This is a genomic window from Rhizobium sp. CB2179 (assembly GCF_057653455.1).
This window is the reverse complement of the sequence record NZ_CM172781.1, coordinates 1,120,022-1,232,492: the sequence shown is the minus strand read 5'-3', so window position 1 is coordinate 1,232,492 and position 112,471 is coordinate 1,120,022. Positions and strand designations below refer to the sequence as shown.

Below are 112,471 nucleotides of genomic sequence, written 5' to 3'. Positions count from 1 at the left end.
TGTTCTGGCGCACCTGACCCTCGAGGCCAGCGACACGCACCATGAAGAATTCATCGAGGTTGGCGGCGGAGATCGACAGGAAGCGGACGCGCTCGAGCAGCGGATGCTCGGTATTCAAAGTCTCTTCCAGAACACGGCGGTTGAACTGCAGCCAGGAGAACTCCCGGTTGATGAAGCGTTCGGGGCTCTTGAGCAGCTCTTCCAGCGGCGGGACGTTGTCGTTGATCTCAGGAGTAAGTTCCTGCTGTTCTGCGACTGCACTATCCATGGTCCGCTTACCCCGTTATCAACCGCAAAGGCAATTATATCAGTTTGACGACGGAACTGTGACAGTCAATCGGCCGGTTCCGAATTTCCCAATTCATTCAATACTTCGGCAGCAAGAGACCGGGTGATTTTCGTGCCCCGCGACAGGGCCAGCCGGTCAAGCCTTTCGACGATCGTCTGGGCCGCGTTCAGCGACCGCTCCATCCTGACAACGATATAGAGCACGAGTTTGTCATCTATATAAAGCTGCCGGTCGGCAAAGAGCTTGACGATCACCTGCGACAACAGCGCCTCATCGGGTTCGCCGATCTCGACGACGGTTGCCGCTTTCAGGCGCGAGCGCAGATCGGGCAGCAAAACCGGCCACGACATCGGCCAGAGGCGGCTGGTCATCAACAGGCTGGTGCCGTTTTCGCGGACGCTGTTGATGACGTGGAAGAGCGCGTTGTCGTCGAAGCCGAGGCGGTCGGCATCCTCGAACAGCACCGGGCCGGCGGCGGCAGCAATTGCGGCGTCGGAGCCAAGCTCGGGATGGATGTCGACGGCGCCGCTCAATTCCCGCCAGATGCGGGCGAGATGCGATTTTCCGGAGCCGACGGGGCCGGCGAGCACGACGACCGGCGACGGCCATGCCGGCCAGGCATCGACGATCGAAACGGCGGCGGCAAGACGCTCCGAAATCAGCAGGTCGTCGCGCCCGCTTGCGGCATCGTGCGAAAAGACCAGCGGCAGCTGCTCTCCGGCCTTGCGCTTCGGATCAGCGTTCTTCACGTCATTCATTGGGAACTGATTTCGTCTTCCGGGCGCGGCCACTGGGCGACCCGCCAAAATAAAGATCGCTCTGAAGGTAGCGCGAAAGCGCGAAACGAACAAGGACGCCGACGGCCGCAGCCGCCGGCACCGCAACCAGAAGCCCGACGAAACCGAAGAGCGCGCCGAAGGCAAACAGCGCAAACATCAGCCAGACCGGATGCAGGCCGACGCTGGAGCCGACGAGCTTCGGCTGCAGAATGTTGCCCTCGAGGAACTGACCGCTGAAGAAGACGACGAGCACCAGCCCGATCCACGGATAATCGGGCCAGAACTGCACAAGCGCCACGCCGATGGCGAGCACGAGGCCAACCATCGAGCCGACATAGGGAATGAAACTGATCATGCCGGCGAAGAGGCCGATCAGCAGGCCGAAATTCAGCCCGACGAGAGAAAGGCCGACGGCATAATAGATGCCGAGGATGAGGCAGAGCGAGCCCTGGCCGCGAATGAAACCGGCGATTGCCTGGTCAATCTCCTTGGCGATCTGGCGAACATCGCTGACATAATCGCGCGGGATCCACTGATCGACCTTGGCGACCATACGGTCCCAATCGAGCAGGATGTAGAAGGCGACGACGGGGGTGACCACAAGCAGCGATATGACGTCGACGATCGCCTTGCCGGAATTCCAGATCTGCGCAAAGAGCCCGGTGAGGAAGCCCATGCCCTCCGACAGGATGCCGGAGAGATTGTCCTTGATCGCGCCCATCTGGTTCTCGACCCAGTCCGGCAGCAGCGAATTCTGCGCCTGCGTGATGAACTGCTGCAATTGGCTGATATAACCCGGCAGACGTTGAGCGAAATCGTTGAACTGGCTGATCAGCACCGGAATGAGGATCATCAGCGCCAGCGCGAAGACGATGACGAAGGCAACGAGAATGCCGATGGTCGCCATCATGCGGCTCAGACCCAGCCGCTCCAGCCGGTCGGCCACCGGATCGAGGAAATAGGCGATCGCCATGCCGGCGATGAAGGGCAACAGGATCGAGCTGAAGACATAAAGGAAGGCGATGAAAAAGACGAGCGCCGCCAGCCAGAAGAAGATCTGACGCTTGAGAATGTTCCCACTGACTTGCTGTGGCATTGCCTTCCCCGCTGATCGCTCGCCGCCGCCGAACGCCGCATGCGATCCGAAGCGGCCATTCAGCACATAGGATGCAGGCGCAAAGATGGTCAACCCTGTCGCGCCAAATCCCGGAAAGGCCGGAAGAAGACGCGGGAAATTGGGGGCTTTTGCCATGCAGCGCTTGCATAAAAGCCCCTGTCATGCAATTGCGACCGGCAGATGACGCGGCACGTTTGCCGCCTGAAATAGCCATCGGAGACCAGCATGAGCCAGTCTGGGAAAAACGGCCTGACATATAGCGATGCGGGCGTCGACATCGATGCCGGCAACCTCCTCGTCGAGAAGATCAAGCCGGCGGTGCGCTCGACCCGCCGTCCCGGCGCCGACGGCGAGATCGGCGGCTTCGGCGGGCTTTTCGATCTCAAGGCGGCAGGTTTTACCGATCCGGTTCTCGTCGCCGCCAATGACGGCGTCGGCACCAAGCTGAAGATCGCGATCGATGCCGACTATCACGACACCGTCGGGATCGACCTCGTCGCCATGTGCGTCAACGATCTCGTGGTACAGGGCGCCGAGCCGCTGTTCTTCCTGGATTATTTCGCGACCGGCAAGCTCGACCCCGATCAGGGTGCGGCCATCGTCGGCGGCATTGCCGCCGGCTGCCGCGAGGCCGGCTGCGCGCTGATCGGCGGCGAGACGGCCGAAATGCCCGGCATGTATTCCTCCGGCGACTACGATCTCGCCGGCTTTGCTGTCGGTGCGGCCGAACGCGGCAAGCTCCTGCCATCCGGCGATATTGCCGAGGGTGACGTGATCCTCGGCCTTGCCTCCTCCGGCGTTCATTCCAACGGCTTCTCGCTGCTGCGCAAGATCGTCGAATTGTCCGGCCTCGATTGGGATGCACCGGCGCCGTTCGCCGAGGGCAAGAAGCTCGGCGAAGCCCTGCTCGAGCCGACACGCATCTATGTGAAGCCGCTTCTGAAGGCGATCCGCGAGACCGGCGCCATCAAGGCGCTGGCGCACATCACCGGCGGCGGCTTCCCGGAAAATATTCCGCGCGTGCTGCCGAAGCATCTGACGGCCGAGATCGATCTTGCCGCCGTCAAGGTGCCGCCGGTGTTTTCATGGCTCGCCAAGACGGGCGGCGTCGAATCCAAGGAAATGCTGCGCACCTTCAACTGCGGTGTCGGCATGATCGCCGTTGTTGCCGGCGAGAATGTCGCGACGGTTTCCGCGGCTCTCGAAGCCGAGGGCGAGACAGTTATCACGCTCGGCCGCATGATCGCCCGCGAAGAAGGCGCTGCCGGCACGGTCTACAAGGGCACGCTTGCCATATGAGTTCGCCGCGCAAACGCGCCGTCGTCTTCATATCAGGCAGCGGCTCCAACATGATGGCGCTGGTTGCGGCGGCAAAGGCAGCCGACTATCCGGCCGAGATCGTCGGGGTGATTTCCGACAAGGCGGATGCCGGCGGGCTTGCCAAGGCCGCCGCCGAAGGCATTGCCACATTCGCTTTTCCCCGCAAGGACTACGCCAGCAAGGACGCGCATGAGGCGGCGATCTTTTCGGCGCTCGACGAGCTTAAACCCGATATTCTTTGCCTGGCAGGCTATATGCGGCTGCTGACGGCGACGTTCATCCAGCGTTATGAAGGCCGGATGCTCAACATCCACCCTTCCCTGCTGCCCTTATTTCCGGGCCTGCATACGCATCAGCGGGCGATCGACGCCGGCATGCGGATCGCCGGCTGCACGGTGCATTTCGTCACCGAAGGCATGGATGAGGGGCCGGTGATCGGCCAGGCGGCCGTACCTGTTTTTTCCGGTGACACGGCCGAAAGCCTTGCCGCGCGTGTGCTCACCATCGAACACCAGATTTACCCGCAAGCGCTGCGGCTCTTTGCCGAAGGCCGTGTGACGATGGAAGGCGGCAAGGCCGTCGGCGCGGAGGCTTCGACCGCCGCACCCAAGACCCAGCTTATTTCGCTGATCGGCGACCGCGCTTAAGCCGCCAGCGCCCTTAACGGATGCAGCGTGCCGTCGCTGTAGACGAAGCGGCCGGCGCGGAAGGTGGCGCGGATGCGATTGATATCACCCGGCTCGACCACGACCAGATCGGCGCGCTGGCCGATGGCGATCTCGCCGCGATCCGACAGGCCGGCGGAACGGGCCGCATTGCCGGTCGCCATGGCAACGGCTGCCGGCAGGCCGCCGTCCACCATGTCGGCAAGCTTGAAAATGCCAGGCACGAAGGCAGCTGGATGATAATCGGCGGCGATGACGCTCAGCAGGCCGGCCCTTGCGGCATCGAGCGCGCTGAGATTGCCCGACATCGACTGGCCGCGCAGCGCGTTCGGCGCGCCCATCAGCGTCCAGAGGCCGCGGCGGCGCGCCTCTTCGGCCGCAGGCGCGGTGACCGGAAACTCGCTGATTGTGACGCCAAGATCGTGCATCTCGGCGACTTTTTCGACGCTGTCATCGTCATGCGAGGCAAGCGACAGCTTGTGCTTCAGCGACAGCGCGACGATCTCCTTCAGCTTGGCCTCGATGTCAGCATTGTTGCGCATGGCAATGCGCTTGGCGACGATCTCCGCCGCCATTTCCTCGGAGATGGCGCGGCGCTCGGAGATGCTAAGGATGTAGCTTTGCAGGTTGTTGTACTGGCCCTGACCCGGCGTATGGTCGGTAAGCGAGACCATGTCGATCTGATCGGCATTCAGCAGGCGTTCGAGTGCAGGCGCTGCACCGACATTGGTGATCTCGTAACGGGCGTGGACGCGGTGGTCGATCAGCAGATCATCACGCAGGCGGTTGATGCCTTCGATCACCGCCGATGTCGTCTCCAGCGAGCGGACGTGGCCGTAGACGCTTTCGGTCGCAAAAGAGACGGCGGCAAACGCCGTGGTGACACCGGCGGCGGCAAGCTTCTTGTCGAGTTCGTGGATGCCGAAATCGATCGGCATCGTCGCGTTCGGCCGCGGGGCGATCTCGCGCTCGATCATGTCGCCGTGGAGATCGACGAATCCCGGCATCAGCAGCCGCCTGCCGCCATCGATGGCAGCACCGGCGACCGGCTCCGGCCGGATCTCGGCGATGACGCCACCCTCAACACGCACGGAACCTTCACTCACCACCTCGTTTGGGAGAACGAGGGTGAAATTGCTGAGCCACATGGGCTTTCTCCTGACCGCATCCGATGATTGACAAACCGCAGCGCATAGAACTGCTACGTGACAGTCGTATGAAATTTCGCGCCGTATCATCTTAAAGCGGAAACTTGCGCTTTGGAAATGACCCGATGCGCTCGCTCCGCAGATTCACGCTGTCAGCTTTGCCCTGTTCAACAGGGCCCATTGCAGAAGCACGATCGTCTTGACGTCGAAGATCTCGCCGGTTTCGATCATCGTCGCCGCCTCGTCGAGCGGAATCTCGAGGACTTCGATATCCTCGTGCTCCTCGTCCAGGCCGCCGCCTTCGGCCACGCGGTCGGCGATGTCGACGAGGGCTGCGAAGAAGTGGACCACTTCGGTGACGGCACCCGGTGAGGTGTAGGATTTGAACAGGAAGCGCGCCTCGCGCAGGCGATAGCCGGTCTCCTCCATCGCCTCGCGACGGATCGCCGTTTCGGGATGGTCATCGTCGAGAAGGCCGGCCGGCACCTCGATTATCCAGCTGGGATCGCCGTTGAGATGAACGGCGAGGCGGAATTGGCGGACGAGAACGACGAGGTCGCGCCTGGGATCATAAAGCAGAATGCAGGCGGCGGGCGTGCGGTGGTAGACTTCCCGCTTCAACCGATGGGTTGCGCCCTTGCGGTCGATATAGTCGAGCAGATAGCTGCTCAGCCGCGTCCACCCATTCGACAGGGTTTCCTCGCCGGCGATTTTCACCCGGGATTTCGGCTGCATCATGCTGCGTCCCTGCGAAGCCAGACCTTGTTGTCGTGCACGGCCGCACCGCCATAAGGCGCGACGGGGTCGGCGCCGGTCAAGACGTTGATGCCCTCGCCGTCGACATGCGCCTTGTTCGGCCAAAGGCCCTCGGCAATCAGCACGCCTGATTTCACTTCAGTGGTGATGCGGGCGTGGATGCGCAGATCGCCGCGGCTGTTACCGATGCGGACGAGATCGCCATGGGTGATGCCGTTGGCTTCGGCGTCGGCCGGATTGATCATCACTTCAGGGCGGCCTTCTTTCTGCCGGGAGGTCTTGGTTTCCGAAAAGCTCGAATTCAGGAAGTTGCGCGCCGGCGACGTGGCGAGGCGGAAGGGATGCTCGGGATCGGCGACTTCGATGACATCGACCTGATCGGGGAAGTCTGGAAGCGCTGCGTGCGGACCGAGCGCGCCGATTGCCGCCGGCGGTTTGTTCGGCGCCGGCTGATTGATCCAGTCCGGGCGAAAGTGGAACTTGCCGTCCGGATGGGCAAAGCCGTTCAGATAATGCGCTTCCTCGAAAGCGGGCTGGCGATCGAACCATTTGTGTTCGAGGAAATGATCGTAATCCGGCAGGCCGCTCGATTCGAGGATGCGGTCGACCATCTCGCGGGCGGTAAAGCCGAAGCCTGGGCGATCGGCGACGCCGAGGCGTTTGGCCAGTTCCTCGATGACGAAGAGATTGGTGCGCACGGTGGGCGGTGGCTCGACCAGCTTCGGCCCCAGCAGGATATGGTTCTGGCCGCCGGCCCGGTAGATGTCGTCATGTTCGACGAACATCGTTGCCGGAATGACGATATTGGCGATCTCGGCCGTTTCGGTCAGGAACTGCTCGTGGACGGCAACGAAGAGGTCCTCACGGGCAAAGCCACGTCTGACGAGGCGCTGCTCGGGGGCGATGTTGGCGGGATTGGTGTTCTGGATCAGCATAGCCGTCACCGGGCCGCGATGGCGCAGCGCCACGGCATCGCCGGTCAGCACGCGGCCGATCTGCGACTGGTCGAGCATGCGGATATCGGCATCCTTCATCGACCGGCCGGTCAGTTCGGCGCTGTTCATGCGGAAGATATCGCTGTTCGAATGGAAGGCGCCGCCGCCCTCATATTGCCAGGAGCCGAGAACGGTGGCGACCGAGGCGGCCGCATGCATGGCGACCGCGCCGTTGCGCTGGCGGGTGAAGCCGTAACCCAGGCGGAAGAAGGTCTTCTTCGTCGTGCCGACGAGGCTGGCAAAGGCTTCGATCTCCTCGACCGAAAGGCCGGTGATAGCAGCGGCCCATTGCGGCGTCTTGGTTTTCAGATGCGCTTCGAGACCGGCGGGATCATCGGCGTATCTCGCCATGTAATCGCGGTCGGCGTAACCGTCGCGGAAGGCGATGTGCATGACGGCGCAGGCGAGCGCGGCGTCGGTACCCGGCCTGACGATCAGCGCCATGTCGGCCTGCTTCATCGTCGGATTGTCGTAGATGTCGATGACGACGATCTTCGCGCCGCGCTCCTTGCGCGACTTGATGGCGTGGGTCATCACATTGACCTGCGTCGACACCGCGTTGGTGCCCCAGATGACGACGCAATCGGTGCGGCCCATCTCGCGTGGATCGGGACCGCGCAGCGTGCCGGTCGCCATGGTGAAGCCGGTCCAGGCCGGGTTGGTGCAGATCGAAGAGAAGAAACCGGAGTAACGCTTGGCATGACGGAGGCGATCGATGGAATCGCGCTGCACCCAGCCCATCGTACCGGCGTAGAAATAGGGCCAGACCGCCTCGCTGCCGTCCCTTGCCTCGGCTTTCACAAAGGCTTCGGCGATCTCATCCAGCGCATCGTCCCAAGAAATCTGCTGCCACTGCCCTGCCCCCTTGGCGCCGGCGCGGCGCAACGGATGCATCAGGCGGTCGGGATGGTAGAGCCGCTCGGCATAACGGGCGACCTTGGCGCAGATGACGCCTGACGTGTAGGAATGGTCATTGGCGCCGCGCACGCGGCCGATGCGGCCATCCTCCGATATCTCGACCTCCAGTGCGCAGGTGGAGGGACAGTCATGCGGACAGGCCGTGTGGCCCACCCTGTTGTCCGGCTTTTCTGATTTGGCGTGGATGGGGGTCGCAATGTTCATGGCATTTGTATATTCCAAGGCTTGCACGGCCAAAAGCCACAAAAATTCCCCATGACGCGAATTCATACGGACATCAGCAAAAATGAACTACCGCCACATTTATCACGCGGGCAACTTTGCCGATGTGCTGAAACATGTCGTGCTGACGCGGCTGATCCGCTACATGCAGAAGAAGGATGGCGGGTTCCGCGTGCTCGACACGCATGCCGGCATCGGGCTCTACGACCTCTCCTTGGAAGAAGCGCAGAAAACCGGCGAATGGCTCGATGGCATCGGCAAGCTGATGGAGGCAGACCTCGGCCCTCAGGTTTCCGAACTGCTGGAACCCTACCTCTCCGCAATCCGCGAACTCAATCCGCAGGGCGGCATCCGTTTCTATCCCGGATCGCCGAAACTTGCGCGCATGCTGTTCCGGCCGCAAGATCGGCTGTCGGCGATGGAACTGCACCCCGAGGACTATGTCAGGCTGCACCGGCTGTTCGAGGGCGATCACCATGCCCGCATCACCGAGCTTGACGGCTGGCTGGCGCTCGGCGCGCATCTGCCGCCGAAGGAGAAGCGCGGCATCGTCCTCGTCGATCCGCCCTTCGAGGAAGAGGACGAATATCAGCGGCTGGCCGAGGGACTGGAAAAAGCCTACCGCCGCTTTCCCGGCGGCACCTATTGCCTGTGGTATCCGCTGAAAAAGGGCGCGCCGATCAAGGAATTCCACGAGACGCTGCAGGCGCTCGACATCCCGAAAATGCTCTGCGCCGAACTCGCCGTTCGCAGCGACCGCGGCATTACGGGACTGACGGGCTCAGGCCTCGTCATCGTCAACCCGCCCTTCACGCTGAAGGATGAGTTGCACCAATTGCTGCCCGCATTGAAGGATCATCTGGCGCAAGACCGTTTCGCCTCTCACCGCGCCTTCTGGCTGCGTGGCGAGAACAAGGCGGTCAAGGACGATTGACCGGGCAACTACAGCGCCGCGCGTCTTTTCAGACGCGCAAAGGACGCTGTAGCACTTTGAATTTGCGCATAATCCTTTCCGAAAATCGATTCCGATTTTCGGGGTTATGCGCTAGCTTCGGGAATAGTCCGCGCCGCAGCTCCACAATCTCATCAGGTGTCCCATGAAGCTCCTTTGTTCGCCCGCCTCACCCTATTCCAACAAGGTGCGGATGGCCGCGCATTTTCTAGGCCTGGAGTTGAACGCCATCCGGGTCGACACCAATACCGGACCTGCGATCCTGGTGGACAACAATCCGCTCGGCAAGATCCCGACGCTGCTGACCGATGACGAGGTCTCGATATACGATAGCGTGGCGATCATGCATTATTTCGACCGGCTGACGAAGGGCGGGCTCTACCCTTCCAAGAAGGGCAAGCGCACGGATGTGGAAATCCTCGAGGCGCTCTGCGACGGCATCTGCGATTGCCTGCTGGCGATCGTCTACGAGCGGCGCTTCCGCGACGAGGAAAAGGTCCATCAGCCGTGGATAGACCGGCAGTGGAAGAAGGCGACGAGCGGGCTCGCTCATCTCAGCGCCAATCCGCCGAAAACAGGCAAGAAGCTCCATGGCGGACATTTCGCGCTGGCGGCGACGCTCGATTATCTCGAACTGCGCTTCAAGGACCAGTGGGAAGCCGATCATGCGCCGCTGATCGACTGGCAGCTGCAGTTCGACAAGAAATTCCCGGCCCACAGCGAGCTCAAGTCCGAGGGCTGAGCGGGCTCAGCGTCTGGAGCAACGAGCAGACATCAAAAAGCCGGGCGACGTGCCCGGCTTTTCGATGTTCGGATATTCGACGAGCTTAGAACTTGACGCCGATACCGAGCTTGACGCTGTTCTCGTCGTAACCGCGCGAGAAGCTGCCGGAGTCGAGGTCGTAATCCTTGCTCTGGTAGTCGGTGTAGCGATATTCGAGGCGCGTCGTGATGTTGTTGGTCACGAAGGCTTCGACGCCGGCGCCGACCGTGTAGCCGAAGTTCGTCTTGCTTTCGTCCGAGGTGTCGTCGGAAACCTTGACGTCGCCGATGGCAAGACCGGCCGTGCCGTAGAGCAGGAAGGGGTTCATGTCGTAGCCGACGCGGCCACGGACGGAGCCGTTCCAACCATACTTGTTCTTGACGCCGCCCGAGGAGACGTCGTCGCCGCTGTAGCCGAGATCGGATTCAACACCGTAAACGATCTGGCCCTGCTGCCAGTTGTAACCGGTGAAGACCTGGCCGCCGAAACCGTAGGTGTGGCGGTCGGAACCGAAGTCACCCATGTTGTACGTGCCGGCGCCGCCGAGGTAAAAGCCTTCCCAGTTGCCTGCCGGCTTGACTGGAGCGTCCTGGGCGACCGGTGCTTCCGGAATCTGGTCGACGGCATCGGCCGCCTGAGCTGCCGAGAGGCCGGCAATCGCAAAAACGGAGGCCATGAGGCCAGCAATGAGTACACGCATACTTAGTCTCCTTTCAGTCCCGCGCCGCTTGTCATCTGTCTATCAGTGAAGCATTGGCGGGATATTGCCAGATGTCCCTTCCGGATCGAGGCTGAAATTGGAACTCAAATGCGGATTTGAAAGAGCCAAATTGTGATATCATTGTGGCTTCCGCATGGCTGAAATTCGATGTTGCTTTGGCGCAACATACACTTCATTAACCATACTGAAGTGTTAAACTGAAAATACTTATTTTAAGAAATCGCATTCTTAAATAATACATAGAATATCCCTCTCCCCGAGGCAACCGCAACGGCCTATTTATATAATCACCGTCGGCGCCTATATAGTCTGCAGACAGACTCGCGGGATCAGAAGGCACGATTTTGAACCACAAAAGACTTCGCTCGGCCCTTATAACAGGGGCTGCTAAGAGAATAGGCCGAGCAATCGCCGAAGACCTTGCTGCAAATGGCTTTTCCGTTGCCATCCACGCGAACGGCTCGATCGGTGAGGCCGAAGAGCTGGTGGCGGAATTGCGGCGGAAGGGATATCGAGCGATCGCGCTGCAAGCCGATCTCACCGATATCGGCGAAACGGGCGCGTTGGTCGCGAAGGCGTCGGAAGCGCTCGGGCCGGTCGATCTGCTCATCAATAATGCGTCGGTTTTTCAGCATGATTCCGCGCGTAGTTTCAATGCCGCCACATGGGCATTGCACTTCGACCTGCATGTTCGTGCGCCCTCTATCCTTGCTGCGGCCTTCGCGCAGCAGATGCCGGCTGAGGCAGCGGGGCTGATCGTCAATATCATCGACCAGCGGGTCTGGGCGCTGAGGCCCAGCTTCTATTCCTATACCCTCTCCAAATCCGCGCTGTGGACGGCGACGCAGACACTTGCACAGGCATTGGCGCCACGCATCCGCGTCAATGCCATCGGCCCCGGCCCGTCGATGCCGAGCGAGCGGCAGGCGATGGAGGACTTCCAAGCGCAGGTCTCAGCCCTTATCTTGCAGCGAGGGCCGGCGCTGGAGGAATTCGGACAAACGATTCGCTTCCTTTACGACACGCCCTCGGTCACCGGCCAGATGATTGCCCTAGACGGCGGCCAGCACCTTGCCTGGCAGACGCCCGATGTGGCGGAGATTACGGAATGAACGGACGAAAGCTGCCGGATGGCGGCGTTCTCTACGACGAGACGGATGAGAGCGAAGACGATATCGAAGTGGAAGGCGACGCTTCCGTCGCCGTGCCGCTTGCGGCTGCTGTCGACTGGAATGCGGGCAGCCTCAATGAAACCGGGCTTCTCGGCGCGGAACTGATCGGCGAATTCGTCAAGCGGCTGCCGAACAGCCCCGGCGTCTACCGGATGTTCAATGCCGAGGGCGACGTGCTCTATGTCGGCAAGGCACGCAGCCTGAAGAAGCGCGTCAACAATTACGCCGTCGGCCGCGTGCATTCCAACCGCATCGCCCAGATGGTGCGCCAAACGGCGAACATGGAATTCGTGACGACGCGCACGGAAACCGAAGCGCTGCTCTTGGAAGCGAATCTGATCAAGCGCTTGCGGCCGCGCTTTAATGTGCTTTTGCGCGACGACAAGTCCTTTCCCTATATCCTCATCACCGGCGACCACCGGGCGCCGGCGATCTTCAAGCATCGCGGTGCGAGAGCGCGAAAGGGCGACTATTTCGGGCCCTTCGCTTCGGCCGGCGCGGTCGGGCGGACGATCAACTCGCTGCAGCGCGCCTTTCTGATCCGCACCTGCACCGACAGCGTCTTCGAAACGCGCACACGCCCCTGCCTGCTCTACCAGATCAAGCGCTGTTCCGGGCCGTGTACCCACGAGGTCAGCGATGGGGGGTACGGCGAACTGGTGCAGGAGGCGAAGGACTTCCTGTCCGGCAAGAGCCAGAAGGTGAAGTCGCATATGGCCGAGGCGATGAACCAGGCGGCCGAAGACCTCGACTTCGAGCGGGCGGCGATCTATCGCGATCGCCTCGCCGCACTGTCGCATGTGCAGAGCCATCAGGGCATCAATCCGGCCGGCGTCGAGGAGGCTGACGTTTTCGCCATCCATCATGAGGGCGGCATCTCCTGCATCCAGGTGTTCTTCTTCCGCACCGGCCAGAACTGGGGTAACCGCGCCTATTTCCCGAAGGCCGATCCGCAGCTTTCGAGCGCGGAAGTGCTGAATTCCTTCCTGGCGCAGTTCTACGACGACAAGCCGGTGCCGAAGCAGATCATGCTGTCGCAGACGGTCGAGGAACTGGAGCTGCTCGCCGCAGCACTCAGCGAAAAGGCCGGCCACAAGGTTTCCATCCTGGTGCCGCAGCGCGGCGAGAAGCGGGATCTGGTCGACCATGTCGTCGGCAATGCGCGCGAGGCGCATGGACGAAAGCTCGCCGAGACGGCGTCACAGTCGCGGCTGCTCGAAGGTTTCAAGGAAACGTTCGGGCTTGCCTACGCACCGCAGCGCATCGAGATCTACGACAACTCGCATATCATGGGCACCAATGCCGTCGGCGGCATGGTGGTCGCGGGGCCGGAAGGTTTCGTCAAGAACCAGTACCGCAAGTTCAACATCAAATCGACCGACATCACGCCCGGCGACGACTTCGGCATGATGAAGGAGGTGATGTCGCGGCGTTTCTCGCGGCTGATCAAGGAGGACGGCATTCCTGACCGGACGGCGCGGGTGGCCACACCCGACGCTGCCGACATGCCCTTCCCCACGTGGCCCGATGTGATCCTCATCGACGGCGGCCAGGGGCAGATGACGGCGGTGCGCGCCATCCTTGCCGAACTCGGCATCACCGACAGCGTGACGGCGATCGGCATCGCCAAGGGTGTCGACCGCGACGCCGGGCGTGAACGCTTCTTCCCGCCGGGACGCGAGAGCTTCACGCTGCCGCCGCGCGATCCGGTGCTCTACTTCATCCAGCGCATGCGCGACGAGGCGCACCGTTTCGCGATCGGCTCGCACCGGGCACGGCGCAAGAAGGAAATGATCAAGAACCCGCTCGACGAGATCGGAGGCATCGGCCCGTCGCGCAAACGCGCGCTGCTTCAGCATTTCGGCACGGCAAAGGCGGTTTCGCGCGCCGCCCTGTCCGACCTGATGGCGGTGGAAGGCATATCGGAAGCCGTCGCCAAGCAGGTCTATAACCATTTCCATGACGACGCCGCGAAATAACCGGCGTCCGTCGCAAATTCCACGCAAAGGCGGTGAAAAGACAGAAAGAATGTTGACGGTCCGCGGCCAAAGCCGTCATCTACCGCATCGGCCCGAAAATCGGAATCGACTTTCGGAAAGCTCGATGCGGATATTCTAAAGTGTTACAGCGTCCTTTGCGCGCCTGAAAAGACGCGCGGCGCTGCAGCGGCGCATCAATTCAGAGAAACGATCCCATGGCATCGCGTGCGTATAGCATTCCCAATCTTCTGACCTACGGCCGCATCCTCGCCGTACCGCTGATCGTTCTCTGCTTCTTCATCGAGGGCAGGCTGTCGATCAGCAATACGGCGCGCTGGGTGGCGCTGTGGATCTTCGTCATCGCCTCGCTCACCGATTTCCTCGATGGCTATCTCGCGCGCATCTGGAACCAGACGTCGAATATCGGCCGCATGCTCGACCCGATCGCCGACAAGCTGCTGGTCGCCTCGATCCTTCTCCTGGTCGCGGCCGACCAGACAATCGCCGGCTGGTCGATCTGGGCGGCGATCACCATTCTCTGCCGCGAGATCCTGGTGTCGGGACTGCGCGAATATCTGGCGGCGCTGAAAGTCAGCGTACCGGTGACGCGGATTGCCAAGTGGAAGACGACGCTGCAGCTCGTCGCCATCGCCTTCCTGCTCGCCGGCCCGGCCGGAGACGAGATTTTCCCCTATACGACGCAGACCGGCATCGCGTTGCTGTGGATCGCCGCACTGCTGACCATCTATACCGGTTACGACTATTTCCGCGCCGGGGTGAAACATATCGTGGATGACGAGGAATGACGCGGCTTGTCTATTTCGCCTGGGTGCGCGAGCGCATCGGCAAGGGCGAGGAGGAGATCGACCTCCCCTCCTCCGTCGTCACCGTCGCCGATCTGTTGAATCATTTGAAGACGCTGGGCGAAGAATATGAGACCGCACTTCAATATCCCGACGTGATCCGCGTGGCGCTCGACATGGAGCATGTCGAACATGACGAGCCGATATCAGGGGCGAAAGAGATCGGTATATTTCCGCCGATGACGGGTGGGTGATTACGATCATTCGGTCGGGCTTTGGAAGCTGACAATGGGTAGGACTGAGACTTCCTTTCTCTCCCGCATTCCTGTGCTTGTCACAGGAATCCAGCCATCGCGCGTCCGCGCGATGAATGACTCTTTCTTTTTGGCAATTGCTCCTCCCGCGCCCAAGGACTTGGGCGCACTGGATTCCTGTGACAAGCACAGGAATGAGGGCGGGTTGGGATGTGAATGCGCCTCACAGCAACAGGGGCGTTTGTCGTGATCATCACCCCCACCATCCGCGTCCAGCATGAAGACTTCGACCTGCAGGCCGAGGTCGATCTGCTCTCCAAAGGCAAACCCGGCATCGGCGCCGTCGTTACCTTTTCCGGCCTCTGCCGCGATGAAGGCGGCACGCTTGCTGCCCTCGAGCTCGAGCATTATCCCGGTATGGCCGAAGCGGAGATCCGGCGCATCGGCGATCTCGCCATCCAGCGCTTCGGACTTCTCGGCCTCACCGCTATCCACCGTTACGGAAAGATCGCAACTAGCGAGAATATCGTGCTCGTCGTCGCAGCGGCGCCACACCGGCAGGCGGCGTTCGACGGCGCGAATTTCGTCATGGATTTCCTGAAGACCGCAGCGCCCTTCTGGAAGAAGGAGCATGTGCGGGATGGCGCCACCGGCGACTGGGTCGCGGCGAAAGACGCCGACGATGCGGCGCGCGACAAGTGGAAATAATTAGAGCACTACTCGTTCTCTGCGGCTCATGACCAAGAGCAGGACGAGCAGCGAGAAGACGACCAGATCCCGCCAGACGAAGGGGCCGTAGGCGCCCCACATGGTTTCGACGACGGCAAGCCCGGCAGCGCCGCCTGCCGAGCGCAGCGGATCGGAATAGCCGCCGACGGCTGCGATCAGCAGCACCTTCAGCCCGAACATCAGGCCGGCACCGAAATCCATCGAGCCGTAATAGAAGGTGGCGAGGATGCCGCAGATGGTGGCGACAAGCGCCGCGGCCGTATAGGCGATGAGGAAGACGCGGTCGGCGCTGGTGCCGCAGAGTTCGGCGGCCAGCGGATCATCGGTGACGGCGCGCCAGACGCGGCCCCACGCCGTGCGCCTGAGGATCAGCGTACCCACCGCGACGATGGCGCACATCAGTACCGTGTTGATCAACTGGATATAAGTGAGTGTCACCTTGAACAGGCCATCGCTCCAGAAGACGACCGTGTCGTTCAGGAACGGCGGCAGCCAGATAGAGCGGGTATTGGCCGCAAGCCGGGCGGTCTCCATCAGCACGATCATGATGCCGAGGGCAGCGACGATGACCGTATTCGGCGATTTGTTGACCAGCGGCAGCATGATCGAGCGGCCGATCCATAGCCCCGCCGCCAGCGAATAGACGATGGAAGCGCAGGCGCCGACGGCAAGGGCGGCTGGCAGCACCAGCCAAAACCTGACATAGGCGAGTTCGGTGAAGAGCAGCAGGATCTGGCCCGCGAAGGCAAAGATCGCCCCATAGGTGATGTCGGCCCGCTTCGTCACGCCGAAGGCGACGGCATAACCGAAGGCAAGCGCGGCATAGAGAGCAGCGAGCGGAACCGCATTCGCCAGCTGCTGCAGAAGATAGGCCATTCACAGACACTCCGCGTCACCAAAATTATAACTGGTAAAAGTTATTTCACCAGTTATAATTTCATCATGAGCTTTTCCTGGACCCCTCACCGCTTTGCCGGCGGCGCACTGGCGCTTGATGTCGTCAACAGCGTCGTTTTGCGCCACGATGCAGTGCGGCGGATCGACCGCTTCGCGGTCAGGGAGCAGATGCAGAGCTTTCCAAACGCTGCGGCCGAATTCTGCGCCGAACGCGCCCTTTTCGGCAACATCGCACCGGTGGCGGCGGAAAACGAAGCGGATTTCATCACGCTGCGGGAAACAATCGATCTCTATTTTCGCGAGCGTATACTGAATGGCGACGACGACCAATTGCTCGCCAGCCTGCTGGAAGCGCTGGCGAGGACATTGCGCGACGCGGGCTCCGACAGCCTGGCCGCGGCAACCGCCCATTCGGCACTACGGCTGATCGCTATGCCCGATCCCCAGCGCATGAAGATCTGCGGCAATTGCGGCTGGCTGTTCATCGACCGCAGCAAGAACAGAAGCCGGGCCTGGTGCGACATGGCGGTCTGCGGCAACCGCGCCAAGGCGAACCGTCACTATCGCCGCAAGAAGGAGGAGACGCCATGAGAAAGCATTGGATCGTGATGGCGGCGGTGGCCGGGCTGATGCTGTCAGCCTGCCAGCGCCAGGCTGAAAACCTGGTCGAGGTCACCGGCCATCTCTTTGTCTTCAACTATCGGGTGGCGAGCGCCACCTATCTGCTGACGCTGAAGAAGACAGGGCCCATCCCCGACGGTTCGGTCATCATCGCCGAATTTGAAAATCCTGAAGGAGGCGATCCGCTGGTGCTGAACCAGAAAATCTACCCGATCGACGACAAGATCGCGCTGCAGAGCGAAAAACTGCACTGCGTGCGCAAGGACCGCCCCTATTCCGTGAGTGTCCGGCTGGTCGACAAGGACGGCAAGGTGTTGCAGGAATTGAAGACGCAGTTCCGGTCCGACCTCGACCAGACCGTCCTGCCGAGCAAGCCGCTCGTGCTCGGCGCGCTTTATGACAAGAACCCGGAGGTCTTCAAGCCTGATGGCAGCGTCGATTTCTCGAACACCGACAAATGCCCGGCATAGAAAAATGCATGGAAAAAGCCGGAGCAAGGCCCCGGCTTTCGAGAGTCAATTCAAAGCATTGCCGGCGAATGCCGAAGCGTGGCCTCAGCCGACGATTTCCGTATCGGAGAACCAGTACTTGATTTCCTGGGCAGCCGTCTCCGGAGCATCCGAGCCGTGAACGGAATTTTCGCCGATCGACAGAGCATGAACCTTGCGGATCGTGCCTTCGTCAGCGTTTGCCGGGTTGGTGGCACCCATGATCTCGCGGTTCTTGAGGATCGCGCCTTCGCCTTCCAGCACCTGGACGATGGTCGGGCCGGAGGTCATGCCTTCGACCAGTTCGCCGAAGAAGGGACGGTCCTTGTGAACGGCGTAGAAGCCTTCGGCTTCGCGACGGCTCATCCAGACGCGCTTGGAAGCGACGACACGCAGGCCGGCATCTTCGAGCATCTTGGTGATGGCGCCCGTCAGGTTGCGCTTGGTTGCATCCGGCTTGATCATCGAGAAGGTGCGTTCAATCGCCATAGTCAAATCCTCTGTTTTCTCGGGAAAAGTGGGCGGTCTTTACCCGCCCCAACGCCCGAAAACAAGAGGTAGGCGGCAATTTCACGCCGCTGTCACAGTCCTGCCGCGGCTTTGGTGAAGATCGAGGCAGCGTTCGAACCAGGCCATGACGGGATCGTCGGTGGCTAGCATGGCGAGACCGGCGGAGACACGCAGCCATTGCAGCGCGCCGAAGACGATATAGTCGGCAAAGAGCGGCGTTTGCCCGCCGATGAAGGGCTGGAACTTCAGCATGTGCCGGAGCGGCTCCAGCTTGGCGCCGAAGGCGGCCTTCTCCGCCTCGCTGCCGGCGGCAACCACTTCCAGCGGCTTGCCGAGCCGAGCCTCCCGGCTTTGACGGAAATAGGCCTTGTCTTCCTCGTCGAGGTTCGCATGGATATCGAGAAGGGCGATGCGCATGATCGCCGGATGGATGATCATTTGCGAATAGCCTTCCACCATCCTCGACAGAGACTTGCCGCCTTCGCCGTTGAACAGTGACGGCCGCTCGGGATAGGCCTCCTCCAGATAAAGGGCGATGTCGAAACTGTCGGGGATCAGCCGGCCATTGTCGTCGAGAACGGGCACGATCGACGAGACGCCGCCGCCGATCGCGCGGATGCGGGCGTAGGTCGTCGGAATCTCCTCGAAATCGAGCCCCTTATGCGCAAGCGCCATCACCGCCTTCCAGCAATGGGGCGAAAAGAAGCGCTGCTCGTCAGCGCCGCAGAGGAATAGAGGGCTCTGGTCATGACAGTCCTTTCGAGATCGTAGCTCCATCCATTCCACGACAGAAAGCGGCTGCGATCAAATCAGGAAATTTCATGGGCGCATCACTGCGATTTCCGGGAAAAGTGGCTAGACTGCCGCGACCAATCCGGGAGGGACTGAATGCTAAGACATTACAGGATGTTCGCCGCCTATAATCGTTGGGCCAACACGCAAGTTTATGCGGCTGCGGCCGAACTCAGCGACGCGGAATTCCGCAGCGACCACGGCGCTTTTTTCGGCTCGCTGCATCGCACGCTCAATCATCTGATCGTCGCCGACCGGATATGGATGAAGCGCTTCAGCGGTGCCGGCGAGGCACCGACGACACTCGATGCCCTGCTCTTCGAAGAACTGGATGCGCTTGCTGCCGCGCGCAAAGCCGAGGACGAGCGTATCATTGCCTGGATGGACACGCTGGACGAGGCAGCCCTTGCCGCCGACTTCACCTATGTGCCGGTGACGCAACCGGGCGAATTCACCCAGCCGCTGGCGCCAGCGCTCGCGCATCTCTTCAACCACCAGACCCATCATCGCGGCCAGTGCCACATGACGCTGACGGCGCTGGGCAAGCCGAGCCTCACGTTGGATCTCATCTACTTCCTCCGTAGCGAGGGCCGCGAGTGGATGTAAGACCTTCACCATCAAGACTGAATTAACCGCCTTCGCCGGTTCCACCCGTGAATCCCAGGCTTCCCGTCGAAAATTCAGCCTCTCTTAAACGCTTGCGGGCATAGCCTGATCTGAGAAATGAGGCCGGGTCGCGAGGGATCGTCATGCAGAATGGAAGCGCAAACGCACTGGTGCCGCGCGAGGCTGCGCGCCCGGCGCCGATGGCGGATATTCAGAAGATCGCCCAGCACATGGCGCGCCTGAACGTTGCGGCGCTCCCGCGCAATTACGAACTCTTTCATGAGGCGATCATCGGGCTCAATGCAGGCCTTGCGCAGGATATTGCAGCACTCGGCCCTCAGCCGCAGCAGCCGATGCTCGACGAACTCGGCCTGAAATACCGGCTCGTCGGCCATTGCGGGCTGGCGGGCGAGACGTCGCGGAACGAGGCGAGCCGGATGCTGCGCGACGTGGCGGATCGGCTTGCCGAAGGGCTGAAGCACAAGAACGCCTTTGCGCGCGCCTGCGGCGCCATCCTGAAATCCGTCTCCGGCCAAGACGACCAGAGCCTTGCCGCCTTCCTCAGCGAGGTCGATTATCTCACTGCCTCGCTTTCGACAGTTCTTGCAGCCGAGATGGAAATCGGCGCGAAGCTGCAGGACGATATCAAGACGCTGGAAACGCTGGAGCGCGGCATTTCGGCGATGCAATCGGCCGCGATCGCCGACAGGATCACCGGGCTTCCAAACCGCATCGCGCTGAACCGGACGATCGCCGATCTCTACAAGCGTGAAGAAGGTGCCGCCGGCAGCGCACTGATCATGGTCGATATCGACAATTTCACCGATCTCAACGACAAATACGGCACCCAGGCAGGCAACAAGCTCCTGAAGAAGCTTGCCGGCCTTTTCAGCAAGTCGGTCAAGAAAAACGATTTCGTCGCCCGCACCGAGGCCGACGAATTCGCCCTGTTGTTTTCCAATGTCGGCATGCAGGATGCGATTGCTATTGCCGAACGGCTGCGCGCCTCCGTCGAGGACAATCTGGTCTTCGCGACATCCGACAAGGCCGATCCCGGCAGGCTCACCATCTCGATCGGCGTGGCGCTCAGCACCGACGCGGCAACACCGGGACAATTGCAGGCCAATGCCCGCGTGGCGCTTCTCGCCGCGCAGTCGAACCCCCGACTGCCGGTGCAGGCTTTCGGCCGCTAGATCCGGCCGGAGGTCCGAAAACCACTCCCGCTTTTGGGCATCATGCTCCAGGACTGACAAGCGCTCTTGCCTTGGCGGGCGCTTTCGGCCAAAACGCCGGCCATGATCACGCTCACCGATATTTCCGCCCGCATCGCCGGGCGCCTGCTCCTCGACAATGCCAGCGTTTCGCTGCCTTCAGGCACGAAGGCGGGACTCGTCGGGCGCAACGGCGCCGGCAAGTCCACGCTTTTTCGCGTCATCACCGGCGATCTCGGTTCGGAGAGCGGAACGGTGTCGATCCCGAAGGCTGCACGCATCGGCCAGGTGGCGCAGGAAGCGCCGGCGACCGAAGACGCGCTGATCGAGATCGTGCTTGCCGCGGACAAGGAACGCACGGCCCTCGTTGCCGAGGCGGAAACGGCAACCGATCCGCACCGCATCGCAGAAATCCAGATGCGCCTTGTCGATATCGACGCGCATTCGGCCGAAGCGCGCGCGGCGAGCATTCTTGCCGGCCTCGGCTTCGACAAGGACGCGCAGGCCCGCCCCGCCTCCTCCTTCTCCGGCGGTTGGCGCATGCGCGTCGCACTTGCCGCCGTGCTGTTTTCCGAGCCGGATCTGCTTCTGCTCGACGAGCCGACCAACTATCTCGACCTCGAAGGCACGCTGTGGCTGGAAGATTATGTCAGGCGCTATCCGCACACTGTCATCATCATCAGCCACGATCGCGACCTGTTGAACAATGCCGTCAATGCGATCGTCCATCTCGACCAGAAGAAGCTCACCTTCTATCGCGGCGGTTACGACCAGTTCGAGCGACAGAAGGCGGAAGCCGACGAGCTGCAGACCAAGGCCAAGGCCAAGAACGACGCGGCGCGCAAACATCTGCAGGGCTTCATCGACCGGTTCAAGGCCAAGGCTTCCAAGGCCCGGCAGGCACAATCGCGCGTCAAGGCGCTGGAACGCATGGGAACGGTTGCCGCGGTGATCGAGGCCCACGTACAGCCGATCACTTTTCCCGAGCCGGAAAAGCAGCCGGCTTCGCCGATCGTCGCGATCCAGAGCGGCGCCGTTGGCTACGAGCCCGGCAATCCGATCCTGAAGAACCTCAATCTGCGCATCGACAATGACGACCGCATCGCCCTGCTCGGCTCGAACGGCAACGGCAAATCGACCTTCGCCAAATTGATCTCCGGCCGGCTGGCGCCGGAAAGCGGTGAAGTGAAGATCGCGCCGAGCCTGAAGATCGGCTTCTTCGCGCAGCACCAGCTCGACGACCTCATTCCCGAGCAATCGCCGGTGGAGCATGTGCGCCGCCTGATGCCCGGTGCGCCGGAAGCCAAGGTGCGCGCCCGCGTCGCCCAGATGGGGCTTGCGACCGAGAAGATGGCGACGGCCGCCAAGGATCTTTCCGGCGGCGAAAAAGCTCGCTTGCTAATGGGGCTTGCCGCCTTCAATGCGCCCAATCTGCTGATCCTCGACGAGCCGACTAACCACCTCGACATCGACAGCCGCCGCGCGCTGATCGAGGCGCTGAACGACTACGAAGGCGCCGTCATCCTGATCTCGCACGATCGCCATCTGATCGAAGCGACCGTCGATCGGCTGTGGCTGGTCAACGGCGGTACGGTGACGACCTTCGAAGGCGATATGGACGAGTATCGCGACCTCATCGTCAGTTCCGGTAAAAAAAAAGAAGAAAAGCCGCAGCTGACTGAAGATGCGACGTCGAAGGCCGACCAGCGCAAGCTCAATGCCGAACGCCGCGCCTCGCTGACGCCGCTCAGGAAAAAGATCAACGAAATCGAATCCTTGACGGCGAAGCTGGAGAAACAGATTCAGGCGCTTGATGCGGAACTTGCGGATCCGGCCCTTTACGAAAAGACGCCTGCCAAGGCCGCTGAGAAGGCAAAACAGCGTGGCGAAGCTGCGGCAAGACTCGCTGCCGCCGAGGAAGACTGGCTGATGCTGTCGGCCGAATACGAAGAAGCGATGGCGGGATAGCCACAGGCCTTAGAACAGGATGTCGCCCGAAAATCGCTCACACTTTTCGGCATCATGCTCTATCGAAAGCGTGGCGAAGTGCCGCGCATCAACACAATTCCGGCCATTATCAACCGATCGTTAACCATAATCCGAAAGGTTGTCTCAACATTCGTTACCGATTTGTTGAGCCCTTTCCATGTATCGTTTTTTCGTTCTGTCCTGCGTGGCCCTCACGGCCGCCCTCTCCGCCTGCAGCACCACCAGACAAGCCGCTCCCGATACTTCGATCAAGACCTCCTCGGTGATCGCGCCCGAAGGACGGGCGCTTGCCTATACCGGCGACGATGCGGCGCCGCGCCTTGCCGGCCCGCATCATCTCGCCGGGCGGACGCTGGAGGTCTCCTCGCTCGCCGAGCTCAAGCTGCAGGACAAGGAAGTGATCCTGAGCTTCGATGACGGCCCGATCCCCGGGCGGACCGACAAGGTGTTGGCAATCCTCGACCAGTTCGGCGTCAGGGGCGCCTTCATGATGGTCGGCGAAATGGCCGAGATGCATCCGGCGCTCGCCCGCAAGGTCGCCCAGGACGGCAACACGATCGGCAGTCACACCTATGACCACGCCAATTTGAGTTCGCTGAGTTTCGACGCGGCGATGGCCGAGGTGGTCAAGGGCGAATTGGCGGTGACCAAGGCGACCGGAACCGATGTCTCCTTCTTCCGCTTCCCCTATCTTGCCGAGAGCCACAGGCTGCGCGCTGCGATCGCCAAACGAGACATGGTGGTCATGGATGTCGACATCGACAGCAAGGACTATTTCACCACGACGCGGGTCTCCGCGACGCAGCGGACGATGAACCTCTTACACAAGCGCGGCCGCGGCATCATCCTGATGCACGACATCCACAAACGCACGGTGGCGATGCTGCCGAGCCTGCTCTCGCGGCTCGAAGCCGAAGGCTACAAGGTGGTGACGCTGAAATTCAAGAAGACTGAGGTGCCGAACACCGTCGTCGCCTCGGCCGATTTCGTGACGATCCGCTGAAGCGGGTTGCCAAGCCCGGGCTGGCTGCCTAGATCAGTGCGACGTCAACGGAAGCCGGTAGGTCAGCTATGAACCTTCATCTCGAAACGGACGACGATCCGCGCACCCGCCAGTTCATCGACGAGCACAACCGGGTTTCCGACGCGGCACTGAGGACACCTGAATTCGAGAGGGATCGCGACGCGATCAGGGCGCTGATCGAGCGGCAGGACAGGCTGATCGTTCCGATGCGCCGAGGCGAGTGGCTGTTCGATTTCCGCCAGAGCAAGGACAATCCTCTCGGCATCTGGCTCCGCCTGCCGGAAAATCAGGAGCCGCTGCCGGACGCCGCCTGGGAGCCGGTCTTCGATCTCGACGCCTTCTGCGTTGGGGAAGGCAAGCGCTGGAACTGGCGCGGCGCCGTCACCTGCCCATGGGAGCCGACGCGGGTGCTGCTCACGCTTTCGGACGGCGGCTCCGACCTTCTCCGACTGCTCGAGTTCGACGCCGAACGGAAACAGGTCGTCGAGGGCGGCTTCGATACCCCGGCCGCACGATCGCATGCCACCTGGTTGAGCCGCGACGAAATTTGCTATTTCGGTTCCATCGACCGATTTTCGGCGACCCGCTCGGGATGGCCGCGCGTCGGACGGCGATTGAAGCGCGGACAGCGACCGGAAGATGCCGCCGTCATGTTCGAAGCAGCAGACGAGGACGTCTATGGCTTCAATCTCGTCATCGACCCTGCCCCATCAGGCGCTTCAGCGGATCGCGGATTGATCGATATTTTCGTCGCCGCCCACGAGATCGGCGTCGCGAGCGCTTTCCTGATCGCCGATAACGGCACACAGCGGCGCATCGATCTGCCCAAGGAAGCCGATTTCCAGTTCAATCATGATTATTGCCTATGGCGGGCAAAGACCGATGAGCGCGTTGCGACCGGCAGCCTCGTGCTGCAACACTTCGATCCCGCCTCGGAGACGGCCCTGCTCGGGCCGGAGCGGATCCTGTTTCAGCCTGGCGAGGGCCAGTCCATCGCGCAGATGATGCTGATGCAGGAGTGGTGCGTCTTCATCATCTCCGATCGGCTGCGTCCGCGTCTCATGGTGCTAGACCTGACAAGGCCCGATGCCAAACAGCGCGAGATCGCGCTGCCGGCGGACATGCAGACGGCTCATTTCAGGCCGCTTCATGCGGATCTGCATCTTGGCGACGATACGCTCTACATCGTCGGCCAGGGCTTCCTGCAGCCTCCCGTCTGTTACCGCCTCGAGCTGTCGGATCGCAGCAAGCAAGCCGAGCCGATTTTCGTCGCCACGGCGCCGAGCTATTTCGATGCGACCGATATGTCATCCGAACTGCTGGAGGCTGTTTCCGAGGATGGAACGAAGGTTGCTTACCGGCTGGTCCTGCCGAAGCAGTGGACCAAGGGCGCGCTGCCGGTGCTGCTTTACGGCTATGGCGGCTTCGATGTTTCGCTATCGCCGAACTATTCCGGCGTGACGGGACGCTGGCTGGAACAAGGCGGCGCCTATGTGCAGGCCTATATCCGCGGCGGTGGCGAATTCGGGCCCGACTGGTATCGCAGCGCCAAGCGGCAGGGGCGAGACCGGGCGTTTGCCGACTTCGTCGCCATCGCCCGCGATCTCGTCGCCCACGGCTATACAGTGCCGTCGCGGATCGCCTGCCAGGGCGGCAGCAATGGCGGACTGCTGACCGGCGTGATGCTGACGCGCTATCCCGACGATTTCGGCGCCGTCTGGTGCCAGGTGCCGGTCCTCGACATGACACGTTTCCACCTGTTCAGCGCAGGGCAAGCCTGGATGGACGAATATGGCGACCCGGAGACGCCGGCGGACCGGGACTTCATGCTCGGCTATTCGCCGCTTCACAATGTCGGGCCGGCGACCAAGGTCAGCTATCCGCCGATCTACATCGAAAGCTCCGCCAATGACGACCGCGTGCACCCCTCGCATGCGCGCCGCTTTGCCGCACGGCTGGAGGAAGACGGACACCGGCCGCTCTTCCATGAATTCGGCTCCGGCGGGCATGGCGGCGACGGCAATTCCGAAGAGCGCGCCGCCCGCGCGGCGATGGGTTACAGCTTCCTTCGCCAAACTATCATGCGGTAGAATGGAGGAGGAGAGCTTGTCGGCGCGCCTCTTTCTGATACAAACAGGTCAATAAATCATACTTTTATACAGGCTCGGAAAACACAATGTCTCCTATCAATCTCGCCATCGTCGGCGTCGGCAAGATCGTCCGCGACCAGCACCTTCCCTCCATCGCCAAGAACCCGGATTTCCAGCTCGTCGCCACGGCAAGCCGGCACGGCACGGTCGAAGGCGTCAAGAGTTATACGACGATCGAAGCGATGCTCGACGCCGAGCCGTCGATCGATGCCGTTTCGCTCTGCATGCCGCCGCAATATCGCTACGAGGCAGCCTATAAGGCGCTTGTCGCCGGCAAGCATGTCTTCCTGGAAAAGCCGCCCGGCGCGACGCTGAGCGAAGTGGCCGATCTCGAAGCGCTGGCAAACAAGCAGGGCGCGTCGCTCTTTGCCAGCTGGCATTCGCGCTATGCGCCGGGCGTCGAAGCTGCCAAGGCGTTTCTTGCCGCGACGACGATCAAAAGCGTGCATGTGATCTGGAAGGAGGATGTCCGCCATTGGCATCCGAACCAGGAATGGATCTGGCAGGCCGGCGGCCTCGGCGTTTTCGATCCCGGCATCAACGCGCTATCGATCGTCACCCATATCCTGCCGCGGCCGATCTTCATCACCGAGGCCGTGCTCGAATTTCCCGAGAATCGCGATGCGCCGATCGCTGCCGACATTCACTTCCGCAATGCTGACGGCCTGCCGGTTCACGCCGAATTCGACTGGCGCCAGACCGGCAAGCAGAGCTGGGACATCGTCGCGGAGACGGCAGCCGGCCAGATGGTGCTCGCCGAGGGCGGCGCCAAGCTTTTGATCGACGGCGCGCTGAGGTTCGCCGAGCCGGAGCAGGAATATCCCTCGCTCTACCGTCGCTTCGCCGAAATCATCAAGGCCGGCAAATCGGATGTCGATCTCGCGCCGCTGCGCCACGTCGCCGATGCCTTCATGCTCGGCAAGCGGAAATTCGTCGACGCATTCCACGACTGAGCGTCGCAATAACGTCATAGAAACCGGCAAGATTTGCCGGCCTATGGCAATCGTGTTCGGGGGCAGCCGCTCATGAGCAATAAAATTGGCCGCAAGGGCCGATTTTCCCGCGTGTTGAAAATTGGCATCCTCGTGGTGCCGCTTCTCGGCCTTGCGGCATGTTCGGGCGAAGAGGCCGTCATGCCGCCTGATGCACCGGGCGTTTCCCGATCCGAGGAATATTCCTTCGGATCGGCGACCCAGACCCAGGATTGGCAGGCCACCCGCAAGGTGCTGGGCCAACTGGAAGGGCGGTTCGGAGAGAAGTCCATGCGTATCCTGGCGCGCAATCTCGCCAGCACCACCGACCCGCAGACCATCAAGGTCTATTATGCCGAACGCCTTGTCCATCAAGCCGGCTGGGCGGAAATGCCGGTCAGCACCTTTGCCGACAAGGCGTGGACATTCGCTTTGGTCAGTCCGAATGGAAAGCATGTTTTGGCAGTCGAGGCGCTCGACGCGTCGGAAAGTGCTGGCGGGATCGTACCCCTCAATATCCTGACGAACCTCGACGAGGATAAAGGTTCGAAACGGTAGCGGCGCTCGCCGGCCGGGAGAGCGAAGCTGGACGGCTTCATGCCGCAATTCAAAGTGTTACAGCGTCCTTTGCGGCTCTCGAAAAGACGCGCGGCGCAGCAGCGTCGTGGCGAAACGCTCAGGCCTTCTTCTCCCACCGCCCTTCCGGAGTCTGCTGCCAATAGGTGAGGTTATGCCCCTCGCCTTTCAGCTTCTTCCACTGCGCACGGGCGGTGTCCAGTTGCTCCTGGTCGTGACCGTCGAACATGAAGACGATGCGCTCATAGGCATCGGCCGGCGGCGGCTCGGCGCCGTCGACGATGAAACGCACGGTCGCCGCATTGGCATTGTCCGGCGTCACGGTCAAAAGCACCGGCTGGCTTTCGGCGAAATCCGCCTCGTCGGTGCCGTGCGGCAGGAAGCTCTCCTCGCGGAAAGTCCAAAGATGCTGATCGAGAGCATCACGCCGCGCCGGCTCGCGCGTCTGGACGGCAACGCGCCAGCCGCGCTCGACGCTTTTGTCGATGAGCGGCGGAAGCGCGTCCTCCAGCCTGGATTCGGTCAGATGATAGAAGAGAACGTCCGTCATCAGGATTCATAATGGGCGCGAACGAGCTCATCGAGCAGGCGCACGCCGAAGCCGGAACCCCAGGATTGATTGATCTCGTCCTGCGGCGAGCCCATCGCCGTGCCGGCAATATCGAGATGCGCCCAGGGCGTGTCCTGCACGAAGCGCTTGAGGAAATGCGCGGCCGTGATCGAGCCGGCCTGTCGGCCGCCAGTGTTCTTCATATCGGCGAACTTGCTGTCGATCAGCTTGTCGTAATCCCTGCCGAGCGGCATGCGCCAGAGTTTTTCGTTGCTCGAAAGACCGGCTGCCGTCAGTTGGGCGGAAAGCTGGTCGTCATTGGAGAACAGGCCGGCATGCACATTGCCGAGCGCCACGATGATCGCCCCGGTCAGCGTGGCGAGATTGATCATGAACTGCGGCTTGAAGCGGTCGTTGCAGTACCAGAGCGCATCGCAGAGCACGAGGCGGCCCTCGGCATCGGTGTTGATCACCTCGATCGTCTGGCCGGACATCGACGTGACGATATCACCAGGACGCTGGGCGTTACCGTCAGGCATGTTCTCCACCAGGCCGATGATGCCGACAGCATTGACGGCGGCCTTGCGGGAGGCGAGCACATGCATGAGGCCGGTGACGGCGGCCGCACCGCCCATATCGCCCTTCATGTCTTCCATGCCGGCGGCCGGCTTGATCGAAATGCCGCCGGTATCGAAGACGACGCCCTTGCCGATGAAGGCGACGGGACGATCCTTGCCCTTGCCGCCCTTCCACTGCATGACCGCCAGGCGCGGCGGACGTACGGAGCCCTGGGCGACGCCGAGAAGGGCGCCCATGCCGAGGCGGCGCATTTCGCGCTCCGTCAGGATTTCCACTTCGACGCCGAGCTTTTCCAGTTCCTTGGCCTTAGCGGCGAACTCGACGGGGCCGAGCACGTTCGGCGGTTCGTTGACGAGGTCACGGGCAAGATTGACGCCGCCGGCGATCGCTTCGGAATCGGAAAACGCCTTCTTGGCACCACCCGGATCGGCGGTGACGATCGTCACCTTGACGGATTTCGCCGGCTTCTCCTCCTCGTCGCCCTTCTTCGTCTTATACGTATCGAAGCTATAGGCGCGCAGCAGCATGCCGAGCGCGAAATCGGCAGTTGCCCGCGTGCTGGTCTCGAGCCCGGGCACGTCGATGAAGACGGCGGCCTTGTCGGTGTTCTTGATTCTCGAGGCCACAGCACCGCCGGCCTTCAGCCAGTCATGGGCGGTGATTTCGGCGGCCTTGCCGAGCCCGATGACGACGATGCGGTCGACGGGCGCGCCTTCGGGGGCGACAATATCGAGCGCACCCATGGATTTCGCGGAGAATCGGGCAATCCTCGCAGCCTTGGCGATCACACCTGCCGGGTCGACTGTTTCAGCGCCGGCAGCGCTGTCGGCCTCCGCAGTCTTCAACAGGATCGCCAGGCCGCCACTGAGCTTTGCCGACTTCGAGAATGAAATTTCCAACTTTACTGACATGTCTTCTCCGCTGGGATTCTTTGAAATCCGTCCCTCGCGGATAATTTCGCGTTTGGCGGGTCTGTCAATGGCTTGCGACAATTGTTATGATCGCCCGCGGCCATCACGGCCCTCATGTTTTCGTCAGTTTCGTAGATATTCGCGTTGACAGTTTTTTCGAAAAATCGATGGCGGGACCTGGCAATCCGCCTGCCGAAAACGACTTTCGGTGCATTCATGCTGCTGTTTTGGATGTGGTGGGCGCTGCTTGCCGTCTTCCGCGCCTTTCCCGGAATAGACATCTATTTTTCCCAGCTTTTTTTCGTGGGCGCAGATTGCGACGCGACTGCTGCTGCCGGGAGCATCTGCGGCGGCTTTCCCTATCGCGACGTCGCGGCCTTCGACCTGCTGCGCACCGTCTTCTTCCGCCTGCCCTATGTGGTGGCGATCGTGATGGTGTGGAAACTCGTCGAGTGCTACCGGCAGCATGGCGCGACCTTCAACGCTGCGCGGGCGCAAAAGCTCAAAGTCGCGCTCGGAACGCTGCTGATCGGGCCGGTGCTGCTCGTCAATGTCGTCCTGAAGGAACATTGGGGCCGGCCGCGGCCGATACAGACGGATATTTTCGGCGGTGCGCTGCATTTCGCCGAGGCAGGTTCGCTTGCCGGTAAATGCGTTTCGAACTGCTCATTCATCTCAGGCGAGGCTGCAAGCGCCGGCTGGCTCTTCTGCCTTCTGCTCTTCGTTCCGAAATCCCTGCGTTATGCGCTGGCGCCGCCCGTGGCGGCGATCTCGATCCTCACCCCGGCGATGCGGCTATCCTTCGGCGCGCACTACCTTTCCGACGTCGTTCTCGGATGGCTTTCCTCGCTTGTCGTCTTCGCCGCATTGCTGGCGTTAACTGAGTCGCAACAGCATCAAAAAAATTCTGAAATTTGAATGAATTTTTGACACCAGCTTGTCGCAAAAGCGCGACAAAGAGCGTAGAGGGATTCTCCTGCAAAGCCGTTTGGGCGTGCAGGTGCTTTCAAGGGCAGGCATGAAACTACTCGAGACATACATATTGCGGCGCGTCGGCCAGATGTTTCTCGTGGCGCTCCTGCCCGTTCTGGCGATCATTTGGACGACTCAGGTTCTGCAGCGCATCAATCTGGTTACCGACAGCGGCCAGTCGATCGGCTCGTTCGCCAAGCTGGCGACGATGATCCTGCCGTCGATCATTCCCGTCGTGCTGCCCTTCGCTCTCGTTATCGCGATCACCCAGACGCTGACGACGATGAACAATGATTCCGAGCTGACCGTCATCGATGCGGCCGGGGCACGGCGCAGCGTGCTGATCCGTCCGATCCTGCTGCTTGCCGCCGCCATCAGCGTCTTTTCATTCTTCGTCGACAACGTCGTCGAGCCGCGCGCAAAGACCGTCGTGCGCCAGATGATCGCCGAGACCTATGCTGACCTCCTCTCTTCGGTGATTGAGGAAAAGACCTTCCGCAAGCTCGATGAAGGCCTGTATGTGCAGATCTCGAAGCGGATGGCCGGCCGCATGCTGAAGGGCCTTTTCGTCGCCGACGAGCGCGACCCGGCCTACGAACTGATCTATTATGCGAAGGAAGGCGCCGTCGACGATACGGGCACGACGCTGATCATGCATGAGGGCGAAGTGCACCGCAAAACGCCCGATGGCAACGTCTCAGTCATCAATTTCGATTCCTATTCCTTCGACCTCTCGGACATGACGGAGAATCGCGGTCAGGCGACGCTGCGCGCCAGCGACCGTGACCTGTGGTTCCTGATCAATCCGGATCCGGCCGACAAGGACTATACGATCCGGCCGCAGAGCTACCGCGCCGAACTGCATCGGCGGCTGACCGACTGGATCCTGCCCGTCGTCTTTGCGCTGTTTTCGCTGGCGATCGCCGGCGATGCGCGCTCGCACCGCGAAGCGCGGCTGCATCCGATGGTGAGCGCTCTCGCCTATGCCTTCGCGATGCGATGGGCGGCCTTCTACGCGGCCAATCAGATCGATACCGACCCTGAATATATCGCCGTCCTCTACGCCATCCCGATCGTCAGCAGCATCGTCTCGATCGTCTTCCTCGGCCTGCACAAACGACTGGTCATGCCGTCGTTCATCCGGGACCGGATTTCGTCCTTCTGGAGAGGGATGCAGGAAAGGCTGCTTGCCGTGACCGGCAGGACCGGCGGGGGCGCTGCCCAATGATGTTCGGGACATTGTCGCGTTATTTCTTTCGCCGCTATCTGGTGACGACGGGCTGGTTCCTGATCGGCGTCTCGGCGATCTCCTTCCTCCTCGATTTCAGCGAGACGGCGGGCCGCATGTCCGGCCTCCCCGGCTACACGATCGGCGGCGGCGTCCTGATGACCGCCGTGCGCCTGCCGCTCATCCTGCAGCAGACGGTGCCGTTCATAGCTCTCTTCGTCGGCATGACGGTGCTGATCGGCCTCAACCGCAAATATGAACTCGTCGTCACGCGCGCAGCCGGCATTTCGGTCTGGCAGTTCATGTTCCCCTTCATCGCCGGCTCGCTGGTGCTCGGCCTGTTGACGATGGCGGCGCTGAACCCACTTGCCGCCTGGGGACAGCGCCAGGCGCTGCTGGTCGAATCCGACTGGCGCGGCGAGAACGCGGTTCTGCGCAAGGCACCGCAGATTCCGTGGCTGCGCCAGATCAGCGGCCGGGACGATGTCATCATCGGCGCCCAAACGGTCCAAGAGAGCGGAACCAAGCTGATCGACGCGGTGCTGATCCATTTCGATTCAAGCGGTCAGGTCATTCTGAGACAGGACGCCGCCACGGCAAAGTTGGAAGATGGTTACTGGCAACTTAACAACGTTGTCGAGCGCAAGCCTGGCGAAATCCCCGTGCGTAAAGCTTCGGTTCAACTTCGCACCAATCTGAAACAGGACTTTGTCCAGGAGCGGCTGACAGCGCCGGAAACAATTGGTTTCTTTGACCTTTCCAACCGGATTGCGGCGGCCAAATCCTTCGGCATCTCGACCAAGGCGCTGGAGACGCAATTCAACTCCCTGTTGTCCCAGCCATTGCTGCTGGTGGCGATGACTTTCATAGCCGCAACAGTGTCCCTAAAATTTAGCCGGTTCAACCAATCCCGCTCCGTGATTCTGGGTGGCATCCTTTCGGGCTTCATGCTTTATGTCATCACCGTGCTTGTAAAGGCATTCGGAAGCAGTGGAGTTGTGCCCCCCTTCGTGGCGACGTGGATACCGGTGGTCGTCGCGCTGGCCTTGGGTGCGACTATTCTGCTTCATCAGGAGGACGGCTAGTGGCGGCAGGCGACCGCAAGTATTTTATTAGTAAACAGCTGGTTGCCCTGCTTGTCGGCGCGACTCTATGTTCCTATTTCGGCAGCGTCCCGGCCTCTTACGGCCAGGCCAGCGCGCCTGAACAAAATATCGAGACGAAGATCCCCGAAGGGGCCAAGCTTCTGCTTTCGGCCAATGAACTGGTCTATAACCGTGACGCCGATCTGGTGTCGGCGGTCGGCGGCGTGCAGATCAACTATGGCGGCTATAAAATGGTCGCGCAGAAGGTCGAGTACAATCAGAAGACCGGCCGGATGATGGCGCTTGGCAATGTCGAGCTGGTCAGCCCGGACGGCAACCGTATCTATGCCGACAACCTTGATGTGACCGACAATTTTGCCGACGGGTTCCTGAACTCGTTGCGCATCGAGACCGCCGACAATACCCGCATCGTCGCCGAAAGCGGCGAGCGCGTCGGCGGCACGAAGATGATTCTCAACAAGGGTGTCTACACGGCCTGCCTTCCCTGCGCCGAAGATCCGAAGCGCGCGCCCTTCTGGCAGGTCAAGGCCCAGCGGGTGATCCAGAACGGCGAGACGCATACGATCCGTCTGGAGAGAGCGCGCTTCGAGTTGCTCGGCCATCCGATCGCCTTCCTGCCGTTCATCGAAGTTCCCGACAATACGGTGAAGCGCAAGTCGGGCTTTCTCTTCCCGACGATGAGCCTGTCGCAAAATCTCGGCTTCGGTCTTTCCGTTCCTTATTATTATGTGATCTCGCCGAGCATGGACGCGACGGTCACCGCGACGGGCTACACGGCCCAGGGCTTCCTCATCGAAGGCGAATTCCGCCAGCGCTTCGAAAATGGCACACATATCCTGCGCGTTGCCGGCATCGACCAGGCAAAGCCGGGCAATTTCAGCTCCGGCACCACCGATGCCGAAGCTGAGCAGCGTGGCATGGTGGCATCGAAGGCCGAATTCCGCATCAATCCGCGCTGGACGTTCGGCTGGGACGTCATGATGCAGAGCGACAACAATTTCTCGAAAACGTACAAGCTGCGCGGCCTGACCGGTACCGATCGTACCAACCAGATCTACCTGACAGGGCTCGGGAAACGCAATTATTTCGACATGCGGGCGTTCTATTTCGACGTCCAGGATGCCGACCGGACGAATACCGCCGAAAAGCAGCAGGCGATCGTCTATCCGTCGCTCGACTATCACTATGTGGCGCCGCAGCCGCTTGCCGGCGGCGAGCTTTCGGCGGATGTCAACCTGACGAATATTTCGCGCACCCATGACGACTTCTATACCGTCGACGGCTTCGACCGCTTCCGCGGCCTGAAGGGCCAGACCTCGCGGCTGACTGCCGAGCTGCAATGGAAGCGCACCTATGTCACGCCGACCGGCCTAGTGATCACGCCGCTGCTGGCTGCGCGCGGCGATGCCTTCGCGCTGAATATGGATGATCCCACCGGCTACACCGGCAACTATGTCGACGGCAATTCCGCCACCCGCTCGATGTTCACGGCCGGACTGGAGATGCGTTATCCGATACTGATGACGACCGACAATAGCACCCATATCCTCGAGCCGATCGCACAGATCTATGCCCGCCCCGACGAGCAGCTCGCAGGGCGCCTGCCGAACGAGGATGCGCAGAGCTTCGTCTTCGACGCCACCTCGCTGTTCGACCGTGACAAGTTCTCGGGCTACGACCGGATCGAAGGCGGTACCCGCGCCAATGTCGGTATCCAGTACACCGGTACATTCGACAGCGGCTACAAGCTGCACGGCATCTTCGGCCAATCCTATCAGATCGCCGGCCAGAATTCGTTTGCGACCGATGACCTCGTCAATGTCGGTGCGGATTCGGGCCTTGAAACCGACCGCTCCGATTATGTCGGCCTTGGCGGCGTCGAAACACCGTACGGCGTTTCCGTCGCAGCCTCCTACCGCCTCGACGAGAAGGACTTCGAATTCCGCCGCGGCGACCTGACGACGGCCTACCAGAACGACACCTTCTCGACGCAGCTGACCTACACCCATCTCAGCGCTCAGCCGGCATATGGCTTCGCCGAGGACAATGACGAGATCCAGACCAACAGCAGGGTCAAGTTCAAGGATTACTGGTCGATCTTTGGCGGCATTGCCTGGGATCTGAACAATGATGTGATCAGCCGCCGGACGCTCGGCCTCTCTTATGAAGACGAATGCACGATCTTCACGATCGCCTATACGGACAGCAGGGATTCCGACGACGAGACGGCAAGCGACTGGACGATCGGCGCTCGGCTGACCTTCCGCACGCTCGGCGACATCAAGATCGGCTCCGACACCCTGGAATGACGGGCGGACGGCGCAAAGATGGGCTGAAGCCATTCTTTCGCCGTAAGCCTGTGCAGGACATTGCCGCCAGTCGATATCTGAGGCATAGGGGTTTCGCGCCGTGACGGAAGCGATTTCCGCGTGTCTCGCACTGTGGTAAGAACGCCGCGAACAACGTCTCGCGACGCTATCGGGAGGTCAACAGATGATTGACGCGAAAAAAGCCATAACCAAGTTCCTCGCCGGGGCAGCGCTTGCATTGCTGACAGGCTTTGCCGGTTCAGCGCTTGCGGCCAGTGAAGTCAAGGCCGTGGTGAACGGCACGGCCATCACCAGCGGCGATGTCGCCAAGCGTCAGGCCTTCCTGCGCCTGCAGCATACGAAGGCCGATGCCAAGGCCGCCGAGGAGCAATTGATCGACGAGGCGCTCAAGCGGCAGGAAGTCACCCGCGTCCATATGTCGGTTTCGCAGCAGGACGTCGATGCGTCTTTCGCGCGTTTTTCGAGCGGCAACAAGCTGTCCCCTGAGCAGATGTCGCAGATCCTTGATCGCGCCGGCGTCGGCGTCGATCATTTCAAGGGTTTCATCGCCGTGCAGATGAGCTGGCCGCGTGTCGTCAACGCCCGCTACGGCTCGACCTCACGGCTGTCGAACTATGATCTCGTCTCGCGCATGATGCAGAACAACAAGCAGAAGCCGGTGACGACGGAATATATGCTGCAGCAGGTCATCTTCGTCATTCCGCAAGCCAAGCGCGGCGCCATCACCGGCAAGCGCAAGGGCGAGGCCGAGGCGTCGCGCTCCAAATTTCCGGGCTGCGATCAGGCAAAGGTGTTTGCTGCGACGATGCGCGACGTTTCCGTGCGCGATCTCGGCCGCATGCTCGCCCCCGAGATCCCGCCGGATTGGAAGCCGCTGGTCGAGCAGGCCAAGGGCAACACGACAGGGACCCGCGTCACCGACAAGGGCGTCGAATATCTGGCAATCTGCAGCCAGCGGCAGGTCTCCGACGACCAGGCCGCCGAGATGGTTTTCCGCCAGGAAGATCTCGACAAGTCCAAGGGTGGCAAGGACGCCAGCCCGGAAAACGAAAACAGCAAGAAATACCTGGATGAACTGCGCAAAAAGGCGCAGATCGCCTATCGCTGACCGACAATGGCGATACCGTTTTCGCAACCGCTTGCGCTGAGCCAGGGCGACCCCGCCGGCATCGGGCCGGATATTACTTTGACGGCCTGGCTGAGGCGGCGTGAACTCGGGCTGCCACCTTTCTTCCTGATCGGCGACCCCGATGTTCTGGCGCTGAGAGCCCGCCAGCTCAATCTGGCGGTTTCGATTCGCGAGACCGATAAAGCCAGCGAAGCCGCTGGGATATTTGCCGACGCGCTGCCCGTCATGACCATACCTGCTGGTATCGAGGTCGTGGCCGGCGAACCGCATGAGGCGACCGCGAAAGGCACGATCGCGTCGATCGAGAAAGCCGTGTCGCTTGTCATCAGCGGCGAAGCGCTCGCGGTCGTCACCAATCCGATCGCCAAGGCCGTGCTTTACGAGGCAGGTTTCCGGTTTCCCGGCCATACCGAATTTCTCGCCGATCTCGCCGCCAGGGCGACCGGCCGGCCGGTGACACCTGTCATGATGCTGTCCGGACCGAAGCTCCGGGCCATTCCCGTCACCATCCACATTCCGATCCGGGACGTGCCGGCGGCGCTGACGGGCGAACTGATCATGGAAACCTGCCGGATCGCCCATGAAGACCTGAAGCAGCGCTTCGGCATCGAGGCACCGCGGCTCGCCGTTGCCGGCCTCAACCCGCATGCGGGCGAAGGCGGAGCGATCGGCACGGAGGACGAAGACGTCATCCGCCCGGCGATCGAGCGCCTGCGCGACGAGGGCATCGATGCGATCGGCCCCCTGCCCGCCGATACGATGTTTCATGACGAGGCGCGGTCGCGATACGACGTCGCCATCTGCATGTATCACGATCAGGCGTTGATCCCGGCCAAGGCACTTGGTTTCGACGACAGCGTCAACGTGACGCTCGGGCTTCCCTTCGTGCGCACCTCGCCGGATCACGGCACCGCTTTCGGCATTGCCGGCAAGGGACTGGCGCGCGAGCACAGCCTCGTCGCAGCGCTGAAGCTCGCCGCGCAACTCGGCCGCAGTGTGGAAAGCCGTCGCTGATGGCACCACTCGATGGCCTGCCGCCGCTTCGCGACGTCATCCAGCGTCACGGCCTCGATGCGCGCAAGGCGCTCGGGCAGAATTTCCTGCTCGACCTCAACCTGACGCAGAAGATCGCCCGCACGGCGGGCACACTCGATGAGGCGACCATCGTTGAGGTCGGCCCCGGCCCTGGCGGATTGACGCGGGCGATCCTGGCGCTCGGCGCCAGAAAGGTCATCGCCATCGAGCGGGATCCCCGCTGCCTGCCGGCACTCGCCGAGATCGCCGATCATTATCCCGGCCGGCTGGAGGTGATCGAAGGCGATGCGCTGAAGATTGATTTCGAGACCTTGGTCCCGGAAGGCCCGGTCAAGATCATCGCCAACCTGCCCTACAATGTCGGCACGCAGTTGCTGGTCAATTGGCTGCTGCCGAAAGCCTGGCCGCCGTTCTGGCAGTCGCTGACGCTGATGTTTCAGAAGGAAGTCGGCGAGCGTATCGTCGCCAACGAAGACGATGACCATTACGGCCGCCTGGGCGTGCTCTGCGGCTGGCGGACGGAGGCACGCATGGCCTTCGACGTGCCGCCGCAAGCCTTCACGCCGCCGCCGAAAGTGACGTCGACGGTCGTGCATCTCATACCCCGCGACACCCCCATCCCCTGCGCCGTCGCCAACCTGGAAAAGGTGACGCAGGCCGCCTTCGGCCAGCGCCGCAAGATGCTCCGTCAAAGCCTGAAACCGCTCGGCGGCGAGAGCCTGCTCGTCAAGGCCGGGATCGATCCGGCGCGGCGGGCTGAAACCTTGTCCGTCGAGGAATTCTGCCTTCTCGCGAACAGCCTGTAGGGCAACTCCAGCGAGGTGCGAAGCGGTTTTCCCAGGAGTTTACTCTAAAGCGACGGCGTCTCTTCCAGCAACTCGCGGACGAAGTCGAACATGCCGTGGCGGCGGTCGCGACGCAGGCGTTCGGCCTTGACGATCGACTGGACGGCGTCGAGGGCGGCGTTGAGATCGTCATTGACGATGACATAGTCGTATTCGCGCCAGTGGGCGATCTCGGCGCGGCTGTTGGCGAGGCGCGTCTGGATGACCTCCTCGGAATCCTCGGCACGGCGATGCAGCCGCGACTGAAGCTCGGTCATGGTCGGCGGCAGCACGAAGATCGAGACGACGTCGGCCGACATCTTCTCCTGCAATTGCTGGGCGCCCTGCCAATCGATGTCGAAGAGCATGTCGCGGCCTTCGCCCATGGCCTGCTCGACCGGCTCGCGCGGCGTGCCGTAGAAATTGCCATGCACCTCGGCCCATTCGAGCAGCGCGTCGCTATCGCGCAGCCGCTCGAACTCGCGCACACTCTTGAAGTGGTAGTGCACATCCTCGACTTCGCTCGGGCGGCGCTGGCGCGTGGTGACGCTGACGGAAAGGCCGATTTGCCTGTCGGTCTCCAGCAGCGTGCGCGCGATGGTGGACTTGCCGGCGCCTGACGGCGACGAGATGACAAGCATCAAACCGCGGCGGGCGATCTGCACGGGCGAGGATTTCGCCGGTTTCATGTCTTACTCCAAATTCTGGACCTGCTCGCGGAACTGGTCGATCACGACTTTCAGCTCGATGCCGGCAGCGGTGACCGCCGAGGCATTCGACTTCGAGCAGATGGTATTCGATTCGCGGTTAAATTCCTGTGCAAGGAAGTCCAGCCGGCGCCCGGCGGGGCCACCTTTCACCAGGAGATCGCGCGCTGCGGCGACATGAGCCTTCAGACGATCGATTTCCTCGCGCAGATCTGCCTTGGTCGCCAGCAGCGCGGCTTCGGCAAGCAGCCTGTCGCGGTCGAGCGCGGCCATGCCGTCCATCAACAAGGCGACCTGCGCGGCAAGCCGCGCTGCGATCTCCTGCGCCGAGCGCGAGGGGTCGGCCTCGATCGTCCGTGTCAGGCCTTCGATCGTCGTGACGTGGTCGTGAAGAATGCGGGCCAGCGCCGACCCTTCCTGTTCGCGCATTGCTCTCAGATCGGCAAGCGCGGCCAGCAGGCCGGCAGCGATATCGGCGTCACGGGCGGCAAGCGCCTCCTCGCCATCCTCGCTTTCGCGGAATTCGACGATGCCGCGCACCAGAAGCAGCGTATCGAGCTTCAGCGGCGCCGGATCGATGACACCGTCCAACTGCTCGCGCATGGCCAGCACGGCGGCGAGCGCTTGTCTGTTCAGCACCGCCTCGAAACGGTTCTCGTCGGCGCTGACGGATAGCGATGCCTGCAGGTTGCCACGGCTGAAGCTTTCGCCGGCGAGGCGGCGGACGTCTGCCTCCATGCGTTCGAGGCCGGGCGGCAGGCGCAAGCGCAGGTCGAGGCCCTTGCCGTTGACCGAGCGCAATTCCCATGCCCAGCGCCAGCGGCCGCTCGTTCCCTCGCGCCGCGCAAAACCGGTCATGGACTGCAAAGCCATGCGTGCCTCCCGAAAGTCTCAGTTGATCTTCTTTTTCTTCGGCGGCGCGACGGTCGTGCCACTATCCGCCGGCTGCTCTTCCGGCTGGCCGTCGACTGCGATGTTCGGGTCCGACCCCTTGTCGGCTTCGAGCTTGCGCCAGCGCTTGACGTTGGCATTGTGCTCCTCGAGCGTCGCAGCGAAAACATGGCCACCGGAGCCGTCGGCGACGAAATAGAGGTCCTGCGTCTTCCAGGGATTGGCGACGGCCTCCAGCGCATCCTTGCCGGGATTGGCGATCGGCGTCGGCGGCAGACCCTTGATGACATAGGTGTTGTAAGGTGTATCCCGCTTCAGGTCCGACTGGTAGATCGGCCGGTCGGCCGGTTTGCCCTCGCCGCCGAAGAGGCCGTAGATGATCGTCGGGTCGGACTGCAGGCGCATGCCCTTGCCGAGCCGGTTCAGGAAAACGGAGGCGACGTGGGCTCGCTCGTCGGGAACGCCGGTTTCCTTTTCGACGATCGAGGCGAGTGTCACGAATTCTTCCTTGGACCGCAGCGGCAGCGACGAGTCGCGCTTGTCCCAGATCTGATCGACGAGCTTCTGCTGCGCAGCCGCCATCTGTTCGATGATTTCCGAGCGCTTGGTGCCGCGCGAGAATTTGTAGGTATCCGGACGCAGGCTACCCTCGGTCGGCAATGCCGCCGGCAAGTCGCCTTCCAGCACGGTATCCTGCAGCATGCGGTCGAACATCTGTCGGACCGTCAGTCCCTCAGGGAAGGAAACGGAATAGAGAATGGACTTGCCCGATTTCAGCAGCTCCATGATATCTCTCATGGATGCCCTCGCCTTGATCTCGTATTCACCCGCCTTGAGGCTCTCACCGGCAGAAAGATGCGTTGCCGTGAGATAGCGGAAGATGCGGGCATCGCTGATGATCGCGTTGCGCTCGAGGTTCGAGGCGATTTCGGTCAGACCAGCGCCGTTGCGGACGATAAAATTGGTGTTGGTCTGCAGCGGACCGGGATTCCGATAGGTCGATGTGGCGTAGTAGAAGCCGATGATGGCGACGACACAGACCAGAACCGCCAACGTCATGATGAAGTTCAGGAAAAGAACGACCTGGCCGCGGGCTTTCTTGGACCGCTTCGGCGGCTCCGGAACGCGTTCCGGACGCAGGGCTTCGCTCGGCGACTTCGGGATGATCGGTCCCTTCTGCGCCTGGGTATCGTTGCTCTGGTTCGTCGTATCGCTCACCGGCAATCCTCTAAAACTTGACCCTCACTTCGCTATTTCGCGAAGCAATGCGGCAAAAGCAGGTTCTGCCGCCGTTCAACGACGCCGCTCCCGGTCGTTATGCTTTCGCACGCCCTGCCACGCAACGTAGAGGACGGCCGGCCTGCGGTGCAAGGAAGACCCATTACACCGCTTGCAGGACTCTTATTGCGCGTAACGGCGCAGTACGAGCGACGCGTTCGTGCCGCCGAATCCGAACGAGTTGGACAGCGCCACATTGATTTCCCGCTCACGCGCCTTGTGCGGGACAAGGTCGATCGCCGTCTCACGTTCGGGATTGTCGAGATTGAGCGTCGGCGGCGCGATATTGTCGCGAATGGCGAGCGTGGTGAAGATCGCCTCGATGGCGCCTGCAGCACCGAGAAGGTGTCCTGTCGCCGACTTAGTCGAGGACATGGAGATCTTCGACGCCGCATTGCCGACCAGCCGCTCGACGGCGCCGAGTTCGATCGTGTCGGCCATGGTCGAGGTACCGTGGGCATTGATGTAGTCGATATCGGCCGGCGTCAGCCCGGCGCGCTTCAGCGCCATCGCCATGCAGCGACCGGCGCCCTCGCCGTCTTCGGACGGCGCGGTGATGTGATAGGCATCGCCCGACAGGCCGTAGCCGACGATTTCGGCGTAGATCCTGGCGCCGCGCGCCTTGGCATGTTCCAGTTCCTCAAGCACGACAATGCCGGCACCCTCGCCCATGACGAAGCCGTCGCGGTCGCGATCATAGGGGCGCGACGCTTTCTTCGGGTCGTCATTGTGTTGGGTCGACAGCGCCTTGCAGGCGGCAAAACCTGCAAGCGAAATGCGGCTGACAGGGGATTCCGTGCCGCCGGCGACCATGACGTCGGCATCACCCAGCGCAATCAGCCGCGCTGCATCGCCGATCGCATGCGCACCCGTCGAGCAGGCGGTGACGACCGAATGATTGGGTCCGCGCAGCTTGTGGCGGATCGAGACCTGGCCGGAGACGAGGTTGATCAGGCGGCCGGGAATGAAGAAAGGGGAGATACGGCGCGGGCCCTTGTCGCGCAGGGTGTAACCCGCCTCGACGATGCCTTCGATGCCGCCGATGCCGGAGCCGATCAGCACGCCGGTGGCGATCTGGTCCTCATCGGTTTCAGGATGCCAGCCGGCATCGGCAAGCGCCATGTCGGCGGCGGCCATGCCGTAGATGATGAAGGGATCGACCTTGCGCTGCTCCTTCGGCTCCATCCACTGATCGACATTGAAGGTGCCGTCGGTGCCGTCACCGATAGGAATACGGCAGGCGATCTTGGCGGGAAGGTCATCGACCTCGAATTCGGTGACGAGGCGGGCGCCGTTCTGACCGGCAAGCAGCCGGGACCACGTCACCTCGGTTCCGCATCCCAAGGGTGATACCATGCCGGTACCGGTGATGACGACACGTCTCATCGCGTGCTTTCCCCCGTCTCTTATGTTCTATGGAGAAATATGCCGAAAAGAAAAGGGCGGACTCCAGGCCCGCCCTTTCTCAAATTCACAGGATCAGGCCTGGGCCTTCTCAATGAACTTCACTGCATCGCCGACCGTCAGGATCGAGTCGGCAGCGTCGTCAGGAATTTCAACGCCGAATTCTTCTTCGAAAGCCATGACAAGTTCGACCGTGTCGAGCGAGTCAGCGCCCAGATCGTCGATAAAGCTGGCGCTCTCGACGACCTTGTCGGCATCAACGCCAAGATGATCAATAACAATTTTCTTTACGCGTTCTGCGATATCGCTCATGTCGGTTTCCTCGACCTTATGTCCTGATCGGAATGCCATCGCGGCACCCCTACCCTGTTTCAGCCTGCGATGTTTTCAGACATCCTCGGCAAACTCGTTTACCCGGCTTCAGAGATGTCCCAGGCTTGCAAAAAGCCCGCCGGTCCGTCTGCTTTCTCGGGACGACTGTTCACAGTCATGGCCCGCTTAACATGCTTTATGTCTGCCGCAAAGCCAGAAAATCAACGGTTCGTGATTGCTCAACATGCTATTGGCGGAAATATTCCCATGCCAGCGGTTTGTCGTTTCAGATCATCGCCATGCCGCCGTTTACGTGCAGCGTCTGGCCCGTCATATAGGCAGCCTCGGAGGACGCAAGGTAAGCAACCGCCGAAGCGACTTCGCCACCCGTGCCCATGCGCTTCATCGGGATCGCCCCCATGATCGCTTCCTTCTGCTTATCGTTCAGCTTGCCGGTCATGGCGCTCTCGATGAAACCGGGTGCCACGCAGTTGACCGTCACGTTGCGGGTGGCAATTTCCTGCGCCAAAGACTTGGTGAAGCCGATCATGCCGGCCTTGGAGGCGCAGTAATTGGCCTGGCCCGGATTGCCGGTGACGCCGACGACGGAAGTGATGTTGATGATGCGGCCATAGCGGCGGCGCATCATCGGATGCGTCAATTCGCGCGTCAGGCGGAAGGTCGCTGTCAGGTTCACTTCGATGACGCTGTCCCAGTCCTCGTCGCTCATGCGCACGAACAGGCCGTCGCGGGTGATGCCGGCGTTGTTGACGAGGATGTCGACGCCTTCGAGATCGGCCTCGGCTTTCTGGCCGAGCGCCTTGACCTCATCGCGGTCGGACAGGTTCGCCGGGAAGATCTTGACGCGCTCGCCGAGATCGGCGGCCAGCGCTTCCAGCTTCTCGACGCGGGTGCCATGCAGGCCGACGACGGCGCCCTGCTTATGAAGAAGGCGGGCGATTTCCTCGCCGATACCGCCCGATGCGCCGGTGACGAGAGCCTTGCGGCCGGAAAGATCGAGCATGGAAACGTTCCTTATATAAGGGACACCAAATCCGGTGTCCGGAGATACCAATCAGGCCATGAGGGCGGCGACGGCCGCGTCGATATCCGCCGGACCGTTGACGGAGATGCCGTTGATCGTCTTGTCGATGCGGCGGGCAAGGCCGGTCAGCACCTTGCCGGAGCCGAGTTCGTAAAGCGTCGTGATGCCATTTCCAGCGAACCATTCCACCGTCTCGCGCCAGCGGACCTGGCCGGTCACCTGCTCGACGAGGAGGTTCGCGATTTCGTCGGCGCTCGTCACCGGGGCGGCACGGACATTGGCGATGACAGGCACGACGGGATCGGACTTGGCGACTTTTGCCAGCGCCTCGCGCATGGCGTCGGCGGCAGGCGCCATCAGCGCCGAATGGAAGGGAGCGGAGACTGGCAGCAGAATGGCACGCTTGGCGCCCTTGTCGGTCGCAAGGCCGGCCGCTTTTTCGACGGCTGCCTTCTCGCCCGAGATGACGATCTGGCCGCCGCCATTGTCGTTGGCGATCTGGCAGGCGCCGACAGCGGTGGCTGCCTCGCAGACGGCAACGACGTCGACATGTTCGAGGCCGATGATTGCAGCCATGGCGCCGACGCCGACGGGGACGGCTGCCTGCATGGCATTGCCGCGGATACGCAACAGCCGCGCGGTGTCGGCGAGCGAAAAGGTGCCGGCGGCACACAGTGCCGAATATTCGCCGAGCGAGTGGCCGGCGACGTAGGCGACCTTGGACTTCAGATCCAGCCCTTTGGCTTCGAGAACGCGGACGACGGCGATCGAGACGGCCATCAGCGCCGGCTGGGCGTTCGCCGTCAAGGTCAACGTATCCTCGGGACCGTTGAACATGACGTCCGAAAGCTTTTCACCGAGCGCCTCATCGACCTCATCGAAGACGGCGCGGGCTTCGGCGAAATTCTCGGCGAGATCCTTGCCCATGCCGACGGCCTGACTGCCCTGACCGGGAAAAGTGAAAGCAATGGTCATTCTCATATTCCCTGGCTCATGCCCCTGAATACGCCCCTTGAGGCTGTTTTGCCTCCAATTGACATTCTTTCCGGCAGAGTCAAGTGGCGGCTCATTCTGCGCAAAGCCTTTCGCACTGGCGCAAATGCCCGGTTTTTGCTCTTGCGCTCCGCCAAATCCAGCCTAGATTTGCGCGAACCCTCCCAAGGCTGTCACCTCTCTCCCAAGGTTTTTCCATGAAGTACAATTCGCTAGGCCGCACCGAGATTTCCGTTTCAGAGATTTGCCTTGGCACCATGACCTGGGGTTCGCAGAACAGCGAAGCCGATGCTCATGCGCAGATGGACTACGCCGTCGAAAAGGGCGTCAATTTCTTCGATACGGCCGAACTTTATCCGACCACCCCGATTTCGGCCGCTACGCAGGGCTGGACGGAAGACTATATCGGCAGCTGGTTCAAGAAGACCGGCAAGCGCGGCGATATCGTGCTCGCCACCAAGGTCGCCGGCCGCGGCCGCGACTATATACGTGGTGGCGAAGGTGCCGATGCAAAGAATATCCGCCTGGCGCTCGAAGCCAGCCTGGCGCGGCTGAAGACGGATTACGTCGACCTCTACCAGATCCACTGGCCGAACCGCGGCCATTTCCATTTCCGTCAGAACTGGAGCTACAATCCCTTCAACCAGAACCGCGACGAGGCCGTCGCCAATATGCTCGACATCCTGGAAACGCTTGGCGTGCTGGTGAAGGAAGGCAAGATCCGCGCGATCGGCCTTTCCAACGAAACCACCTGGGGCATACAGAAATATCTGACGCTCGCCGAACAGAAGAGCCTGCCGCGGGTCGCCTGCGTCCAGAACGAATACAACTTGCTCTACCGCCATTTCGACCTCGATCTCGCCGAACTCTCGCATCATGAGGATGTCGGGCTGCTCGCCTATTCTCCGCTCGCCGGCGGCATCCTCTCCGGAAAATATGTCGATGGCGGCAGGCCGAAGGGTTCGCGCGGCTCGATCAACCACGATATCGGCGGTCGCCTGCAGCCGCTACAGGAGCCGGCGACCAAAGCCTATCTGGAGATCGCTGCAACATACCGCCTCGACCCGGCAGCAATGGCGCTCGCCTTCTGCCTTTCCAGGCCCTTCATGGCCTCGGCCATCATCGGCGCGACCTCGATGGAGCAGTTGAAAATCGATATCGGCGCGGCCGACATTACGCTTTCGAACGAGATCCTGGCGGAAATCGCCAAGGTGCACCGGCAGTATCCGCTGACGCTTTGATCCTATTTGTTTGGCGCCTGCCCGATGCCGACCATTGGCCGGCATCGGGTTCGGGTGTCCGATTGCGCTTGCCTTTGCCCAAAAAATCCGTATAAGCCGCCCTGTTCGTTAACCCGGTCTTCTGGCTGGTGGCTGAACGGAGGGCCGGTTTCTTCACGGAAATCGTTCGGAACGGAAGCGTTCCAGCCTCCCGTGTCTCCGCTCTCGACCGTCTCGGAAACGCTTTCTTGCCTGGGTCCGCCCAATCAGGAGCAGTCGTTGAGGCTTAGCCGCCGAATATCGGGTTGAACCAAACGCAAGAAAGGCAAAGCTGTCATGGCTCTTTATGAACATGTATTCCTTGCCCGGCAGGATATTTCCGCTCAGCAGGTCGATGCCCTCGTAGAACAGTACAAGGGTGTGATCGAAGCGAATGGCGGTAAGGTCGGGCGTATCGAGAACTGGGGCCTCAAGTCCCTCACCTACCGCATCAAGAAGAACCGCAAGGCGCACTACGCCCTGATGGACATCGATGCACCGGCTGCTGCCGTCCAGGAAATGGAACGTCAGATGCGCATCAGCGAAGACGTTCTTCGCTACATGACGATCGCCGTCGAGAAGCATGAAGAAGGTCCGTCTGCCATGATGCAGAAGCGCGACCGTGACGACCGTCCGCGCGAAGGCGGCCGTGGCCCGCGTGAAGGCGGCTTCGGTGATCGTGACCGCGGCCCGCGTCCGCCGCGTGAAGGTGGCTTCGGCGACCGTGACGACCGTCCGCGCCGTCCGCGCGAAGACCGTGTATAAGGGAGATCTGAGATATGTCTGAAACTTCCTCCGCTCCGGTCCGCCGCCCGTTCCATCGCCGCCGCAAGACCTGCCCGTTCTCCGGCGCCAACGCACCGCGGATCGACTACAAGGACGTACGCCTGCTGCAGCGCTACATTTCTGAGCGCGGCAAGATCGTTCCGTCCCGCATCACGGCCGTTTCCCAGAAGAAGCAGCGCGAACTCGCTCAGGCGATCAAGCGCGCCCGTTTCCTCGGCCTGCTGCCCTACGTCGTCGCCTAATCGGTCGACGCCGACACCTTTGAGGGAAGGCATTCGTGCCTTCCCTTTCCCTTCCGCGATGGGCGCGGATCGGAACTCTTAAAACCCATGTTGAGACGTTTCTGAATTTGATTCAGCAACATCCTCTAACTGCTTGATGAAGCAGGACAGCGACCTTGAAACGACCGAACAATAAAACGCTGCTGATCGGCGCACTCGCCGGATTGACCGCCGCCCTGCTGGTGCTGGGCGCGAGCATGCAGCCGTCGTTTTTCAGCGCGCTTCTCTATACGGCCTCGGCGCTGCCGATCCTGATCGTCGGGCTCGGCTGGGGCAATGCCGCCGCGGTCTCGGCCGTCGTCACCGCCGCGGCGCTGGGCGCGATCTTGATCTCGCCTTCCTTCGCGCTGATCATGACGATGGTGACGCTGCTGCCGGCCGGTTGGCTCAGCCATCTCGCCAATCTCGCGCGTCCGGCCTCAGAACTCGGCGGCCCCGACCATCTGCTTGCCTGGTACCCGCTCTCCGATATCCTGCTGCATCTCTGCGGTCTGGTGACGCTCGCCGTCATCGTCATCGGTGTGATCATCGGCTACGGGCCTGAGATCACCGATCCGATCGTCGATCTGCTGATCACCTCGCTCAAGCAGCAGCAGCCGGAATTCATGCCCGATCCGGCAGCGACCGCGCAGACCAAGTCGCTGATCCTGCTGATGCTGCCGGCTTTGCAGGGCGGCATGTGGGTCAGCATGCTGTTTGCCGCCTATTATTTCGCCGTGCGCATCGTTGCAGCGTCCGGCGGTGGCCTTCGTCCGCGCGAGGATATTCCCTCGTCGCTGCGGATGAACCGCAACTCGATCTTCATCTTCCTGGCCGGGCTTGCCGCCTGCTTTTTCGGCGGCGTTCCGGCGCTGGTCGGTGCGACCGTGATCGGCGCCTTCGGCGCCGGCTTCATGCTTTCCGGTTTCGCCTCGCTGCATTTCCGCACGCGCGGCAAGGACTGGCGCATACCGGCCCTCATCCTCTGCTATCTGGCCTCGATGCTCATGCTGCTGCCAGCTCTCCTCATCCTCGTCCTCGGTCTCAGCGATACGCGCAAGGCGATCGCACTGACCCCGACGAAAGATGCTGATGCCCCCAAACAATCCGATACGAAAATCTGAGACACAAGAAAGGAAAAAGAAAATGCAAGTCATCCTTCTCGAACGCATTTCCAAGCTCGGCCAGATGGGCGAAACCGTAAAGGTTCGCGACGGCTTTGCCCGCAACTACCTGCTGCCGCTCGGCAAGGCGCTGCGCGCCAACGCCGCCAACAAGACCCGCTTCGAAGCCGAGCGCGCGACGCTCGAAGCCCGCAACCTCGAGCGCAAGTCGGAAGCCCAGACGGTCGCCGACGTTCTCGACGGCAAGTCCTTCATCGTCGTGCGCTCCGCCGGCGAAACCGGCCAGCTCTACGGTTCGGTTGCTGCCCGTGACGTCGTCGATATTCTCGGCGCCGAAGGCTTCAACATCGGCCGCAACCAGGTTCACCTCAACACGCCGATCAAGTCGATCGGCCTGCACAAGGTCGAGCTGCAGCTGCATGCCGAAGTCGAAATCCACGTCGAGCTGAACGTTGCCCGTTCTGCCGACGAGGCAGAGCGCCAGTCCAAGGGCGAAGAACTCACCTCGGTCGACGCGATCTACGGCGTCGACGAAGACGCGCTGCGTCCGGAAGACTTCTTCGATCCGGAAGCTGACGGCGTCGACGAAGACGAAGCATAATTTCGTCGGAGCGATCCGCGAGAGAGAAGCCCGGCCACCGCGCCGGGCTTTTTCGTTTCCACCCCTTCGATGTGAGCTGCCGAGCGGTTCGCTTTTTTAAGGGGATCTTCCGGATGTTTTTGCTGCGTGCCTTATCGCATCGCGCTAAAATAACATTCTCCGAAGCGGATGGGCTGAGTCGGCGCCATACCGTGTCGTGCGGGTGACACTGCCAGTATTTCTCCTTTGTGTCGCCCAAGACTGTGGAGAAGTCGAACAACGTGCACAGCGTTCAGGATTTAGGCGAAGCGAGCCCCCGCTCCTTTCGTAGCCTCTTGATTTTCGCGTCCGGAATTGCAAATCCGGAGCTGGAAAAAGACAGAACGGATGATGATGAACGACGCCGCTCGAAAGATTGCAGCTGTTGCCCCGTCGGAGCAGCATTATCGCGAAGCACCCAACAATATCGAAGCCGAGCAAGCGCTTCTGGGTGCGATCCTGATGAACAACGACGCCTATTACCGGGTGTCGGACTTCCTGAAGCCGATCCATCTCTATGAACCGCTGCATCGGAAGATCTTCGAGGTTGCCGGCGATATCATCCGCATGGGCAAGATCGCCAATCCGGTGACGATCAAGACCTTCCTGAAAGCCGACGAGAAGGTCGGCGACATGACGGTTTCGCAATACCTGGCGAGCCTGGTCAGCAATGCCGTCACCGTCATCAATGCCGAGGATTACGGCCGGGCGATCTACGACCTGGCGCTGCGCCGGGCGCTGATTACCATCGGCGAGGACGTCGTCAACATCGCCTATGACGCGCCGCTCGACATGCCGCCGCAGTCGCAGATCGAGGATACCGAACGCCGCCTCTTCGAACTGGCGGAAAACGGCCGCTACGACGGCGGCTTCCAGGCCTTCAACGATGCGGTCGCGCTGGCGATCGACATGGCGGCCGTCGCCAAGGAACGTGACGGCGGGCTTTCCGGCATTTCCACCGGCATCCATTCGCTGGATTCCAAGATGGGCGGTTTGCAGCGGTCGGACTTGATCGTGCTTGCCGGACGCCCCGGCATGGGCAAGACCTCACTTGCTACAAACATCGCCTACAATATCGCCGCCGCCTACGAAGGCGAAGTCCAGTCGGACGGCAGCATGAAGGCAAAGAACGGCGGCGTCGTCGGTTTCTACTCGCTCGAAATGTCGTCGGAACAGCTCGCCACCCGTATCATCTCCGAGCAGACGGAAGTCTCCTCCTCGAAGATCCGCCGCGGCGACATCAACGATGCCGATTTCGAAAAGCTCGTCGCCTGCTCGATGATGATGCAGAAGGTGCCGCTCTTTATCGACCAGACCGGCGGCATCTCGATCGCCCAGCTTTCGGCCCGCGCGCGCCGTCTGAAGCGCCAGCGCGGCCTCGATGTGCTTGTGGTCGACTACATTCAGCTGATGACCGGCTCGGGCAAATCCAGCGACAACCGCGTGCAGGAAATCACCCAAATCACCACCGGCCTCAAGGCGCTCGGCAAGGAGCTCAACGTTCCGATCATCGCACTGTCGCAGCTCTCGCGTCAGGTCGAAAGCCGCGACGACAAGCGGCCGCAGCTGTCCGACCTTCGCGAATCCGGCTCGATCGAGCAGGACGCCGACGTCGTGCTCTTCGTGTTCCGCGAGGAATATTACGTCAAGAATTCGGAGCCGCGCGACATCCACGATCCGAAATATCCGGAATGGGAGGCGCTGTTCGACAAGGTCAAGGGCACGGCCGACGTGATCATCGCCAAGCAGCGCCACGGGCCGACAGGCACGGTGAAGCTCGCCTTCCAGGCGGAATTCACGCGTTTTGCCGATCTCGCCGATCCCTCCTTCACCCAATATGAAGAGCACTGATCGCGCGGATGCTGGGTGCAACGCCGGGCTTTCCCTTGACATAGTTGACCTTTAAACTGGCCGGAGAATCCTTCTCCGGCCTCTTTTCGATGCGGATCATGAGCGAATTTTTCGACGCCCCCGAAGATGACAATTTTGCCTCGGCAGGCCTGCGGCTGACCGTCGACCTGACCGCCCTGACGGAGAACTGGCGCGACATGGCGCGCCGCTCCGGTGCGGCGCGCGCCTCGGCGGTCGTCAAGGCGGATGCCTATGGCATGGGCATCGAGGATACCGGCGAAGCGCTCTATATGGCAGGCGCGCGCGACTTCTTCGTCGCGACCGTCGACGAGGGCGTGACGCTTCGCCTCTATGCGCCCGAGGCGCGCATCTTCGTGCTCTCAGGCATATGGCCGGGCACCGAGCGGCGCTTCTTCGACAATGATCTGGTGCCGGTGATTTCCTCCGACGAGCAGCTCGCCTTCTGGATGGCGGTGCTTGCCGATTACGGCGACTATCCCTGCGCGCTGCATGTCGATACCGGCTTCAATCGGCTCGGACTGCATATCGACGATGCGATCGCACTCGCCGACGACGTCTCACGGCCTGCGAGCTTCGCGCCCGTGCTTGTCATGAGCCACCTCGCCTGCGCCGATGATCCCAGCCATGCGATGAACCGGCAGCAGCTCGAATCATTCCACAGGGTTAGCGCCGCTTATGAAGGTATCGATTCAAGCCTTGCCGCCTCGGCCGGCATCTTTCTCGGTGAGGATTATCACTTCGACCTGACCCGCCCCGGCATTGCGCTCTATGGCGGTGAGGCCGTCAGCGGCATGGCGAACCCGATGCGGCCCGTCGCAACGGCGGAAGCGCGCATCATCCAGGTGCGCAGCGTCGAAGCCGGCGAGACCGTCAGCTATGGGCGGGCGCTGCAGCTTCGCCGTGAAAGCCGGCTGGCGATCGCCTCGGCCGGTTATGCCGACGGCTACATGCGCAGCCAGTCGAGCGGCGGCGTGCCGTTGAGGCAGGTGGTGCCGCAAGGCGGGCAAGGTTTCATCGCCGGACACAAGGTCCCGGTTGCCGGCCGGATCACCATGGACCTGACGATCTTCGATATCACCGACCTGCCTGACAACGCCGTGCGCGCCGGGGATTATGTCGAACTGTTCGGGAAGAACATGCCGGTGGACGATGTGGCGCGGGCATCCGGCACGATCGGATACGAGATCCTGACCAGCATGGGGCTCCGCCACGAGCGGCGCTACGTGGCCGAAGAATAGCCTTCCTACTCAGCGGCTGCTGAGGGCGAGACGGACACCGAGCGCCACGAAAAGCGCACCGAGGCCGCGGTCGAGCCAGAGTCCGACTTTTTGATTATGCCTGATTGCATCCGCAAGGCGCCCGCCGAGAAGGACGAGCGGCGGTTCGATGAAGGCAGCGACGACGATGATGAGCGCGCCATGCAGCATGAGTTGCGCCCATGCCGGCCCTGCCCCTTCGACGACGAACTGCGGCAGGAAGGCCAGGAAGAATATCGCCACTTTGGGATTGAGCAGCGACACCAGAATTCCCTGCCGGTAGATCCTTGCCACCGGCAAACTTTCACCAGCAGCCTTTATCAGGCCATCGCCGCCACCGGAGCGCAAAGCCTGAATCCCGAGCCAGACGAGATAGGCGGCGCCGATCCATTTGACTGTCGAGAAGGCGACGGCGGAAGCGGCAAGTATGGCCGAGAGGCCGAGTGCGGCCATCAGCACATGCAGGCAGGCGCCGGACCAGACGCCGAACAGCGCGGAAAAACCTGCACGTTTTCCGCTTTTCATCGTGTGACCGAGGATGAAAGCGATGTCGGGACCGGGCGAGAGATTGAGCAGAACCGCCGCCGAAAGAAATGCAAGCCAGTGCGCAAACGAATAATCGAACATTTTCCACCGTTCCGAATGAGGAGCAAAGGATAGGCATGGGTGCGCTGATGGGGAAATCATTAGTTTTGATCCGTTGCGATAGCCATTATCTCAAGCACGACAATGATTCGATGAAGCGGCGCGTCGCGTCGCTCGCGAACCCGGACTGAAAGAGTAATTGATGGCGAAGGCCAGGACACAATTCATCTGCCAGAGTTGCGGCACGGTTCATAACCGCTGGGCCGGCAAATGCGAGAACTGCGGCGAGTGGAACACCATCGTCGAGGAAGACCCGATGGGCGGGATCGGCTCCGGTCCTGGTAAGACGCCGAAGAAGGGCCGACCAGTGGCGCTGACGGCACTCTCCGGCGAGATCGAAGAGGCACCGCGTATCCATACCGCCATGTCGGAGCTCGACCGGGCGCTCGGCGGCGGTTTCGTGCGCGGTTCGGCGGTGCTGATCGGCGGCGATCCCGGCATCGGCAAATCGACGCTGCTGATGCAGGCCGCCGCCGCCCTTGCGCGGCGCGGCCACAAGATCATCTACGTCTCCGGCGAAGAAGCCGTGGCGCAGGTGCGGCTGCGGGCACAACGCCTTGCGGCGGCCGATACCGACGTGATGCTGGCGGCCGAAACCAATGTCGAGGATATTCTGGCGACGCTCGCCGAGGGCAAGCGGCCGGACCTCGTCATCATCGATTCCATCCAGACGCTGTGGAGCGAGCTTGCCGAATCGGCGCCGGGAACGGTGACGCAGGTGCGCACCGGCGTCCAAGCAATGATCCGTTTCGCCAAGCAGACGGGGGCCGCCATGGTGCTCGTCGGCCACGTAACCAAGGACGGGCAGATTGCCGGGCCGCGCGTCGTCGAGCACATGGTCGACGCCGTGCTCTATTTCGAAGGCGATCGCGGCCATCACTACCGCATCCTGCGCACAGTCAAGAACCGCTTCGGCCCGACCGACGAGATCGGCGTCTTCGAAATGTCCGACAAAGGCTTGCGCGAAGTCGCCAATCCTTCCGAGCTCTTCCTTGGTGAGCGCAACGAAAAATCGCCGGGTGCTGCCGTCTTTGCCGGCATGGAAGGCACCCGCCCCATTCTCGTCGAGGTGCAGGCGCTGGTGGCGCCGACCTCGCTCGGCACGCCGCGGCGCGCCGTGGTCGGCTGGGATTCGGCCCGGCTGTCGATGATCCTTGCGGTGCTGGAAGCCCATTGCGGCGTCAGGCTCGGCCAGCACGACGTCTACCTTAACGTCGCCGGCGGTTACCGCATCTCCGAACCGGCGGCCGATCTTGCCGTCGCCTCGGCGCTCGTTTCCTCGCTTGCCGGTATTGCCCTTCCCGCCGATTGCGTCTATTTCGGCGAAGTCAGCCTGTCGGGCGCCATCCGGCCGGTTGCGCACACCGCCCAGCGTCTCAAGGAAGCCGAGAAGCTGGGATTTTCCGCAGCGCTGCTTCCGTCCGCCTCCGCCGAATTGCCGAAGGGCCCCGGCGGGCGCTGGAGCGAAGTTGGAAGCCTGCCGGATCTGGTCGCGCGCATCGCCGGATCGAAGGGAGCGCTGCGTGTGGAAGACGACGTTTGATCCTTTCATTGCCAAGAGTGGTGATGATATAGGAGCACACGATAAGGCACGACACGGCCGCCAAGCGGCAGTCCTGGAGTTGAATTTACATGCCCATTACGATTTTCGACGGTATTGTCATCGGCGTCGTGCTCTTCTCCGCCGTGCTGGCGATGGTCCGCGGCTTTTCGCGCGAGATCCTCTCGATCGCGAGCTGGGGCGGTTCGGCCGCCGCTGCCTATTATCTCTATCCGTACCTGCTGCCCTATGCGAAGAAATATACCGATGACGACCGTATCGCGATCGTCGGTTCGGCAGCGGTCGTCTTCCTGATCGCGCTCATCGTCATCTCCTTCATCACGATGAAGATCGCCGATTTCATCATCGACAGCCGTGTCGGCGCGCTCGACCGCACGCTCGGCTTCCTGTTCGGGGCAGCGCGCGGCGTGCTGCTCCTGGTCGTCGCCGTCGCCTTCTGGAACTGGCTCGTCGATGCCGACCACCGTCCGGCTTGGGTCAACGAAGCGAAGTCGAAGCCCTTCCTGGATTCGATGGTCGTGAAGCTGAAATCGATTCTGCCGGAGCAATTTGCCCAGATGATACCGGAAAGCATCCGTGATAAGCTGCAGCCGCCGGCACAGGGCGCCGAAGGTACCACTCCGCCGACGGGCGACCAGGCTCCGGCGGAAGACGCACCGACCGCGCCTGCAGGCGGCGCGCAGCAGCCGGCGAATTGACACAGTGTTCAAGAGCTTGACCCGCCTTCCGGCAATTGCCATTTGAGCGGGACATGAAATGAGGGTCCGGCCGAGCATTCCAGCTCCGCCGGGCTCAGCTATTTCTGGAAATGCCGATCCATTCTTGTGAGAGCAGAGGCCCGCAGAAATGAACCAGTCCCATTCCTTCCCGACCGACGATCCGCTCGACGGAGATACGCTGCATGAAGAATGCGGGGTTTTCGGAATTCTGGGACATCCCGATGCCGCCGCGCTCACGGCGCTCGGCCTGCATGCCTTGCAGCACCGCGGACAGGAAGCGGCCGGCATCGTCTCCTTCGACGGCAAGCGCTTTTATCAAGAGCGCCACATGGGCCTCGTCGGCGACCACTATACCAATCCGATGACGCTCGCCCGCCTGCCCGGCAGCATTACGATCGGTCATACCCGCTACTCGACAACCGGCGAAGTGGCCATGCGCAACGTGCAGCCGCTCTTTGCCGAACTGGAAGAAGGCGGCATCGCCATTGCCCATAACGGCAATTTCACCAACGGCCTGACGCTGCGCCGCCAAATCATCGCGACCGGCGCCATCTGTCAGTCGACCTCCGATACCGAGGTCGTCCTCCACCTCATCGCCCGCTCCCGCCACGCTTCCACATCCGACCGCTTCATCGATGCCATTCGCCAGATGGAAGGCGGCTATTCGATGCTCGCCATGACGCGCACCAAGCTGATTGCCGCGCGCGACCCGACCGGCATCCGCCCACTGGTCATGGGAGAATTCGACGGCAAGCCGATCTTCTGCTCGGAGACCTGCGCGCTCGACATTATCGGCGCCAAGTTCATCCGCGACGTTGAGAACGGCGAGGTCATCATCTGTGAAATCCAGCCCGACGGCTCGATCAGCATCGATGCACGCAAGCCTAGCAAGCCACAGCCGGAGCGCCTCTGCCTGTTCGAATATGTCTATTTCGCCCGCCCGGACTCGGTCGTCGGCGGCCGCAACGTCTATACGACGCGCAAGAGCATGGGCATGAACCTCGCCAAGGAATCGCCCGTCGATGGCGACGTGATCGTGCCGGTGCCGGATGGCGGCACGCCGGCAGCACTCGGCTATGCACAGCAGAGCGGGATTCCCTTCGAATACGGCATTATCCGCAATCATTATGTCGGGCGCACCTTCATCGAGCCAACGCAGCAGATCCGCGCCTTCGGCGTAAAGCTGAAGCATTCGGCCAACCGGGCGATGATCGAAGGCAAGCGCGTGGTGCTGGTTGATGATTCCATCGTGCGTGGTACGACGTCTCTCAAGATCGTGCAGATGATCCGCGAAGCCGGCGCGCGCGAAGTCCATGTCCGCGTCGCAAGCCCGATGATCTTCTTCCCGGATTTCTACGGCATCGACACGCCCGATGCCGAAAAGCTGCTGGCAAACCAGTATGCCGACGTCGAAGCCATGGCCAAATACATCGGCGCCGATTCGCTCGCCTTCCTGTCGATCAACGGCCTCTATCGCGCTGTCGGCGGTGAAGATCGCAACCCGGCTCGGCCGCAGTTCACCGACCACTATTTTACCGGCGACTATCCGACCCGCCTGCTCGACAAGAACGGCGAGTCCATGGGCAACAAGATTTCGATGCTTGCCAGCAACGGCTGACACGGCGCGCCGGCTTTTCCATTGTCCCATCCCGAGGGGTTCAATCGAACCTCTCTCCCTTCGTGAGGGAACACGACATCATGAATATCAATCTTGAGGGCAAGATCGCACTCGTTACCGGTGCGTCGCGTGGCATAGGCTATTTCACAGCGCTGGAACTTGCCAAAGCCGGCGCTCATGTGATTGCCTGCGCACGCACGGTTGGCGGGCTCGAGGACCTCGACGATGCGATCAAGGCTGTCGGCGGCACGGCGACGCTCGTGCCTTTCGACCTTGCCGACATGAATGCGATCGATGCGCTCGGCGGCTCGATCTTCGAGCGCTGGGGCAAACTCGACATCCTCGTCGCCAATGCCGGCGTGCTTGGGGTCATTTCGCCGATCGGCCATATCGAAGCGAAAGTGTTCGAGAAGGTGATGACCATCAACGTCACCGCGACATGGCGGCTGATCCGCTCGGTCGACCCGCTGCTGGCCCGCTCGGATGCCGGCCGCGCGGTGATCCTGTCATCGGGTGCTGCCCACAAGTGCCGCCCCTTCTGGGGCGCCTACTCCGCTTCCAAGGCCGCCGTCGAAGCGCTGGCACGCACATGGGCCGGAGAGAGCCAAAGCACACCGCTACGGGTCACCAGCGTCGATCCGGGAGCGACACGCACGGCGATGCGGGCGCAGGCGGTGCCGGGCGAAGATCCGCAGACGCTGCCGCATCCGTCCGACGTCGCAAAGGCGATCCTGCCGTTGCTGGGGCCCGGGGTGACCGAGACGGGCAAGCTGTTCATCGTCCGGGAGAACAAGCTCGTCGATTACCGGCTGCCTGAATAAGCTTGAGTCTTACTTCGCTGCAGCTGCTGGGAACAGATGCGCCAGGCCCGCTTCCGACGGGCATAGCGCATTGAGGTCGACCGGTCCCTGGATGCCGTCCAAGGTGCCGTTGTCGGCAAATTGCCAGATCGACCAACGGCTGCATTCTGCCTGCCTCGGCTCCCTGAACACGCTGCGCAGCCACAGATAGTGGTCGGGGAAGCGTGATTCATTGCCTTTCAGATATTGATCGAAGAACTCCTGGGTGACGTAGAAAATAGGCTTTTCCGGAAAAGTGCCCTTCAACTCGGTGAAAAAGGCGTTCACCTCGGCAACCATTTCCTCGAGCGTCGGGATTTTGTTGCAATTGCCGACAAACTCCAGATCGACGGCGATCGGCAGAGTTCCCTGCTCCTTCGGGACGGTCGCGAGGACATTCTGCGCCTGATCCTTGCCCGGGCGGCAGAAGCTGAAGAAATGATAAGCGCCCCTGACCACTCCAGCATCGCCGGCGCGCTGCCAGTTGTCGGCGAACTTGGAATCCCGATGGTCTCCGCCTTCGGTCGCCTTCATGAAGGCGAAGCGGACGTTCGGCTGCGTGGCAACAACCTTCCAATCGATATCGCCCTGGTGATGGCTGACATCGATGCCCTGGATTGGATAGTTGCTGAGAGAGGGATTGTTGAAGCGAAGCATCCCGAAATCGTATGCGAAATATGCAGCGAATGCGACCGCCAGAACTGCAGTCGCTCCGATCATCGATCGGGCAAGTCTCCGCATCCCTTCCTCCCTATTTTCAACAGCTTCTCAATCGGCTATGCGAGATTTGTGCCGCGAAAATGGCGGACGAATTTAACGGGCGCGCCAACTGGTTTCAAAGACGTTGGTTGCTGCAATCGATTCATCGGATGGATGGATCCTGTTGCCGCTGGATCGCTCTTCGCCCCCTTGACCGGAAGCGCGAACCGGGCCATAAAACCCGCCATGAAAACGGTTATCTGCATTATCTGCCGGAAGATTATTCGCTAGCGCGAGCGCTGGCCCGGCCGTTTTCGTCTCCCAAATAGTCAAGATGCGAAACGCCCCGGTCCGCCGGTCGCGATATTTTTCTGATCGTGCATTTGGGAGAGTGAAATGGACGCGACGCCGGAACTGAAGCTGTACAACACGCTGACACGGGAAAAATCGGTCTTTTCGCCGATCGATCCAAACAATGTCCGCATGTATGTCTGCGGCCCGACCGTCTATGACTTCGCTCATATCGGCAATGCCCGGCCGGTCATCGTCTTCGACGTGCTGTTCCGGCTGCTGCGCCATGTCTATGGCGAAGACCACGTCACTTATGCCCGCAACATCACCGACGTCGACGACAAGATCAATGCGCGGGCGCTTCGGGACCATCCGGGCCTGCCGCTCAACGACGCGATCCGCGCGGTCACGGAAAAGACTGAGACGCAATTTCACACCGATGTCGCCGAACTCGGCTGCCTGGAGCCAAGCTTCGAGCCGCGCGCCACCGACAATATCGTCGAAATGACCGAGATCATCGAGAAGCTGATCGGCAACGGCCATGCCTATGTTGCATCGGGCGAAGTGCTGTTCGACACCAAATCCATGGCGGATTACGGTCAGCTTTCGAAGCGTCCGCTCGACGAGCAGCAGGCGGGTGCCCGCATCGCTGTCGACGCACACAAAAAGCATCCTGGCGATTTCGTGCTCTGGAAATTGTCGAGCCACAACGAGCCCGGCTGGGAGAGCCCATGGGGCCGTGGCCGGCCCGGATGGCACATCGAATGCTCCGCGATGAGCAAGCGCTATCTCGGCAATGTCTTCGACATTCACGGCGGCGGGCTGGATTTGATCTTCCCGCATCATGAAAACGAAATCGCCCAGTCGCGCTGCGCCCACGGTACCGAGGTGATGGCGAATGTCTGGATGCATAACGGCTTCCTGCAGGTCGAAGGCCGCAAGATGTCGAAATCCGAAGGCAATTTCGTCACCATCCACGAGTTGCTGCACACGGAAACCTTCGGCGGCCGCAAATGGCCGGGCCAGGTGCTGCGCCTTGCCATGCTGATGACGCATTACCGCGAGCCGATCGATTTCTCGATCAAGCGATTGGAAGAAGCCGAACGTCTGCTCGCCAAATGGCCGGCGGCAGAAGTCGGCGATGCGGCGCCCGATGAATCCGTGCTGAACGCGCTTTCCGACGACCTCAATACGGTGGCCGCGGTGCAGGCATTGCATGCGTTGGCGCAAGCTGCGCATACGGATCCCACAGCCAGTGCCGTCTTTGCCGCAACGGCCGACCTGCTGGGCTTGCTGCCGAAAAAGATGGAAATCGACGAAGCCGTCGCATCGGCGGTCGATGCGCTGGTCGCAATGCGTCTCGAAATGCTGAAAGCGAAGAACTTCACCGAGGCCGACAAGATCCGCGACGAACTGACGGCGAAGGGCATCCAGTTGAAGGACGGCAAGGATGCGGTAACGGGCGAGCGCGTGACGACGTGGGAGGTCAAGAGATGACCACCTATACCGGCGGCTGCCAATGCGGAGCGATCCGTTTCCGCGTCAGCGGTGACACCAAGGATTCGTCGATCTGTCATTGCCGCATGTGCCAGAAGGCGTTCGGTGCCTATTATGCGCCGCTGGTCTCGGTGCGCGGCGCCGATTTCGAATGGACGCGCGGAGAGCGGAAGACGTTCCACTCTTCCAATTTCGTCGAGCGCGGCTTCTGCGGCGATTGCGGCACGCCGCTAACCTACGAGGCGCCGGATGGAATGGCGATTGCCGCCGGCGCCTTTGACGACCCTTCGGCGTTTCCGCCGGTGATCCAATTCGGCATCGAGGGCAAGATCGGTTTCGTCGATCATCTGCACGAATTGCCGGGCCACCGGACGGAAGAGGATGCGCAAGCCGCCCCCTTCCTGCTTGAGCTTGTCTCCTGCCAGCATCCTGATCATGAGACGCAGGCATGGCCACCCAAGGAGATCGGATGACGACGGAATCAGACAAAAGCGGCGGGTGCCAGTGCGGGGCGGTGCGTTACCGCGCCAAAGGCGAACTCGGCTATCCCCATCTTTGCCATTGCCGCATGTGCCAGAAGGCGGCGGGCAATTATTTCATGCCGCTTGCCGGCGTGATGCGCAGCGATTTTACCTTCACGCGCGGCGCGCCGAAATGGTTTCAGTCCTCGGATCTGGTGCGGCGCGGCTTCTGCGGCGATTGCGGCACGCCGCTGTTCTATGACATTCCGGACGCGGAATTCATCAACATCACTCTCGGCTCACTTGATGATCCCGATGCGGTCAAGCCGGTGATGCAATCGAACACCGGCCGCAAGATGTCCTGGTTTCACGCGCTGGACGGCCTGCCGCTGGAACCACAGCCTGAAACGCCCGACCGCGAGAATGCGATCGCGGCAAGCAACCATCAACACCCCGACCACGACACGCAAAATTGGCCCCTCGGAGAAACCTCATGACGGACACAATCAAGACAGGCGGATGCCAGTGCGGTGCCGTGCGCTTCCGCATCTCAGGAAGGCTGGGGCGACCCTCGATCTGCCATTGCCGCATGTGCCAGAAGCAGTTCGGCGGCTTCTTCTCGGCGCTCGTCACCGCGCCTGAGGAAGGGATGGAGTGGACACGCGGCGAGCCGAGCTACTTCCAGTCCTCGGTCAATATCGAACGCGGCTTCTGCAACAATTGCGGCACGCCGATGACCTATCGTCATCCGGGCGGGCTGGAGCTTGCGATCGGCACTTTCGACGACCGCAGCGACCTCGCTCCGCTGATCCAGGTCAACTACGAGGCCCGCCTGCCCTGGGTCGAGGAGATCTTCGAGGCTCCGGTGCTGAAGGATCAGGATTTCTACTCCCGGCAGGAGGCGATTATCTCCTTCCAGCATCCCGATCACGACACCGAAGTCTGGCCCGCGAAAGGCGTGAAGATATGACCGAGATACTGCGCACGCTCTATCCCGAAATCGAGCCCTATGCTTCCGGCCATCTCGATGTCGGCGATGGCCATGTGATCTATTGGGAGCGCTCGGGAACACCTGGCGCCAAGCCCGCCGTCTTCCTGCATGGCGGCCCGGGCGGCGGCATCTCGCCCGCCCATCGCCGGCTCTTCGATCCCGCCCTCTACGACGTCATGCTGTTCGACCAGCGCGGTTGCGGCAGGTCGACGCCGCATGCGGAACTGCATGCCAACACGACCTGGCACCTCGTCGCCGATATCGAGCGGCTGCGCGAGATGGCCGGCGTCGACAGCTGGCAGGTGTTCGGCGGCTCCTGGGGCTCGACGCTGGCGCTCGCCTATGCCGAGACGCATCCGCAGCACGTCTCCGAGCTCATCCTGCGCGGCATCTATACGCTGACCAAGGCCGAGCTCGACTGGTATTATCAATTCGGCGTCTCGGAGATGTTCCCTGACAAGTGGGAGCGGTTCATCGCGCCGATTCCGCCGGAAGAGCGGCATGAGATGATGCATGCCTATCATCGCCGCCTGACGCATGAGGACAGGAATGTGCGCCTCGCGGCGGCGCAGGCCTGGAGCATCTGGGAAGGCGAAACGATCACGCTGCTGCCGGAACCTTCGACGAGCTTCAAGTTCGAGGAGCCGGAATTCGCCTATGCATTTGCGCGCATCGAGAACCATTTCTTCGTCCATGCCGGCTGGATGGACGAGGGACAGCTGATCCGCGATGCCGGCAGGCTCAAGAATATTCCCGGCGTCATCGTGCATGGCCGCTACGACATGCCCTGCCCGGCCAAATATGCCTGGCTGCTGCACAAGGCCTGGCCGAAGGCGGAGTTCCACCTGATCGAGGGCGCGGGCCATGCCTATTCGGAGCCCGGGATTCTCGACCAACTGATCCGGGCGACGGATAAGTTTGCCGGGAAGCAAGACTGATCGTTAGCATTGGGGGCAGCCCCTCACCCTAACCCTCACCCCGCCCGCGGGGAGAGGGGACGTGCCCCGCGATACGGCATATCCCTTCTCCCGTCATAACGGGGAGAGGTGGCTGCAGCCGGATGAGGGGCAGCATCCGCACTCCATAACAACCCGCCTGGCGGGAGGAAACGACATGAAAGAACGCATCTACCTCTTCGACACGACGCTCCGAGACGGGCAGCAGACGCCCGGCGTCGATTTCTCCGTCGAGGACAAGATTGCGATCGCCGCCATGCTGGACGAGTTCGGCCTCGATTACGTCGAGGGCGGATTTCCCGGCGCCAATCCGACGGATACCGCCTTCTTCAGCGAGAAGCGCACCAGCCAGTCCAGCTTCGTCGCCTTCGGCATGACGAAGCGGGCCGGCGTTTCGGTCTCCAACGATCCCGGCATTGCCGGGCTGCTGCAGGCCAAAAGCGACGCCATCTGTTTCGTCGCCAAGAGCTGGGATTATCATGTCGCGGTGGCGCTCGGCTGCACCAACGAGGAAAACCTCGAATGCATTGCCGAAAGCGTCAAAGCGGCGGTTGGCGCAGGCAAGGAGGCGATCGTCGATTGCGAGCATTTCTTCGACGGCTTCAAGGCCAATCCGGCCTATGCGCTCGCCTGCGCCAAGACGGCCTATGAGAGTGGCGCCCGCTGGGTTGTACTCTGCGACACCAATGGCGGCACGCAGCCGCCGGAGGTGCGCGCCATCGTCGAGGCGGTGATCGCCTCAGGCGTTCCCGGCCACTGTCTTGGCATCCATGCGCATAACGATACCGGTCAGGCGGTTGCCAATTCGCTTGCCGCCGTCGACGCCGGCGTCCGGCAGATCCAGGGTACGCTGAACGGCATCGGCGAGCGCTGCGGCAATGCCAATCTGGTGACGCTGATCCCGACGCTGGCGCTGAAGAGCGCCTACAACAGCCGTTTCGAAACGGCGATCGACGAGGAGCGGCTGCTCAACCTCACCCGGCTCTCGCATGCTTTCGACGAGTTGCTCAATCGCTCGCCGGATCACCAGATGCCCTATGTCGGCGCCTCAGCCTTCGCCACCAAGGCCGGCATCCACGCATCGGCGCTGCTCAAGGATCCGCGGACCTATGAACACGTGCCGCCTGAAACCGTCGGTAACTTCCGCAAGGTCATGGTCTCCGACCAGGGCGGCAAGGCGAACTTCATCAATGCGCTGAAGCGGCGCGGCATCGAGGTCGCCAAGGACGATCCGAAGCTCGACCTGCTGATCTCGATCGTCAAGGAACGTGAATCGATCGGCTATGCATATGAGGGCGCGGATGCGAGCTTCGAGCTGCTGGCCCGCCGCACGCTCGGCACGATCCCAGAATTCTTCACCATCGAAGGCTTCCGCGTGATGATCGAGCGCCGCTTCGACAGTCTCGGCCGTGTGAAGATCGTCTCGGAGGCGGTGGTCAAGATCACCATCGACGGCCAGACGCTGATGTCAGTTGCCGATGCCGAAGGCCCGGTCAACGCGCTCGACCTCGCGCTGCGCAAGGATTTCGGCAAGTACCAGCACGAGATCGACGATCTGGTGCTCGCCGATTTCAAGGTGCGTATCCTCAATGGCGGCACGGAGGCGATCACCCGCGTGCTGATCGAATCCACCGACAGCGACGGGGTGCGCTGGTGGACGGTCGGCGTCTCGGAGAACATCATCGACGCTTCGTTCCAGGCGCTGATGGATTCGGTCATCTACAAGCTGATGAAGAACCGGCAGCTGGCGGGCAAGATCGCGGCGGAATAAACCTTTTCCGCGGCTCGGCGGAGGGGTCCCAGCCCTCGCCCGAATACCATTCGCATCCTTCGGACTTCGTCTTCCAGCCAAGGGCGTCGGATATCTTCTCGTCCATCGCTTCGTCTCCGGGTTCAAATCCTCTACCCTTCATTCAACGAAATGAATTGGCCTATTCACGGCGCTTAAGCTAGGCCGGATCAGAAGAAGAACAAAGATGGAAACACCGATGTCGACCGATGCATCCGTTCCGTTGGCCAAGAACGAAGACAGTCCGCGCGGGTTCGCCTTCGCGCTGACGGCCTATCTGCTCTGGGGCTTTCTGCCGATTTACATGAAGGCGGTGGCGCATATCTCGCCGGCCGAGGTGATCGCCCATCGTATCATCTGGTCGCTGCCGTTGGCGGGCATCGTGCTGATCGTGCTCGGGCGCACGCAGGATATCCGCGCAGCACTCAGTTCGCCGCGCATGCTGGCGATGGCGGCGCTGACGGCGTCGCTGATCACCGTCAACTGGGGCACCTATGTCTGGGCGATCGGCGCCGGCCATTCCCTCGACGCAGCACTTGGCTATTTCATCAATCCGCTGTTCAGCATCTTCCTCGGCGCGGTGTTCCTCAAGGAAAAGCTGCAACCGCTGCAGATCGCGGCGATCGCGCTTGCGGCGCTTGCCGTCGCCATTCTCGCGCTGGACAGCGGCGGCATCCCGTGGGTGGCGCTGACACTGGCGATCAGCTGGGGGTTCTACGCCCTGTTGCGCAAGACGCTGCCGCTCGGGCCGAACCAGGGCTTCTTCCTGGAAGTGCTGATCCTCAGCGGGCCGGCCCTCCTCTACATTCTCTATCTGGAATTCGGCAGCGGCCAGGGCCATTTGTACCGCACCGGTCTTGCCGACACGACCCTGCTGCTCGGCTGCGGCGTCATCACCGCCGTGCCGCTGATGATCTATGCAAACGGCGCCAAGCTGCTGAAACTCTCAACGATCGGCATCATGCAGTATATCGCGCCGACGATGATCTTCCTGATCGCCGTCTTCGTCTTCCACGAGCCATTCGGCACGGCGCGCATGATCGCCTTCCCGCTGATCTGGGCGGGGCTGTTCCTCTATAGCTGGTCGATGCTGAAGGGAAGCCGCGGGCGCTGAGGCGCTAAAGCGCGTCACGTCGAATCGGATTCATGCGACGCGCTTCAGGTCTTTGTTTTATGCATGTCTTTGTCCCAAAACCGCTGGACACTTTTGGGCGACATGCATTGAATCCCTACATCTTCGAAATCACCTCGTCCTCGCCGTCACGATCGGCGGCGAGCTGGGCTGCCTGGGCCATGATCGCCGGAATGATGCCGGGGATCTCGTCGACGACGAGTGGCTGCACCCGGTGGGCGGTGTGCAGGAAGCCTTCTTCGGTCATATGGCGCATCAGTTCCATCATCGGATCCCAAAAACCGTTGACGTTGGCGAAGACCATCGGCTTCTCGTGGCGGCCGAGCTGCGCCCAGGTCATGATCTCGACGATCTCCTCCAGCGTGCCGATGCCGCCGGGCAGCGCGACGAAGGCATCGGAGCGCTCGAACATGGTGTGTTTGCGCGCATGCATGTCAGGGGTTACAATGAGTTCGTTCAGCTGACTCAGCGAGTGGCGAGTCGCTTCCATATCGATCAGGAATTCGGGAATGATGCCCGTGACCTGACCGCCGCCTGAAAGCACGCCGCTGGCAACCGCGCCCATGATGCCTTTGGTACCCCCGCCATAGACGAGGCGCAGGCCGTATTCGGCGATCTCTCTTCCGAGAGCACGCCCGGCCGCCATGTGGGAAGGATCGCGTCCCGGCCTGGAGCCGCAGTAAACGCAGATGGATCGAATCGATACAGATTGTTCGGTCATGAGGGCAAAACAACTATTCCATTTCAATGCAGTCAAGAAAATTGACTGAAAAGCAGCGTGCCTAGCTTGCCTAATTGCTTTGAATGCTTGTGGAAAGCAACGGGAATCGCTAGCAATTTTGGGTATTACGGCAAATTGCCGCTCTGGGAGACATAATGATGAAGAACCGTGCCGGCTTGCTGGCTCTTGCAGTCCTCGCAATCGCAATCCTACTGATGGTGTTTGTCGTCATGCCGCGTATCGGCGGCGATGCAACCAAGGTCGGCGACGCCATCAACCAGGCGAGCACGGAGCTCAAGAACACGGTTAACGAGGCGTCAAAGACATCGCGCTCCGCTGTGGGCGATGCGGCTGCGGTCGCCGATCAGGTCGGCCGCCTTTCGGCCGATGCCGGCGTGTCGCTCAGCGAGCTCAAGGCGCTGTTTGCCGACGGCAAAGGCCCTGCCATCGATGTCTTCACTGCCGCCAAGACCAAGGCCGTCAACGCGCTGACCGCACTTGCCGGCTTCACTATTCCCGAGGGCCTCGATCCCGCGACCCAGACCCTTGCCGCCAAGGCCAAGGACGGTGGCGCGAAGGCGCTCGCCATCGTCCGGTCGCTGCCCGAGAACATCGCCGATGCGCTTGCCGCGATCGCCAAGGCCGAGGTTGCGCTGACCGGTGCGCCGGAGACCGCCCCTGGGGCGAATACGGCAGCGGAAAATACCGGCCCGAAACTTCCCGCCTTCGACGTATTGCGCGTCGAGCCCGACGGATCGACGGTGATTGCCGGTTCCGCCGAACCGAACGGCAAGCTCGAGGTGCTCGACGGCGAGAAGGTGGTGACGACGGCCAATGTCGATGCGAGTGGCGATTTTGCTGCCGTTCTCGACGATCCGCTTCCAGCCGGCGACCACCAGCTGGTGCTCAAGTTCACGGGCAAGGACGGCAAGAGCACGCTTTCCGAAGAAGTCGCGACCATTTCCGTGCCGAAGGATGGCAATGGCGCCAATCTGCTCGCCATGGTTTCCAAACCCGGCGCGGCGAGCCGCATCATCACCGCGCCGAAGGCCGGAACCGAAGTTGCCGATGCCTCCAATCCGATGGCGCCGCCTGCGGACAAGCCGGCAACCGGTGAAAGCTCGGCTGCACCAACCGGCGAGCTGGCGCTGCAGACGCCGAACCTCACCGACACACCCTCCGGCGGCGCTGATACGGCACCGGCCATTCCCGGCACTGCCGCACCGGATAAGACGAATGCACCCGACGTGATGGTCAATGCCGTCGAGATCGAAGGCAACAAGATCTTCATTGCCGGCACGACGCGCTCCAATGCCAAGGTCATCGGTTATGCCGACGACAGCCTCGTCGGCCAGGATACCGCCGGCTCCGACGGCCATTTCGTCATCGACGGTGTGGTGGCGCTTTCGGTCGGCGACCACAAGATCCGCGTCGATGTCGTCGATCCCACTGGCAAGGTGATCGTGCGTGCGTCGGTGAATTTCAATCGCCCCGCCGGCGATCAGGTGAGGGTCGCCGCGCAATCGGCACCCGCCGACGCCAACGGCGCTTCCTCGATGGTGCCGCTCGACGAAGGCGAGCTCCGCAAACTCAAAGTCGAAGTCGGCAAGGCCTTCGGCCTGCTGAAGGGACTGTTTGCCGATGGCAAGCTGCCAGGCGCCGAGCAGCTTGCGGCGGCGCGCTCGGCAACGGAATTCGCGCTGCGCTCCGTCGCCGATTTCCGCCCGGCCGCTGATGCGCCAGATGTCTTCAAGCAATCGTCCGGTTCCTCCTCGCAGGTCGCCGGCAATGCGCTGAAGCTGCTGCAGGGCCTGCCTGGGGATGCGAAGTCGGTCGGCGCCGCACTCGTCAAGCTGGGCGGGATGATTGCCGAGCTCACCGCCGCACCCGCGCCGGCAACGCCGTCTGCAAACGAGGTCGGAAGCAACCAGCCGAAGACGATCGAACAGGCGCCGCTGACGGCGAACAACGCGGCGGTCATCATTCGCCGCGGCGACACGCTTTGGCAGATCTCGCGCCGTACCTATGGTCTCGGCGTTCGCTACACGACGATCTACATCGCCAACGAGGACAAGATCATCAATCCCGATCGCATCCGCCCTGGCCAGATTTTCGGCCTGCCGAAGGATGTACTGCCGAATGCCGAAGAGCTGCACCGCAAGCGCATGTCCGGCCAGCATCTCTAAGCTGCAAAACAACACGACGAGGCCGGGCGGGATGAGCGCCCGGCCTCGTCGTTTCCTTACCCCAGCAATTGTTGTATTCGTCCGCCCGGCACCCTATCTGGCGGTGGCGGCTGCGGGTTGTGGGAAGCGCTTTCAGGCACGTCCCGGTTCCGCGCTCTTGCCGGCATCGAATCGCCGCAATCGCGGCAAGCCCTTCCGGGCTGGAGACAATCATGGCAAACGGCAAGACAGTCTCGGAATCCAACCTGCCGCAGACGCTTCTCAACCTCTGGCCCTATATGTGGCCGGCCGGCCGGCCCGACCTCAAGATGCGCGTCGTCTGGGCTTCGGTCTTTCTGCTGATCTCCAAGTTCGTACTGTTGCTCGTTCCCTATTTCTTCAAATGGTCGACCGATGCGCTGAACGGCAGGATGGATCTTGCCGGCTCGGTGCCGCCGCTGCTGGCCGGCGCCATCGCGCTTGTCATCGCCTATAACATCACCCGGCTGATCCAGCTCGGCCTCAATCAGCTGCGCGACGCGCTCTTTGCCAGCGTCGGACAACATGCGGTGCGCCAGCTCGCCTACAGGACCTTCGTGCACATGCACGAGCTGTCGCTGCGCTTCCATCTGGAGCGCAAGACCGGCGGGCTGTCGCGCATCATCGAGCGCGGCACCAAGGGCATCGAGACGATCGTGCGCTTCACGATCCTCAATTCGGTCCCGACCGTCATCGAATTCCTGCTGACGGCAGTGATCTTCTGGTGGGGCTACGGCTTCTCCTATCTCGCCGTTACCGCCTTTACCGTCTGGGCCTATATCTGGTTCACGATCCGTGCATCCGACTGGCGCATCGCCATCCGCCGGTCGATGAACGATAGCGATACCGACGCCAATACCAAGGCGATCGACTCCCTCCTCAATTTCGAGACCGTCAAATATTTCGGCAATGAAGAGATGGAGGCCAAGCGCTTCGACAAATCGATGGAACGCTACGAGAAGGCGGCAACCGATGTCTGGACCTCGCTCGGCTGGCTGAACTTCGGCCAGGGCGTCATCTTCGGCATCGGCACGACCATCATGCTGGTGCTGTCGGCGCTGGCCGTGCAGCGCGGCGAGCAGACGGTCGGCGATTTCGTTTTCGTCAATTCGATGCTGCTGCAGCTTTCCGTACCGCTCAACTTCATCGGCTTCGTCTACCGGGAAATTCGCCAGGGGCTGACCGATATCGAGCAGATGTTCGATTTGCTTGAGGTGCAGACCGAAGTCAAAGACGCGCCCGATGCGACCGAACTTCGGATCGGCCAGGGCGCGATCTCCTTCAAGGACGTGCATTTCGCCTACGACGCGGCCCGTCCGATCCTGAAGGGCATTTCCTTCGAGGTGCCGGCCGGCAAGACGGTCGCCGTCGTCGGTCCGTCGGGTGCGGGCAAATCGACGCTGTCGCGCCTGCTCTATCGTTTCTACGATATCCAGAGCGGCGCGATCACCGTCGACGGCCAGGATATCCGCAAGGTGACGCAGAAGAGCCTGCGTACGGCGATCGGCATGGTGCCGCAGGATACAGTGCTCTTCAACGACACGGTCGCCTACAACATCCGCTACGGCCGCACATCGGCCAGCGACGGCGAGGTCTTTGCAGCGGCCGAGGTGGCGCAGATCGCACATTTCATCGAAACGCTGCCCGAGGGTTTCGAAACCAAGGTTGGCGAGCGCGGGCTGAAGCTTTCGGGCGGCGAGAAGCAGCGGGTGGCGATCGCCCGCACCATCCTCAAGGCGCCGCCGATCCTGATCCTCGACGAGGCGACGTCGGCGCTCGACACGACGACGGAACGAGAAATCCAGGAAGCACTCGACCTGGTTTCGAAGAACCGCACGACGCTTGTTATCGCCCACCGGCTTTCGACTGTCATCAGCGCCGATGAAATCATCGTGCTCAAAAGCGGCGAGATCGCCGAGCGCGGAACACATGCAGCCCTCCTCGAAAGGAACGGCCTTTATGCCTCGATGTGGAACCGCCAGCGCGAGGCGACACAGGCGGAGGAACATCTGAAGCAGGTGCGCGAAAGCGACGACCTCGGCGTGATAACACGACTTGCTCCGGCAAGCTGAGGGGGAAACCGACGCCGGCCGGCTTTTGTTGTTCAGAAACCCGGCGTGGGAACCAGGGCCGATGCCGCAGCATTGCCCCGGAGACGGTTTTTCGCTAACCAGCAAAAATGAAAACGCAAGGAGACCGGCAGCCATGAGCCTGTTCAACACGGTTCGCAACACGATCGTCCCCGTGCACAAGGAGGGTTATCCCTTCGTTGCCGCCTTCTTCGTCGCATCGCTGGTCTTGGGATGGATCTTCAAGCCGCTCTTCTGGATCGGCATGATCTTCACGCTCTGGTGCGCCTATTTCTTCCGCGATCCGGAGCGCGTGACCCCGCAGGACGACGACCTGGTGATCTCTCCCGCCGACGGCAAGGTCTCGGCGATCCAGATGGTGACCCCGCCGGCCGAGCTCAACCTCGGCTCCGAGCCGATGCTGCGCATCTCGGTCTTCATGAACGTCTTCAATTGCCATGTGAACCGGGCGCCGATGCGCGGGCGCATCATCAGCATCAACTACCGCTCCGGCAGCTTCGTCAACGCCGAGCTCGACAAGGCGAGCGAGGACAATGAGCGCAACGGGCTGGTGATCGAAACCCGCCACGGCCAGATCGGCGTCGTGCAGATCGCCGGCCTCGTGGCGCGGCGCATCCTCTGCTGGGCAAACCCCAACGAGCCGGTGGATGCCGGCGAGCGCTTCGGGCTGATCCGTTTCGGCTCGCGGCTCGACGTATTCCTGCCCGCCGGTGCTGCGCCGCGCGTCTCGCTCGGCCAGACGGCGGTTGCGGGAGAAACCGTCATCGCCGAATTCGCCTCCGCCAAGGGTCCCGTCATCAGCCGCCGCAGTTAGAGCGGGTGAGCTTTTCACGGAAGTGCAGAAGCGCTACGCACTGTTGCTGGAATTGCCTTAGGAACGATTGGAACGCGATATGGAAACGCCTTTTCCGCCTTTCGAGCCCAATGGGCCGGATGATTCCGCCCGCGGCCCGCGTCTGCGCGAAATCCCGCTCCGGCTCGTCTTTCCGAACCTTATCACCATTCTGGCGATCTGCGCCGGGTTGACCGGCATCCGGCTGGCTTTCGAGAATCGTTACGAGCTCGCCGTCTCCATGGTGCTGCTCGCCGCCTTCCTCGACGGTATCGACGGGCGCGTAGCGCGGCTGATGAAGGCGACTTCTAAGTTCGGCGCGCAGATGGATTCGCTTGCCGACATCGTCAATTTCGGCGTCGCACCCGCCCTCGTCGTCTATGTCTTCGCGCTCGACCAGGCGCGCTCGCTCGGCTGGATCGCCGCGCTGATCTATGCCATCGCCGCCGGACTTCGCCTTGCCCGCTTCAATGTCATGGCCGAACGCGAGAACAAGGCGAGCTGGCAATCGGAATATTTCGTCGGCGTGCCGGCGCCGGCCGGCGCCATGCTTGTGCTGCTGCCGGTCTATCTCGGCTTCCTCGGGCTGGCGACGGATCGCACCTTCGCCTATATCTCGTCGATTTACACCGTGCTCATCGCCTTCCTGCTGATCAGCCGGCTGCCGGTCTGGTCGGGCAAATCGGAAGGCAACCGCTTGCGGCGCGACCTCGTGTTGCCGATGATGCTCGGCGTCGTGCTCTATGTGGCTCTGCTGATGAGCTACACCTGGGAGGTGATGGTCTTCACCGTGGCCGCCTACCTCGTATCGCTTCCCTTCGGCGCCCGTAAATGGCGGCGGAAATACGGGACGCTGACGATCGAGGAGCCGGGCATCGGCGACGACGATATCGGCCGGCACATCTGATCTCCTAGCATTTCCGGATTTCTTGGAATGACGGAAATGCTTCTCTCCCTTCGTTCTGACGTATCCCCGGGAAAAGCATGCGTTTTATCCGGATGAAGCTGTTCTGCGCTTTTCCCCAGAAAACCGCTTTCAGACTTTTATTGGAACTGCTCTCTTCAGTAAGTATTAACCAACGTAGGCTTCAGTTAAGCCTCGCGAATTATGGTGCGCGTTTACAAATCCTGATAAGCGACGCCCCCGTTTTGTCGCTATTCGTGATGAAACATCAAACTATAAAATACCCAGGGAAGAATCACGCAAGGAGAGTATCGTGACTTCGAAGAAGAGCAGTACCGGCGAACAGCAGGCGGCCAAGCCAGACCTCGCCGCCAATTATCGCCCCGTCGGCCTGAAGGCTGTTGCCGCAGCATCGCTGATGGCGAAGCATAAGCCGACCAGCGTCAAAAAATCCGCTTGAAGCGGAAGGCTTCAAATTGGAATCACGCGTGCTTTCGGGTTACATGCGTTAGGCACCGCTGACGAAGCGAATGACGAGGCGATCGTCGGAAATCTCCCGACAACGCTCTGGCGACCAAGCACAACGCGAAAAACCTGATGGAGGAAGCGATGTATCGCCGTCGCTTATGTGAGACGTCGGCGCCGATAGGTCGCCGACGGCCTGCAGGGATGGCGGATAGTGTTCAGAAGAAGCTGAGTTGGCCGCCGTCAGGCTTTTGCTTGTCGGGCGCCTTCAGCGGCTTTTCGACGACGACCGGCGCCTGCAGGTCGGGGCCCATGTTGGCAACCTTGTTGACTCTGTCGGAGACCGGTACGGCCTCGAAGAAATCATCCTGAACCGGCTGCATCAAGTCGACCACTTCGCGCGGCTCCTGAGTCTTGCAATCCAGCCAGCGCGTGAAATCCTCAGGTCTGATGACGACGGGCATGCGATCGTGGATCGCTGATATGGCTGAATTGGCTGATGTCGTCAGGATCGCGCCGGTATCGACCTCGGACCCGTCGGCCGAGGACCATGTCTCCATCAGCCCGGCAAAGGCGATGACCCCACCCCGGCGCGGCCTGATCCAGTAGGCCTGCGGCTTCTCGCCGCTTTCCTTCGACGGACGATGCCATTCATAGAAACCGGAGGCCGGGATGAGCACGCGGCGATGACGCATGGCGGCGCGGAAGGAGGCCTTGCCGATCGCGGTTTCGGAGCGCGCGTTGATCAGCAGCGGGAAATCCTTCGGATCCTTGACCCAACCCGGCGTCAGGCCCCAGCGCACGAGCACGGCGCGCCGGTCGGCCAAGTTGCTGCCCTGCTCCCTGCCCTCGCCTGATATGACAACGAGGATCGGTTGCGTCGGCGCGATGTTGTAGCGCGCCGGAAAATCTTCGAAATCGAGACCGGAGAAGACGTCGCGCAGGTCGACGCTGGAGATTGTCAGGGCGAAACGTCCACACATCGGCTTGTCTTTGCACCCGGCCGGTGCTCCGTCAAGACGCCTCAGCCTCTCGGCGCGAAGAGGATGAGGCTGGCGCCGGCAAGGCAGATCAGCGCACCGCCGATATCGTAACGATCAGGCACGCGGGCTTCGACCAGCCACAGCCAGTGCAGCGAAGCGAGGATGTAGATGTCGCCATAGGCTGCGAAGGTGCGGCCGGCGGCCTCGCTCGGCACCAACGTCAGAAGCCAGGCGAAAAGCGCCAGGGAGACCATGCCCGGCGCCAGCCACCAGACGGGTTTTTCGAGTTTCAGCCATGCCCAGAAGGCAAAGCAGCCGGCGATCTCGAAGAGGGCAGCAAACGCAAAAATGATGTAGGTCACGGAAGCACCTTTCGAATCCTCGTGGCACTATTCATTCGATAAGATGAGCCATCACAGCAAGAGCAGTCCCGATGACCTCCACCGCTAAACCCGGCTCAGCCGCCATTCTCGAACGTGATGGACGATTCCTTCTGGTGTTGCGACGCAATCCGCCTTCCGCCGACATGTATGCCTTTCCCGGCGGGCGGGCCGAGCCTGGCGAAACGCCGGAGCAAACGGCATTGCGCGAACTCCATGAAGAGACCGGCATTTCGGCACGGAATCCGCGGCTGTTTTCGACCTACGACCTGAAGACGCATGCGGCCGACGGCAGTGTCAGCAGCCACTTTTTCCTGTCGGTCTTTCGCGTCGATGCCGATCGGGATGCGGTGGCGGAAGCCGCCGACGATGCGGTTGCCCTCGGCTGGTACACGGTAGAGGAAATCCGGCGATTGCCCGTGCCGCAGAGCGTGCTCGAATGCGCGGAGCGGCTGGCGGGCGGCGAATAGACGTGGAAACTTTGAAGCACGCCTTGTTGCCGTCATGCTCAACGTATCAACTGGGTGCATGATTCCCGTTCGACGCGTTTTCCTGTCCCTGCTCGTGCTCGCCGGCCCCACGATGGCGCAGGGCAAGAATACGCCGCCTCCACAGCAGGAGGAAATTGCGCCCCCACCTGCTGTGATCGTGCCCTATGACGACAAGCTGGCGCGGTTCGCCGAGGTGCTGGGTTCGGTGCATTATCTGAGAACGCTCTGCAAGGCGCCTGGCGGCGACGAGTGGCGAAACGGCATGCAGCAGTTGCTCGATTCGGAGACCGGCAACGAGCCGCAGCGCAAAGAAAAGCTGACAGCAGCCTTCAATCGCGGCTATCGCGCCTTCGCCTCGGTCTATACGGATTGCACCCCGGCGGCCATCGTGGCAGAAGAGCGCTACCGTAACGAAGGTGCAACACTTGCCACAGAAATTACCTCGCGCTTTGGAAATTGACGTTTAATTAACCTGTTTTCGCAAGCGGACGTGTCGTTTTGGGAAAAGGCTGTTAGTGTTGTTAACGGTGCAGTAAGACATGAGAAGTTCTGAGGAAAAAACAATGGAAGCAAGCCTCAACGACATCGACGACATGATCGTCCACGAAAAGATGCAGGCAGCTCTGGAGTACCAGAACGAAGCTTGGGCCGACGGCATGGCCGACGGAATCGAGCCTGAAATCATCGCTGATGCCGCCATTGCACATGCGCTGCGCGAGACGATCAGATTGCATGGGGAAAAGAGCGCCGAAGCCCTGTTGGATTCGCTGCGTGAGCGCATGCTTGCCGGCGAATTCTCCGCGAACCGCACCCTGCAATAATTGTTATCAGAGAGTTTGATGCACACCGGTAAAGAGAAAGTTTCGCGAATTTCGCTCGCGCCGGTGCTGCTTGCGTTCAGCCTCGCCGCCGGCAATGTTTTCCTTGCGCCGGCAGCCTACGCGCTTTCCGAACTGCACAAGATCCCCGGCCAGGCGGCCAACGAGACGCCCGCACAGGGAAGCGCCCAGGGACAGAGCCAGCCGCAGGGCGGGTCCACTCCCGGTGTTCCCATGGCCGATCCACTGGTCAACAGCCAGAACAATCAGGGTGTCGACAAGACGCCGGGCGCTCAGGACAATTCCAAGCCCACCGAGGTAATCTACGATATCAGCAAGGTGCCAGAGCCGGTTCGCAAGATGCGCGAGCAAATCGTCGAGGCGGCCGCCTCCGGCGATCTCGAGCGGCTGCGGCCGCTGATGGGCACTGGTGCCGACCAGACGCAGGTGACTGTGGGCGAACCGACCGACGATCCGATCGGCACGCTGAAGGATCTGTCGGGCGATCCTGACGGCGACGAGATCCTTGCCATCATGCTCGACATCATCTCGACCGGCTTCGTGCATGTCGGCCAGGGCACAGCAGACGACATGTATGTCTGGCCCTATTTTGCCGAGAAGGACCTGAAGTCGCTGACACCGCCGGAACGCGTCGAGCTGCTGCGCATCGTCACGGCCGGCGATCTCTCCGACATGCAGGAATTCGGCGGATATAATTTCTACCGCCTCGGCATTACGCCTGAGGGTAAATGGAAATTCTTCACAGCGGGCGATTGATGCCCGTCTCGCCTGCGCTTTTCACGTTTCGCATGGCGCTTGCGATCCACCTCATGAAGACATACCTCTGAGCGATAACCAACGCGACAGGTTCCGCCATGCCAGCCGTATTCCTGAAAGACCGCTCCTTGCTCTTCGTCAGCGGCGCGGAAGCCCAATCCTTCCTGCAGAACCTGATCACCACCGACATCACTGCGCTTGAGGCCGACGAGGCGCGGCCCGGGGCATTGCTGACGCCGCAGGGCAAGATCCTGTTCGACTTCATGATCTGGCGGGACGGCGAAGGTTACACGATCGAGACCGATGCCGGCCAGCGCGACAGCCTGCTGAAGCGGCTGACAATGTACAAGCTGCGGGCCGCCGTCACACTTGCGCCAAGCACCGAAGAGGGCGTTACCGTTTCCTGGGACGAGGGTGCCGAGGGCGTCCGGGAGAGCCAAGGCGTCCGGGTCAGCCAAGGCGCCCGGGGCAGCCAGGGCGCCCGAGACAGTCGCTTCGCCAAGGCGGGCGTCACGCTCACCCGTCGGGCACGAAGACACGGCGATGGCAGCGAAGCGCTCTACGACGCGCTGCGCATCAGCCACGGCATCGTCACATCAGGATCGGACTTCGCCCTGCAGGACGCCTTCCCGCATGACGTGCTGATGGATTTCAACGGCGGCCTCTCCTTCAGGAAAGGCTGCTATGTCGGCCAGGAGGTCGTCTCGCGCATGCAGCATCGCGGCACAGCGCGCCGGCGCGTCGTGACGGTGTCCGCCGCAACGGCCCTGCCAGGGACCGGGACGGAGATTACCGCCGCCGGCAAGCCTGTGGGAACACTCGGTTCGGTCGACGGCGGCAATGGACTTGCGATCGTGCGCATCGACCGTGCCGGCGCTGCAATGGCGGCAGGCACGCCACTGCTCGCCGGCGACACGCCTGTTTCCCTCGTCCTGCCGGCATGGTCCGGCCTTGTCTTTCCTACAAGCGGCGACGAGGCCAGCGCGTGACAACGACGAAAGCTCCGCGTGCCTGGCAGCGCATGCTGTCCGGGCGCAGGCTCGACCTGCTCGACCCCTCGCCGCTCGACGTCGAACTCATCGACATCGCGCACGGGCTTGCGCGTGTGGCCCGCTGGAACGGCCAGACCTCCGGAGATCATGCTTTCTCGGTGGCCCAGCACAGTCTCGTCGTCGAGGATATCTTCCGTCGCTTCAACGACGCGCGGCCGCAGGAGTGCCTGATGGCGCTGCTGCACGATGCGCCCGAATATGTGATCGGCGACATGATCTCGCCGTTCAAATCGGTGGTCGGCGGCGGCTACAAGACGGTGGAAAAGCGGCTGGAGGCCGCCGTGCACCTGCGCTTCGGCCTGCCGCCGCATCCCTCGCGCGACCTCAAGGACCGAATCAAAAAGGCCGATACGATCGCCGCCTATTTCGAAGCGACCGTGCTTGCAGGTTTCACACCTGCCGAGGCACAGAAATTCTTCGGCCAGCCGCGCGGCATCAGCAAGGACATGCTGATGATCGAGCCCTTGCCGGCCATCGAAGCACAGCGGTTGTTCTGCGAGCGCTTCGCCGCGATCGAGGTCGAGCGGGAGATGGTATCGTGACCTTCATCGTCGTCTCGCCGCTGTCGCGCATCGCGGAGATGGCGGTGCGCCACAAGGCGCGCGACATGATCAGCCTGATCGCCAAGGAGCAGGCCTTTCACCGGCCGGGCGTGATCGCGGCCGAACGTCATCTGACGCTTGCTATGAACGACATCGTCTTCAAGGGCACCGGCAATCTCGTAGCGCCTGATGAGACGCATGTGCGCGGGATTATCGACTTTGCCGCCTCGTGGCGGCAGGAGACGCCGCTGCTCATCCATTGCTGGATGGGTGTGTCGCGATCGCCGGCCGCAGCCCTCATCGCCGCGCTGTCGCTGGCACCCGATCAAAGCGACGAAACGCTTGCCCGCCGGCTGCGGGCCGCCTCGCCTTTCGCGACACCGAATGCCCGGCTGATCCAAATCGGTGACGCGCTGCTCGGCCGCAGCGGCCGGCTGGTTGCGGCGGTGCGGGCAATCGGACGTGGCGCCGATGCCGACGGCAACGCGCCCTTCGTCCTTGCTATCCGGGACGCCGCTTGCGGTTGACGCTGCCGCCAGCCGCTCCATCTAGGCCCCGATCACGCACAATCGACAGGGCCAGATCATGGAACAACAGGCAGCCGATGTCCTCCTCGCCACGCAAACGGCGCTCAGCCAGGCAAGCGCGCTTGCCGTGCAATATTCCTTCTCTGTCCTCGGGGCGGTGATCCTTCTCGTTCTTGGCTGGGCGCTGGCCGGTTTTACCAGTCGTTGGGCCTATGAAGGCCTGTCGCGCGTTCATGGCATCGACGAGACGCTAGCGCGTTTCTTCACCAATGTGCTGCGCTATGCCCTGCTCATTCTGGTGTTCATCACCGTGCTCGGTCAATTCGGCGTCCAGACCGCCTCGATCATCGCAACCCTCGGCGCGGCAGGCCTGGCGATCGGACTGGCGCTGCAAGGCACGCTGCAGAATATCGCCGCCGGCATCATGCTGCTGATCCTCAGGCCGTTCCGCGTCGGCGAATATATAGAGACCAGCAGCGTGGCCGGCACGGTACGCGAAATCGGATTGTTTGCAACCGAGCTCAAAACCGGCGACGGGCTTTACCGGCTGGCGCCGAATTCGACGCTCTGGAACACGCCGATTACCAATTTTAGCCGCGAACCCACCCGGCGGAACGAGCTGAAAATCAGCGTCGCCTATGAGGATGACATCGATCTGGCGATGGAGAGGCTGATGAACCTTGCCAAAGCCGATTCCAGGGTGCTGACGTCACCGGCACCCAGCGTCTTCATCGACAGCCTTGGTGACGGCACGATCTCCGTAGCGCTGCGCTACTGGGCAAAGACCGGTGACTGGTGGCTGGTCAGCCGTGACATGGTGAAGCGCGTGAAACTCGCCTTCGACGACAATCCTGACGCTGCGCCGGATGCTTCAGATGCCGCGCCGGCAAAAACGTCCAACGGCAAGGCGACGGCCGAAAAACCGACGCCGACGCGGCAGTAAGACATTGCAGCGCCGCGGGTGTTTTTAAGACCCGCGGCGCTGTGCACTTCGAATTCCCAATTTTGTTGTTAATCGATGCCGATCTGAGAATTGCGCCATAGCCTATTGAATGACGCCGCAGGAAAGTCTTTCCCCGGCATCACCCGAAGGCTGGCTTCGATAATCATCCGAATTGGCGTGCACCATCAATGCACGGCCGCGAATGCCGTCGGTCTTGCCGTCGAGCGTGACCATGCTGTCGAAGACCTGCGCCCGCAGCACGCCGTCCTGCCCGACATATTGATTGGGCATATCGCCGGCGTGCGGACCCTTGGCGGCAAGAATGCCGTGCTCGGCCTTCTCAGGATTGAAGTGGCCGCCCGCCGATTCGTGATGGGTCGCGGCGTCGCAGCGGCCGGTCTCATGAACATGGAAGGCCACCCATTTATTCACCGGCAGTCCCGATATCTCGACTTCGATCAGGACGCCGCCAGTGGCGGCAGCCGTCAGTTGCGCGCGACCGTCCTCCTTGCCGTCCTTGCCGACGAAATTGGCAACCGCCGTCTGCTTGTCCTGAGCGCCCGCCGGCAATGCAACCGCAAGCAGGCTCAGGGCGGCGATAATGCGCATGGCTTTCATGGAGATCTCCTTCCGTCCGGTTGTCCTTCTGAACGTGTCAAACCGGAAGGTGTTCCTGACCGAGGAAGATCGCACGAAGAAGACGTAACGAGAAAAGCCTACCAACGGCCGGCTTGATCATCCGGATCGGCACGCCGTTCAGGCGACCGCGTCGAAATCGAACTGGCCGTAGGTCTTGCGGTAGAGATCCTCGGGCTGATCGCCTGTCGCCGGCGCGGTCTGCTGCAATGGATAGGAAACGGCAATGCTGCTTGCCGTGGCACTGTCACGCGTGTCCATCATCAGCGCAATCAGGCTGCCGGAAAACTTCGGCTGCGTCTCGCTGGTTTTGTCCTCTTCGAGGAGTTCTTTGATGATGCCGGGCTTCTCATCGGCCGCACGTTCGCCGCGGCTGAGGACGCCATCGCCATTGGCATCGAGGCGCGAAAGAGTCGCCAGATATGCATATGACGTGTCTGAAACGGATGTAGTGCTGGTCATACAAACCTCCATTCACCGCCTTTTGCCGGTGGTGTTTGCACGCAATACGAACTGGGAAAATCACTGTTGACTCGGTGGTTAAACTGATTTGCGCAGTGCGTCAATAAGTTGTTAACTTCTCATTAACGATGATTGACAAAAGTTAACGGAATGCGCGAGCGCAGGCCTCTGCCAGCATCAGGGGGCCGCTTTTCTCCGTATTTCAGGTATTTTTCACATATAAAACAAACGTCTAACGCCGCGAGGTCTCTGCTGCACTGCAACCGAATATTAATCCGGGCCATACAAAATGGGCATCCACGCATCACCAGCAGGCGTCCAGCTTATCAAAATCAATCTCTGTATTCATTTTAGAAAGGTCTTCTATGTCCGGCGAAATGAGGCACGTTCATCAAACGCGGATGCTTCCCTCCGCTGTCGTCCCGCGAGACGCATTCACATGAAAGCTGAAGCGCTCTTCTGGCGGCAATGTACCGAGGCCGTCACCGCCGATGGATCGATCGATGCGCAGCGCCTGATGGATCTTGTGATCGCGACCTATCGCGTCCATGAAAGCGACTATGACGAAATCGAGAGAAGCGCGGAAACGCTGCTAAGGGAAAACCATGCGCTGAGAGGCAATATTTCCGCCCTCAGCAAAGCGTTCGACGGACAGAAAAAGCTCTTCGAAATCATCCTCAACAACCTGCCGCTCGGTCTCAGCGTCTTCGACTCCGACCAGCGGCTGACGCTTTCCAACACCCGCTTCCGCCAGCTCTTCGACCTGACGGACGAAGATGTCATTGCCGGCGCGACAATCGCCGATCTCACGGCCAAAATGCGCGGCACGGAGAGCGCCAGCGCCAAGCCCGGCCGGCGGACCGGGCGACATTCCTCCGCAACCGCAAGGAGCAGTAGTCTCCGTCGGCGCGAATGGTTGATGGACGATGGCCGCATCATCCAGAGCATGGTGACTATCCTTTCCGACGGCAGCAACATTTCCATTCATGCCGATATTACCGAGGATCGAAGGGCGGCCGAGCGCATCACCTATCTCGCCCACCACGACCCGCTGACCGGCCTTCCGAATCGCATCCATTTCCGCGAGCAGGTGGATGCGACGCTCACAGAGCGCAGGCCAGATCAGCAGATTGCCCTCGTTCACCTCAATCTCGACCGGTTCAAATCGATCAACAACACGATGGGCGTTTCGGCCGGCGACAAGATCCTGCTGCAGGTCGCCGAGCGCATCCGAGCCTCGGCCGGTTCGGAAAACACCCTGGCGCGCCTCGGCTCGGACGAATTCGCCATCCTGCAGACGGGCAGGCAGCAGCCCCGGAACGTGACGGCGCTTGCCGAGCGGATCCGCCGGGAGCTTTCCAAACCATTCCTCCACGGCGAAAAACAGGTGGAGCTCAGCGTCTCCATGGGCATCGCAATCGCCCCTGAGGATGGCGAGGAAACCGATATCCTGTTGAAAAATGCCGGCGTGGCGCTGTCACATGCCAAGGCGGACGGCCGCAAACGCGAACGTTTCTTCGCCAGCGAGATGGAAGCGCAGATCCAGCTGCGCCACGCGCTGGAGGCGGACCTCAGAGCAGCCGTTGAGAATGAAGAATTCGAGCTGCACTACCAGCCGCTTTATGACCTCGTGCAGCGGCGCATCTGTGGCTTCGAAGCGTTGATCCGTTGGAACCACCCGGCTCGAGGCCGCGTTCCGCCGATGGATTTTATTCCGCTTGCCGAAGAGGTGGGCCTTGTCGTTGATATCGGCCGTTGGGTTTTGCACCGGGCCTGCAACGATGCAGCGCAATGGCCGGAGGGCATCAAGATCGCCGTCAACGTTTCGGCAATCCAATTCAGCAGCAGCGACCTGACGCGAGATGTCAGCGAGGCGCTTGCCGCCGCGGCGCTGTTGCCGTCGCGGCTTGAACTCGAAATCACCGAGAGCGTGCTGATGGAAAATCTAAGCGACGTGCTGCCGATCCTGCATGCGCTGAAGGAGCGCGGCATCCGCATCTCGATGGACGATTTCGGAACCGGCTATTCCTCACTGAGCTATCTCTCGAGCTTCCCCTTCGACAAGATCAAGATCGACAAGTCCTTCGTCAACGACATCGTCGACAACAAGGAAGCGCATGCGATCATGCACGCGATCATCCTGCTCGGCGATGCGCTCGGCATGCGCGTCACCGTCGAGGGCGTCGAAACGGCCGCGCAGCTGGCGCTGCTCGAATGCGAGGAGTGCGACGAGATCCAAGGCTATCACATCAGTCCGCCGCGACCGGCGCGTGACGTGCCCCATCTTCTCTCCCTGCCGCCGAACGGCGGCGTGACGCATCTTCCTGAAGCCAAGCACTGAGATCCCTCTCGATTGCGACTCGCACGGCAAGCCGCTACAAAATCGGCTGCGATTCCTGAGATCTTCGTTGTCGCATCCTTTTACCGCCCGCATTCCATTCCGCGCCGATGCCTATCGGCGGAAAACGATCTTCCTCATGACAGGTGGCGCTATGTTCGCGGCTGAAGCCTTCTCCCCACACGAAACGCTTGCCGCGGCGCTGATTGCGCATGCGGCCGACGGCGACGACGGCTCGCACGATCTTGCCCATATTCTGCGCGTCTTCAGGAATGCCATGCGCATCCATGCGGAAGAAGGCGGCGACGGGCGAGTTCTTGCCGCTTCCGTGCTGCTGCACGACTGCGTCGCCGTCGAGAAGAATTCGCCGCTGCGGGCAAAAGCATCGGCTTTGGCGGCGGAGAAGGCATCGGCGATCCTGGCGGAACTCGGCTGGAGCGAGGCCGATATCGAAGACGCAGCCCACGCAATCACCGCGCACAGTTTCTCGGCCGGGGTGACGCCGCAGACGCTGGAGGCGAAGATCCTGCAGGATGCCGACCGGCTGGACGCGATCGGCATGGTCGGCGTCGCACGCTGCTTCTATATCGCCGGGCGACTGGGATCCAGGCTCTACGATCCGTTCGACCCGGCGGCAGCGGACCGCCCGTTCGATGACAAGCGTTATGCCATTGACCATTTCCAGACGAAGCTGTTCAAACTGGCGGAAGGATTCCAGACCGAGACCGGCCGCAGGCTGGCGGCCGCGCGCGATAAAAGCCTGCGCGAATTCCTCTCGGCCTTCATGGATGAAATCTAGGAGCACAACATGCGTGTCAGCGACCTCTTCATCTACCCGCTCAAGAGCGCCCGCGGCATTGCGCTGCCGGCCGCCGACATCGACGCCTATGGGCTTCCCGGCGACCGGCGGGCGATGATCACCGATGCGCAAGGGCACTTCATCACCCAGCGCGAGCTGCCCGACCTCGCGCGCATCGAAGTGCGACCGGAAGCGAGCGCCTTTCGGCTGCTGATGCAGGGGAAAACGGACATATCGGTAGCGCCGCCTCGGCCTGAAACCCGCATGGATGTGACTGTATGGAAATCTGTCGTCAGCGCCGCCGTCGCCGATCCGGAGAGCAACCGGCAGCTTTCCGAATGGCTTGGCCGCGAGGTGCGCCTCGTCTTCTTCGACGGGCAGGCACGGCGGACGGCGAATGCCGAATGGGCCGGTGAAGCCACGCCCGTCACCTTTACCGACGGCTATCAGATCCTGGTAACGACGACCGGCTCGCTGAAAGCGTTAAATGCCGATCTCGCCGCCCATGGCGAAGGCAGTGTCGGCATGGAACGCTTTCGTCCGAACATCGTCGTCGATACCGACGAGGCCTGGCCGGAGGACCGCTGGGCGGCGATCGAGATCGCCGGCATCCGCTTCGATCTCGTCAAGCCCTGCTCCCGCTGCATCATGACGACTCAGGACCAGTTGACCGGGTCCCGCGAGGGACCAAACCCGATGCCGGCCATGGGCCGCATCCGCATGTCGGCCGACCGGCGCGTGCCGGGCCCGCTCTTCGGCTGGAACGTCACGCCGCGCGGCAGCGGCAGGATCACAATCGGTGACACCGTCCGCATCGTTGAAGAGAGGCCGGAAGGCTGGGCGCTTAAGCGCCGCGCCGCAGCATAGAGCAATTCCGGGAAGAGTGCGAAGCGGTTTTCCGTCCGGAATTGCGTGAAAACAAAGAGTTAGAGCATCACACGCGATCGAGCGCGGCATCGATGCCCGCCATGATATCGGCCGGCAACGGTCCTTTTTCCAACGCGCCGGCATTTTCCTCCACCTGGGCAACAGTGCGGAAGCCCGGAATGGGAAGGGTGCGCGGCGAGCGTGCCCAGAGCCAGGCAAGCGCGCCCTGCGTCAGCGTGCGGCCGCCTGATGTCAGGAGATCGCGGACGGCATCGAGCCGTGCGGCGAATTCCGGGGCAATACGCCCGTCCTTGAAATAGACCATCCAGTCGAGGGCCGCCCCACGGACATCCTTGGCGCCCACTGCCTTGTCGGCGGTGAACTTGCCGGTCAGCAGCCCCATCGCCAGCGGACCGCGATTGATTGACATCAGGCCTTTCCCCTCGATCACCGAGATCATCTCCGGCACCGGTTCGAAAACATTCATCGTATGCTGGATCGAGACGTACCCCTGGCGGCTGGTATGACGGGCGGCACGATCGGGAAAATCGGTGCTCCAGCCGAACGCATCGATCTTGCCTTCGGCGCGCAGCGCCTCCAGCGTATCGAAGACGGCATCCGACTGTTCCAGCGGAAAATCATTGAGGTGGAACTGCAGGAGATCGAGACGATCGCGCTCGAGGCGGCGCAGCGAGGTCTCGACCGAACGGCGGATGAAGGCCTCATCGGCGAAGGCGCCGGTTGCCTGCTTGGTTTCCGGATCGGTGGCGAAGCCGAACTTGGTGGCGATGACGATATCGTCGCGATTGCCGATCGCCCGACCGAGCACTTCCTCCGAGTGGCCAGCGCCGTAGTTCGAGGCCGTGTCGAAGAAGCGGATGCCGAGTTCGATGGCGCGGTGGATCGCTTCCACGGATTCATCGTCGTCGACATCACCCCAGCCTAGCGGCGTGTCGCCGGCGAAGAAGGGACCGCCGATCGCCCAGCATCCCATGCCGAGACGCGGTATTTCGCGGCCATTCCAGAGCGTGATCGTTGTCGATGATGCGGGCTTGGTCAGCATGAGATCCTCCTTGATTGGCAGTCCTGTGAAGACATAGGAGGCGCTCATGAGCGGGTAAACCGCCAAATCCGGAGGATGTTTTGCACCGGTAAAAAACGGAGGTCAGGCGGAAACACCGTTCGGACCAGAAAGCGTCCGTGGGGTTGGATTAAGCGCCTTGAGTGCCGCCTGAACGAAGCCGTCGCGGGCTGCTACGGCTTCGATCCCGCGCGGCTCGTAGACATGGCGATGCAGAAAGAACCCTGTCAGACGGAATGCGGCTGAGAGACTTTCGAAGTCGGCCGCATGATTGCCTTCGATGCGGAGGAACGGCGGCAGGAGCAGCATCTTGTCCGCCCAGGGCGCACCAGCAGCGCGGCTGACGGCGCGGCCGGATTTCGGCGAGACATAGACGAGATCGGAACGGGCGCCCGTCGCGGCGCATTCGGCAAGATCGAGGCCGAAGCCGAGATCATTCAGCACCGCAAGCTCGAAACGCACGAAGAGTTCGCCAGCATCGGCCGGGTTATGCAGGTGATCGAGGATGACCTCAAGCGCATCGAAGAGGTGCGGATGCGGATCACGCTCCGGCAGCAGCCGCAGCAGCGCACCCATCGCCTGGACACCGTAGACGGCGGTCGCCGTTTCCATCAGCCGGGCAGCGCGCAGCGTCACCGGCTCAACGCGAAATTCGCCCAGATGCTCGTCAAGCCGGGCACGCCAGATGACTTCCACGGCATTGCCCGCCTGCAGCACCGGCTGCATGGCGCGCGAGCGTCCGGAGCGCACCAGGCCGAGATGGCGGCCACGATCACGCGTCATCACCTCGACGATGACGCTCGTCTCCCCGTGGCGTTTGACGCCCAGAATGATCGCATGGTCCTGCCACTGCATCGAAAGAAGTCCTTACGGCTGACGAATCCATCCTACTGCATAATTCAACGCGTTACAGCGTCCTTTGCGCGTCTGAAAAGACGCGCTGCAATGCAAGGCCTGGCTTCCGTCATGGACCGCTTCAGGCGACAGCCGGGAAAAGCCTCTGCAGGAATTCCCGCATCGCCGTTTCGTCGAACGGCTTCACCAGAAGCGGTATGTGCTGCAGGTCAGGCGGGAAATCGCCGGTATCGGAATAGCCGCTGACGAAGCCGAAAGGGATGCCGATATCGAGAAGATGGCGGGCAAATCCGAAACTCATGCCCTCGCCGAGATTGACGTCAAGAAGGGCGAAATCATATTTCTCCGCAGCGATGGCAGCCCTCGCCTGTTCCAAACTGCCGACGATATCGATGCTCTCGACGCCGGCCAGGCGCAGAATATCCTCCGCCTCCATCGCGATGATCAAACTGTCTTCAAGAACCAGAACACGGATTGCGCTCATGATTCGATGCCCCTCGTCGGGCGCCTGTCGCAGCGCCCCGGCCGTTTCGCCAACATCATTGCCCTCCGGTGCCCCGCATGGCACGCTATCGGTGAATTCCGCCACCTTTTCTGAATAAACCATTTTTCTGCCCGGTCGATAAGAATCAAAATCGGAGGAAAGACGACGGCCGAGCTTATTTTGCCTGCTGCTAATCTGCATTTAAAAAAGACATAACCAAGCTGCTTGGCCAGGCATGTCGCGCAAAAGTGTGCAGCGGTTTTGCGACAGCGGCATGCGCAAAACAAAGACCTAAAGCGCGAGGCGCGAATCTGAAAGATCGCAACGCGCTTTAGATGAAGGGGCGTTTGCCCTCTCCGAGCCCTTCCCAGCCGGCGATCGCCATCAACTCCTCGCCGTTCAGCACCTCGCAGCCGCGCTCCTGCCAGCGGATCAACCCACGTTCGCTGAGCTTTTTCAAGGTCTTGTTGGTATGAACGATGGAAAGGCCGAGCGTGTCGGCAATGTGCTGCTGGGTGATGGGGATGAATTTGCGGCCGTTGAAGATATTGAGCTTCCGGCCGCGCTCGAACAGGAAAGCGATCAGGTAGGCTGCTCTTTCCAGCGCCGTGCGGCGGCCGATGCTCAGGAGATGCTCATCCAGGATGCGCTCCTCGCGCGCGGCGATCCAGGTGATGTCGAAGGCGAGCGAGGCGTGCTTGTTGTAGAGCGTCATCAGCCTGTCACGCTCGAAGACACAAAGGGACACGGGCGAAAGCGCTTCGACGGAATGCTGCATTTCACCGGCAATCGTTCCCTGCAGACCGACCAGGTCGCCCGGCATGATATAGTTCAGAATTTGGCGGCGCCCGTCCTCCAGCATCTTGTAGCGGAAGCCCCAGCCGGCAAGCACCGTGAAGAGGTGAGCGCTATGTGCGCCCTCGACGAGGATGGTGGAGCCGGCATCGACGGCAAGCTCACCCCTCTTGAAGCTCGAAACGAATTCCAGCTCGTCACGGCTGAATTCCCTGAAATGCGGCAGGGGCCGCAAAGGACATTGCTCGCAAGGGGTCTTGAAAGAATTGATGGGTCTCGACGTCGCCATACTTGCCCCCGCCGTCGCAAAATCGGCGCGCCAACATTAGCGCGCCGTTCATCAAGGAATGCGCAAAGCATGGATTTGTTCCATGAGCGAGGCGGATTTTTTATGCGGAAACAAAGGGCTGGCGCCAACCCGGCGAAATCCTTGCCATGCTTATTTCGGGAAATCGAGACCCATTTCGCGGAACCGCTCGGGATCATCACCCCAATTTTCGCGAACCTTGACGAACAGGAAGAGATGGACCGGCTGTTCGAGGATCTGCGACAATTCCTTGCGCGATGCAGTCGAGATCGCCTTGATGGTTTCACCACCCTTGCCGAGCGCGATCTTCTTCTGGCTGTCACGCTCGAGATAGATCACCTGCTCGATCCGCACCGAGCCGTCCTTGCGCTCTTCCCACGTCTCCGTTTCGACATGCGAGGCATAGGGAAGCTCCTGGTGCAGGCGCAGAAACAGCTTCTCGCGGGTAATCTCGGCGGCGAGCTGGCGCATCGGCAGATCGGAGATCTGGTCTTCCGGATAGTACCACGGCCCCTCCGGCAGCGTTTTCGCCAGATAGTCCATGAGGTCGTCGCAGCCGGAGCCGTTTTCGGCGGAGATCATGAAGGTGCGCTCGAAAGCGATCTTCTCGTTGGCGGCAGCGGCCAGTGCCAGCAGATCCTCGCGGTTGACGCGGTCGATCTTGTTGAGCAGCAGGATCTTCGGCTGCCGGACTTCCTTGAGGCCTTCGAGGATGGCTTCCGCATCGCCGCGCAGGCCGCGCTCGCTGTCGATCAGCAGCACGATCAGATCGGCATCCCTCGCACCGCCCCAGGCCGAGGTCACCATCGCGCGGTCAAGCCGGCGGCGCGGCTTGAAGATACCAGGCGTATCCATGAAGACGATCTGGGCATTGTCATGGATCGCGATGCCGCGGACGATGGCCCGCGTCGTCTGCACCTTATGGCTGACGATCGAGACCTTGGCGCCGACGAGGCGGTTCACCAGCGTCGACTTGCCGGCATTGGTCGGCCCGATAAGCGCGACAAAGCCCGAATGCGTCGGACCATTGGTTTCTGCGGCAGCTTCGGCCGCGATCTCTTCTTCTTGTGTCATTGTCCCGTCAGTTTCCGGCAGGCGATTGCTGCCAAATGCCTTCGCGCTCAAGCATCTTCGTTGCCGCGACCTGTTCAGCGGCACGCTTCGACCGCTCTACGCCGGTTTCGGGCTTAATGCCAGCAACTTCCACCGTCACCTTGAAGCGTGGATCATGATCCGGTCCGCTGCGTTCATCAACCCGGTAGATCGGCGTGACGCCGAATTTCGCATGCGACCACTCCTGCAGCTCGGTCTTGGCGTCGCGCTTGGCGCCATCGGCCCGCACCGCCCTGCCCTGCCAGTAACGCAGAATGAACCGGCGGGCAACTTCGAGGCCGCCGTCGAGATAGATCGCGGCGATCAGGCTTTCGACGACGTCGGCGCGCACGTTCATCATCCGCTTGCCGGTCAGTTTCTTCACATCGGCGCCGGTGCGGATATAGAGATGAAGATTGAGTTCATCGGCGACCGCGGCACAGGTTTCGGCGCTGACGAGCTGGTTGAGGCGAACCGAGAGCTCGCCTTCTCCTGCTGTGCCGAAGGTGCGGAACAGAAGCTCGGCGATGCAGAGCCCAAGGACCCTGTCGCCGAGGAATTCCAGCCGTTCGTAATTGCCGCCCTTTTCGGTGCGGGCGCTGGCATGGGTCAGCGCGCGATCCAGGCGTTCCTTTTCAGCGAAGTCATGACCGATCAGGGCTTCAAGCTTTGCGCGGTCCGCCGCAGAAAGCGTCTGCGCCTTACTCATTCAACAACCTTGAAGAGGCGGTCCCAACGCATGTTCGTCGGCCACTTCCAGATTTCGCGGAAGGAGGTGTCGTTGCCGAGCGAGAAGAAGATGACGCTGGCACGGCCGACAAGATTTTCGGCAGGCACGAAGCCGACGTCGAAGCGGCTGTCGAGCGAGTTGTCGCGGTTGTCGCCCATCATGAAATAATGGCCTTCCGGCACGATGAATTCGCGGGTGTTATCGCCACGCGACACCGGCGACTGATCGAGCGTGTCGTAGGACTTGCCGTCGTCGAGCGTTTCGCGGAACACCGGCACGTCCTCGCCCGGGTCGAGCTTGTAATCCGAAGTGAACGCACCGTCCGCCACCTTCGGAACCGGCTTGCCGTTGACGTAGAGCACGCCGTCGGTAACCTGGATACGGTCGCCGGGCAGGCCGATGCAGCGCTTGATATAGTCGATTTCGGGGTTCGGCGGGAAACGGAAGACGACGATGTCGCCACGCTTCGGATCGGCGCCGAACAGGCGGCCGCTGAAAACATCTGGCGAGAAGGGCAGCGAATATTTCGAATAGCCGTAAGCGAACTTGTTGACGAAGATGTAGTCGCCGACCAGCAGCGTCGGCATCATCGAACCGGACGGAATGGTAAAGGGCTGGAACAGCACCGTTCGGATCACCATCGCCAGAATCAGCGCCTGGATGATGACTTTGATATTTTCCCAGAGGGCGTTCGGCTTGGCTTCGACTTTTTCGGACACGCAGTCTTATTCCTTCAAGACGCCGCGGCGGCGCAATTCTTTCTGTCGTTCTCTCTAGCGGCTTCGACCGGTTGCGGCAATGGCGACAACATCAAAAGCGACGAGAGGTCGCGATCAACAGCGCCCGAGGTCGCGATCAACGCTCCCGAGGTCACGATCAGAGGCTCTCGGGCAACGCCTCGATAATGACGAAGGCCTGCGCCAAGGGATAATCATCCGTTATTGTCAAATGAATGGCGGGCCTGTGGCCCACGGGCAGCAGTGATTCGAGGATCAGCGCGGCGCCGCCCGATAAAAGCATGGTCGGCTTGCCGCTCGGCAGGTTGACGACGCCCATGTCCTTCCAGAAGACGCCCTGCGCTATGCCGGTGCCGAGCGCCTTGGAACAGGCCTCCTTGGCGGCAAAACGCTTGGCATAGGATGCGGCACGGTTTGCCCGCTTGTCGGAACGGGCGCGCTCGATCTCGGTGAAGCAACGATGGGTGAAACGCTCACCGAAGCGCTCGATGGATTTCTCGACACGGCGAATGTCGATCAGATCGCTGCCAATGCCGATGATCATGCCGGAGCCTTCCGTCGCTTAAGAATTCTTGATCGGGTTCATACGCTCGGCATGTTGCCGGCTGGAACGGCAAGGCGCAGGCGCGCCCGCTCCATCAACCGTATATGCCGGCGCGTCTGAAAACCCCTGGCGGTGTAGAACGTCAGCGCATAGAGCGCAACGGAAGTGACGATCGCCGGCGGGATGGCGCCGACCAGCATCGGCTCCAGCACCGGCCTCCATAGCTCAGTGAAGTTCAGCTTGTGGAAAAGGGCGGCGAGATCCAGCGTCTGACCGGCCAGTTGATCCTTACGGCTCAACAGCAAATGTCCGATCTCCCAGGTGATCCCCCAGATAAAGGGATAGGTCAGCGGATTGCCGAAGGCGGCGCAGCCGAGGGCGGCGGCCACCATGCTACCGGAGAGGAAATAGGTGATGACGAAAGCCATGACGAAATGCACGCCGATGAAAGGCGTCCACGAGACGAAGACACCCGCAGCGACGCCGGCGGCAACCGCATGCGGCGAAGCGCTCAGGCGCAGGACGCGCATTGTCAGGTAACGGATCGGGCGAAGGAAACCCTTGCGGGGCCACAAAAGCTCCCGCATCTTTTCCTTGAATCCCGCAGGTTTGCGACGGCGAAACAACATGGCCGGTATTTAGTGCAGTGCACACCACCATGACAAGAGCGGCAAATGATACCGCTCGAAAATCCGCCCCTCATTTCTCTCTGTGAAGAGGAGCTTCTTCATGCCGAGGGGCGTCCGTTATGCATAACGTCCCTCACTCGTCTCAAGTATAAGTTTGGTATCAGCGATTACGGAACAGACCGCGATCGACCTGGCGCTGACGAAACTCGAGGTCGATACGGTCGAACGAGCCATCCAAATATGCCATTTCACGTTCCTGCGTGGTCGGAGCGCGAAAGGCACGAGCGAATTTCTTAATAGGGTCAAACATTACGTTGTCTCATCTTCTGTTTACGTTTCGATGACCAGAAGATAGGCCCAGCAGAGGTTAATTACCACCACCGCAACATGGAGACAGCCATGCACTCACTGCATTACTCGCCTTTTTGATGCGCCATTCCGATCCTAAAACGACCATAAAATGTGCAATTTTTCGCTCAAATCCCTGAGGGCTTAATAAAAACTTACTCGTAGAGCCGCCGGACCGTGGCGATGCAATCCAGTTCCTTCATCTGGGCGAGCAGCTGGTTGAGCTGACGCAGGTCCCAGACCTCGACCTCGAGCATCATTTCGGTGAAATCGGCCGCCACCCGCACCGTGTTCAGCAAGCGGATATTGACGTCGATGCCTGCCACCGTCTGGGCGACCTTGGCAAGCGTGCCGGGTTCATTCAGCCCATTCACCATGATGCGCGCCATGAAACGCGACTTATTGGCTTCGTCGAGATCCCAGCGGACGTCGATCCAGCGGTCGGGCTGATCGTCGAAGCGCTGCAGGCTCGGCGACTGGATCGGATAGATGGTGATGCCCTTGCCCTGGTCCATGATGCCGACGATGCGATCGCCGGGCACGGCACCGGTCGGCGCGAACTTGACGTCGACATTGCCGGACAGGCCGCGGATCGGCCCGATATCGGCATCGGCGTCGATTTCCGAATGGCCGCCGTCGTGCCCTGCCTTGGTCTTGCCGGGGATCTTGAAGATCATGCCGGCGGCGCTGCGGACGTTGAACCAGCCGTCATCGCCGGAGGGCTTCACGGTGACGCGCTCGTCCTGATGATCAGGATAGACGGCGCGCAGCACGTCGAGCGAAGACATTTCGCCGCGGCCGACAGCGGCGATCGCATCCTCGACATCCTTCTGGCCGAGACGGTGCAGCGCCGGCTTCATCGCCTCGCGCGAGAAAATCTTGCCGGCCCTGTTGAAGGTGCGCTCGAGAATGCGGTGGCCGAGGCCGGCATATTGCTTGCGGATCGCCATGCGGGTGGCGCGACGGATGGCGGCGCGCGCCTTGCCGGTCACGACGATCTCCTCCCAGGCGGCCGGCGGAACCTGCACGCCGGAGCGGATGATCTCGACCTCGTCGCCATTCGCAAGCCGCGTCACCAGCGGCATGATGCGGCCGTTGATCTTGGCGCCCACCGTGGTATCGCCGATATTGGTGTGCACCGCATAGGCGAAATCGATCGGGGTGGCGCCACGCGGCAAGGCAATCAGCTTGCCCTTCGGCGTGAAGCAGAAGACCTGGTCCTGGAACAGCTCGAGCTTGGTGTGCTCGAGGAATTCTTCCGGGCTGTCGCCCTCGGCCAGCGCCTCGATCGTATGGCGCAGCCAGGAATAGGCATTGGATTCGCGAGAAAGGATGTCGCCATCGGCATTGGTGGCGCCGTCCTTATAGAGCGTGTGGGCGGCGATGCCGAATTCGGCGATTTCGTGCATGCGCTTGGTGCGGATCTGCAGTTCGATGCGCTGGCTGGAAGGACCGACGATGGTGGTGTGCAGCGAACGGTAGTCGTTCTGCTTCGGCGTCGAGATATAGTCCTTGAAGCGGCCGGGCACGACGCGCCAGCGCGTGTGGACGATGCCGAGCGCCCGGTAACAGGAGGGTATGTCCTCGACGATCAGGCGGAAGCCGTAGACATCGGAAAGCTGCTCGAAGGAAAGCGACTTCGACTGCATCTTGCGGAAGACCGAATAGGGCTTCTTCTGCCGGCCCTTGACGTAGGCGCTCGTCAGGCCGCTTGCGACCAAAAGGTCGCGCAGCTCGGCCTCGATCTTCTTGACGATGCCCTCGTTGCGCTTCGAAAGCTCTTCCAGCCTTTTGGTGACGGTCTCGTAGGCTTCCGGGTTCATATGCCGGAAGGAGAGCTCTTCGAGTTCCTCGCGCATGTCCTGCATGCCCATGCGGCCGGCGAGCGGCGCATAGATTTCCATCGTCTCCTCGGAGATGCGGGCACGCTTGTCGGCCGACATGTGATCGAGGGTGCGCATATTGTGCAGGCGGTCGGCAAGCTTGACGAGCAGCACGCGCACATCGTCGGAAATGGCGAGCAGCAGCTTGCGCAGGTTTTCCGCCTGCTTGGCCTTTTTGGTGACGAGATCGAGCTTCTTGATCTTCGTCAGACCCTCGACCAAGCGGCCGATATCCTCGCCGAACAGTTCATCGATTTCGGCGCGCGTCGCCGTCGTATCCTCGATGGTATCGTGCAGCAGAGCGACCGCGATCGTCGATTCATCGAGGTGCATGTCGGTGAGGATGGCGGCGACCTCGAGCGGATGGGAAATATAGGGATCGCCGCTCGCGCGCTTTTGCTGGCCATGTTTCTGCATGGCATAAACATAGGCCTTGTTCAGCAGTGCTTCATTGGCATCGGGCTTGTATTGCTGAACCCGCTCCACGAGCTCGTACTGCCGCATCATTCCAAAGCCACTCCGATAAAAATAAAAGCGCGCCAATCAACGATTGGCGCACACATGGGCAATAATATGCCTAACCAATAAAGGTGCAAGATTGACGATTGGTAATCGTCGCTCTTTTGCATCGCATGCCGCTTTTTCCGGATCGCATCAGTGCGACCGGGGGATCGCATTCAACCGATGCGACAGGGATCCGGCAGACGCGCTTAGTAGTCGTCGCTCTTTTCCGGCGGCACCAGGCCTTCGATGCCGGCGAGCAGCTCTTCTTCCGACATCTGGTCGAAAGTGATCGTCTCGGGCACGTCGTCCTGCTCTTCGCTGTCGGCTGCGGCGACACCGCCGGCAGCGATCATGCTTGCCGGATCGGGTTCGGGCTCGTCGACTTCGACATGCTTCTGCAGCGAATGGATCAGATCTTCCTTGAGGTCATCCGGCGAAAGCGTCTCATCGGCAATTTCGCGCAGGGCCACCACAGGGTTCTTGTCGTTGTCGCGATCGATGGTGATCGAGGCACCCTGGGAAATCAGCCGGGCGCGGTGGCTGGCGAGCAGAACCAGCTCGAAGCGGTTCTCCACCTTGTCGATGCAATCTTCAACTGTGACACGGGCCATTGCCTGTCCTTTACGGTCGTCATTTCGGGATTAACACGCCCGATACAATTAAAACCGGGCAAATACAAGTTTTTCATTCCGGCTCCCCTCGTCTTTATCCGCGGCTGAGCTAGATTCCCATGGAGAATGTCATAATTCCACCGACGGTTGCTTGGAATATGTCGAATCGTGCCCTAAATCTTTCATATATGAATAATTCATAAAGTAAGGGCCGGATCGAAATCGAAACACAAGCTATTGTTTTTATTTAAGTTTGGCCCATGCGGATTTCGATTGCTCTCATTGGATTGGTAAGCGATGTTTGACCCACGCGAAAAAATTGCACTCTTCATTGACGGCGCCAATCTCTACGCTGCATCCAAGAGCCTCGGCTTTGACATCGATTACCGCAAGCTCTTGAAAGCGTTCCAGAAACGCGGATATCTGCTGCGCGCGTATTATTATACCGCTCTGATCGAAGATCAGGAATATTCATCGATCCGGCCGCTGATCGACTGGCTCGACTACAACGGCTACAAAGTCGTCACCAAGCCCGCCAAGGAATTCACGGATTCCATGGGCCGCCGAAAGATCAAGGGCAACATGGACATCGAGCTTGCGATAGACGCCATGGAACAGTCCGAAACGGTCGATCATCTCGTCATCTTCTCGGGCGACGGTGATTTCACGAACCTGGTCGAGGCGTTGCAGCGCAGAGGCCGCAAGGTCTCGGTGATCTCGACCATGGCGACCCAGCCGCCGATGATTGCCGACGACCTGCGCCGTCAGGCCGATCATTTCATCGATCTCTTATCTCTGAAGGCTGAAATCGGTCGCGACCCCTCCGAGCGGGCGCCACGCCCGGTCGAAGTCGCCCCGGTCAGCGATCTCGAGGATTGACCTCTCCATCATCCCGAACCGAAGTGGCCGCGACGATCAGGACGTGATCATAAACCACGGCAACGCGGTCAGCCATAAGCTTTCAGCAGGCGGCTCTTCTGCCGGTTCCAATCGCGCTCCTTCTCGGATTCGCGCTTGTCGTGCAATTTCTTACCCTTGGCGAGCGCCAGTTCCATCTTCGCCCGACCGCGATCGTTGAAATAGATCTTCAGCGGGATCAGCGTCATGCCTTCGCGGTTGATCGCAGAGCGCAGGCGATGGATTTCACGGCCCGACAGCAGCAGCTTGCGGCGCCGGCGCGGCTCGTGATTGAAGCGGTTGGCCTGCAGATATTCCGGCAGATAGGAATTGATCAGCCAGATCTCGCCGCCCTCATCCGAGGCGTAGGATTCGGCGATATTGGCCTTGCCTTCGCGCAGCGACTTGACCTCCGTGCCCATCAGCACGATGCCCGCCTCGTAAGTATCGATGATCTCGTAGTTGAAGCGGGCCTTGCGGTTTTCGGCCACGATCTTGTTCACCACGCGCTGGCTGCCTTTGGGGGCCATGACGATATTCCAATTGCTTTTTTAGAGCGCGAAAAGCCGCGCCCTCATTCCTTGCCCTCTATGTAAGGGAGAGACCCCGTCTTGTGAAGACGGCCAGTCTCGTCAGTTCAACAGGCCTGCATGGCGCATCGCGGCGTCAATCGCCGATTCCGTTGCCGGCTCCAGCGTCGAAAGCAGGGGCGAACGAACGTTGCGGCTCATCCGGCCAAGTTTGGAGAGCCCGTATTTGGCGCCGCAAAGACCCGGCTCAAGGAAGATCGCCTTGTGCAGCGGCATCAGCCGATCCTGATATTCCAGGGCGCGGGCATAGTCGCCTGCCAGCGTTGCCGCCTGGAAGTCGGCGCAAAGGCGCGGGGCGACATTGGCCGTTACCGAAATACAGCCGACACCGCCATGGGCGTTGAAGCCGAGCGCCGTCGCATCCTCGCCGGATAATTGTCTGAAATCCGCGCCGCAGGTGATGCGCTGTTCGGAGACGCGCTCGATCTTGCCCGTCGCATCCTTGACGCCGACGATATTTTTGTGCGCCTTGGCGAGCGCACCCATCGTTTCCGGCGTCATGTCGACCACCGAGCGGCCGGGGATATTGTAGATATAGATCGGCAGATCGACGGCCTCGGCGATCGCCGAAAAATGGGCGATCAAACCCTTCTGCGTCGGCTTGTTGTAATAGGGCGTGACGACCAGAACGGCGTTCGCACCGACCTTTTCGGCATGCTGGGCAAGCTCGATCGCCTCACGTGTATTGTTCGAGCCGGCGCCGGCCATGACGGGAACGCGTTTTGCGGCAACTTCGATGCACAGTTCGACCACCCGTTTGTGCTCGGCATGCGACAGCGTCGGGGATTCGCCTGTCGTGCCGACCGGAACGAGACCGCCGCTGCCTTCCTTGATCTGCCAGTCGACATGAGCGGCGAAGCTGTCTTCGTCGATCAGTCCGGCATCCGTGAAGGGGGTGACGAGGGCGGGAATGGACCCATTGAACATGCAAAGCTCCTCACGACCAAATCCTTGCTTCGGCCGCATTCCATGAATAAGAGTTGCGCACCATAGAGCGCCGAAATCATCGCGACAAGCGCGCAGAGTTCGGTTTAGGGCAAATTCCGATAGCAGATGTGAATGAATTTTACCTGGTACGGTAAGGTTTCGTTAAGATGCCTCTAGCCAAATGGCAGGGCGTGTTTTCGTTGCGAGATCCCGGATGAAGAAAGCTGTCCTGATTCTGTCCGCCTTCGGCTTCATTGCCGCCGCGTGGAGCAGTGTTGCGTCGCCGCTTCCCGGCGAGAGCGCTTCCATGCCTGCCGTCAAGCCGCTTGGCTTCATTCCCGAGACAGCCATACCGGAATCGATTACAACGGGCGCCATTCTGCGGAATCCGGCCATCGCGCCTGTCAATGGCGACCTGAAAGCCGGCCTCGATGCGCTTTCCGACAAAGACCCGCAGCTGGCGCTTTCGATCCGCGACCGCATGCGCGACGAGACGCTCGACCGCCATATCCTCACCTGGGCGATCGCCGTTTCCGGATTGAAGGGCGTTCCCTCCTATGAAATCGCCAGCGCCGCACAGGAACTCAAGGGCTGGCCGGGTCTTTCGCGGCTGCGTTCCTATTCCGAACGCGCGATCTATGACGAAAATCCCGCCCCTCCCGCCGTGCTCGCCGCCTTCGGCGATACCGCGCCTGAGACGATGCAGGGCGCCGTCATTCTCGGCCGGGCGCTGGTTGCGTCAGGCAAGCAGGCGCAGGCGGCAAAATATATCCGCAAGGTCTGGCGCGAGGAGGCTCTCGACAAGGCGACCGAGGACAAGATCCTCATCGAGTTTTCCGCGCTGTTGACGCCTGCCGACCACAAGGCGCGGATGGACTATCTGATGTATCGCGGCCGGGTGGCGCAGGCCAAGCGCTTCGGCGACATGGGCCAGGCCCAGTCGCTCTATACGGCCTGGGCTGCCGTTGACGCCAAAGCCGGCAATGCCGGCGCGCTGCTCAACGCCGTCGATGCAAAATGGCGGGGCGATGCCGGCCTGCTGTTTGCGCGGATCGAGTATCTGCGCAGGCAGGACAAATATGCCGAGGCGGCAGCGCTTCTGGAGCAGATGCCGCCCGAGCGCAGCGAACTCGTCAATTCCGGCGAATGGTGGAACGAGCAGCGCATCGTCAGCCGTGGCCTCGTCGACCAGGGACAATTCAAGCCTGCCTATCGCATCGTCGCAAACTACGCGGCAACGAGCCCGACGGATATCGTCGAGGCTGAATTCCATGCCGGATGGTACGCACTTCGCGGCCTGCAGGACCCGGAAACGGCGGAAAGACACTTCCGCAAGATCCTCCAGACATCAAACGGGCCGATCTCGGTTTCACGCGCCTGGTATTGGCTGGGACGAGCAGCGGAGGCCGGAGGCCCCGGCAAATCCAGCGAATTCTATGCGAAGGCGGCGAATTTTCCCGGCACCTTCTATGGCCAGCTCGCGGCCGAAAGGCTGGGGCGAAAGACGCTTGATGTCACCTATCCCGCACCGAGCACGGCCGACCGGCAGCGCTTCCAGGCACGCGAAGCCGTGCAGGCGATCGCCCGACTGGAGGCCGCCGGCCATGGATGGCGAGCCGCCATTCTCTATCTCGCGCTCGCCGACCAACTGCAAAGCCCCGGCGAATTGGCCGTCCTTGCAGCACGGGCCGAGCAATCCGGCGATCATCATCTCTCGCTGCAGATCGGCAAGATCGCCTATGGGCGCGGCATCGATGTCGCAGCGCTTGCCTTTCCGGTCGGCGTGATCCCGGCGAACGCCAATATAACAGGTTCCGGCAAGGCACTCGCCTATGCCATCGCCCGGCAGGAAAGCGCCTTCAACCCGGCCGCCGTTTCGGCGGCGAACGCGCGCGGCCTGCTGCAGCTTCTGCCGGGGACAGCCCAGGCGGTGGCCAAGCGCCACAACATCGCCTTTTCCAAGGACAAGCTGACGGCCGATGCCGGCTATAACGCGACACTCGGCGCGCATTATCTCGGTGAGCAGATCGATGCCTTCGGCGGCTCCTATATCCTCACCTTCATCGCCTATAATGCCGGGCCGAAGCGGGTGCCGGAGTGGATCGGCCGTTACGGCGATCCGCGCGGCAGGCCGATCGACGAGATCGTCGACTGGATCGAACGCATCCCCTTCCCCGAAACGCGCAACTACGTGCAGCGGGTGATGGAGAATTACGAAGTTTATAAAGCCCGTCTCGGCCAGTCCACCGATATCGAGCGCGACCTGATCGGCGGACGCAGCGCCTCCTGAAGCCGTTTGGCGCGGCTCGAAAAGCAAGCTACATCTTCGGGATCAAACAGGTCTCGAGGGATGCGATGCCGGATACGGATGAAGGCGGTTTTCAGGAACGATTTTTCACTTCTTCTGATGGGTTGAGGCTTCATGCCCGCGATTACCTGTCCGACCGGGCGGCGACCGCTGGACGGATGCCGGTGATCTGTCTGCCCGGCCTGACCCGCAATACGCGGGATTTTCATCCGCTTGCACTGCTTCTTTCCCGAGACACAAAAGTGCCGCGCAGGGTGGTTGCACTCGATTCGCGCGGGCGGGGAAACTCGGCATGGGATGAGAACAAGGCGAACTACAATCTCGCCATCGAAGCCGGCGACGTCATTGCCGCCTGCGCAGCACTCGGCATCGAGCGGGCGATCTTCATCGGCACGTCGCGGGGCGGGCTGATCCTGCATCTGATCGCGGCGACACGGCCGGATCTTCTCGAGGCTGTCATCCTCAACGACATCGGGCCTGTGCTTGAGGCTGTGGGGCTGGCGCGGATCCGCGATTACCTCAACAGCGGTCGAAAGCCGGCGGATTGGAACGAGGCGGCCGTTATATTGAAGGAAAATCATGGCGCGTCGTTTACCGCGCTTACAGAGCAAGACTGGGGCGAGATGGCGCTTGCCCTTTATCGCGATATCGATGGAAGGCCTGTCGCCGATTTCGACCCGGCGATCGCGGAGGCGCTCAAATCGATCGATTTCAGCCAGCCGCTGCCTGATCTCTGGGAGCAATTCGAAAGCCTGAGCCGGTTGCCGCTGATGCTGATCCGCGGTGACAATACGTCGCTGCTTTCACAGGAAACCGCCGGTGAAATGGCACGGCGGCATCCGGGCTTGATCCGACATGCTGCCGAAGGGCAAGGACATGCCCCGCTCCCGCATCTCGGCAATATCCCGACAGCACTTCGAGCTTTTCTCGCCACCTGCCGATAAACCTGATCGACACTGGTCAACTGGCACAATGGGCCATTCGTCCAAATACAAAAAGCCCGGCTCGAGAGCCGGGCTTTCCTGATTGACCGAAGTCAGATCAGATTAGAACGAACGCTGCAGGCGGAAGTAGCCCGTCGTGGAGTCGTCAGCATCTTCCGGATCGAGGTACTGAACCGAAGCCTTGGCGTAGAAGTTGTCGACGATCTGGTAATCAACCGTCAGACCGACCTTCCAAGCTTCGTTGTCGCTGAAGTCGTCGCCAGCAACGTAGTAGTTGCTGTAGTACTGGACACCAGGGGTGATCTTAAGCTTGTCGGTTGCCTTGATAGCGTATTCGGCAGCGATAGCCCATTCAGCCTTGGTGTAGTAGGAGCTCGGGCCGGTAGCGTATACGGCAGCGAGGCCGAGCGTACCAGGACCGATGTCAACCGTACCCATTGCACGGACAGCACCGTCTTCATTGTCGACGTCGTAGCCTGCAGTGATCTGGTAGCTGAATGCACCAGCCTTGCCGCCGAGACCGACTGCAACACCAACGTTGTTGGCTTCTTCGTCCGTCTTGTAGAAGCCGTCTTCGAGTTCGTCGACGCTGATGCCAGCGTAGAAGGAGTCGGTTTCGTACTGATAACGGATGGAGTTGTGCAGCGTGACCGGCGAGCCGATGTCGTCGGTTTCGCCGGAGAGGCCATCGTCCCACCAGCTGTAGAAGAGACCAGCGCGGAAGCCCGCGATGTCGAGGTAAGCGGAGTCGAGCTTGGCAGCCTGATCGGTGGCGTTGTCAGCATTGAACTGCATGACGATGACGCCGGTCAGCGGACCATACTCGGTGTCGCTCTTGGCCGTGAACTGAACCTGGCCGCGGGTCGTTGCATCCCAGTCAGAATCGCCGCCGATGTCTTCGCCAACGTTGACCTGGAAACGGATGTAGCCGTTGATCTTGAGGCAGGTTTCGGTGCCCGGGATGTAGAAGTAGCCGGTGCCGTAAGCGTCGCAGACGCGAACATATTCAACCGGTTCCGGCTCGGCAGCAACGATAGCGTCAGCAGCCTGAGCACCGGAAACTACTGCGAGAGCAGCAGCGGAGCCGAGAAGAAGGCTCTTGATGTTCATAAATGACCTCCAATTCAAAGTTTCGATCGGGTTTGGGATCTTTCGCTGAGCAGCGTTCCCTGCCCCATCCCCGTGTTTCAAGAAGTGGACGATCAGTCGCCCTTGCTTCCGAGGTTGAAAATACAAGACGGAAGCCGTCACGCAATCACCAACTTGTGTAGATAGGGCATTTGAGGAAGCCTTCCCGACATTCTGTTGCTGAAAGGACACAAGTCGGGCAGCCGGCCCCGGTTTCCTTTATGCTTTGTTAAGAAAACCCTGATTTTGCGGAGGCTTAGGTCGGCCCAACAAAGAATTGGACATGCGCCTAACGACACTTTCGAGACACTTTTTTGACAAAATGCGGCACTTGCGGGGGATTCATGATTGCCGGAAGCGTAACCGGACATGCACCGATCCGCTTTCGCCCCTGCCGGTGGCTTGAGCGCGGGAGGTGATTCCCGCAGGCGATTCTCTCGCTCGAGGCAGAGAGATTTTTTTGTCGCCCGGCCTAGCCGACTAAGCGAAAATGATTCCCTGCCAGAAAAACGATCGACGCGTGCTCAGGAAATCGGAATGGCGGAGAAGATGGGATTCGAACCCACGATACGCTTTTGACGTATACTCCCTTAGCAGGGGAGCGCCTTCGACCACTCGGCCACCTCTCCGGTGCGGCCTAACTATGGCGACCGGTCTGTGAATGCAAGGGTTTTTTGAGTTTTCACCAGAAGAAATGCAGCGAGCTGCAATTCGGCTGGTTACGCAAACCGACAGCGTTTCCTGCCGCAATCCGCGGAATTTGATCGCGCTTCGTTCTCGTCGATGAACAAGCCGAGCTCAGCCGAGCAGGCTCTTGAGGTCCGCAGAAGGGTCGGCGAGAATCGATTTATCGGGGTTGGTCCCGGATTCCAGCAGTTTTTTGCCGGTCACATAGGCTTTCGCGTCGTTGATCGCATCGACGGCGATCAGTTGGCCTTCCCTGAAGTACCAGACTGAATGGGCGCCTTCGCGGGTGCCGGGGCGCAGCAGCGTCTCGTCATAACCGAGATTGAAGCCGGCGATCTGCAGCTTGACGTCATACTGGTCGGACCAGAACCACGGCTTTGGCGCATAAGGGTCGCTGCCGCCGGCGATGACTGCTGCGGCTGCTTCGGCCTGGTCGACGGCGTTCTGCACCGATTCGAGCCTGATGCGACCACCCTGCCAGGGAAGAGCGGCGCAATCGCCGGCGGCAAAGATCGCCGGATCGGAGGTGCGGGCGAATTCGTCGACGACAATGCCGTTGGCGACTTCGAGGCCGGCTTCCTTGGCAAGCTGATCGTTCGGCGCGACGCCGATGCCGACGACGGCGAAATCGATGTCGATGACTGATCCGTCGGAAAGTGCGGCGCCGGTGACGCGGCCATCCTTGCCGATCAGATGCTTGAGCCCTGTCTTTTCGCGGATCACCACGTCATGGGCCTCATGGATCGCGCGCATGATGTCGGCGGTCTCCTTCGCCGCGACGCGCTGCAGGATGCGGTCGGCCATCTCGATGACAGTGACTTCCAGACCGCGATGGCGGGCAACGGCTGCCGCCTCGAGGCCGATATAACCGCCACCGATGATCAGAACACGGCGGCCGGGGCGCATCTCCTCGGCCAGCAGATCGGCATCGCGCTTGTCGCGGGCGACATAGACGCCTTCGAGATCGCCGCCGATCGCGGCCGGCAGCCGGCGCGGCGTCGAGCCGGTGGCGAGCGCCAGCGTGCCGTAATCGAGAACGGAGCTGTCCTGCAGCAGGACCTGCTTGCTGTCCGGCTTGATCTGCTCGGCCCAAGTCGAAAGGCGAAGGTCGACGTCATTGTCGGCATACCAGTGCTCGGCGCGAAACAGCAGGCGGTCGAAGGCCATTTCGCCAAGCAGGTATTTCTTCGACAACGGCGGGCGCTGATAAGGGGCGACGTCCTCTGCTCCGATGAGGGTGATCGGGCGCGTATCCTTCAACGCACGCAGCTTGGCTGCCAATGCGAAACCGGCCTGTCCCGCGCCGATGATCACCAGTCTATCCGTCACGATCTCGCTCCTGAAGCTGCGCCCGACAACCACGCCAAGGCCTATTCCCGACAGCGCCGCGTGTCTTTCAGACGCGCAAAGGACGCAGTCGCATTTTTGAGTTTCTGCATAATCCCTGAAATCGATCCCGATTTCAGGGATTATGCAGTAGCCCACGCCCCGTCAACGGAAAGCGGCCTCTTACATTCAGCCGATCTCGATCCAGCGACGCTCGTGGAAGGACTGTGCCATGGCATGCACCGACTTTTCTATCCTGAGACCGTCTTCGAATGTCACAATCGACGACGGTTCGCCTGATATTGCCCGGATCAACTCGCGGCATTCGATGATCTTCAGATCGTTGAAGCCGAGGCCGTGGCCTGGCGCCGGGATGAAGCGATCATAAGGCTGATGGGCGGGTGCCGCCAGTATCTTGCGGAAACCCTGTTCGGAGCCGCGGCCGTCGGCCTGATAGAGTTCGAATTCGTTCATCCGCTCCTGATCATAGACGATCGAGCCTTTCGAGCCGTAAATCTGCAGGGCGATCCGGCCCTTGCGACCCCAGGCGGCGCGATTCGCCATCAACACGGCGGAGATGCCACCGCCAAGCCGCATCAGCACGTTGGCGCCATCGTGGTTTTCGACGGCACGGCGGCCACCCTCGCTCAACGGGCGATCGGCATAGGGCCTCACCATATCCGTTATAACGGCCTCGACATGGCCGAAGAGATACCAGAGCAGGGACAGCGGGTGCACGGCGAAATCGTCGAGCGCGCCGTAGCCGGCGGAAAGCTCGCTCTTCCAATAAAAGAAGACATCGGGATCGGCCATGAAATCCTCGTCCATCTCGACGCGGATATGATTGACTGTGCCAATGGCGCCTTCGCCAATCAGCGTTTTGATGTGCCGCATGACGGGATTCTGGATGTAATTATAGCCAAGGGCGGCAACCCTGCTGGATTTTTTCGCCGTTTCCAGCATGCGCTCGGCATCGGCATAGGCCGGCGCCATCGGCTTTTCGCACCAGACATGTTTGCCGGCCTCAAGGGCAGCAATCGCCATCTCGGCGTGGAACTGATTGGGCGTGGTGACGGAGACGACGTCGACCTCGGGATCGGCGATCAACGCCCGCCAGTCGGCCGTTGCCTTCTCGAAGCCGAATTCACCGGCCCGAGTCTCAGCAAGCCCAGCATTGGCTTCGGCCAGATGCACGAGACGCGGACGCTCGACATCGCCGAACACCGTCTTTACTGCATTCCACGCCAATGCATGGCACTTGCCCATATAACCAGTGCCGATCAAACCGATGCCGAGTGGCTTCATTTCCGTCTCCTCGAGAGCTGCGCGCGGATTTTTGGAATATTTGGATCATTTTGACAAGGGACCTACTCACAGGCATTTCTGCGTTCTTCGCGAAGAGATTGTCCAAAAGCCTTCAATTACAGGGGATTAAAAACAATTAGCCGTGTCGTTTGAAATCGTTTATGTTCGATAATATGGAATATTTGTTTCATCTCATGAGCCGCAAGCATGGATAACGATCCCCAGAGGCACGCGCGTGTACCGCGCGATTTCGAAAGCCTGCGCAGCACCATCATCGAGCGCAAGGCAAGCATGCCGAAGCGGCTGGCACAGGTCGCCGCCTTCGCGCTCGGCAATCCCGATGAGATCGCCTTCGGCACGACGGCGAGCATCGCGGCGGCCTCCGACGTCCAACCCTCGACGCTGGTGCGCTTGGCGCATCATCTGGGCTATGGAGGCTTTTCCGACCTGCAGAGCATCTTTCGCGAAAGATTGCGGGACCGGACGCTGAGCTACGAAGAGCGCCTCGTCACGCTGGAGCAATCGAGCGGCGACGATGAGGACGCCAATCTGCTCTCTGGCTTCATTGCCGCGGCAAATCAGTCGGTCAACCGGCTGGCCGCAACGGTGCAGAGCGATACTTTCACCAAAGCGGTGAATATCCTTGCCAACGCCGAGACGATCTACCTGATCGCCAAACGGCGCTCCTACCCGCTGACGGCGCACATGACCTACGCTTTTTCTAAGCTCAACATCCGCCACCAGATCGTCGCCTCGCCGAACGGCGTCGACCCTGAAATGGTGCAGTTCGCAACACCGAAGGATGCAGCGATCGCGGCGAGCTTCTCGCCCTATGCGGCCGACAGCCTCAGCCAGAGCCAGGAGCTTGCCGATCGCGGCGTCCCCGTCATTGCGATCACCGATTCGGCCTTCTCGCCGCTTGCCGCCTGCGCCACGCACTGGTTCGAGGTGGCGGAGGCCGATTTCGCCGGCTTCCGCTCGCTTTCGGCCTCGATGGCGCTCACCATGGCATTACCGGTTGCAATCGCTGAACGGCGGCGCAAGGGTCAGCCGTCAAAACCTGTAAAAGGCAAAATGGAATAAACATTCCGAATTGACAAAATATCGGAACCGATGTTTCATTATTGAAAATTCGCAGGCACTGGAAGCCGCGCAAAATCTAGCGGGAGGACATCATGGTACAATCGAATCCGGATTCACAGCCGGAGCCGGCGCTTGATGTGATCACCATCGGCCGCTCTTCGGTCGATCTTTACGGCCAGCAGATCGGTTCGCGGCTGGAGGATATCGGCTCCTTCGCCAAGTCCGTCGGCGGCTGCCCCGCCAATATCGCCATCGGCACGGCGCGGCTCGGCCTCAAATCCGGCCTCATCACCCGCGTCGGCGACGAGCAGATGGGACGCTTCATCCGCGAGCAGTCGGCGCGCGAAGGTGTGGCCACAGACGGCATCATCACCGACAAGGAGCGGCTGACGGCGCTGGTGCTGCTTGCGGTCGAGGCCGAGGGCGTGTCGCCAATGATCTTCTATCGCTCGGACTGCGCCGACATGGCGCTCGATGAAGGCGATATCGACGAAAATTTCATCAGATCGTCGCGCGCCGTTCTCGTTTCCGGCACACATTTCTCACGGCCGAATACCGAAGCCGCGCAACGCAAGGCTATCCGCATCGCCAAGGCGAACGGCCGCAAGGTGATCTTCGACATCGATTACCGACCGAACCTCTGGGGCCTTGCCGGGCATGCGGAAGGCTTCGAGCGCTATGTGAAATCCGACCGAGTCTCCTCGAAGATGAAGGAGACGCTGCCCGACTGCGATCTCATCGTCGGCACCGAAGAAGAAGTCCTGATCGCGTCCGGCGCCGACGACGTGCTTGGCGCGCTGAAGGAGATTCGCCGCCTGTCGCCGGCGACGATCGTGCTCAAGCGCGGCGCCATGGGCTGCATCGTCTATGACGGGCCGATTGCCGACGATCTGGAAGCCGGCATCATCGGCCAGGGCTTCCCGATCGAAGTCTTCAACGTGCTCGGCGCCGGCGATGCCTTCATGTCGGGCTTCCTGCGCGGCTTCCTGCGCGACGAGCCGCTGAAGACCTGTGCGACCTGGGCCAATGCCTGCGGCGCCTTCGCTGTCTCCCGCCTGCTCTGCTCGCCGGAATATCCGACCTGGGCCGAACTCGACTTCTTCCTGACGACCGGAAGCAAACACCGGGCGCTGCGCAAGGACGAGGCGATCAACCATATCCACTGGGCATCGACCCGGCGCGGCGAAATCCCGCTTTTGATGGCGCTGGCGATCGACCACCGCTCGCAGCTCGTCAGCGTCGCCGATGAACTCGGCGTCGGCCACGAGAAGATCGTCGCCTTCAAGCGGCTGGCGGTCGCGGCGGCGGCGCGGGTTTCGAATGGCCGCGACGGCTACGGCATGCTGATCGACGAACGCTTCGGCCGCGACGCTTTCTTCGATGCGGCGACGAAGAATTTCTCCTGGATCGGCCGGCCGGTGGAATTGCCGGGCTCGAAGCCGCTGCGCTTCGAATTCAGCCAGGATATCGGCTCGCAGCTCGTCGAATGGCCGCTCAATCATTGCATCAAGTGCCTGTGTTTCTATCATCCTGATGATCCGGCTGAATTGAAGACGGAGCAGCAGGAGAAGCTGCGCACTCTGTTCGAGGCCTCCCGCAAGGTTGGCCGCGAGCTGCTGGTGGAGATCATCGCCGGCAAGAACGGCCCGCTGACCGACGATACCATCGCGACCGCGCTGGAGGAGCTCTATGCGCTCGGCATCAAGCCGGACTGGTGGAAGCTGGAGCCGCAAGCATCCCGTGAGGCCTGGAAAAAGATCGATGCGGTGATAGCCAAAAATGATCCATGGTGCCGCGGTATCGTGCTGCTGGGGCTCGAGGCGCCCGCCGACGAGCTGATCTCCTGCTTCGAGGCGACGCTGGCTGCCCCCTCCGTGAAGGGCTTCGCCGTCGGCCGGACGATCTTTGCCGATCCGGCGCGCGCCTGGCTTTCGGGCGAAATGAACGACGAGGAAGCGATCGCCGATATGGCCGGCCGCTTCCGGCAACTGACAGAGGCGTGGCTGAAGACCCGCGGACATCAGTAGACTTAGAATTAAGACCCCTCCCCACCCCTCCCCACAAGGGGAGGGACTTAACCCGGGCACCGCCTCACGCCATCAGCAAGCTTCCCATTGGAGGAGACGTTGCGGCGAGAATGAAGGGAGCCCGGCAAGTTAACCCCTCCGCTTGAGGGGAGGGTTGGGGAGGGAAAAGCGCGAAAAGAAAGATTGCGGGAGGACCCGATGGGCAAGACGATACGGTTGACGATGGCGCAAGCCGTCACGCATTTCCTCAAGGTACAGATGACGATCGTCGACGGCAAGAAAGTGCCGATCTTCGGCGGCGTCTGGGCGATCTTCGGTCACGGCAACGTCGCCGGCATCGGCGAGGCGCTCTATCAGGTGCGCGATGAATTGACGACCTATCGCGCTCACAACGAACAGGGCATGGCGCATGCCGCGATCGCCTATGCCAAGGCGAATTTCCGCACGCGCTTCATGGCCTGCACGAGTTCGATCGGCCCCGGCGCGCTGAACATGGTGACGGCCGCCGGCGTGGCGCATGTCAATCGTATTCCCGTTCTCTTCCTGCCGGGCGACGTCTTCGCCAACCGCGCGCCGGATCCGGTGCTGCAGCAGATCGAGGATTTCGGCGACGGCACGGTTTCAGCCAATGATGCCTTCCGTTCGGTTTCGCGCTATTTCGACCGCATCACCCGGCCCGAGCAGATCATCGCGGCGCTGAAGCGCGCCATGCAGGTCCTGACCGACCCCTTGGATTGCGGCCCGGTGACATTGTCGCTCTGCCAGGACGTTCAGGCAGAAGCCTTCGATTATCCGGAAAGCCTGTTCGATGAAAAAGTCTGGACGGCCCGCCGGCCGCAGCCGGATGCAGACGAGCTGGCGAATGCCATCGCGCTGATCAAGGCGTCGCAGAAGCCGGTGATCGTTGCCGGCGGCGGCGTGCTTTATTCGCAGGCGACGAAGGAGCTTACCGCCTTTGCCGAGGCCCACGGCCTTCCCGTCGTCGTCAGCCAGGCCGGCAAGTCGGCGATCAACGAGACCCACCCGCTGGCACTCGGCTCGGTCGGCGTCACCGGCACGTCGGCGGCGAATGCGATCGCCGAAGAGACGGATCTCGTTATCGCCGTCGGCACGCGCTGCCAGGATTTCACTACCGGCTCCTGGGCGCTGTTCAAGAATGACAGCCTGAAGATGATCGGCCTCAATATCGCCGCCTATGACGCGGTGAAGCACGACAGCTATCCGCTGGTGACAGACGCCCGCGAAGGGCTGAAGGCGCTTTCGGCCGGACTTTCGGGCTGGAAGGCGCCGGCCGCCCTCACCGAGAAGGCGGCTGCGGAAAAGAAGGTCTGGATGGAGGCTGCGGCCAGGGCAATGGCCACGACCAATGCCGCCCTGCCCTCCGATGCGCAGGTGATCGGCGCGGTGGCGCGCACGATCGGCGGTGAGAATACGACGGTGCTTTGCGCTGCCGGCGGCCTTCCCGGTGAATTGCACAAGCTCTGGCCGGCGACGGCGCCGGGCAGCTATCACATGGAATACGGCTTTTCCTGCATGGGCTACGAGATCGCCGGCGGGCTTGGCGCCAAGATGGCGCGTCCCGAACGGGATGTGGTCGTCATGGTCGGCGACGGTTCCTACATGATGATGAATTCCGAGATCGCCACCTCGGTCATGCTCGGCCTCAAGCTCAACATCGTCTTGCTCGACAATCGCGGCTATGGCTGCATCAATCGGCTGCAGATGGGAACCGGCGGCGCCAACTTCAACAATCTGCTGAAGGACTCCTACCACGAGGTGATGCCGGAGATCGATTTCCGCGCGCATGCCGAAAGCATGGGCGCCATCGCCGTCAAGGTCGCCTCGATCGCCGAGCTGGAGCAGGCGATCGCCGACTCGAGGAAGAACGATCGCACCTCGGTCTTCGTTATCGACACCGATCCGCTTATTACCACGGAGGCCGGCGGCCACTGGTGGGATGTCGCGGTGCCGGAGGTCAGCCCGCGCGAAGAGGTCAACGAAGCGCGCAAGGGCTATGTCGAAGCACGCGCCGCCCAGCGTATCGGCTGATCTATCGCTATCATTTTTTCGGAAGAGCAGAGCTCTTCCGCAATGCTTTTAAGGAGAATGTTGATGAAGGCCAAACTCGGCATGTCGCCCATCGCCTGGTGGAACGACGATCTTCCTGAGCTCAGCGACGATGTGTCCCTGGAGGAATGCCTGCGGCAATCGCGCGGTGCCGGCTTTACCGGCATGGAAAAGGGCCGCCGCTTCCCCGACGATCCAAAGGTGATGCTGCCGATTCTCCGTGCAGCCGACGTCACGCTGTGCGGCGGCTGGTTCTCGGGCACGCTTGTTGACGAGGAGCTTGCCGCCAACAAGGACCGCATCGCGCCGATGATCGAACTGTTCAAGGCCGTCGCCGCGCCCTGCATCGTTTATGGCGAAGTCGGCCGTTCCATCCAGGGCGACCGCTCCAAGCCGCTCGCGACCAAGCCTCGCCTTTCCGATGACGAGATGAAGGCCTATGCGCACCGCGTCACCCGGTTCGGAGAATGGTGCGCCGAGCAGGGCATGCCGCTTTCCTATCACCATCACATGGCGGCCGTCGTCGAAACCGAGCCGGAACTCAACGCCTTCATGCGCCATTCGGGCGAAGGCATCCCGCTGCTGCTCGATGCCGGGCATCTCGCCTTTGCCGGCGGCGACGTGCTGCGCGCCATTGGGAACCACCACGCCCGCATCAACCATGTTCACGTCAAGGATATCCGCAAACCTGTGGTGGATGGACTGGATCGCAGCCGGCAGTCCTTCCTCGATGCGGTGGCACTTGGCGCCTTCACGGTGCCGGGCGACGGCTCGCTCGATTTCGGCGCCATCGTCCAGCGGCTGGCCGATCACGGCTATGAAGGCTGGTTCGTTGTCGAGGCCGAACAGGATCCGCGCAAGGCTCCGCCGCAGAAAATGGCCGAGATCGGTCACGCCGAGTTGATGCGCGTCATGACGGCTGCGGGCTATACCGTGGAAACGGAAGGCTTTCCTAAGGGATAGCGGGAGCAAAAGACCCCTCCCCAACCCCTCCCCACAAGGGGAGGGACTTAACTTGAGGCACCGCCCCGCACCAGATGGCGGCCACCTTGAAAAAAGGAAGGCCGTAATATGGGCGAGACAGCACGGCAGGTTAGCCCCTCCCCCTTGTGGGGAGGGGTTGGGGAGGGGAATTTTCCAACTTACGAGGAAAAACACCAATGCCAAATCTCAAGGTGAAACCATCAGGCACGTATGGCCGCGTCACGCATGTCACCCCGGAAAACGCCGGCTGGACCTATGTCGGCTTCGATCTGCATCGGATGAAGCCGGGCGAGACCGTTTCGGGAGAGACGGGTGATCGCGAAGTCTGCCTCGTCTGGGTGACCGGCAAGGGCAAAGCGTCTGCCGGCACCAAGGATTTCGGCACGCTCGGCGGCCGCATGAACCCGTTCGAAGGTGCGCCGCATGCGCTCTACATCCCGATGGAATCGACGTGGTCGGTGACGGCGGAGACCGATCTGGAGCTCGCCGTCTGCTCCGCACCCGGCGGCGGCACCTATCAGGCAAAGGCCATCCCGCCCGGCACGCACCCGCAGGTGACGCGCGGCAAGGGCACGAATGTGCGCTATGTCAACAATATCATGCCGGAAGACGACAGCTCGGCGCATTCGCTGCTGGTCGTCGAGGTGATTACGCCCGGAGGCCACACCTCCTCCTATCCGCCGCACAAACACGACCAGGACGACCTGCCGAACGAGAGCTTCCTGGAAGAGACCTATTATCATCGGCTCAACCCGCCGCAGGGTTTCGCTTTCCAGCGCGTCTACACCGACGATCGCTCCCTTGACGAAGCGATGGCGCTCGAGGACGGCGACGTGACGCTGGTGCCGAAAGGCTATCACCCCTGCGCCGCCTGCCATGGTTACGACCTCTATTACCTCAACGTCATGGCCGGACCGCAGCGGATCTGGAAATTCCACAATGCCGCCGAGCACGAGTGGCTGCTGAAAGCGTAAGCGTCGCGTTCGATCGCTAAATAATCTGACAGCGCGGAACCGCCGCTGATGGTTCACTGCCTCCATCCAATCACGGATGGAGGATCACAATGCATAGCTCGAATTCCACAATCTCGGCCCGCAATATGCGGCCCGGCCGGTTCCTTGCTATAGTCACCGCAGCACAGTGGCTGGCGCGCAAAATGAACGAACGGCGCAACTGCAATGCTCTGATGGAGCTGTCCGACGAGCAGTTGAAGGATATCGGCCTTTCCAGGGGGCAGACCGAAAGCGACGTCCATGTCTACAGTCGCTGCTGAAACTTAAGCGTGATATTGTGCCGCTAGGTCGCCTCATCGGGCGGCCTGTCTGACCCGGAAGATGCAATGTCGCAGTTTTCAACAGCGCCGCTCCTGAAAACGAAGACGGTCACCATTCGTGACATCGTCTGCAATGGCGAATGCCGCCACACAAGCGACGAGGAATGCGCTCACAAGACGAGCCTCGTCTATCCCTATCGCGGCGTATTCATGCGGCATGTCGGCCGCAATGATACGGTGGCCGAAGCCAATCAGGTTCTGTTCTTCAATGCCGGCCAGGGATACCGGATCAGCCACCCAATCGAGGGTGGCGATGCCTGCATCGATCTGGCGATCGACGAATCCATGCTCGAAGAGCTCACGCCGAAGGAGCAGGCGCAGCCCGGCCCGCCCTTTGCCTTTCGCCGCC

At 61.3% G+C, this 112,471-nt stretch carries 111 protein-coding genes, 1 tRNA gene and 1 pseudogene (2 of these 113 cut by a window edge); 69 read left to right on the top strand and 44 right to left on the bottom strand.

What is annotated here, in order from left to right:
- From AC244Q_RS06210 to AC244Q_RS06200, 3 genes are all read right to left on the bottom strand, one after another.
- Nucleotides 1-268, bottom strand: the 5' end (the start) of a protein-coding gene (locus tag AC244Q_RS06210) for an RNA degradosome polyphosphate kinase (protein WP_012756866.1). The gene continues 1,937 nt to the left of window position 1, outside the view; the window shows 268 of its 2,205 coding nt (coding positions 1-268); its start codon is at nt 266-268; its stop codon lies off the left edge, out of view.
- A gap of 65 nt (nt 269-333) precedes the next feature.
- Nucleotides 334-1,047 (bottom strand): DnaA regulatory inactivator HdaA, encoded by a 714-nt coding sequence (gene hdaA, locus AC244Q_RS06205; protein ID WP_012756865.1) that lies wholly within the window; start codon nt 1,045-1,047, stop codon nt 334-336.
- Nucleotides 1,040-2,164, bottom strand: coding sequence for an AI-2E family transporter (locus AC244Q_RS06200; protein WP_012756864.1), 1,125 nt, complete (start codon nt 2,162-2,164; stop codon nt 1,040-1,042). The genes hdaA and AC244Q_RS06200 overlap by 8 nt, the downstream gene beginning before the upstream one ends.
- A gap of 246 nt (nt 2,165-2,410) precedes the next feature.
- Here AC244Q_RS06200 and purM point away from each other — a divergent pair, with 246 nt between their 5' ends.
- Together purM and purN are read left to right on the top strand one after the other, a co-directional pair.
- Nucleotides 2,411-3,484: a phosphoribosylformylglycinamidine cyclo-ligase gene (gene purM / locus AC244Q_RS06195; RefSeq protein WP_128405755.1), complete on the top strand. Its 1,074-nt coding sequence runs from the start codon at nt 2,411-2,413 to the stop codon at nt 3,482-3,484.
- Nucleotides 3,481-4,152 (top strand): phosphoribosylglycinamide formyltransferase, encoded by a 672-nt coding sequence (gene purN, locus AC244Q_RS06190; protein ID WP_012756862.1) that lies wholly within the window; start codon nt 3,481-3,483, stop codon nt 4,150-4,152. Before purM ends, purN begins: the two co-directional genes overlap by 4 nt.
- Here purN and AC244Q_RS06185 read toward each other — a convergent pair.
- From AC244Q_RS06185 to AC244Q_RS06175, 3 genes are all read right to left on the bottom strand, one after another.
- Nucleotides 4,149-5,318, bottom strand: coding sequence for an alpha-D-ribose 1-methylphosphonate 5-triphosphate diphosphatase (locus tag AC244Q_RS06185; protein ID WP_012756861.1), 1,170 nt, complete (start codon nt 5,316-5,318; stop codon nt 4,149-4,151). The two genes, purN and AC244Q_RS06185, sit on opposite strands and share 4 nt — an antisense overlap.
- Before the next feature lie 144 nt (nt 5,319-5,462).
- The gene (locus tag AC244Q_RS06180; RefSeq protein WP_012756860.1) at nt 5,463-6,056 is read right to left on the bottom strand and encodes an NUDIX domain-containing protein; all 594 of its coding nucleotides are present in this window, start codon (nt 6,054-6,056) and stop codon (nt 5,463-5,465) included.
- Entirely contained in the window at nt 6,053-8,257 is a 2,205-nt protein-coding gene (locus AC244Q_RS06175; protein WP_017993548.1) for a molybdopterin-containing oxidoreductase family protein, read from the bottom strand. The genes AC244Q_RS06180 and AC244Q_RS06175 overlap by 4 nt, the downstream gene beginning before the upstream one ends.
- A gap of 16 nt (nt 8,258-8,273) precedes the next feature.
- Here AC244Q_RS06175 and AC244Q_RS06170 point away from each other — a divergent pair, with 16 nt between their 5' ends.
- Nucleotides 8,274-9,143 (top strand): 23S rRNA (adenine(2030)-N(6))-methyltransferase RlmJ, encoded by an 870-nt coding sequence (locus AC244Q_RS06170; RefSeq protein ID WP_003547108.1) that lies wholly within the window; start codon nt 8,274-8,276, stop codon nt 9,141-9,143.
- Between the two features lie 163 nt (nt 9,144-9,306).
- Nucleotides 9,307-9,903 carry a glutathione S-transferase family protein gene (locus AC244Q_RS06165; protein ID WP_017993546.1) on the top strand — a complete coding sequence of 199 codons (597 nt, stop codon included), beginning with the start codon at nt 9,307-9,309 and terminating at the stop codon, nt 9,901-9,903.
- Nucleotides 9,904-9,988: 85 nt separating this feature from the next.
- Here AC244Q_RS06165 and AC244Q_RS06160 read toward each other — a convergent pair whose 3' ends face one another.
- Nucleotides 9,989-10,624, bottom strand: a complete 636-nt coding sequence (locus tag AC244Q_RS06160; protein ID WP_012756858.1) for an outer membrane protein — start codon at nt 10,622-10,624, stop codon at nt 9,989-9,991.
- Nucleotides 10,625-10,989: 365 nt separating this feature from the next.
- Here AC244Q_RS06160 and AC244Q_RS06155 point away from each other — a divergent pair, with 365 nt between their 5' ends.
- The 5 genes from AC244Q_RS06155 to AC244Q_RS06135 all read left to right on the top strand — a co-directional run bounded on the left by AC244Q_RS06155 (nt 10,990) and on the right by AC244Q_RS06135 (nt 15,561).
- Nucleotides 10,990-11,757, top strand: a complete 768-nt coding sequence (locus AC244Q_RS06155) for an SDR family oxidoreductase (protein WP_012756857.1) — start codon at nt 10,990-10,992, stop codon at nt 11,755-11,757.
- Nucleotides 11,754-13,796, top strand: coding sequence for an excinuclease ABC subunit UvrC (gene uvrC / locus AC244Q_RS06150; protein ID WP_128405754.1), 2,043 nt, complete (start codon nt 11,754-11,756; stop codon nt 13,794-13,796). The genes AC244Q_RS06155 and uvrC overlap by 4 nt, the downstream gene beginning before the upstream one ends.
- A gap of 215 nt (nt 13,797-14,011) precedes the next feature.
- Nucleotides 14,012-14,602, top strand: coding sequence for a CDP-diacylglycerol--glycerol-3-phosphate 3-phosphatidyltransferase (gene pgsA, locus AC244Q_RS06145; protein ID WP_003547103.1), 591 nt, complete (start codon nt 14,012-14,014; stop codon nt 14,600-14,602).
- Nucleotides 14,599-14,853 carry a molybdopterin converting factor subunit 1 gene (gene moaD / locus AC244Q_RS06140; RefSeq protein WP_012756855.1) on the top strand — a complete coding sequence of 85 codons (255 nt, stop codon included), beginning with the start codon at nt 14,599-14,601 and terminating at the stop codon, nt 14,851-14,853. Before pgsA ends, moaD begins: the two co-directional genes overlap by 4 nt.
- Before the next feature lie 246 nt (nt 14,854-15,099).
- On the top strand, nt 15,100-15,561 hold the full coding sequence (locus tag AC244Q_RS06135) for a molybdenum cofactor biosynthesis protein MoaE (protein WP_026157305.1): 462 nt from the start codon (nt 15,100-15,102) through the stop codon (nt 15,559-15,561).
- On the opposite strand, the gene AC244Q_RS06130 is transcribed toward AC244Q_RS06135, so the two are convergent.
- Entirely contained in the window at nt 15,562-16,458 is an 897-nt protein-coding gene (locus tag AC244Q_RS06130) for a branched-chain amino acid ABC transporter permease (protein WP_012756853.1), read from the bottom strand.
- A 66-nt stretch (nt 16,459-16,524) separates the two neighbouring features.
- Between AC244Q_RS06130 and AC244Q_RS06125 the strand changes: the two genes are divergently transcribed.
- Nucleotides 16,525-17,070, top strand: coding sequence for a CGNR zinc finger domain-containing protein (locus tag AC244Q_RS06125; protein ID WP_017993544.1), 546 nt, complete (start codon nt 16,525-16,527; stop codon nt 17,068-17,070).
- A complete protein-coding gene (locus tag AC244Q_RS06120) occupies nt 17,067-17,570 on the top strand; it encodes a hypothetical protein (RefSeq protein WP_012756851.1) in 504 nt (167 codons plus the stop codon). Before AC244Q_RS06125 ends, AC244Q_RS06120 begins: the two co-directional genes overlap by 4 nt.
- Nucleotides 17,571-17,654: 84 nt before the next feature.
- On the opposite strand, the gene ndk is transcribed toward AC244Q_RS06120, so the two are convergent.
- Nucleotides 17,655-18,077 (bottom strand): nucleoside-diphosphate kinase, encoded by a 423-nt coding sequence (gene ndk, locus AC244Q_RS06115; RefSeq protein WP_003547097.1) that lies wholly within the window; start codon nt 18,075-18,077, stop codon nt 17,655-17,657.
- 81 nt (nt 18,078-18,158) lie between these two features.
- A pseudogene (locus AC244Q_RS06110) lies at nt 18,159-18,847 on the bottom strand (glutathione S-transferase family protein).
- Nucleotides 18,848-18,986: 139 nt separating this feature from the next.
- Here AC244Q_RS06110 and AC244Q_RS06105 point away from each other — a divergent pair.
- The 7 genes from AC244Q_RS06105 (at nt 18,987) to AC244Q_RS06075 (ending at nt 27,399) form a co-directional block, all read left to right on the top strand.
- The gene (locus tag AC244Q_RS06105; RefSeq protein ID WP_012756849.1) at nt 18,987-19,496 is read left to right on the top strand and encodes a DinB family protein; all 510 of its coding nucleotides are present in this window, start codon (nt 18,987-18,989) and stop codon (nt 19,494-19,496) included.
- A gap of 143 nt (nt 19,497-19,639) precedes the next feature.
- On the top strand, nt 19,640-20,689 hold the full coding sequence (locus tag AC244Q_RS06100) for a GGDEF domain-containing protein (protein ID WP_113547968.1): 1,050 nt from the start codon (nt 19,640-19,642) through the stop codon (nt 20,687-20,689).
- A 102-nt stretch (nt 20,690-20,791) separates the two neighbouring features.
- Nucleotides 20,792-22,675: an ABC-F family ATP-binding cassette domain-containing protein gene (locus tag AC244Q_RS06095; RefSeq protein WP_128405753.1), complete on the top strand. Its 1,884-nt coding sequence runs from the start codon at nt 20,792-20,794 to the stop codon at nt 22,673-22,675.
- A 178-nt stretch (nt 22,676-22,853) separates the two neighbouring features.
- The gene (locus tag AC244Q_RS06090) at nt 22,854-23,699 is read left to right on the top strand and encodes a polysaccharide deacetylase family protein (RefSeq protein ID WP_113547970.1); all 846 of its coding nucleotides are present in this window, start codon (nt 22,854-22,856) and stop codon (nt 23,697-23,699) included.
- 68 nt (nt 23,700-23,767) lie between these two features.
- The gene (locus tag AC244Q_RS06085) at nt 23,768-25,810 is read left to right on the top strand and encodes a prolyl oligopeptidase family serine peptidase (protein WP_113547971.1); all 2,043 of its coding nucleotides are present in this window, start codon (nt 23,768-23,770) and stop codon (nt 25,808-25,810) included.
- Nucleotides 25,811-25,896: 86 nt separating this feature from the next.
- Nucleotides 25,897-26,823, top strand: a complete 927-nt coding sequence (locus AC244Q_RS06080; RefSeq protein ID WP_113547972.1) for a Gfo/Idh/MocA family protein — start codon at nt 25,897-25,899, stop codon at nt 26,821-26,823.
- Nucleotides 26,824-26,895: 72 nt separating this feature from the next.
- Complete coding sequence (locus AC244Q_RS06075) at nt 26,896-27,399, top strand: hypothetical protein (RefSeq protein WP_128405752.1); 504 nt, start codon at nt 26,896-26,898, stop codon at nt 27,397-27,399.
- 118 nt (nt 27,400-27,517) lie between these two features.
- Here AC244Q_RS06075 and AC244Q_RS06070 read toward each other — a convergent pair whose 3' ends face one another.
- On the bottom strand, nt 27,518-27,967 hold the full coding sequence (locus AC244Q_RS06070; RefSeq protein WP_011651256.1) for a DNA polymerase III subunit chi: 450 nt from the start codon (nt 27,965-27,967) through the stop codon (nt 27,518-27,520).
- Nucleotides 27,967-29,457, bottom strand: a complete 1,491-nt coding sequence (locus AC244Q_RS06065) for a leucyl aminopeptidase (protein WP_113547973.1) — start codon at nt 29,455-29,457, stop codon at nt 27,967-27,969. Before AC244Q_RS06065 ends, AC244Q_RS06070 begins: the two co-directional genes overlap by 1 nt.
- Before the next feature lie 144 nt (nt 29,458-29,601).
- On the opposite strand from AC244Q_RS06065, the gene AC244Q_RS06060 reads away from it, so the two are divergent.
- The 7 genes from AC244Q_RS06060 to rsmA all read left to right on the top strand — a co-directional run bounded on the left by AC244Q_RS06060 (nt 29,602) and on the right by rsmA (nt 38,063).
- A complete protein-coding gene (locus AC244Q_RS06060) occupies nt 29,602-30,375 on the top strand; it encodes a phosphatase PAP2 family protein (RefSeq protein ID WP_113547974.1) in 774 nt (257 codons plus the stop codon).
- A 100-nt stretch (nt 30,376-30,475) separates the two neighbouring features.
- A complete protein-coding gene (gene lptF, locus AC244Q_RS06055; RefSeq protein WP_012756839.1) occupies nt 30,476-31,657 on the top strand; it encodes an LPS export ABC transporter permease LptF in 1,182 nt (393 codons plus the stop codon).
- Entirely contained in the window at nt 31,654-32,742 is a 1,089-nt protein-coding gene (gene lptG / locus AC244Q_RS06050) for an LPS export ABC transporter permease LptG (RefSeq protein WP_012756838.1), read from the top strand. The genes lptF and lptG overlap by 4 nt, the downstream gene beginning before the upstream one ends.
- Entirely contained in the window at nt 32,742-35,072 is a 2,331-nt protein-coding gene (locus AC244Q_RS06045) for an LPS-assembly protein LptD (RefSeq protein ID WP_012756837.1), read from the top strand. The genes lptG and AC244Q_RS06045 overlap by 1 nt, the downstream gene beginning before the upstream one ends.
- Nucleotides 35,073-35,256: 184 nt before the next feature.
- Nucleotides 35,257-36,201 carry a SurA N-terminal domain-containing protein gene (locus AC244Q_RS06040; protein WP_012756836.1) on the top strand — a complete coding sequence of 315 codons (945 nt, stop codon included), beginning with the start codon at nt 35,257-35,259 and terminating at the stop codon, nt 36,199-36,201.
- A 6-nt stretch (nt 36,202-36,207) separates the two neighbouring features.
- Entirely contained in the window at nt 36,208-37,236 is a 1,029-nt protein-coding gene (pdxA, locus tag AC244Q_RS06035) for a 4-hydroxythreonine-4-phosphate dehydrogenase PdxA (protein WP_113547975.1), read from the top strand.
- Nucleotides 37,236-38,063 (top strand): 16S rRNA (adenine(1518)-N(6)/adenine(1519)-N(6))-dimethyltransferase RsmA, encoded by an 828-nt coding sequence (gene rsmA / locus AC244Q_RS06030; RefSeq protein WP_012756834.1) that lies wholly within the window; start codon nt 37,236-37,238, stop codon nt 38,061-38,063. Before pdxA ends, rsmA begins: the two co-directional genes overlap by 1 nt.
- A gap of 44 nt (nt 38,064-38,107) precedes the next feature.
- Here the strand turns inward: rsmA and gmk are convergent, their stop codons facing one another.
- The 7 genes from gmk to fabD all read right to left on the bottom strand — a co-directional run bounded on the left by gmk (nt 38,108) and on the right by fabD (nt 44,693).
- A complete protein-coding gene (gene gmk, locus AC244Q_RS06025) occupies nt 38,108-38,770 on the bottom strand; it encodes a guanylate kinase (RefSeq protein WP_003547062.1) in 663 nt (220 codons plus the stop codon).
- Between the two features lie 3 nt (nt 38,771-38,773).
- Complete coding sequence (locus tag AC244Q_RS06020; protein WP_128405751.1) at nt 38,774-39,661, bottom strand: YicC/YloC family endoribonuclease; 888 nt, start codon at nt 39,659-39,661, stop codon at nt 38,774-38,776.
- Nucleotides 39,662-39,679: 18 nt separating this feature from the next.
- Nucleotides 39,680-40,897 carry an endolytic transglycosylase MltG gene (mltG, locus tag AC244Q_RS06015; RefSeq protein WP_012756832.1) on the bottom strand — a complete coding sequence of 406 codons (1,218 nt, stop codon included), beginning with the start codon at nt 40,895-40,897 and terminating at the stop codon, nt 39,680-39,682.
- A 183-nt stretch (nt 40,898-41,080) separates the two neighbouring features.
- Nucleotides 41,081-42,343, bottom strand: coding sequence for a beta-ketoacyl-ACP synthase II (fabF, locus tag AC244Q_RS06010; RefSeq protein ID WP_003558188.1), 1,263 nt, complete (start codon nt 42,341-42,343; stop codon nt 41,081-41,083).
- Nucleotides 42,344-42,436: 93 nt separating this feature from the next.
- Nucleotides 42,437-42,673, bottom strand: coding sequence for an acyl carrier protein (locus AC244Q_RS06005; RefSeq protein WP_003547058.1), 237 nt, complete (start codon nt 42,671-42,673; stop codon nt 42,437-42,439).
- 286 nt (nt 42,674-42,959) lie between these two features.
- Nucleotides 42,960-43,697 (bottom strand): 3-oxoacyl-[acyl-carrier-protein] reductase, encoded by a 738-nt coding sequence (fabG, locus tag AC244Q_RS06000; RefSeq protein WP_003547046.1) that lies wholly within the window; start codon nt 43,695-43,697, stop codon nt 42,960-42,962.
- 51 nt (nt 43,698-43,748) lie between these two features.
- Nucleotides 43,749-44,693 carry an ACP S-malonyltransferase gene (fabD, locus tag AC244Q_RS05995; RefSeq protein ID WP_128407200.1) on the bottom strand — a complete coding sequence of 315 codons (945 nt, stop codon included), beginning with the start codon at nt 44,691-44,693 and terminating at the stop codon, nt 43,749-43,751.
- Between the two features lie 215 nt (nt 44,694-44,908).
- On the opposite strand from fabD, the gene AC244Q_RS05990 reads away from it, so the two are divergent.
- The 7 genes from AC244Q_RS05990 to alr all read left to right on the top strand — a co-directional run bounded on the left by AC244Q_RS05990 (nt 44,909) and on the right by alr (nt 51,869).
- A complete protein-coding gene (locus AC244Q_RS05990; protein ID WP_012756830.1) occupies nt 44,909-45,952 on the top strand; it encodes an aldo/keto reductase in 1,044 nt (347 codons plus the stop codon).
- Nucleotides 45,953-46,267: 315 nt separating this feature from the next.
- Nucleotides 46,268-46,735, top strand: coding sequence for a 30S ribosomal protein S6 (gene rpsF / locus AC244Q_RS05985; protein WP_003547040.1), 468 nt, complete (start codon nt 46,268-46,270; stop codon nt 46,733-46,735).
- A gap of 14 nt (nt 46,736-46,749) precedes the next feature.
- Nucleotides 46,750-46,998: a 30S ribosomal protein S18 gene (rpsR, locus tag AC244Q_RS05980; RefSeq protein ID WP_003547038.1), complete on the top strand. Its 249-nt coding sequence runs from the start codon at nt 46,750-46,752 to the stop codon at nt 46,996-46,998.
- A gap of 155 nt (nt 46,999-47,153) precedes the next feature.
- The gene (locus AC244Q_RS05975) at nt 47,154-48,140 is read left to right on the top strand and encodes a DUF2232 domain-containing protein (RefSeq protein ID WP_128407199.1); all 987 of its coding nucleotides are present in this window, start codon (nt 47,154-47,156) and stop codon (nt 48,138-48,140) included.
- 22 nt (nt 48,141-48,162) lie between these two features.
- Nucleotides 48,163-48,741: a 50S ribosomal protein L9 gene (gene rplI / locus AC244Q_RS05970; RefSeq protein WP_012756828.1), complete on the top strand. Its 579-nt coding sequence runs from the start codon at nt 48,163-48,165 to the stop codon at nt 48,739-48,741.
- Nucleotides 48,742-49,113: 372 nt separating this feature from the next.
- On the top strand, nt 49,114-50,610 hold the full coding sequence (locus AC244Q_RS05965; protein WP_012756827.1) for a replicative DNA helicase: 1,497 nt from the start codon (nt 49,114-49,116) through the stop codon (nt 50,608-50,610).
- Between the two features lie 89 nt (nt 50,611-50,699).
- The gene (gene alr, locus AC244Q_RS05960) at nt 50,700-51,869 is read left to right on the top strand and encodes an alanine racemase (protein ID WP_206641102.1); all 1,170 of its coding nucleotides are present in this window, start codon (nt 50,700-50,702) and stop codon (nt 51,867-51,869) included.
- Between the two features lie 9 nt (nt 51,870-51,878).
- Here the strand turns inward: alr and AC244Q_RS05955 are convergent, their stop codons facing one another.
- The gene (locus tag AC244Q_RS05955) at nt 51,879-52,514 is read right to left on the bottom strand and encodes a LysE family translocator (RefSeq protein WP_012756825.1); all 636 of its coding nucleotides are present in this window, start codon (nt 52,512-52,514) and stop codon (nt 51,879-51,881) included.
- Nucleotides 52,515-52,674: 160 nt separating this feature from the next.
- Between AC244Q_RS05955 and radA the strand changes: the two genes are divergently transcribed.
- The 4 genes from radA to AC244Q_RS05935 all read left to right on the top strand — a co-directional run bounded on the left by radA (nt 52,675) and on the right by AC244Q_RS05935 (nt 57,251).
- On the top strand, nt 52,675-54,075 hold the full coding sequence (radA, locus tag AC244Q_RS05950; RefSeq protein ID WP_128407197.1) for a DNA repair protein RadA: 1,401 nt from the start codon (nt 52,675-52,677) through the stop codon (nt 54,073-54,075).
- Nucleotides 54,076-54,164: 89 nt separating this feature from the next.
- Nucleotides 54,165-54,791 (top strand): CvpA family protein, encoded by a 627-nt coding sequence (locus AC244Q_RS05945; RefSeq protein WP_128407196.1) that lies wholly within the window; start codon nt 54,165-54,167, stop codon nt 54,789-54,791.
- Nucleotides 54,792-54,939: 148 nt separating this feature from the next.
- Nucleotides 54,940-56,430: an amidophosphoribosyltransferase gene (gene purF, locus AC244Q_RS05940; RefSeq protein WP_017993519.1), complete on the top strand. Its 1,491-nt coding sequence runs from the start codon at nt 54,940-54,942 to the stop codon at nt 56,428-56,430.
- 80 nt (nt 56,431-56,510) lie between these two features.
- Nucleotides 56,511-57,251: an SDR family NAD(P)-dependent oxidoreductase gene (locus AC244Q_RS05935; protein WP_113547978.1), complete on the top strand. Its 741-nt coding sequence runs from the start codon at nt 56,511-56,513 to the stop codon at nt 57,249-57,251.
- 9 nt (nt 57,252-57,260) lie between these two features.
- On the opposite strand, the gene AC244Q_RS05930 is transcribed toward AC244Q_RS05935, so the two are convergent.
- Nucleotides 57,261-58,010: a glycoside hydrolase family 25 protein gene (locus AC244Q_RS05930; protein WP_128407195.1), complete on the bottom strand. Its 750-nt coding sequence runs from the start codon at nt 58,008-58,010 to the stop codon at nt 57,261-57,263.
- A gap of 354 nt (nt 58,011-58,364) precedes the next feature.
- Between AC244Q_RS05930 and cysS the strand changes: the two genes are divergently transcribed.
- The 7 genes from cysS to rarD all read left to right on the top strand — a co-directional run bounded on the left by cysS (nt 58,365) and on the right by rarD (nt 65,067).
- Nucleotides 58,365-59,756: a cysteine--tRNA ligase gene (gene cysS / locus AC244Q_RS05925; protein WP_113547980.1), complete on the top strand. Its 1,392-nt coding sequence runs from the start codon at nt 58,365-58,367 to the stop codon at nt 59,754-59,756.
- A complete protein-coding gene (locus AC244Q_RS05920; protein WP_113547981.1) occupies nt 59,753-60,229 on the top strand; it encodes a GFA family protein in 477 nt (158 codons plus the stop codon). Before cysS ends, AC244Q_RS05920 begins: the two co-directional genes overlap by 4 nt.
- Nucleotides 60,226-60,714 carry a GFA family protein gene (locus AC244Q_RS05915; protein ID WP_128407194.1) on the top strand — a complete coding sequence of 163 codons (489 nt, stop codon included), beginning with the start codon at nt 60,226-60,228 and terminating at the stop codon, nt 60,712-60,714. Before AC244Q_RS05920 ends, AC244Q_RS05915 begins: the two co-directional genes overlap by 4 nt.
- Nucleotides 60,711-61,187, top strand: coding sequence for a GFA family protein (locus AC244Q_RS05910; RefSeq protein ID WP_017993513.1), 477 nt, complete (start codon nt 60,711-60,713; stop codon nt 61,185-61,187). The genes AC244Q_RS05915 and AC244Q_RS05910 overlap by 4 nt, the downstream gene beginning before the upstream one ends.
- The gene (gene pip / locus AC244Q_RS05905; RefSeq protein ID WP_128407193.1) at nt 61,184-62,146 is read left to right on the top strand and encodes a prolyl aminopeptidase; all 963 of its coding nucleotides are present in this window, start codon (nt 61,184-61,186) and stop codon (nt 62,144-62,146) included. The genes AC244Q_RS05910 and pip overlap by 4 nt, the downstream gene beginning before the upstream one ends.
- Nucleotides 62,147-62,321: 175 nt before the next feature.
- A complete protein-coding gene (gene cimA, locus AC244Q_RS05900; RefSeq protein ID WP_113547984.1) occupies nt 62,322-63,935 on the top strand; it encodes a citramalate synthase in 1,614 nt (537 codons plus the stop codon).
- A gap of 217 nt (nt 63,936-64,152) precedes the next feature.
- A complete protein-coding gene (gene rarD / locus AC244Q_RS05895) occupies nt 64,153-65,067 on the top strand; it encodes an EamA family transporter RarD (RefSeq protein WP_128407201.1) in 915 nt (304 codons plus the stop codon).
- A gap of 115 nt (nt 65,068-65,182) precedes the next feature.
- On the opposite strand, the gene AC244Q_RS05890 is transcribed toward rarD, so the two are convergent.
- Entirely contained in the window at nt 65,183-65,806 is a 624-nt protein-coding gene (locus tag AC244Q_RS05890) for an LOG family protein (RefSeq protein WP_128407192.1), read from the bottom strand.
- 155 nt (nt 65,807-65,961) lie between these two features.
- On the opposite strand from AC244Q_RS05890, the gene AC244Q_RS05885 reads away from it, so the two are divergent.
- The 5 genes from AC244Q_RS05885 (at nt 65,962) to AC244Q_RS05865 (ending at nt 72,296) form a co-directional block, all read left to right on the top strand.
- A complete protein-coding gene (locus AC244Q_RS05885) occupies nt 65,962-67,992 on the top strand; it encodes a LysM peptidoglycan-binding domain-containing protein (RefSeq protein ID WP_128407191.1) in 2,031 nt (676 codons plus the stop codon).
- Nucleotides 67,993-68,204: 212 nt separating this feature from the next.
- On the top strand, nt 68,205-70,082 hold the full coding sequence (locus AC244Q_RS05880) for an ABCB family ABC transporter ATP-binding protein/permease (RefSeq protein ID WP_113547987.1): 1,878 nt from the start codon (nt 68,205-68,207) through the stop codon (nt 70,080-70,082).
- A gap of 133 nt (nt 70,083-70,215) precedes the next feature.
- Nucleotides 70,216-70,914, top strand: coding sequence for a phosphatidylserine decarboxylase (locus AC244Q_RS05875; protein WP_012756809.1), 699 nt, complete (start codon nt 70,216-70,218; stop codon nt 70,912-70,914).
- Nucleotides 70,915-70,993: 79 nt separating this feature from the next.
- Nucleotides 70,994-71,839 carry a CDP-diacylglycerol--serine O-phosphatidyltransferase gene (pssA, locus tag AC244Q_RS05870; protein ID WP_012756808.1) on the top strand — a complete coding sequence of 282 codons (846 nt, stop codon included), beginning with the start codon at nt 70,994-70,996 and terminating at the stop codon, nt 71,837-71,839.
- A gap of 310 nt (nt 71,840-72,149) precedes the next feature.
- Nucleotides 72,150-72,296: a hypothetical protein gene (locus tag AC244Q_RS05865; RefSeq protein WP_003558132.1), complete on the top strand. Its 147-nt coding sequence runs from the start codon at nt 72,150-72,152 to the stop codon at nt 72,294-72,296.
- A gap of 223 nt (nt 72,297-72,519) precedes the next feature.
- On the opposite strand, the gene AC244Q_RS05860 is transcribed toward AC244Q_RS05865, so the two are convergent.
- Entirely contained in the window at nt 72,520-73,284 is a 765-nt protein-coding gene (locus AC244Q_RS05860; RefSeq protein WP_128407190.1) for an SOS response-associated peptidase, read from the bottom strand.
- A 41-nt stretch (nt 73,285-73,325) separates the two neighbouring features.
- Nucleotides 73,326-73,646, bottom strand: a complete 321-nt coding sequence (locus tag AC244Q_RS05855; RefSeq protein ID WP_128407189.1) for a YnfA family protein — start codon at nt 73,644-73,646, stop codon at nt 73,326-73,328.
- Nucleotides 73,647-73,717: 71 nt separating this feature from the next.
- Here AC244Q_RS05855 and AC244Q_RS05850 point away from each other — a divergent pair, with 71 nt between their 5' ends.
- The 8 genes from AC244Q_RS05850 to AC244Q_RS05815 all read left to right on the top strand — a co-directional run bounded on the left by AC244Q_RS05850 (nt 73,718) and on the right by AC244Q_RS05815 (nt 78,814).
- On the top strand, nt 73,718-74,134 hold the full coding sequence (locus tag AC244Q_RS05850) for an NUDIX hydrolase (RefSeq protein WP_128407188.1): 417 nt from the start codon (nt 73,718-73,720) through the stop codon (nt 74,132-74,134).
- Between the two features lie 34 nt (nt 74,135-74,168).
- Nucleotides 74,169-74,615: a TIGR02301 family protein gene (locus AC244Q_RS05845; RefSeq protein ID WP_206641101.1), complete on the top strand. Its 447-nt coding sequence runs from the start codon at nt 74,169-74,171 to the stop codon at nt 74,613-74,615.
- Between the two features lie 103 nt (nt 74,616-74,718).
- Nucleotides 74,719-74,976, top strand: a complete 258-nt coding sequence (locus AC244Q_RS05840; protein ID WP_003546972.1) for a hypothetical protein — start codon at nt 74,719-74,721, stop codon at nt 74,974-74,976.
- An 18-nt stretch (nt 74,977-74,994) separates the two neighbouring features.
- Nucleotides 74,995-75,750: a hypothetical protein gene (locus AC244Q_RS05835; RefSeq protein WP_128407187.1), complete on the top strand. Its 756-nt coding sequence runs from the start codon at nt 74,995-74,997 to the stop codon at nt 75,748-75,750.
- 98 nt (nt 75,751-75,848) lie between these two features.
- Nucleotides 75,849-76,739 (top strand): CAF17-like 4Fe-4S cluster assembly/insertion protein YgfZ, encoded by an 891-nt coding sequence (gene ygfZ, locus AC244Q_RS05830; RefSeq protein WP_128407186.1) that lies wholly within the window; start codon nt 75,849-75,851, stop codon nt 76,737-76,739.
- Entirely contained in the window at nt 76,736-77,344 is a 609-nt protein-coding gene (locus AC244Q_RS05825) for an HD domain-containing protein (protein ID WP_029872987.1), read from the top strand. Before ygfZ ends, AC244Q_RS05825 begins: the two co-directional genes overlap by 4 nt.
- Nucleotides 77,341-77,871, top strand: coding sequence for a tyrosine phosphatase family protein (locus AC244Q_RS05820; protein ID WP_113547993.1), 531 nt, complete (start codon nt 77,341-77,343; stop codon nt 77,869-77,871). Before AC244Q_RS05825 ends, AC244Q_RS05820 begins: the two co-directional genes overlap by 4 nt.
- A 58-nt stretch (nt 77,872-77,929) precedes the next feature.
- On the top strand, nt 77,930-78,814 hold the full coding sequence (locus tag AC244Q_RS05815; RefSeq protein WP_012756799.1) for a mechanosensitive ion channel family protein: 885 nt from the start codon (nt 77,930-77,932) through the stop codon (nt 78,812-78,814).
- Nucleotides 78,815-78,916: 102 nt separating this feature from the next.
- Here the strand turns inward: AC244Q_RS05815 and AC244Q_RS05810 are convergent, their stop codons facing one another.
- A complete protein-coding gene (locus AC244Q_RS05810) occupies nt 78,917-79,432 on the bottom strand; it encodes a superoxide dismutase family protein (RefSeq protein ID WP_012756798.1) in 516 nt (171 codons plus the stop codon).
- A 138-nt stretch (nt 79,433-79,570) separates the two neighbouring features.
- On the bottom strand, nt 79,571-79,924 hold the full coding sequence (locus tag AC244Q_RS05805; RefSeq protein WP_171815675.1) for a hypothetical protein: 354 nt from the start codon (nt 79,922-79,924) through the stop codon (nt 79,571-79,573).
- 427 nt (nt 79,925-80,351) lie between these two features.
- Between AC244Q_RS05805 and AC244Q_RS05800 the strand changes: the two genes are divergently transcribed.
- The 3 genes from AC244Q_RS05800 to AC244Q_RS05790 all read left to right on the top strand — a co-directional run bounded on the left by AC244Q_RS05800 (nt 80,352) and on the right by AC244Q_RS05790 (nt 83,916).
- Complete coding sequence (locus AC244Q_RS05800; RefSeq protein ID WP_128407185.1) at nt 80,352-82,253, top strand: putative bifunctional diguanylate cyclase/phosphodiesterase; 1,902 nt, start codon at nt 80,352-80,354, stop codon at nt 82,251-82,253.
- A gap of 136 nt (nt 82,254-82,389) precedes the next feature.
- Nucleotides 82,390-83,049 carry an HD domain-containing protein gene (locus tag AC244Q_RS05795; protein ID WP_171815713.1) on the top strand — a complete coding sequence of 220 codons (660 nt, stop codon included), beginning with the start codon at nt 82,390-82,392 and terminating at the stop codon, nt 83,047-83,049.
- Nucleotides 83,050-83,058: 9 nt separating this feature from the next.
- Nucleotides 83,059-83,916: an MOSC domain-containing protein gene (locus tag AC244Q_RS05790; protein WP_012756794.1), complete on the top strand. Its 858-nt coding sequence runs from the start codon at nt 83,059-83,061 to the stop codon at nt 83,914-83,916.
- A 67-nt stretch (nt 83,917-83,983) separates the two neighbouring features.
- Here the strand turns inward: AC244Q_RS05790 and AC244Q_RS05785 are convergent, their stop codons facing one another.
- The 12 genes from AC244Q_RS05785 to rpoZ form a co-directional block, all read right to left on the bottom strand.
- Nucleotides 83,984-84,979: an aldo/keto reductase gene (locus AC244Q_RS05785; protein ID WP_012756793.1), complete on the bottom strand. Its 996-nt coding sequence runs from the start codon at nt 84,977-84,979 to the stop codon at nt 83,984-83,986.
- A gap of 102 nt (nt 84,980-85,081) precedes the next feature.
- Nucleotides 85,082-85,852 carry a DNA repair protein RecO gene (recO, locus tag AC244Q_RS05780; RefSeq protein ID WP_012756792.1) on the bottom strand — a complete coding sequence of 257 codons (771 nt, stop codon included), beginning with the start codon at nt 85,850-85,852 and terminating at the stop codon, nt 85,082-85,084.
- Between the two features lie 121 nt (nt 85,853-85,973).
- Nucleotides 85,974-86,459, bottom strand: coding sequence for a response regulator (locus tag AC244Q_RS05775; protein ID WP_012756791.1), 486 nt, complete (start codon nt 86,457-86,459; stop codon nt 85,974-85,976).
- Nucleotides 86,460-86,667: 208 nt separating this feature from the next.
- On the bottom strand, nt 86,668-87,420 hold the full coding sequence (locus tag AC244Q_RS05770) for a Crp/Fnr family transcriptional regulator (RefSeq protein ID WP_012756790.1): 753 nt from the start codon (nt 87,418-87,420) through the stop codon (nt 86,668-86,670).
- Between the two features lie 150 nt (nt 87,421-87,570).
- On the bottom strand, nt 87,571-88,512 hold the full coding sequence (era, locus tag AC244Q_RS05765) for a GTPase Era (RefSeq protein WP_012756789.1): 942 nt from the start codon (nt 88,510-88,512) through the stop codon (nt 87,571-87,573).
- A gap of 7 nt (nt 88,513-88,519) precedes the next feature.
- Entirely contained in the window at nt 88,520-89,239 is a 720-nt protein-coding gene (rnc, locus tag AC244Q_RS05760) for a ribonuclease III (RefSeq protein ID WP_003546941.1), read from the bottom strand.
- Complete coding sequence (gene lepB, locus AC244Q_RS05755; RefSeq protein WP_012756788.1) at nt 89,236-89,979, bottom strand: signal peptidase I; 744 nt, start codon at nt 89,977-89,979, stop codon at nt 89,236-89,238. The genes rnc and lepB overlap by 4 nt, the downstream gene beginning before the upstream one ends.
- A 157-nt stretch (nt 89,980-90,136) precedes the next feature.
- Complete coding sequence (gene acpS / locus AC244Q_RS05750; protein ID WP_012756787.1) at nt 90,137-90,541, bottom strand: holo-ACP synthase; 405 nt, start codon at nt 90,539-90,541, stop codon at nt 90,137-90,139.
- A gap of 38 nt (nt 90,542-90,579) precedes the next feature.
- A complete protein-coding gene (locus tag AC244Q_RS05745; protein WP_017993490.1) occupies nt 90,580-91,170 on the bottom strand; it encodes a DUF2062 domain-containing protein in 591 nt (196 codons plus the stop codon).
- A 160-nt stretch (nt 91,171-91,330) separates the two neighbouring features.
- Nucleotides 91,331-91,480, bottom strand: coding sequence for a DUF3563 family protein (locus AC244Q_RS05740; protein ID WP_012756785.1), 150 nt, complete (start codon nt 91,478-91,480; stop codon nt 91,331-91,333).
- A 193-nt stretch (nt 91,481-91,673) separates the two neighbouring features.
- On the bottom strand, nt 91,674-93,908 hold the full coding sequence (locus AC244Q_RS05735; RefSeq protein WP_012756784.1) for a RelA/SpoT family protein: 2,235 nt from the start codon (nt 93,906-93,908) through the stop codon (nt 91,674-91,676).
- Nucleotides 93,909-94,111: 203 nt separating this feature from the next.
- A complete protein-coding gene (gene rpoZ / locus AC244Q_RS05730) occupies nt 94,112-94,516 on the bottom strand; it encodes a DNA-directed RNA polymerase subunit omega (protein ID WP_003558080.1) in 405 nt (134 codons plus the stop codon).
- A 297-nt stretch (nt 94,517-94,813) separates the two neighbouring features.
- Here rpoZ and AC244Q_RS05725 point away from each other — a divergent pair, with 297 nt between their 5' ends.
- Nucleotides 94,814-95,395 (top strand): LabA-like NYN domain-containing protein, encoded by a 582-nt coding sequence (locus tag AC244Q_RS05725; RefSeq protein WP_012756783.1) that lies wholly within the window; start codon nt 94,814-94,816, stop codon nt 95,393-95,395.
- A gap of 68 nt (nt 95,396-95,463) precedes the next feature.
- Here AC244Q_RS05725 and smpB read toward each other — a convergent pair whose 3' ends face one another.
- Complete coding sequence (gene smpB / locus AC244Q_RS05720; RefSeq protein WP_128407184.1) at nt 95,464-95,943, bottom strand: SsrA-binding protein SmpB; 480 nt, start codon at nt 95,941-95,943, stop codon at nt 95,464-95,466.
- 102 nt (nt 95,944-96,045) lie between these two features.
- On the bottom strand, nt 96,046-96,930 hold the full coding sequence (gene dapA / locus AC244Q_RS05715; RefSeq protein ID WP_012756782.1) for a 4-hydroxy-tetrahydrodipicolinate synthase: 885 nt from the start codon (nt 96,928-96,930) through the stop codon (nt 96,046-96,048).
- 214 nt (nt 96,931-97,144) lie between these two features.
- Here dapA and AC244Q_RS05710 point away from each other — a divergent pair, with 214 nt between their 5' ends.
- Nucleotides 97,145-99,220: a lytic transglycosylase domain-containing protein gene (locus AC244Q_RS05710; RefSeq protein ID WP_128407183.1), complete on the top strand. Its 2,076-nt coding sequence runs from the start codon at nt 97,145-97,147 to the stop codon at nt 99,218-99,220.
- A gap of 65 nt (nt 99,221-99,285) precedes the next feature.
- The gene (locus tag AC244Q_RS05705) at nt 99,286-100,182 is read left to right on the top strand and encodes an alpha/beta fold hydrolase (protein ID WP_012756780.1); all 897 of its coding nucleotides are present in this window, start codon (nt 99,286-99,288) and stop codon (nt 100,180-100,182) included.
- A gap of 102 nt (nt 100,183-100,284) precedes the next feature.
- On the opposite strand, the gene AC244Q_RS05700 is transcribed toward AC244Q_RS05705, so the two are convergent.
- The 4 genes from AC244Q_RS05700 to AC244Q_RS05685 all read right to left on the bottom strand — a co-directional run bounded on the left by AC244Q_RS05700 (nt 100,285) and on the right by AC244Q_RS05685 (nt 104,628).
- Nucleotides 100,285-101,292 carry a porin gene (locus AC244Q_RS05700; RefSeq protein ID WP_012756779.1) on the bottom strand — a complete coding sequence of 336 codons (1,008 nt, stop codon included), beginning with the start codon at nt 101,290-101,292 and terminating at the stop codon, nt 100,285-100,287.
- A 556-nt stretch (nt 101,293-101,848) separates the two neighbouring features.
- Nucleotides 101,849-101,939: transfer RNA gene (locus tag AC244Q_RS05695), tRNA-Ser, on the bottom strand.
- A 169-nt stretch (nt 101,940-102,108) separates the two neighbouring features.
- Nucleotides 102,109-103,326, bottom strand: a complete 1,218-nt coding sequence (locus tag AC244Q_RS05690) for an NAD(P)/FAD-dependent oxidoreductase (protein ID WP_128407182.1) — start codon at nt 103,324-103,326, stop codon at nt 102,109-102,111.
- A 186-nt stretch (nt 103,327-103,512) separates the two neighbouring features.
- On the bottom strand, nt 103,513-104,628 hold the full coding sequence (locus tag AC244Q_RS05685; protein WP_012756777.1) for a Gfo/Idh/MocA family protein: 1,116 nt from the start codon (nt 104,626-104,628) through the stop codon (nt 103,513-103,515).
- A gap of 207 nt (nt 104,629-104,835) precedes the next feature.
- Between AC244Q_RS05685 and AC244Q_RS05680 the strand changes: the two genes are divergently transcribed.
- From AC244Q_RS05680 to AC244Q_RS05650, 7 genes are all read left to right on the top strand, one after another.
- Nucleotides 104,836-105,711, top strand: a complete 876-nt coding sequence (locus tag AC244Q_RS05680; protein ID WP_012756776.1) for a MurR/RpiR family transcriptional regulator — start codon at nt 104,836-104,838, stop codon at nt 105,709-105,711.
- 92 nt (nt 105,712-105,803) lie between these two features.
- A complete protein-coding gene (locus tag AC244Q_RS05675) occupies nt 105,804-107,738 on the top strand; it encodes a bifunctional 5-dehydro-2-deoxygluconokinase/5-dehydro-2-deoxyphosphogluconate aldolase (RefSeq protein ID WP_012756775.1) in 1,935 nt (644 codons plus the stop codon).
- Between the two features lie 198 nt (nt 107,739-107,936).
- Complete coding sequence (gene iolD / locus AC244Q_RS05670) at nt 107,937-109,787, top strand: 3D-(3,5/4)-trihydroxycyclohexane-1,2-dione acylhydrolase (decyclizing) (RefSeq protein WP_026157299.1); 1,851 nt, start codon at nt 107,937-107,939, stop codon at nt 109,785-109,787.
- A gap of 63 nt (nt 109,788-109,850) precedes the next feature.
- Nucleotides 109,851-110,768 (top strand): myo-inosose-2 dehydratase, encoded by a 918-nt coding sequence (iolE, locus tag AC244Q_RS05665; RefSeq protein WP_026157298.1) that lies wholly within the window; start codon nt 109,851-109,853, stop codon nt 110,766-110,768.
- Between the two features lie 197 nt (nt 110,769-110,965).
- The gene (gene iolB, locus AC244Q_RS05660; RefSeq protein ID WP_012756772.1) at nt 110,966-111,763 is read left to right on the top strand and encodes a 5-deoxy-glucuronate isomerase; all 798 of its coding nucleotides are present in this window, start codon (nt 110,966-110,968) and stop codon (nt 111,761-111,763) included.
- A gap of 89 nt (nt 111,764-111,852) precedes the next feature.
- A complete protein-coding gene (locus AC244Q_RS05655; RefSeq protein WP_128407181.1) occupies nt 111,853-112,062 on the top strand; it encodes a DUF1127 domain-containing protein in 210 nt (69 codons plus the stop codon).
- Nucleotides 112,063-112,128: 66 nt separating this feature from the next.
- A protein-coding gene (locus tag AC244Q_RS05650; RefSeq protein ID WP_128407180.1) for a helix-turn-helix transcriptional regulator crosses the window boundary here: on the top strand, nt 112,129-112,471 show its 5' end (the start). Its footprint extends 491 nt past the window's final position; the window shows 343 of its 834 coding nt (coding positions 1-343); the start codon lies at nt 112,129-112,131; the stop codon falls past the right edge of the window.

What these genes read in the sequence shown, in the direction of transcription:
- hdaA (WP_012756865.1), bottom strand. Translation starts at nt 1,047, where the DNA reads ATGAATGACGTGAAGAACGCTGATCCGAAGCGCAAGGCCGGAGAGCAG.
- AC244Q_RS06200 (WP_012756864.1), bottom strand. Translation starts at nt 2,164, where the DNA reads ATGCCACAGCAAGTCAGTGGGAACATTCTCAAGCGTCAGATCTTCTTC.
- purM (WP_128405755.1), top strand. Translation starts at nt 2,411, where the DNA reads ATGAGCCAGTCTGGGAAAAACGGCCTGACATATAGCGATGCGGGCGTC.
- purN (WP_012756862.1), top strand. Translation starts at nt 3,481, where the DNA reads ATGAGTTCGCCGCGCAAACGCGCCGTCGTCTTCATATCAGGCAGCGGC.
- AC244Q_RS06185 (WP_012756861.1), bottom strand. Translation starts at nt 5,318, where the DNA reads ATGTGGCTCAGCAATTTCACCCTCGTTCTCCCAAACGAGGTGGTGAGT.
- AC244Q_RS06180 (WP_012756860.1), bottom strand. Translation starts at nt 6,056, where the DNA reads ATGATGCAGCCGAAATCCCGGGTGAAAATCGCCGGCGAGGAAACCCTG.
- AC244Q_RS06175 (WP_017993548.1), bottom strand. Translation starts at nt 8,257, where the DNA reads ATGAATTCGCGTCATGGGGAATTTTTGTGGCTTTTGGCCGTGCAAGCC.
- AC244Q_RS06170 (WP_003547108.1), top strand. Translation starts at nt 8,274, where the DNA reads ATGAACTACCGCCACATTTATCACGCGGGCAACTTTGCCGATGTGCTG.
- AC244Q_RS06165 (WP_017993546.1), top strand. Translation starts at nt 9,307, where the DNA reads ATGAAGCTCCTTTGTTCGCCCGCCTCACCCTATTCCAACAAGGTGCGG.
- AC244Q_RS06160 (WP_012756858.1), bottom strand. Translation starts at nt 10,624, where the DNA reads ATGCGTGTACTCATTGCTGGCCTCATGGCCTCCGTTTTTGCGATTGCC.
- uvrC (WP_128405754.1), top strand. Translation starts at nt 11,754, where the DNA reads ATGAACGGACGAAAGCTGCCGGATGGCGGCGTTCTCTACGACGAGACG.
- pgsA (WP_003547103.1), top strand. Translation starts at nt 14,012, where the DNA reads ATGGCATCGCGTGCGTATAGCATTCCCAATCTTCTGACCTACGGCCGC.
- moaD (WP_012756855.1), top strand. Translation starts at nt 14,599, where the DNA reads ATGACGCGGCTTGTCTATTTCGCCTGGGTGCGCGAGCGCATCGGCAAG.
- AC244Q_RS06130 (WP_012756853.1), bottom strand. Translation starts at nt 16,458, where the DNA reads ATGGCCTATCTTCTGCAGCAGCTGGCGAATGCGGTTCCGCTCGCTGCT.
- AC244Q_RS06125 (WP_017993544.1), top strand. Translation starts at nt 16,525, where the DNA reads ATGAGCTTTTCCTGGACCCCTCACCGCTTTGCCGGCGGCGCACTGGCG.
- AC244Q_RS06120 (WP_012756851.1), top strand. Translation starts at nt 17,067, where the DNA reads ATGAGAAAGCATTGGATCGTGATGGCGGCGGTGGCCGGGCTGATGCTG.
- ndk (WP_003547097.1), bottom strand. Translation starts at nt 18,077, where the DNA reads ATGGCGATTGAACGCACCTTCTCGATGATCAAGCCGGATGCAACCAAG.
- AC244Q_RS06105 (WP_012756849.1), top strand. Translation starts at nt 18,987, where the DNA reads ATGCTAAGACATTACAGGATGTTCGCCGCCTATAATCGTTGGGCCAAC.
- AC244Q_RS06100 (WP_113547968.1), top strand. Translation starts at nt 19,640, where the DNA reads ATGCAGAATGGAAGCGCAAACGCACTGGTGCCGCGCGAGGCTGCGCGC.
- AC244Q_RS06095 (WP_128405753.1), top strand. Translation starts at nt 20,792, where the DNA reads ATGATCACGCTCACCGATATTTCCGCCCGCATCGCCGGGCGCCTGCTC.
- AC244Q_RS06090 (WP_113547970.1), top strand. Translation starts at nt 22,854, where the DNA reads ATGTATCGTTTTTTCGTTCTGTCCTGCGTGGCCCTCACGGCCGCCCTC.
- AC244Q_RS06085 (WP_113547971.1), top strand. Translation starts at nt 23,768, where the DNA reads ATGAACCTTCATCTCGAAACGGACGACGATCCGCGCACCCGCCAGTTC.
- AC244Q_RS06080 (WP_113547972.1), top strand. Translation starts at nt 25,897, where the DNA reads ATGTCTCCTATCAATCTCGCCATCGTCGGCGTCGGCAAGATCGTCCGC.
- AC244Q_RS06075 (WP_128405752.1), top strand. Translation starts at nt 26,896, where the DNA reads ATGAGCAATAAAATTGGCCGCAAGGGCCGATTTTCCCGCGTGTTGAAA.
- AC244Q_RS06070 (WP_011651256.1), bottom strand. Translation starts at nt 27,967, where the DNA reads ATGACGGACGTTCTCTTCTATCATCTGACCGAATCCAGGCTGGAGGAC.
- AC244Q_RS06065 (WP_113547973.1), bottom strand. Translation starts at nt 29,457, where the DNA reads ATGTCAGTAAAGTTGGAAATTTCATTCTCGAAGTCGGCAAAGCTCAGT.
- lptF (WP_012756839.1), top strand. Translation starts at nt 30,476, where the DNA reads ATGAAACTACTCGAGACATACATATTGCGGCGCGTCGGCCAGATGTTT.
- lptG (WP_012756838.1), top strand. Translation starts at nt 31,654, where the DNA reads ATGATGTTCGGGACATTGTCGCGTTATTTCTTTCGCCGCTATCTGGTG.
- AC244Q_RS06040 (WP_012756836.1), top strand. Translation starts at nt 35,257, where the DNA reads ATGATTGACGCGAAAAAAGCCATAACCAAGTTCCTCGCCGGGGCAGCG.
- pdxA (WP_113547975.1), top strand. Translation starts at nt 36,208, where the DNA reads ATGGCGATACCGTTTTCGCAACCGCTTGCGCTGAGCCAGGGCGACCCC.
- rsmA (WP_012756834.1), top strand. Translation starts at nt 37,236, where the DNA reads ATGGCACCACTCGATGGCCTGCCGCCGCTTCGCGACGTCATCCAGCGT.
- gmk (WP_003547062.1), bottom strand. Translation starts at nt 38,770, where the DNA reads ATGAAACCGGCGAAATCCTCGCCCGTGCAGATCGCCCGCCGCGGTTTG.
- AC244Q_RS06020 (WP_128405751.1), bottom strand. Translation starts at nt 39,661, where the DNA reads ATGGCTTTGCAGTCCATGACCGGTTTTGCGCGGCGCGAGGGAACGAGC.
- fabF (WP_003558188.1), bottom strand. Translation starts at nt 42,343, where the DNA reads ATGAGACGTGTCGTCATCACCGGTACCGGCATGGTATCACCCTTGGGA.
- AC244Q_RS06005 (WP_003547058.1), bottom strand. Translation starts at nt 42,673, where the DNA reads ATGAGCGATATCGCAGAACGCGTAAAGAAAATTGTTATTGATCATCTT.
- fabG (WP_003547046.1), bottom strand. Translation starts at nt 43,697, where the DNA reads ATGCTCGATCTTTCCGGCCGCAAGGCTCTCGTCACCGGCGCATCGGGC.
- fabD (WP_128407200.1), bottom strand. Translation starts at nt 44,693, where the DNA reads ATGACCATTGCTTTCACTTTTCCCGGTCAGGGCAGTCAGGCCGTCGGC.
- AC244Q_RS05990 (WP_012756830.1), top strand. Translation starts at nt 44,909, where the DNA reads ATGAAGTACAATTCGCTAGGCCGCACCGAGATTTCCGTTTCAGAGATT.
- rpsF (WP_003547040.1), top strand. Translation starts at nt 46,268, where the DNA reads ATGGCTCTTTATGAACATGTATTCCTTGCCCGGCAGGATATTTCCGCT.
- rpsR (WP_003547038.1), top strand. Translation starts at nt 46,750, where the DNA reads ATGTCTGAAACTTCCTCCGCTCCGGTCCGCCGCCCGTTCCATCGCCGC.
- rplI (WP_012756828.1), top strand. Translation starts at nt 48,163, where the DNA reads ATGCAAGTCATCCTTCTCGAACGCATTTCCAAGCTCGGCCAGATGGGC.
- AC244Q_RS05965 (WP_012756827.1), top strand. Translation starts at nt 49,114, where the DNA reads ATGAACGACGCCGCTCGAAAGATTGCAGCTGTTGCCCCGTCGGAGCAG.
- alr (WP_206641102.1), top strand. Translation starts at nt 50,700, where the DNA reads ATGCGGATCATGAGCGAATTTTTCGACGCCCCCGAAGATGACAATTTT.
- AC244Q_RS05955 (WP_012756825.1), bottom strand. Translation starts at nt 52,514, where the DNA reads ATGTTCGATTATTCGTTTGCGCACTGGCTTGCATTTCTTTCGGCGGCG.
- radA (WP_128407197.1), top strand. Translation starts at nt 52,675, where the DNA reads ATGGCGAAGGCCAGGACACAATTCATCTGCCAGAGTTGCGGCACGGTT.
- AC244Q_RS05945 (WP_128407196.1), top strand. Translation starts at nt 54,165, where the DNA reads ATGCCCATTACGATTTTCGACGGTATTGTCATCGGCGTCGTGCTCTTC.
- purF (WP_017993519.1), top strand. Translation starts at nt 54,940, where the DNA reads ATGAACCAGTCCCATTCCTTCCCGACCGACGATCCGCTCGACGGAGAT.
- AC244Q_RS05935 (WP_113547978.1), top strand. Translation starts at nt 56,511, where the DNA reads ATGAATATCAATCTTGAGGGCAAGATCGCACTCGTTACCGGTGCGTCG.
- AC244Q_RS05930 (WP_128407195.1), bottom strand. Translation starts at nt 58,010, where the DNA reads ATGCGGAGACTTGCCCGATCGATGATCGGAGCGACTGCAGTTCTGGCG.
- cysS (WP_113547980.1), top strand. Translation starts at nt 58,365, where the DNA reads ATGGACGCGACGCCGGAACTGAAGCTGTACAACACGCTGACACGGGAA.
- AC244Q_RS05920 (WP_113547981.1), top strand. Translation starts at nt 59,753, where the DNA reads ATGACCACCTATACCGGCGGCTGCCAATGCGGAGCGATCCGTTTCCGC.
- AC244Q_RS05915 (WP_128407194.1), top strand. Translation starts at nt 60,226, where the DNA reads ATGACGACGGAATCAGACAAAAGCGGCGGGTGCCAGTGCGGGGCGGTG.
- AC244Q_RS05910 (WP_017993513.1), top strand. Translation starts at nt 60,711, where the DNA reads ATGACGGACACAATCAAGACAGGCGGATGCCAGTGCGGTGCCGTGCGC.
- pip (WP_128407193.1), top strand. Translation starts at nt 61,184, where the DNA reads ATGACCGAGATACTGCGCACGCTCTATCCCGAAATCGAGCCCTATGCT.
- cimA (WP_113547984.1), top strand. Translation starts at nt 62,322, where the DNA reads ATGAAAGAACGCATCTACCTCTTCGACACGACGCTCCGAGACGGGCAG.
- rarD (WP_128407201.1), top strand. Translation starts at nt 64,153, where the DNA reads ATGTCGACCGATGCATCCGTTCCGTTGGCCAAGAACGAAGACAGTCCG.
- AC244Q_RS05890 (WP_128407192.1), bottom strand. Translation starts at nt 65,806, where the DNA reads ATGACCGAACAATCTGTATCGATTCGATCCATCTGCGTTTACTGCGGC.
- AC244Q_RS05885 (WP_128407191.1), top strand. Translation starts at nt 65,962, where the DNA reads ATGATGAAGAACCGTGCCGGCTTGCTGGCTCTTGCAGTCCTCGCAATC.
- AC244Q_RS05880 (WP_113547987.1), top strand. Translation starts at nt 68,205, where the DNA reads ATGGCAAACGGCAAGACAGTCTCGGAATCCAACCTGCCGCAGACGCTT.
- AC244Q_RS05875 (WP_012756809.1), top strand. Translation starts at nt 70,216, where the DNA reads ATGAGCCTGTTCAACACGGTTCGCAACACGATCGTCCCCGTGCACAAG.
- pssA (WP_012756808.1), top strand. Translation starts at nt 70,994, where the DNA reads ATGGAAACGCCTTTTCCGCCTTTCGAGCCCAATGGGCCGGATGATTCC.
- AC244Q_RS05860 (WP_128407190.1), bottom strand. Translation starts at nt 73,284, where the DNA reads ATGTGTGGACGTTTCGCCCTGACAATCTCCAGCGTCGACCTGCGCGAC.
- AC244Q_RS05850 (WP_128407188.1), top strand. Translation starts at nt 73,718, where the DNA reads ATGACCTCCACCGCTAAACCCGGCTCAGCCGCCATTCTCGAACGTGAT.
- AC244Q_RS05845 (WP_206641101.1), top strand. Translation starts at nt 74,169, where the DNA reads ATGCTCAACGTATCAACTGGGTGCATGATTCCCGTTCGACGCGTTTTC.
- AC244Q_RS05840 (WP_003546972.1), top strand. Translation starts at nt 74,719, where the DNA reads ATGGAAGCAAGCCTCAACGACATCGACGACATGATCGTCCACGAAAAG.
- AC244Q_RS05835 (WP_128407187.1), top strand. Translation starts at nt 74,995, where the DNA reads ATGCACACCGGTAAAGAGAAAGTTTCGCGAATTTCGCTCGCGCCGGTG.
- ygfZ (WP_128407186.1), top strand. Translation starts at nt 75,849, where the DNA reads ATGCCAGCCGTATTCCTGAAAGACCGCTCCTTGCTCTTCGTCAGCGGC.
- AC244Q_RS05815 (WP_012756799.1), top strand. Translation starts at nt 77,930, where the DNA reads ATGGAACAACAGGCAGCCGATGTCCTCCTCGCCACGCAAACGGCGCTC.
- AC244Q_RS05810 (WP_012756798.1), bottom strand. Translation starts at nt 79,432, where the DNA reads ATGAAAGCCATGCGCATTATCGCCGCCCTGAGCCTGCTTGCGGTTGCA.
- AC244Q_RS05805 (WP_171815675.1), bottom strand. Translation starts at nt 79,924, where the DNA reads ATGGAGGTTTGTATGACCAGCACTACATCCGTTTCAGACACGTCATAT.
- AC244Q_RS05800 (WP_128407185.1), top strand. Translation starts at nt 80,352, where the DNA reads ATGAAAGCTGAAGCGCTCTTCTGGCGGCAATGTACCGAGGCCGTCACC.
- AC244Q_RS05795 (WP_171815713.1), top strand. Translation starts at nt 82,390, where the DNA reads ATGACAGGTGGCGCTATGTTCGCGGCTGAAGCCTTCTCCCCACACGAA.
- AC244Q_RS05790 (WP_012756794.1), top strand. Translation starts at nt 83,059, where the DNA reads ATGCGTGTCAGCGACCTCTTCATCTACCCGCTCAAGAGCGCCCGCGGC.
- AC244Q_RS05785 (WP_012756793.1), bottom strand. Translation starts at nt 84,979, where the DNA reads ATGCTGACCAAGCCCGCATCATCGACAACGATCACGCTCTGGAATGGC.
- recO (WP_012756792.1), bottom strand. Translation starts at nt 85,852, where the DNA reads ATGCAGTGGCAGGACCATGCGATCATTCTGGGCGTCAAACGCCACGGG.
- AC244Q_RS05775 (WP_012756791.1), bottom strand. Translation starts at nt 86,459, where the DNA reads ATGGTTTATTCAGAAAAGGTGGCGGAATTCACCGATAGCGTGCCATGC.
- AC244Q_RS05770 (WP_012756790.1), bottom strand. Translation starts at nt 87,420, where the DNA reads ATGGCGACGTCGAGACCCATCAATTCTTTCAAGACCCCTTGCGAGCAA.
- era (WP_012756789.1), bottom strand. Translation starts at nt 88,512, where the DNA reads ATGACACAAGAAGAAGAGATCGCGGCCGAAGCTGCCGCAGAAACCAAT.
- rnc (WP_003546941.1), bottom strand. Translation starts at nt 89,239, where the DNA reads ATGAGTAAGGCGCAGACGCTTTCTGCGGCGGACCGCGCAAAGCTTGAA.
- acpS (WP_012756787.1), bottom strand. Translation starts at nt 90,541, where the DNA reads ATGATCATCGGCATTGGCAGCGATCTGATCGACATTCGCCGTGTCGAG.
- AC244Q_RS05745 (WP_017993490.1), bottom strand. Translation starts at nt 91,170, where the DNA reads ATGTTGTTTCGCCGTCGCAAACCTGCGGGATTCAAGGAAAAGATGCGG.
- AC244Q_RS05740 (WP_012756785.1), bottom strand. Translation starts at nt 91,480, where the DNA reads ATGTTTGACCCTATTAAGAAATTCGCTCGTGCCTTTCGCGCTCCGACC.
- AC244Q_RS05735 (WP_012756784.1), bottom strand. Translation starts at nt 93,908, where the DNA reads ATGATGCGGCAGTACGAGCTCGTGGAGCGGGTTCAGCAATACAAGCCC.
- rpoZ (WP_003558080.1), bottom strand. Translation starts at nt 94,516, where the DNA reads ATGGCCCGTGTCACAGTTGAAGATTGCATCGACAAGGTGGAGAACCGC.
- AC244Q_RS05725 (WP_012756783.1), top strand. Translation starts at nt 94,814, where the DNA reads ATGTTTGACCCACGCGAAAAAATTGCACTCTTCATTGACGGCGCCAAT.
- smpB (WP_128407184.1), bottom strand. Translation starts at nt 95,943, where the DNA reads ATGGCCCCCAAAGGCAGCCAGCGCGTGGTGAACAAGATCGTGGCCGAA.
- dapA (WP_012756782.1), bottom strand. Translation starts at nt 96,930, where the DNA reads ATGTTCAATGGGTCCATTCCCGCCCTCGTCACCCCCTTCACGGATGCC.
- AC244Q_RS05710 (WP_128407183.1), top strand. Translation starts at nt 97,145, where the DNA reads ATGAAGAAAGCTGTCCTGATTCTGTCCGCCTTCGGCTTCATTGCCGCC.
- AC244Q_RS05705 (WP_012756780.1), top strand. Translation starts at nt 99,286, where the DNA reads ATGCCGGATACGGATGAAGGCGGTTTTCAGGAACGATTTTTCACTTCT.
- AC244Q_RS05700 (WP_012756779.1), bottom strand. Translation starts at nt 101,292, where the DNA reads ATGAACATCAAGAGCCTTCTTCTCGGCTCCGCTGCTGCTCTCGCAGTA.
- AC244Q_RS05685 (WP_012756777.1), bottom strand. Translation starts at nt 104,628, where the DNA reads ATGAAGCCACTCGGCATCGGTTTGATCGGCACTGGTTATATGGGCAAG.
- AC244Q_RS05680 (WP_012756776.1), top strand. Translation starts at nt 104,836, where the DNA reads ATGGATAACGATCCCCAGAGGCACGCGCGTGTACCGCGCGATTTCGAA.
- AC244Q_RS05675 (WP_012756775.1), top strand. Translation starts at nt 105,804, where the DNA reads ATGGTACAATCGAATCCGGATTCACAGCCGGAGCCGGCGCTTGATGTG.
- iolD (WP_026157299.1), top strand. Translation starts at nt 107,937, where the DNA reads ATGGGCAAGACGATACGGTTGACGATGGCGCAAGCCGTCACGCATTTC.
- iolE (WP_026157298.1), top strand. Translation starts at nt 109,851, where the DNA reads ATGAAGGCCAAACTCGGCATGTCGCCCATCGCCTGGTGGAACGACGAT.
- iolB (WP_012756772.1), top strand. Translation starts at nt 110,966, where the DNA reads ATGCCAAATCTCAAGGTGAAACCATCAGGCACGTATGGCCGCGTCACG.
- AC244Q_RS05655 (WP_128407181.1), top strand. Translation starts at nt 111,853, where the DNA reads ATGCATAGCTCGAATTCCACAATCTCGGCCCGCAATATGCGGCCCGGC.